This window comes from Yinghuangia aomiensis (assembly GCF_039542225.1).
Lineage (GTDB): Bacteria > Actinomycetota > Actinomycetes > Streptomycetales > Streptomycetaceae > Yinghuangia > Yinghuangia aomiensis.
The window spans coordinates 282,083-397,425 of record NZ_BAABHS010000003.1; the positions used below are offsets into that span (position 1 = coordinate 282,083).

Sequence of the window (115,343 nt, forward strand, 5' to 3'; positions counted from 1 at the left end):
AAAAGGTATTCCGGAAAGGCGTCGGGGAAAACCCGTTCGTCCCGGTGTGGGAAAATGCCGGGAGGTATGCCGTGCCGTTTTCCGGTCAACCCGGGCAGGCCGGGAAACGCCCCCGCGGAGGCGCGCCCGACCGGCTGCACGGACCGGGCACTACGCTCGACCCCGTGAAGGTCCTCGTCATCGGCAGCGGTGCCCGCGAGCACGCGCTTTGCCGCTCGCTGTCCCTCGACCCCGCGGTCGACTCCCTCTACTGCGCGCCCGGCAACGCCGGCATCGCCGCGGTCGCCGAACTGCGCCCGGTCGACGCGATGAACGCCGCCGCCGTCGCCGACCTGGCGGCGGACCTCGGCGCCGACCTGGTGGTCGTGGGCCCGGAAGGCCCGCTGGTGGCGGGCTGCGCCGACGCCGTGCGGGCGCGCGGCATCGCGTGCTTCGGCCCGTCCGGCACCGCGGCGCGGCTGGAAGGCTCCAAGGCGTTCGCCAAGGAGGTCATGGCCGCCGCGGGCGTGCCGACCGCCCGCTCGTACGTCTGCACCACGCCGGAAGAAGCCGACGCCGCCCTCGACGCGTTCGGCCCGCCGTACGTCGTCAAGGACGACGGCCTTGCCGCCGGCAAGGGCGTCGTGGTGACCGACGACCTGGAGGCCGCCCGCGCACACGCCGCTTCCTGCGGCCGCGTGGTCATCGAGGAGTTCCTCGACGGCCCCGAGGTGTCGCTGTTCGCCGTCACCGACGGCACCACGTCGCTCGCGCTGCAGCCCGCGCAGGACTTCAAGCGCATCGGCGACGGCGACGCCGGCCCGAACACCGGCGGTATGGGCGCGTACTCGCCGCTGCCGTGGGCTCCGCCCGGGCTGGTCGAGGACCTCATGGCGACCGTCGTGCGGCCGACCGTGGACGAGATGCGCCGCCGCGGCACGCCGTTCTCCGGCGTGCTGTTCGTCGGCTTGGCGCTGACCTCGCGCGGCCCGCGCGTCATCGAGTTCAACTGCCGCTTCGGCGACCCGGAGACCCAGGTCGTGCTGGCCCGGCTGAAGACCCCGCTGGCGGGCGTCCTCAACGCCGCGGCCGTCGGCCGCCTCGGCGACCTCGAACCGCTGCGCTGGCGGGACGGCGCCGCGGTGACCGTGGTCGTCGCCGCCGAGAACTACCCGGGCACGCCGCGCACCGGCGACCCGATCGAGGGCCTCGACGCCGCGGCCCAGGTCCCCGACGCGTATGTGCTGCACGCGGGCACCCGCCGCGGCGAAGACGGCGGCGTCCTGTCGTCCGGCGGCCGCGTGCTGTCGGTGACCGCCACCGCCGACACGCTGGCCGCGGCCCGCGACCGGGCATACGAAGCCGTCGCCCGGATCTCGCTGGCGGGCTCGCAGCACCGGACGGACATCGCGGCACGGGCGGTCAAGGGGGAGATCACCGTCTGACCGCGGCGGCCGCGGCGCCGGCTGCTGTCCACAGCCTGTGGACCACGCCACGGCGTCGGAACCCGCCTTCCGCCGGTCGGATGACCACAACGACCGGTGTGCTTTCGAACCCGACACGGAGCCTTCCGTGTCGGGTTCGGTCATATTCGTGACACGAGGGGCCGATGTGCTCCGCTCGGCCGGTTCCGGGTGGGTTCGGCTCACTCCTGCGGATGGAGTTCGGCCTGATCCTGGCCCTACGGGGAACTCGTCGCATTATCGTGCGAGCACTGCGGTTCGTAGTCGCTCGAACCGCTATGAGTGATGCCTTCGATGTTCCCCGAGCCTGGATGGGGGCGAACGGGTGACCGGTGCCGCAGATGCCCGCGCGCGAGCGCGCAGCGTCCTGCGCTTGCGCACAGGTGCGATTGCCTGTGCCGGCGCGGCCGTCGCGTTCCTCGTCGTCGCCGCCCGCCGCGGACTCGGCCAAAGCACCGCCGGGACCGCGCTGGCGGCCTTCGCGGCGGCTCTCGTCGTGCTGATCCTGTGGGCTGCCCTCGGCCTGCTGCTGGTGCGCCGCCCCGGTGCCGCCGCGGTGCCGCTGCGGCCGGAGGACGCCCCCGAGTTCCACCGCATGCTCGGCGACCTCGCCGCGGACCTGCGCGTCCCGGTGCCCGCCGACGTCCGGGTGTGCCCGGAATGCGACAGCTGGCTGGAGCAGGACACCACGCGCCGCTGGGGGCGCTCGCGCACGGTCCTGGTGGTCGGCGCCCCGTTCCTGTGGTGGCTGCGCGTCGGGGAGCTGCGGGCCCTCCTCGCCCCGGTGGTGGCGGGCACCGAGCCGGCCGCGGACCCGGCGGTCGCGGCGGCCCGCGCGTGGATCCGGCGGCTGGACGCCGTCGCGCACCCGTACGCGTCCCGCACCCGCCCCGCCAAGGTCTCCCCGTGGACCGCACCCCTGCGCCGCGTCCCGCGCGCCTTCGCCCGCCAACTCCTCGACCTGACGCGCGGTCCCGCGGAATGCATGGAACGCGACATCGCCGCCTGGGCGGCCTCCCGCGCGCAGGACGTCGACGCCCCGCTCCGGGCCACCGCACACGAGCAGGTCGGCCTCGCCTACGCGGGCTGGGACCGCCTGCTGACCCGCCTCGCCGCGCCCGCCTGGAACCTGCACCGGTACCCGGACGCGCTGATGGCCGGCGTCGTCGCCGCGCTCACCGATCTGTCGCAGCGCGACCGGCTCGCCGACATCTTCGGCGCCCGCCTCGCGGAACGCCCGGCCAGCGACCTGGTCGCGGCCCCGGCGGCCATCGACGCCCAGGTCTCGCGCCTGGCCGCGGACATCTTCGCGGACCCCGTCCCGGACGGCGCGGTGCGCGTTGCGGTGTCGTGGGCCGAGTACCCGGCCCGGGTGATCGAGCCGGTCTGGCGGTCCCGCGCCGCCGTCCTCGTCGAGGCGATGGACGCCTCCGACGGGCAGCCGGGCCCCGCGTGCGTCGGCCGCGTCCTGGACCGGCTGCGCGACGGCGCCCGCCCCGGCGACCGCGCCGCGTTCGACCCGGAGCGCATGACCGAACACGTCATCGCCCTGGTCGCCTGCGCCGCGGTCGACACCGGCCGCATGTTCGCCGCCGTCGACTGGCTCGACGGCGCGGTCCTGGTCGACGCCGCGGGCCGCACCGCCGACCTGCCCGGCCTCGTCGGCCGCGCCGTCGACGACGGCGACGACCGCCCCCTGCGCACCTGGCTCGACGGCATCGGCGTCCGCACCGCAGAGCCGATCCGCTTGGGCGGCTGAGGGGACGCGCGGCGGTCGCCCGCCGCGACGGCGTGCGGTGGCGGCCCCGACTCGCTGCACATCCGACCGGTCCCTTCGGGCGATCACCCTGGGAATCACCCAAACGGGTGCAACCGTCCATCCCTGCGCATTCGTTCCTTTGGTAAGACGAACCGAGCGTGGCAGTGCGTGATGTGACGTACCGTCATATTCCAGCGGTGCGCCACGCGCGTGCCCTGATCCCTCCGGTGGTACCCGCCGGGATACCCCCCGTGCGTGCGCCGCGCGGGGCGGACGGCAGACCCGGCCGCACGGGGAAGCCCGTGCGGCGCCGAGCAAGGAGCAGCGAAGTGCCGCTGGTGAACCGGCGCCAGGCGCTGGGAGCGTTGGGCGCCGCGGGCGCGGGAGCCGCCGGACTCGTGTGGTGGGGCGCCGCCTCCGACCACGGCGGGACCGCGGCATCCGTCCCGCCCGACGCGCCGCCGCCCCCGACCCCGCCCGGCCGGGCCGCGCCCGCCCCCGGCGTACCGCCCGCCGATCCGCACCGGATCGCGGCGGAGAACGCCAAGACCGGCAGCACCGCGTGGAAGCCCGGCCGCGGCGGCGCCCGGGCCGCGAACGACATCGGGCACCCCATCAAGGGCTACACGTCGGCCACCAGCGTCGCCGCCGGCGAACGCCTCGACTTCCACGTCTCCGTCGCGCCCGCCGGGCAGTACACCGTCGCGGTCTACCGGCTCGGCGACTACGGGGGCGCGGGCGGCCGCCACCTGGTCACCAGCCCGCGGCTGAACGGCGCGCCCGGCGCCCCCGCGGCGCTGGACGTGCCCAGCGGGATGCTGTCGTGCGACTGGCCGGTCGGCTGGAGCCTCGACATCCCGAAGGACTGGACGTCCGGGGCCTACCTCGCGGTGTTCGACGACGAGCACGACCACCGCAACTACACGGTGTTCGTGGTGCGCGACGACCACCGCTCGGCGGACTTCCTCGTGGTGCTGCCGTTCTCGACCTACCAGGCCTACAACCAGTACCCGCTCGACGGGCGCACCGGGAAAAGCCTCTACTACGGCTACGGGCCCGCGGGCACCCCGACGTACCCGTCCCGGGCGCGCAAGGTGTCGTTCGACCGCCCGTACATGAACGACGGCATGCCGACCCGCTTCGACCTCGACCAGAACGCCGTCTCCTGGATGGAGCGCTCCGGCTACGACGTCGCCTATGCGTCGACGATCGACATCGAAACGGGCCGGGTGAACCCGTCCTGGTACCGCGCGATGGTCTTCTGCGGGCACGACGAATACTGGTCGGACCCCATGCGCGGCCTGGTCGAGCGCGCCCAGCAGGCCCGGGTCGGCCAGGCGTACCTCACCGCCAACAACATGTACTGGCACGTCCGGTTCGAGAACAACGCGCGCGGCGTCGCCAATCGCGTCATGAACTGCTGGCGCGAGGACCCCGACCCGGGTGCGCCGACGCTGTCCGCGCCGACCGACATGTGGCGCCGGATCCGGCGTCCCGAGCAGGAGTTCCTCGGCATCCAGTACAACGGCATCGTCGCCGCTCCGACACCCCTCGTCGTCGCGCAGTCCGCGCACTGGATGTGGCAGGGCACCGGGGTGCGCGACGGCGACGCCATCCCGGGCGTGGTCGGCGGTGAGGCGGACGGCGTCGAGTCGGGGATCCCGGTGCCCGCGGGGGTGCGGCAGGCGCTGCTCTCGCAGTCGCCGTACACGCTGCGCAGCGGCGAACACCAAGTGCAGAGCACGTCGTTGTACGAGCGCCCGGACGGCACGCTGCTGTTCTGCGCGGGCACCTTCAACTGGGCGCTCGCCCTCAACCACCCCAAGTACAAGGACCCGCGCATCCAGCGCGCGACGCACAACCTGTTCGAGCGGCTCCGCGGGGTCTGAGCCGGCCCCGGTCGCGGCCGGGCCGAGGCCCCGGCCGCCCGCCCGGTATCGGCGGCTACGGTCCTTTCGGGCGGCTCGGCGGTGCGTGAAAGACTCGGCGCACCGACCCTGGCGTCGCGGCCCTGCCGCCGTGCGCCGTCCCGAGCGAACCAGGGGAAGCACCCGTGAGTGGTTTCGTCACCAAGCCCGAGCCCGTCGAGGTACCGGGACTGATCCATCTGCACACCGGCAAGGTCCGCGACCTCTACACGGACCCGGACGGCAACTTGGTGATGGTCGCGAGCAACCGCATGTCCGCGTTCGACTGGGTCCTCGACCCGGAGATCCCGGACAAGGGCCGCATCCTCACGTCGCTGTCGCTGTGGTGGTTCGACCTGCTGTCCGACCTCTACCCGAACCACGTCCTGTCGACCGAGCTGCCCGCGGGCGCGCCCGCCGACTGGGCCGGGCGCACGCTGGTGTGCCGCCGCCTGGACATGGTCCCGGTGGAGTGCGTCGCCCGCGGCTACCTGGCCGGCTCCGGCCTCGAGGAGTACCGCGAGCACCGCACCGTGTGCGGCGTCACGCTGCCGGAAGGCCTGGTGGACGGCTCGGAACTGCCCGCGCCGATCTTCACGCCGGCCACCAAGGCGGCCGTCGGCGAGCACGACGAGAACGTCACCTACGACCAGGTCGCCGCGCAGGTCGGCGCCGACCTCGCGACCCGGCTGCGGCACGCGACCCTCGCCGTCTACACGCGCGCCCGCGACATCGCGCGCGACCGCGGCATCATCCTGGCCGACACCAAGTTCGAGTTCGGCCTCGCGCCGGACGGCGAACTGGTGCTCGCCGACGAGGTGCTCACGCCGGACTCCTCGCGCTTCTGGCCGGCCGACGCGTGGCAGCCGGGGCAGACCCAGCCGTCGTTCGACAAGCAGTTCGTGCGCGACTGGCTCGCGTCGTCCGCGTCCGGGTGGGACCGCAAGTCGGAGAACCCGCCGCCGCGGCTGCCGGACGAGGTCGTCGAGCAGACGCGCGTGAAGTACGCGGAGGCGTACGAGCGGCTCACCGGGCGCCACTGGAGCTGACCGGGCACCGGACGGGCCGGCGCACCCGTGTGCGCCGGCCCGTGCCCCCGAGGGTCGGATGCCGGGGGCAGGGGAGCGTGCCGAAGTTCCGTACCGGGCAACGCAAAAGGCCGAATCACCTGAGTGATCCGGCCTTTTGATCTGGAGCGGACGACGAGATTCGAACTCGCGACCCTCACCTTGGCAAGGTGATGCTCTACCAACTGAGCCACGTCCGCATGACTCGGGCTCTCGCCTTCGTCGTGCCACCACTCTACCCCATCGTCGGAGCGGTCTTGACCGCCCCTCCGGCGAGGATCGTGGAGCTGAGCAGGTGACAGGGATCGAACACTGCGCCTCCCTCTTGGAAAGAGGGCGCTCTGCCACTGAGCTACACCTGCGTGCCTTCCGGGTTTCCCCGGCTGCGAGAAGAACACTACCGGACGCCCGGAGTGCTCGAGCACCGATTCCCACTCGCTATGTCACGGTGTGTCGGATTTCCCCGGAAAATCCTTCGAAACGATGTCCGCCGGATGGGTGTTCGTCGGATGGCCGGCCGCCCACGAGGTGCCCGTGATCGCCCCGTGATGGGCGCCCCGGGCGGGCATGCCGACGCGGTCGGCGATACCCGGGTTCCGGGATTGCCGACGCGGTGGCCGGGATAGCGGGCGCCGCTAGTTGGCGGCTTCGAATTCCTGGTAGATCGAGCGCGGAATGCGGCCGCGGGTCGGCACGTCCATCCCCTGCGAGCGGGCCCAGGCACGGACCGCGGCGGGGTCGGGGGCGACCGTGGTCTGCTTGTACGGCTTGCCGGACTTGGCGGTGCGGCGGGCCGCCCCGACGTACCGGCCGAGCAGGTCGCGCATCTGCTGGGCGTGGTCTTCGGACAGGTCGATTTCGTACGACTTGCCGTCGAGGCCGAAGTGGATCGTCTCGGCGGCGGCACTGCCGTCGAGATCGTCCTGAAGCGTCACCACTACGCGCTGGGCCATGGCGGGTGTCCTCTCCGGCGATGACCTGAGGAATAAAGAAAACCTCAATGTCGAGTATAAGTGCGCGACGGGAAGCGACAAACGGTGCGTCGGTACGATCTTGGCGCCGCTTCCGATAATTTACTGCCGGGGCATTCAATTCCCCGGGTTGCCGATATTCGCGGGCGTGGCGCGCCGCCGTCAAGGGTCGGGCGGCGGCCAGTGCGGGCGGGGGACATTGCCCGAACGACGACGGAACGTTTCGGCAGGCGCGCGACGGTGTGGCCGGAGGGCGCTGGGGGAGGTCCGCGCGCCGGGTGCGCGAGGGCGTGCCCCGGCGGTCGCGCTGTGCGAGCGGGTGCGCACGGAACGACTTTTCCACAGGCCTGTGGAAAACCTGGAGGAGTAGTGGATAGCGCTCCGTCTGCCTGTGTACATCACCCTTGCAGTCTCGGTAATTTATTGACATTTCCGCAGGTCGGGCCGGGTGATCGGATCATCCGACCAGCTCAGCGGACCTGTGGACAACCGATCGGGTGTACGCACCCAGCCTGTGGACAACCTGTGCGCTGTGGATAACCCCACCTCCGCGCGGTGTCCACCGGAGCCGCCCCGGTAGGCTGGGGGCGCCGAAGAGGGGGTCCGCACCGGTCCCCGAGGACCAGCAGCAGGACCCTGTCGGCCGGCCCGTCAGTCTGCGACCGCGGCTGACCGACAAGTCCGCACCAGCACAGTGGGAGTGCGCGTGGCACGCGTCGTCGTCGACGTCATGCTCAAGCCGGAAATTCTCGATCCCCAGGGCCAGGCCGTGCAGCGTGCGCTGCCCCGCCTCGGATTCGCCGGGATCAGCGATGTCCGTCAGGGCAAGCGATTCGAACTCGAAGTCGAAGGCCCGGTCGACGATGCCGCCCTCGCGCGCATTCGCGAGGCCGCGGAAACCTTCCTGGCCAACACCGTCATCGAGGACTTCACCGTAAGGGTCGAGGACCAGTGACCACTCGGATCGGCGTCGTCACGTTCCCCGGCTCCCTCGACGACCGCGACGCGCAGCGCGCCGTGCGGCTAGCCGGCGCCGAGCCGGTCGCGCTGTGGCACGGCGACAAGGACCTGCGCGGCGTCGACGGCGTCGTGCTGCCCGGCGGCTTCAGCTACGGCGACTACCTGCGCTGCGGCGCGATCGCCCGCTTCTCCCCGGTCATGGAGGCGCTCATCGCCGAGGCCAAGGCCGGTCTGCCGGTCCTGGGCATCTGCAACGGCTTCCAGATCCTGTGCGAGTCGCACCTGCTCCCCGGCGCGCTGACCCGCAACGACCACCTCCACTTCATCTGCCGCGACCAGAAGCTGCGCATCGAGAACGCGGACACCGCGTGGACGGGCGACTTCGCGCAGGGCCAGGAGATCGTCGTCCCGCTCAAGAACGGCGAAGGCGGCTACGTCGCCGACGAACGCACCCTCGACATGCTTGAAGCCGAAGGCCGCGTCATCGCCCGCTACCTCGACGTCAACCCGAACGGCTCGCGCCGCGACATCGCCGGCATCACCAACGAGGCCGGCAACGTCGTGGGCCTCATGCCGCACCCGGAGCACGCCGTGGAGCCGCTGACCGGGCCGACCACGGACGGCCTCGGGTTCTTCACCTCGGTACTGAAGAAGTTGGTCGACGCATGACACTCGACACCGTTGACAAGGCCAAGGACGACTCGAAGGACGGCGCCTGGCTCCAGGACGGGCCGGTCGGCGCGCACACCTTCGGCCAGCCGTACGCGGAACTCGGCCTCAAGGACGACGAGTACCAGCGCATCGTCACCATCCTCGACCGGCGGCCGACCAGCTCCGAGCTGGCCATGTACTCGGTCATGTGGTCCGAGCACTGCTCCTACAAATCGAGCAAGGTGCACCTGCGCCAGTTCGGCGAGAAGGCGCCCGCGTCGGACGCCATGCTCGTCGGCATCGGCGAGAACGCGGGCGTCGTCGACGTCGGCCAGGGCTACGCGGTGACCTTCAAGGTCGAGTCGCACAACCACCCGAGCTACGTCGAGCCGTACCAGGGCGCCGCGACCGGCATCGGCGGCATCGTCCGCGACATCCTCGCGATGGGCGCCCGCCCGGTCGCGGTCATGGACCCGTTGCGCTTCGGTGCCGCGGACCACCCGGACACGCGCCGCGTGCTGCCCGGCGTCGTCGCCGGCATCGGCGGCTACGGCAACTGCCTGGGCCTGCCCAACATCGGCGGCGAGGTCGTCTTCGACCCCTGCTACCAGGGCAACCCGCTGGTCAACGCGCTGTGCGTGGGTGTCATGAAGCACGAGGACATCCACCTCGCCAAGGCGTCCGGTACCGGCAACCTGGTCATCCTGTACGGCGCCCGCACCGGCGGCGACGGCATCGGCGGTGTCTCGGTCCTCGCGTCCGAGACCTTCGACGCGGACGGCCCGGCCAAGCGCCCCGCCGTGCAGGTCGGCGACCCGTTCCAGGAGAAGCTCCTCATCGAGTGCACCCTGGAGGTCTTCGCCGAAGACCTGGTCACCGGCATCCAGGACCTCGGCGGCGCGGGCCTGTCCTGCGCCACCTCGGAACTGGCCTCGGCCGGCTCCGGCGGCATGCGCGTCGACCTCGACAAGGTGCCGCTGCGCGACGCGACCCTCGCTCCCGAGGAAATCCTCATGAGCGAGTCGCAGGAGCGCATGTGCGCGATCGTGGAGCCCGCGAAGGTCGAGCGGTTCCTGGAGATCTGCGCCAAGTGGGACGTCATCGCCACCGTCATCGGCGAGGTCACCGACGGCGACCGGCTCGAGATCTTCTGGCACGACGAGCAGATCGTCGACGTGCCGCCGCGCACCGTTGCCCACGAAGGCCCGGTCTACGAGCGCCCGTTCGCCCGCCCGGACTGGCAGGACGCGCTCCAGGCCGACGGCGCCGAGAGCCTCCCGCGCCCGGCGAACGCCGAGGAACTCCGCGCCACGCTGCTGCGCGTCGTGGGCTCGCCGAACCTCGCGGACAAGTCCTGGATCACCGACCAGTACGACCGCTACGTGCTCGGCAACACGGTCCTGGCGCAGCCCGAGGACGCCGGCATGGTCCGCGTCGACGAGGACACCAACCTCGGCGTCGCGGTGTCCACCGACGGCAACGGCCGGTTCTGCAAGCTCGACCCGTACGCGGGCGCGCAGTTGGCGCTCGCCGAGGCGTACCGCAACGTCGCCACCACCGGCGCCCGGCCGCTCGCGGTCACCGACTGCCTCAACTTCGGCTCGCCCGAAGACCCGGGCGTCATGTGGCAGTTCGCCGAGGCGACCAAGGGCCTCGCGGATGCGTGCCAGGTCCTCGGCACGCCGGTCACCGGCGGCAACGTGTCGTTCTACAACCAGACCGGCGAGGTGGCGATCCACCCGACGCCGGTGGTGGGTGTGCTCGGCGTCATCGACGACGTCACCCGCCGCACCCCGATCGGGTTCCGCGAGGAGGGGCAGATCATCCTGCTCCTCGGCGACACCCGCGAGGAACTGTCCGGCTCGGTCTGGGCGGACGTCGTGCACCACCACCTCGGCGGCCGTCCGCCGGCCGTGGACCTGGAGCGCGAACGCCTGCTCGCCGAGATCCTCATCGCGGGTTCGCGCGACGGCATGATCGACGCCGCCCACGACCTCGCGGACGGCGGCCTCGCCCAGGGCCTCGTCGAGGCGTGCCTGCGCGGCGGCCACGGTGCCCGCATCGTGCTGCCGGAAACGGTCGACGCGTTCGTCGCGCTCTTCAGCGAGTCGGCGGGCCGGGCGATCGTGGCGGTGCCGCGCAGCGAGGAACTCCGGTTCACCGACATGTGCAAGGTCCGGCACCTGCCGGTCGCCCGCATCGGCGTCGTCGACGGCGACACCCTGGACATCCAGGGCCAGTTCACCGTCGGCCTCGACGAACTCCGCGCCGCGAACACCGCCCCGCTCCGGGACCTGTTCGCCTGACGGACGCACCGGGCCCGGGGCCGCTCCGCTCGGAGCGGCCCCGGGTTTTCGGCTTCTCGGCGGTGAACAGCCAGGGGCCAAATGAATCGCCCGCTTCCGCACCACGCCGAGGTCTTGACGACCCGCGACTACGACGCGTACTTCGGGCTGCTCGGCGACCGCGGCGCGGCCCGGACCCTACGCGACCTCCGACGCACCCTGCCGGACTCGCCGGCCCGCCGGTTCGGCTACCGCGACATCACCCCTTGGCCGGCACGACGGCGCCCGGCCTGTTCCGGGACACCGAGCCGGAGTTCATCGGCCGCACGCAGACGATGCCCGACGCGTACATCGACACCTTCCACCGCATCGACCCGTTCGCGACGGTCGGCACCACCAAGCCGTTCCGGAACCGCCCGGGCCCGATCGGCCTCGACGACCGCGACAGCCGCCTCCGCGATGAACACCACGACTACCTGCACCAGTTCCTGTTCCGCTGATTCCGGTCGTGACCTGGTCGGTCCGCCGGTCCGCCGGGGCGCTACTTCCCCAGCGCGTCCAGGCGGAAGGGGCGGAACAAGCCGTGCCCGGACCAGTAGGGGTACGGGACAGTGCCGAAGTGGGCGCCTTTGCCGCCGCTTTCCTCGTACGCGTAGTAGCGGGTGTGGGCGTCGTCCGCCCAGCCCGCGAAGATCAGCGTGTGGCCCGCCGCGCCCGGTGCGGTGTTGACCAGGACGTCGCCGGGCAGCAGCGCGTCCTTGCCGATCGGGTGGGCGACTTGGTGGAGGGTGTCGGTGGTGAGTCCCGGCGCGGGGAGACCCCAGGCCATGGAGACCATGCCGCTGCAGTCCGTGCGATAGCCCTCGAAGGTGCGGGACATGCTGTAGCCGAGTCCCAGGTCGGACCAGCGCTTGGCCCGGCGGAGGATCTCCGCACGTTGCGTGTCGGTGTCGCGGGCGCCCGTGTCCGTGGGCGTCAGCGCGGCCGAGGACGTGCCGGGCGGGTCGGTGGCGGGCACGGCGGCTCCGGAGGTGCGGGCGGCGGCCGGTGCCGCGTACCACCGCGATGGCGGCCGCAGCACCGCGGGTGGCGACACGACCGTGATGCCCGCGACGCGCGCACCGAACTCCACCGCGGGCGCGCTCAGCCGGTCGAGGCGGAACGGCGGCACGGGTACGGGCCGATCGGGCCGCAGGATCGCGGCCTGCGGACGCACGTCCACGTCCGGCGGCGGCGTGCCGGCCGGGGACAGCTCGGCGAGCAGCAAGGGCGGCGGATCGGGCGGCGCCCCGTCGGCGATCGCCGCCAGCAGCTCCGCCGCGAACCGGTCGCCCGCGAGGTACCCCTCCGCACACGACCGCAGCAGCCCGGGAACCGCGTCGGTGGACGACTCCAGCCGCTCCAGCAGCGCGACGGCGGACGCCACGGACGCCTGCGCGGACGCCCAGGTATCCGGGCTCCACCGCGCGCTCGCCGCCGCCTCCGCATCCCCCGCGACCTGCTCCGCGGCCGCCGACGCCGCCCCGACACCGGCCCGGAACGCCGCGAACGCGGAGGCAAGTTCACCGAGCACGGCGGGATCGACACGGAACGGATCGGTGGACATGACGCACCTCCGGAAGAGCGGCCGCCGGCCGGGAACGTTCAGCGGATGGGGACGGGGGAGAGGAAGCCGAGGACGGGAAGAGCGATGCGGGGCGGAACGGACGATGTCGCGCGAGAGGCCGCGGCGGAGTCGGACGGGTGGCGCTCCTGGGCGGCGCCCCACTGCCGTGTCGGCCCGAAGAAGCGTCGGCAAGCCCGCACCACCCCGACTCCCCGGCGTTCCGAAGCGCCCACCTGCCACCGGCCGGCCGCCTTACGGCACCCCCCGCGCCCGCACCTCCCGCAACCCCCGCGCATGCGCCTCCAGTCGCCCCGCGGCCGTGCGGAGTTCCGTCGTGGCGGTGCTGCGCAGCGCGTCGGTGGTGTGGGCGTACGTGGCGAAGGCGTCGGCGGCGGGGCCGCGCCAGCGGGGTGCCCGGGCGCGTACCGCGGCGGCGAGGGTGACCGCGTCGGCGTCGAGTCGGTCGGCGGCGCGGGCGAGGGTGCGGGCAAGTGCGCTCGCGTGCGCGACCGAGGCCGGTGAGGGGCCGGACGGAGGATCGGGTGCGGCGGATGCGGACATATCCGGGCTCCTGACGCAGACGGAAGACGGAAGACGGATGGGGGATTGGCGATGGGGGGTTGGGGATTGGGGATGGGGCGAAAACCTGGTTGGGAATCCCGAGGAAACCAACTGAATCCATGGTTGCCCTTTTCCGCCCCGCGGCTACTCGGGCGCGGCGGGATCGGTCGAATCTGTGGATAACTCGGCGCCATTCCTCGGTCGCCCACAGGTATCGGGAAATCAGTTCGTCCAACCCTGCTTTTGGTCGTAGCCTTCGGCCCATGCCGCCCGCCGCACGCACGCCCGGAATCCGTCCCATCGACCCCGCCAGGCTGCGCGCCGCGCTCTTCGCCGAATGGCGCGCGCTCGTCGAATTCACCGACGCGATCGACCCCGCCCTGCGCTCCGAGCCGTCCGGTCTGGAGGGGTGGGCGCTCGCCGACCTCGTCGCGCACGTCGGCGGCGGGGTCGAGGCCGTGTCCCGCTGGCTCGCCCTGCCCACCCCGTCGGACAAGCCCATCACCGTCGAGCAGTGGGCCGGCGGCACCGCGGCCGCCGCGGAGGCCATCGCGGAGATGGCCGCCGAGCTGTCCGAGAAGGGCGTCACCCCGGCCGACTACGTCGAGGACACCGTCAAGCTGCTCGCGGAGACCCCGGACACCCGGATCACCGTGACCCGGGTCGGCCCCATGCGGGTCGCGGACATGCTGGTGACGCGGCTCGTCGAAGCCGTCGTGCACGCCGACGACCTGGAGCGGGCCACCGGGACGGCCTTCCCGCACGACCGCCAGGCGCTGGCGATCGCCACGCGGGTCCTCGCCGACGTCCTCGCGGTCCGCGCTCCCGGCCATTCCGTCGAGGTGCGCATCCCGCCGTTCGCCGTCGTCCAGTGCGTGGAGGGTCCCAAGCACACCCGGGGCACCCCGCCCAACGTGGTGGAGACCGACGCCCGCACCTGGCTGCGGCTCGCCGCCGGCCGGCTCGCCTGGGTGCCCGCGGTCGACGACGGCACGGTCCGCGCCAGTGGCGAGCGCGCCGACCTGTCGCCGTGGCTCCCGCTGCTCGGCTGACCCGCGGCGGCGAATCGTCGAGGGGCGGCGGTGCGCACGTCTTGTGGCGCACCGCACACCCCGTCCCAGGCTCGGCGGCGACCGCCGCTAACCGTGCGCGATCACCGCAGGTGACAGCCCCCCGCGCCGGACCCCTTCGGCGAAAAGCGGACCGCGGCGAAGCCCCCGCCGACCGGCCCGCTCCCCGTGCCCAACCAGGCCCTCGGTCCTGCCGGTGCGCGGCGTCTGGTTAGACTCGACAACGTGCCACGTGGCGACGGACGACTCAACCACGATCTCTTCCCCGGCGAGAAGGGCCCGCAGGACGCCTGCGGTGTCTTCGGCGTTTGGGCCCCCGGCGAAGAGGTTGCGAAACTTACCTACTTCGGGCTTTACGCACTGCAACACCGCGGTACGGAATCCGCCGGTATCGCGGTGAGCAACGGCTCCCAGATCCTCGTCTTCAAAGACATGGGCCTCGTGTCCCAGGTCTTCGACGAGGCGACCCTGGGATCGCTGCGCGGCCATATGGCCGTCGGCCACGCCCGCTACTCGACCACCGGATCCTCGGTCTGGGAGAACGCCCAGCCGACGTTCCGGGCCACCGCGACCGGGAGCATCGCGCTCGGCCACAACGGCAACCTCACCAACACCGGTGAGCTGGCCCGCATGGTCGCCGAGCAGGGCCCCGACCGCGGCGAACTGAACTACCCCTACCAAGGCCGCATCGAGGCGACCAGCGACACCGATCTGCTGGCGTCCCTCCTCGCCGGCCACCCGGACCTGTCGCTGGAAGAAGCCGCGATGCAGGTCCTGCCCAAGCTCCGCGGCGCGTTCTCGCTGGTCTTCATGGACGAAGGCACGCTGTACGCCGCCCGCGACCCGCAGGGCATCCGCCCGCTGGTGCTCGGCCGCCTGGAGCGCGGCTGGGTCGCCGCGAGTGAGACCGCCGCGCTCGACATCGTCGGCGCGTCGTTCATCCGCGAGATCGAGCCCGGCGAGCTGGTCGCCATCGACGAGCACGGGCTGCGCACCCAGCGCTTCGCGGAGGCCGCCCCCAAGGGCTGCGTCTTCGAGTACGTCTACCTCGCCCGCCCCGACACCGCGATCGCCGGCCGCGGCGTGCACGCGGCCCGCGTCGAGATGGGCCGCCGCCTCGCGATGGAGGCGCCCGTCGAGGCCGACCTGGTCATGCCGACGCCGGAATCCGGGACGCCCGCCGCGATCGGCTACGCCGAAGAGTCCGGCATCCCGTTCGGCCAGGGCCTGGTCAAGAACTCCTACGTCGGCCGCACCTTCATCCAGCCCAGCCAGACGATCCGCCAGCTCGGCATCCGGCTCAAGCTGAACCCGCTGCGCGAGGTCATCGCGGGCAAGCGGCTGGTCGTGGTCGACGACTCGATCGTGCGCGGCAACACGCAGCGCGCGCTGGTGCGCATGCTGCGCGAGGCGGGCGCCGCCGAGGTGCACGTGCGCATCTCGTCGCCGCCGGTGAAGTGGCCGTGCTTCTTCGGCATCGACTTCGCCACGCGCGCCGAGCTGATCGCCAACGGCCTGTCGGTCGACGAGATCGCCAAGTCGCTGGGCGCCGACTCGCTCGCGTACATCTCGATCGACGCGATGGTGGAAGCCACGACCATCCCCAAGGACAACCTGTGCCGGGCGTGCTTCGACGGGATCTACCCGATCGAGCTGCCCGACCCGGAGCGTCTGGGCAAGCACCTTCTCGAAGGCCTGGAGCAGTCCGTGCGCAGCGATGCGGACGGCGTCCAGTCGCTGCTCGGGGGCGCGGGCGCCGAAGACGCGCTGCGCCGCCCCTAGAAGCCGGAGGCCCCGCACGAACGCGTGCGGGGCCGCGGGCGCATTCCGGCCGGCGCCGTCCGTGTCCGGGCCCGATCCGCCGAAGATCCGCCGAACCGCCTGATCCCCGCGTACCACCCCGACCCGAAAGGGCCGCACCGCCGTGACCGACACCCCCGCCTCCCCGGGCTCCACCTACGCCGCCGCCGGCGTCGACATCGAGGCCGGCGACCGCGCCGTCGAGCTGATGAAGACGTGGGTCGCGAAGGCCTCCCGCCCCGAGGTGCTGGGCGGTATCGGCGGCTTCGCCGGCCTGTTCGACGCGTCCGCGCTCAAGCGGTACGAGCGGCCGCTGCTGGCCACCTCGACCGACGGCGTCGGCACCAAGGTCGCCATCGCGCAGCGCATGGACAAGCACGACACGATCGGCCGCGACCTGGTCGGCATGGTCGTCGACGACCTGGTCGTGTGCGGTGCCGAGCCGCTCTTCATGACCGACTACATCGCCACGGGCAAGGTCGTGCCGGAGCGGATCGCCGCGGTCGTCAAGGGCATCGCGGAGGGCTGCGTGCTGGCCGGCTGCGCGCTGGTCGGCGGCGAGACCGCCGAGCACCCGGGCCTGCTGGCGCCGGACGAGTACGACGTCGCGGGCGCCGGCACCGGCGTCGTCGAGGCGGACGGCCTGCTCGGCGCCGACCGGGTCCGGGACGGCGACGTGGTGATCGCGATGGCCGCCTCCGGACTTCACTCGAACGGGTACTCGCTGGTCCGCCACGTGTTCCTCGCCCAGGCGGGCTGGGAGCTGGACCGGGACGTGCCGGAGTTCGGCCGCACGCTCGGCGAGGAACTGCTGGAGCCGACCCGCATCTACTCGCTCGACTGCCTCGACCTGGCGCGCCGCACCGAGGTGCATGCGTTCTCGCACGTCACCGGCGGCGGCCTCGCGGCCAACCTGGCGCGCGTGCTGCCCGCCCACCTGGACGCCCGCCTGGACCGCGCCACGTGGGCGCTTCCGGCGGTGTTCTCGCTGGTCGGCGAGGTCGGCAAGGTCGCGCTTCCGGAGCTGGAGAAGACCCTCAACATGGGCGTAGGCATGGTCGCTGTGGTCGCCGCCGACGCCGCCGACGCGGCGCTTGCGGTCCTGGCCGAGCGCGGGGTCCCCGCGTGGGTGCTGGGCGGGATCACCGCGGGCACCGGCCAGGCGGTCCTGGAGGGGGCGTACGCGGGCTGACCCGGCGCTCGTACCCGCACGCGCGCACGACGAAGAGCCGCCCGGCGCCGGAGGACCGGCACGGGCGGCGCATCCCGCCGCGCACGGCGGCGGGACCGTCGTCCTGGCGAAGCGACGGCAGCACAAAGGGTCCGGGACCCTGCCGGGTCCCGGACCGCTTGGGTGCTGCTTCACCCCTCACACGGGCGGCGGACCGTCACACGAAATCCGCGACGGGGTCAGCGTCGGCCCGAAGGGCCCGCGTCGTCCTCGTCGTCGTCATCGTTGTAATAGTCCGCATACGCCGCGTAGGGATCGTCGAGCTGGTCTTCGTACGCCTCGTCATCCGGTTGGACGCCTTGCGGCTCCTCGGTTGACGACACGCCCAGCTCTTCGGCCAGACGGTTCAGATCCGTTCCGCCGCTGTTGTACTTCAGCTGGCGGGCGACCTTTGTCTGCTTGGCCTTGGCCCGGCCGCGCCCCATGGCTCGACCCCCTCAACGACGGGGCTCACGGCCCCGGGTCTTGACACGCGTTCACGATCAGAGACGGTTCATCCAAATACGGAAACCGCCCCTTGGAGCATTAACGGTACCTGCTTCCGCGGCGCGACGGTACGTCGCATGGGTGACAGGTGGGCTCGGACCCCGACCCGGTACCTCTGTTCCGGCTGGTCAGGGGCCTGATCGCAGGTCCTTTGCCGAGGCTGACGATACCGTGTGATTCAGCTTCCAAGGTAGATCCCGCGCAGACGACCCACATCCGCCATGCGCCGTTCGGCGAGCCGGTCGGCCGCGACCGCGGGCGGGACGCCTTCCTCGTCGGCCAGCGCGAACACCCGGGCGGTCGTCGCCCGGATGCCGGATGCCTTGCGCTTGGCCCGGTCGAAGTCGAAGCCGTGCAGTTCGTCGGCGACCTGGATGACGCCGCCGGAGTTCACCACGTAATCGGGCGCGTAGAGGATGCCGCGGTCGGCGAGCGCTTTGTCGACACCGGCGTGGGCGAGCTGGTTGTTGGCCGCGCCGCAGACGATCTTGGCGGCGAGGTCTTCGACCGTGCGGTCGTCGAGCGCGCCGCCGAGGGCGCACGGCGCGTACACGTCGATGGCGTCGCGGACCAGCGTGTCGGTGTCGGGTGCCACGGCGATCTGCGGGTGCTTCTCGCGCAGCCGGGCGACGGCGTCCCGGTCGACGTCGGTGACCAGCACCTCGGCGCCGTCCTCGAGCAGGTGGGCGGCCAGGTGGCGGCCGACTTTGCCGACGCCGGCGACGCCGACCCGGCGGCCGCGCAGCGACGGCGTGCCCCACAGGTGCTCGGCGCTCGCCAGCATGCCCTGGAAGACGCCGTAGGCGGTCAGGACGGAGGAGTCCCCGGCGCCGCCCGCGTCGGGCGAGCGGCCCGTCACGAAGGCGGATTCGCGGGCGACGACGTCCATGTCCTCGACGTACGTGCCGACGTCGCAGGCGGTCACGTAGCGCCCGCCGAGGGACTGCACGAAGCGGCCGTAGGCGCGCAGCAGCGCTTCGGTCTTGTCGCGCTTCGGATCACCGATGATCACGGCCTTGCCGCCGCCGTGGTCGAGCCCGGCGAGGGCGTTCTTGTAGGCCATGCCCTTGGCGAGGTTGAGGACGTCCGCGACGGCCTCGTCCTCGGTCGCGTAGGGGTAGAACCGCGTGCCGCCGAGGGCGGGGCCCAGGGCGGTGGAGTAGATCGCGATGACGGCGCGCAGGCCGCTCGCCTCGTCCTGGCAGAAAACCACCTGCTCGTGGCCGGTGCCCCTGCCGAACACGGGTCCCGGGGTGCCGGTCCGCGTCGTGGTGCCCGTGGTGCTTGTCGTCACTGTGGTGACTCCCGAGTCCGGCCCGCGGATGGGTGGTCGCGGGCGTCTGCCCCAACCCTAGGACCGCGGGGGTGCCGTGCGGGGGCGGCCCCGCGGAATCGCCGTGCCGTGCGACGATGCCGTCGTGCGGACTTCGGTGGTGGCCCCCTATTCGGCGTACCTGCGCGTCTACGAGCCGCTCGCGGCGTTCCCGGAGCCGGAACGCTCGCGTTGGGCGAACTACGTGCGGGACGTCCACACGCGCCGCGTGTGGGGCGCGGGCGGCACGGCGGAGCTGACCGCCCAGGAGCAGCAGGCGTCGCTGGAAGGCATCCTGGCGACGCCGCCGGAGCCGGCGCCGCCGCACGAGAGCGACGCCGCGTACGTCGCCGAGCTGGACGGCATCCCGCTGGTGTGCCCGCGGCAGACCCGGCTGCGGTGCTGGACGGCGATGGCCGAAATGCGCCGGGACTATCCGGAGGTCGTGCAGAACGCGTTCTTCCCGGGCCTGGTGCTGGCGCAGGCGCAGGCCGACCACGAGCGGTGGCGGATGGAGAACCCGGACGTGCAGCCGCACATCCACAGCAGCACCTGGCATGTGCCGATGCGCTGGTTCGTGCTGTTCGCGCAGGACGAGCGGGTGCTGGTGGAGCCGGACGGCGACGGCGCCGGGGCCGCGGGCGGCTGGGAGCTGTACTACCGCACGCCGATGGTGCAGGCGCGGCGGCGGGTGGCACGGGCGCTGCGGGTGCTCCGCGACACCCTCGAGGAGGGCGCGCTGATCACCGGTCTGGAGGACACCGGACGGTGGTTGGAGGAGTTCCATCCGCGCGCGATGGTGGAGCTGGACTTCGGCGGGCTGGTGCGATTGATTCCCACGGGGGACCTCGCGGACGAGCGGACGGCGGAGTACGTTTCCGAGGGCTTGGCCGCGTTGGCGGCCGGCGACGGAGCGCGTGCGTCGGAGGCGTACCGCCGGATCACCGAGCGGTGGTCCGCGGTGCGGGCGCTGGAGCACGCGAGCTGAGCGGACCATTCGTCAAGAACGCGCGGTTTTCTGAGATCAACATCTCATACCGCGCATACGGCTCCGAATGGTTCGTATATGATGAATCGGACAAAGAGCGCTTTGCTCTTGGTTCACCGGATGTCTCTCACAGCAGCTCCACCGCAGGTCGCCCACGGGCGCGACCTGCGGTTGTCGATGTGGCCCGAGGGTACGCACGGGGCCGGTCGGCCGGAAGTGACTCTTTGTCACGCACGGGTGACTGTCCGCTATGTGTGGCTCTTCGGGAACGCGCCGGTTGGGTGCTGCGATGCCAATTCCGGCGGTTTGGCCAACCGGGGCCGTCGGATGGTGTACTTGTACTGTGAAGGACAAGCCGTTCGTCCTATAACCGACTTGGCCCTCGAGAACCATTTCGGACATCGGGGGTCAAGGTGCAGAATTTGAAGAAAGAACCGCGCTGGGTTCGGTTCTTCCGAGGAGGCCGCTCATGACCGCTCGTACGCCTGATGCCGAGCCGCTGCTGACGCCGGCCGAGGTTGCCACCATGTTCCGCGTCGACCCCAAGACGGTCACGCGCTGGGCCAAGGCCGGCAAGCTCACGTCGATCCGCACTCTCGGTGGCCACCGCCGCTACCGCGAGGCGGAGGTCCGCGCCCTGCTCGCGGGCATCCCGCAGCAGCGCAGCGAGGCCTAAGCCGAGGCAGGGCCCACCTGCATCAGCCGTTGTCTTGAGTGCCGCCCCTCGGATCCCGCCGGATCCGAGGGGCGGCGCTTTTTCGTGCGCCGACCTGCGGATTGCCGGGTGGATCGGGGGCTCGGCGCGGTGCGCGAGGGGGCTCGGAGGCCGGCCGGGCGGCCTCGGGAGCGGCATTTCGCGACATACCGAAACCGGGTTTCAGTAAAATATCACATAGAATGCAGGGCTTGTTTTCGGACGCTCGTGAAAACGATTTCCAGTCAAAACCGTGATGTCCATCACACTAACGGGTGATGGCGGGGTCGCCTCGCGGGGGCGGACGGACGTGCGGGGCATCGTCGGCGGGAGTCGCCGGGCGGGTACGGAGGGGCGCGCGAGGGCGGCGCGACCGGGATCATCGGCGTGCTCCGCCTGGCCCTACAGTTGTCGCCATGTCCAGTAGCGCGCGGGCGGGTGGGACGGCCGCCGCGAATCCCCGGAACGGCAACAGCTCGGGCAACGCGACCCGGGCCAAGCTGCTGCGCACCGCCGAGCGGCTGTTCGCGAAGAACGGCATCGACGGCGTTTCGGTCCGCGACATCACCGGCGCGGCGGACGCGAACAGCGCCGCCGTCCACTACCACTTCGGGTCCAAGCAGGACCTGATCGCGGCGATCCTGCACAGCCGTATGGCGGATCTCGGTGCGCGCCGCGAACGGCTGCTCGCCGATCTGGAGGCCGACGACCGGCCCGCGCTGCGCGACGTGGTCGAGGCGCTGCTGCTGCCGACCGTCGAACTGAGCCGCGACCGCCGCGGCGGCGGGCACCACTACCTGGGCTTCCTGGTCGCCGTCGGCGAACACCCGCGGTCGATGCACCTGATCACCGACGAACTCGACCCGCTCACCGCGCGCTACGTCGCGGTGCTGGCCCGCACGCTGCCGGAAGTCCCGCACGAGGTCCTGATGTTCCGGTTCGGCGTGGCGAAGGACCTGATGAACCGGGTGCTGCGGCAGGGTGCGGTGCGCGAGTGGCTGCGCCGGCACGCGTCCGAGGACGACGCGGTGCTGGTCGACCGGCTCGCGGACTTCCTGGTGGGCGCGTTCGCCGCGCCCGTGCACGGGGCCTGATCCGGACCCGAAGCCGGTCTCGGCCGGGTCCGCGGCGGATCCGAAGCGGGCCCTGGGTGCTCCCGCCAGGTCATCAACGGAGGACATCTCTGTCCCGCAACGGCTCTTGACGATGCGTCAGGCCGGGCACAGAATCACCAATCTCAGCCAGTCGTTTGATCGACATGCCGCCCGGGGGAGGCGTGTCGGCCCGGCCGCGGGCGCCCGGTGGGGGCACTGCGGAACGGGTTCCGCACGGCAGTTCTCGCACATCACGTACGGCAGCACCGCACTGGAAACGATCTCGTCCGATCCGTCTCCGTCAGGTGAACGACCGAATTCCGCCAGGCACCGTCCCGGCGGTCCGTGAGGGGGAATTCATGCCACGTCTCCTGCGCGCCGTGGGGCTGGTGCTCGTGCCGGTCCTGCTGGTGGCCGGCTGCAACTCGTCGACGGCGAAGAAATCCGATGCCCCGCAGGGCAGTCAGGCCGCGAGCGGTCCGGCGTCCACCGACCCGATCAAGATCGGCGGCGTGGTCTCCAAGACCTCGGCATCCGGCTACACCAAGAAGGACACCGACCTCGGCGCGAAGGCCCGCTTCATGCTGGCCAACGACGAAGGCGGCGTCAACGGCCGCAAGATCGACTACATCGGCGCCGAAGACGACGGGCAGGACCCTGCCCGGACCGTCACGGCGGTGCGCAAACTCGTGCAGCAGGACAAGGTGTTCGCGGTCGTCCCGGTGAACACCACGACGATCTCCGGCTCGGCCGACTTCCTCCAGCAGAACAAGGTGCCCTACATCGGGTGGGGCACGCTGCCCGCGTTCTGCCAGAAGGAATACGGCATGGGCTACAACGGCTGCCTGGTCCCGGGCCCCGGCGGCAGCGTCAACACCTCGTGGCCGGGCCTGATCACCGCGGTCCTGGGCGGCAATGCGCAGGGCAAGAGCGTGGCGCTGATCAGCCAGGACACCGACGCGGGCAAGTTCGGTCTGCGGACCTACCAAGTGGCCTTCCCGCCCGGCGGCTTCACGGTCTCGTACGCGAAGGCCACGGTGCCCGGGCAGACCGTGCCCACGGACTGGAGCCCGTGGGTGAACGAGATCATGTCGAGCAACAACGGCAAGGCGCCCGACGTGGTCGTGTCGATCATGCAGACGCCCGCGAACATCGGCTTGTTCACCGCGCTCAAGCGGGCCGGCTACCAGGGCATGCTCACCGACGCGACGGACTACGACCCGGCGCTGCTCAAGCAGGCGTCGTCGAAGGACGCGCTGCAGGACGTCCAGGTGTTCGTGCAGAACATGCCGTTCGAGTCGGACGCCCCGGACATGGCCAAGTTCAAGGAGTACATCTCCAAGGCGAACGGCTCGCCGGTGACCGAGTGGAACCAGTCGATGATGGTCGGCTGGAACTCCGCGGACCTGTTCGTGTCCATCGCCAGGAAGGCCGGGCCGAACCTCACCGTCGACTCGTACCAGGCCGCCGCGCAGAACTTCCAGGACAGCTACGCCCTGGTCGGCGACCGCAAGTTCCCGCAGGGCCGCAAGGACTCCTTCGGCTGCGGCGCGATGGTGCAGCTCAAGAGCGACCAGTACCGGATCACCGCGCCGTACAAGTGCTACCCGACCGTGCCGTTCACCTGACGGTGCCGCCGGGGCCCGGGTGCCCCGGCAGGGATCCCGGTCCGGCCGCCGCACCCCGGCGTGTCGGGCGGGCCGGGACCCCGTCCCCGCCGTACGCCGACCGTCGAGGGAGCGTCACCGGCACATGAGCGAGTTCGTCGCGTTCGTCATCAGCGGCCTGGTCACCGGGGCGATCTACGCCCTGCTGGCCTCCGGCCTGGTCCTCGCCTACTCGGCCTCGGGAGTGCTGAACTTCGCCCACGGGGCCACCGCTTTCCTGTCCGCGCTCACGTTCTACGAACTCCACGAAGGACTCGGCTGGCCCGCGGTACCCGCCGCGCTGGCCACCGTCTTCGTGTTCGCGCCCGCGCTCGGGCTGCTCCTCGACCGCGTCATGTTCCGCAGACTGGCGGCGCTCGGCGAGATCCCGCAGATCGTCGCGACCATCGGCCTGCTCGTGGCGCTGCCCGCGCTCGGGCTGTGGATCGTCAAGCTGCTTACCGACGCGGGCGTCGATCTGGCGCCCGCCGAGAACCAGTTCGGGCTGCCCGGGGTCGGGCCCAGCCCGGCGAAGCACTGGAAGCTCATGCACGGCGTGGGCATCGACTCGGACCAGCTCATCACCTGGATCGTCACCGCGGTCGTGGCGATCGCGCTGTGGATCCTCATGCGGCACACGCCGCTCGGGCTGCGGCTGCGCGCGTCCGTGGACAGCCGCACGCTGACCGAACTGCGCGGGGTCAGCGCCGACCGGCTGTCCGGGATCGCCTGGATGATCTCGTCGGGCCTCGCGGGCGCGGTCGGCGTGCTGGCCGTGCCCATGCTGTCGCTCAGTTCGGTCGACTACACGCTGTTCCTGTTCGTGTCCGCGGCCGCCGCGGTCCTCGGCCGCTTCAAGTCGGTGCCGATCGCGTTCGGCGGCGGCCTGCTGCTCGGCGTCGTGCAGAACCTGGTGGCGGGCTACGCGCCGTCGTGGACCGAGAAGATCACCGGGTTCCGCACGTCGGTGCCGTTCGTGCTGCTGTTCGTCGGCCTGCTGGTGCTGTCGCGGTCCAAGCGCAGCGCGGGCACCGCGGCGGTCGACGCGCCGCCGCCCGACTACCTGGCGGGGATGCCGCCGCTGCGGCGCTGGGCGCCGTGGATCGCCGCGTGGCTGTTCGCCGCGGTGAGCCTCTACACCTGGACCACCGCTTTCTGGATCGGCCTCATCGCGCAAGGGCTCGCCGCCGCATTGGTGTTCCTGTCGTTCACCGTGGTGACCGGGCTCGGCGGCATGGTGAGCCTGGCGCAGGCCACGTTCGTGACGGCGTCGGCGCTGACCGCGGGGCTGCTGATGAGCCACGGGGTGTCGTTCTTCCTCGCGCTGGTCGCGGGGACGCTGGTGGCCGTCGTGCTCGGCGTGGTGGTGGCGCTGCCCGCGCTGCGGCTGTCCGGGCGGATGCTGGCGCTGGCGACACTGGCGCTGGCGTTCCTCGGCGACCAAGTGCTCTTCCAGATGCGGTGGTTCCGCAACGGCGACGCCGGGTGGGCCGTCCCGCGGCCGGTGGTCGGGCCCGTCGACCTGAACGACGACCGGGCGCTCGGCCTGGCGCTGCTGGTGATCGTCGCCGCGGTGGTGGTGCTGGTCCGGAACCTGGAGAACTCCGCGTCCGGCCGGGCCATGCTCGCGGTGCGGTCCGCGCCGCCCGCGGCGATGGCGTCCGGCGTGTCGATCGTGCGGACGAAGCTCGCGCTGTTCGCGATCTCCGCGGGGATCGCCGGGTTCGGCGGCGTGTTCTGGGCGTCGTTCAACACCCGTATCACAGCGGGTGAGTTCACCGCGATGAACGGTCTGGTGTGGTTGGCGATCGTGGTCGCCGCCGGGATCCGGCGCCCGCAGTTCGCGGTGGTGGCCGGGCTGACGTTCGGGCTGTTCCCGCACGTCATGGAGGAGTACGTCACCTCCTCGCCGCACGTCCCCGTCATCCTGTTCGGTCTTGCGGGCCTGGCGCTCGCCGGGAACCCGGAGGGCTGGTGCGTGCAGATGGCCGAGGCCGGGCACACCCTGCGGGCCCGCATCGGCGGGGGCGGTAAACCGTCGGTCCCCAAGCCGCGCGTTGCGGTGGCCGAGCGGCCCGAGGAACCCGCCGCGGCGAACGGGCACGGGGCGGATGTGCTGCTGCGCCTGCGCGGCATCCGGGCCGGCTACGGTGACGTCGAAGTGCTGCACGGCGTCGACTTGGACGTCCGCGCCGGATCGATCCTGGCGCTTCTCGGTGCCAATGGCGCGGGCAAGTCGACGACGTGTGCGGTGGCCGCCGGGCTCGTCGTCCCGACCTCGGGCACCGTGGAACTTGCGGGCCAGGGCGACGTGATGCGCGACATTACGCGGCTGTCGGCAGTGCGCCGGTCCCGTGACGGTGTGCTGCTCGCACCGGAGGGGCGCGGCATCTTCCCGTCGCTCACCATCGACGAGAACCTGGCGATGTGGCTGCGTTCCGCCGACGAGCGCGCCCGGGTGTACGAACGCTTCCCGGGCCTGGCCGCGCGGCGCAAGGTGCCCGCCGGATCGCTGTCCGGCGGCGAACAGCAGCAGCTCGCGATCGCGCCCTTGCTGGTGCGTCCGCCGCGCGTGCTGATTGCCGACGAACCGTCGCTCGGTTTGGCGCCGCTGGTGGTCGAGGAGATCTTCCGGTTCGTCGTCGAACTCCGGGACATGGGGGTGGCGTTGCTGCTCGTGGAGGAGAAGGCGTCGGAGATCCTCACGGTCGCGGACGAGGTGGCGTTCATGAGCGTCGGCCGCGTGTCCTGGCGCGGGCCCCGCGCCGAGGTCGACGAAGCACGGCTGACCGCCGCGTATCTCGGCATCGAAACCGCGGATCGCGACCGGGCCGACCGGGCGGCCGCGGCAGTGCGGGACGAGGTGACGCCGGCATGACGCAACTCGGCACCGAGGCTCCCCAGGCGGGTCCCGGCTCGGCGGCGGTGCTGCGGGCCGCGCACGTCGGCGTGCGGTTCGGCGGCATCACCGCGCTCGACGACGTCAGCGTGGAGGTGCGTCCCGGCGAGGTGTGCGGGCTCATCGGCCCCAACGGCGCGGGCAAGACGACGCTGTTCGACGTGCTGTCGGGCATCCGGCGACCGGATTCCGGCGTCGTGGAGTTGGGCGGCGCCGACGTGTCGGCGCGCGGTCCGGTGTGGCGGGCCCGGCACGGGATGCGGCGGACGTTCCAGCGGCAGCAGTTGTTCGGGCGGCTGACCGTGCTCGACAACCTGATCGTGGCCGAGGAATGGCGCGGCGGAGGCGGCGGCATCGCGGCGGACCTGCTGGCGCTGCCGTCCCGGCGCCGCCGCGAGCGGGAGCGGCGGGCACGGGCCGAGGAGGTCCTCGGCCTGTGCGGGCTCGCCGAACTGCGGGACGTCCACGCGGGCACGCTGCCCGTCGGCCAGGCGCGGATGGTCGAACTCGCGCGTGCCGTGGTCGACACCCCGCGGGTTCTGCTGCTCGACGAACCCGCCTCCGGGATGTCGCAGACGGAGAGCGGGTGGCTCGGCGAGGTCGTCCGGCGGCTGGTCGAGCACGAGCATTGCGCGGTGCTGCTGGTCGAGCACGACGTGGCTTTCGTCATGGGGCTCGCCTCCCGGGTCGTCGTGCTCAACCTGGGCACGGTGCTTGCCGAGGGCACTCCGGCGGAGGTGCGGGCGAACCAGGCGGTGCGGGACGCCTATCTCGGCGGGAGCTGAACGCACGTCGGTGGGGCGGGCCTTCGCGGCCTGCCCCACCGACGTGTGCGTTCGTGCTCCCTATTCCCTGCTCCCTATTCCTTGGTGCCGATCGCGTCCGCCGGCCGGGTGCGCAGCGCGAGCCGGGCGGGCAGTGCGGTCGAGGCGAGGGCGAGGGCCGCGCCCGCCGCGACGATCGCGGCGTAACCGAGGAGCGGTATGGAGGGGGTGCCCGAGCCGGTCATGCCGGTCGCGTAGGCGCTCAGCGTGGCCCACGCCACCGCCGTGCCCAGCGCGATGGCCACCAGAGCGGTCATCAGGGTCTCCCAGCGGACCATGCGCAGGATCTGCCGCCGGGTCATGCCGACGAGCCGCATCAGTGCGAACTCGCGGGACCGGGCCGCGGTGGCCATGACCAGCGTGTTGACCACGGCGATCGCGGTGAAGGCGATGATCAGGCCCATGGCCACGTAGTTGATCTGCGCCTGCGTGCTCTGCTGGTCCTTGCGCACCGCGTCGACCTCGGCCCGGTCGAGGACCCGCACGCCCGGGACGGCGCGGACGGCGGCGTCCAGTGCGGCGCGGGGGCTGTCGGCGACCACCAGGACCTGCGCGGCCAGCGGGTTGTCGACGTGCGCCGCGACCAGGTCGCGGGACATCGTCAGGTCGCCGAAGCCGAGGCCGCGTTCGTAGACGGCCGCGACGGTGAGCGGGACCTTCGTGCCGTCGCCGAGGGTGACCACCAGCGGGTCGCCCGGGTGGACGTGCTTGAGGCGTTGGACCTCCTTGCTGACCGCGACCGTGGTGTCGGACAGGTCGGCGAGCCGGCCTTCGGTGGTCTTCAGGTCGAGGACCCGGTCGATGCCCGCGGCGGTGACGCCTTGGGCGGGGAACTTGTCCGCGCCGGCGCGCACGGTGGTGTGCACGACCTCGGTGGCGGCGGTCACGCCCGGCACGGCGCGGACCGCGTCCACGGCGCTGCGCGGGACGCCGGGGCCCGCGGAGGCGACCACGTAGTCGGCGCGGCTTCCTGCCGCGACCTGCTCGTCGGCGGCGTGCGCGACGGTCGTCTGGGCGAACAGGATCGTCGAGCTCATCGCCACGGCGAGGGCGAGCGGGGTGACGACGGCGGCGGTCCGCTGGGCCCGGGCGCGGTTGTTGCTCGCCGCGAGCCGGCCGGCGACCGGCGAGACCAGCCGCATCGGGACGGCCAGCACCGCGGTTGCCGCGCGGGCCAGCAGTGGGCCGAGCAGCGCGATCGCGCCTGCGGCGAGGACGACGGACAGGAAGGTCACGGGCGTTGCCGCGGCGTCGGTGTGCAGGACGCGCACGACCAGGACCAGGACGACGTACCCGACGGCGAGCAGCACGCCCAGGAGCGTGCGGACGACACCCAGGCGGGGCGTCTCGACCGCCGCGTCCGCGAGGGCTTCCGTCGGGCGGATACGGGCCGGGCGCCGCGCGGAGATACGCGCCGCGGCCCAGCCGGCCAGCGTGGTGGTCAGCACGGCGGCGAGCAACGGGAAGGGGCTGAGCGTGAGGTCGAGGGTGCGGGGCATGGCGCCGACCGCGACGAACCGGGCGTATATCCAACGGGCCAGGCCGAGTCCGGCGAACGTGCCGACGGCGCTTGCCGCGAGGCCGACGAGGAGCGCTTCGAGGCCGACCATGCGGCGGATCTGCTTGGGCGTGGCCCCGACCGCACGCAGGAGGGCGACCTCGCGGCGGCGCTGCTGGAGCGACAGACCGAAGGTGCCGGACACCACGAGGATCGCGACGAGCAGCGAGGTGCCGGCCATCGCGCCGCCGAGGCTGACGAGGGTGACGCGGGCCTTGCGGGCGTCGAGGAACTCCGCGGGGCCGCGGTCGTCGCCGGTGCGGACCTGCGCCCCGGTGCCGCGCAGCGTCGTGCGGATGTGGCCGGCGACCGCGGCGGAGTCGGCTCCGGGGGCGAGGCGGATGCCGAGGGCGGCGACCTGGCCCGGGTGCGCGGCGAGCCGGGCGGCTTCCGGGGCGGCGAAGAACAGCGCGGACTGCCGGGTGAGTTCGGGCTTTCCGGCGGGGGTGGCGAGGCCCGAGACACGGTAGACGGCGGGCGCTCCGGTGGACTGGACGGTCACCCGGGCGCCGACGCCGAGGCCGGCGCGGGCGGCGAGCCCGGCGTCCAGGACGACCTCGTCGGTGGCCTGCGGTGCCTGGCCTGCGGAGAGCGTGAACGGGGTCAGGACCGCGGAGTCCCAGGCGTGGCCCCAGGACGGACCGCCGTCGGGCCCGTCGAGCGGCGCGCCGCCCGCGGTGAACACGGTCGCCGGGAAGGTCAGTTCGGGGACCACCGCGGCGACGCCCGGGATGCCGCGGAGCCGGTCGGCGGTGTCGGCGGCCAGCCAGGCACGCTCGGTGAGGGGCTTGGCCTTGTCCTTCTCCTTGCCCTTCTTGTGCTTCGTCCAGTGCAGGTTCTGGTCGGCGGTGACGACCACGGGGGTGCCGGCGTAGCGCTCGGTGGGGATGCCACCGCGTATTCCGGTCTCCAGGAGGGCACCGCACGCGGTGACGAGCGCGGCGGCGCAGAAGAGCGCGACGAACGCGCCGATGAAGCCGCCCTTGCGGGCGCGCAGGGTCGACCAGGCGAGGGCGAACATCACGCCTCCTCGGGCGATGCGGGGGAGTTGGGGGGCTCAGAGGACTCAGAGGACTCAGAGGACTGGGGGGTCTCGGGGACTTCGGGGTCGGGCGAGGGGAAGGCCAGGAAGCGGGTCTGGACGGTGCGGACGTCCGGTGCCGCGGCGCCGTCCGGGCGCTTGTAGCGCTTCACCAGGGTGATGAACTCTTCGAAGAAATGGCGGAGTTCCTCGGTGGTGACGTGGATGGTGCCGCGCGAGTAGGGGGTGTCCGCCCACGGGTCGTCGGCGCCGGTCGCGTCCTGGTGCCGGACGAAGTCGGCGAGGTCGGCGGCGAACGCCTGGCGGGTCATCTCGTCGACGGCCGCCCGGATTTCCGGCGACTGCGCGGCACGTGGCGGGAAGCGGAGGTCCTGGCGGACGGCCTGCCACCAGCGCTCCCGGCCGTGCGGGCTGTCGATCTCCTCGACGAAGCCGTGCCGGGCGAGTTCGCGCAGGTGGTAGCTGGTGGCGCCGGTGTTGAGCGCGAGGGCGCGGGCGAGGCCGGCGGAGGTGGCGGGGCCGTGCGCGGCGAGGTGCCGCATGATGCGGCCGCGGCGCGGGTGCGCGAGCACCTTGAGGGCGGCGAGGTCGTTCAGCTCGCGGGACGGGGGACCGCCCGGGGCGGGGTCGGTCGGCGTGGTGGCCATGCAGGTAACGCTACGTAGTGCACAAGTATCTGTGCACTGGAGCCAGCACCCCGGTTCCGTTCGGGGGCTGGCCCCAGTGCGCCGCCGGCCGCGGTTTGTGCGGGCGGCGGCGGTGGAGGCTACGCGCCCGTGGCCGACGTACGGGTCGTGACCGCGTACACGTTGGCGTCGACGCCGATCAGCTTCGGCAGGTAGCGCTCGTTGAACGCGTCCTCGTACGGCATCTTGCGGTGCGCTTCGAACAGCTCGGGGGTCTCCCAGGCCTCGAAGAAGCGGAAGGTGTTGGGGCGCTCGATCTCCTCGGCCCACCAGTACTCGACGCAGCCGGCGTCCTGGCGGCTCAGTTCGCTGACCGCGCGGAGGCCCTCCAGGACCTCGTCGCGGTCTTCCGGCTTGAACGACAGAAATCCGCTGATGACCAGCATGTTCTTCCTCCGTGGCGGCAGTCGCGGGCAGTGCGTGGCGGCGCCGTGGGAGGCGCGCCGGGCGCCATCCTGCGGGAGCGCGCGCAAAGTCGGAAGAGGAATCCGGGGTCCGGGACCCTTGCGGAATTCATACCCCCATAGGGTATTTTTCCCGGGTCGAAAGCCCCACCGGAAGAGGAGAAGGTCATGTCCGGATCCCAACCGGTGCCGGCGTCAGCGCCGGAACGGCCACCACGAGCGCTTGGGCTCCGGCGGGCACGCGCAGCGCTGCGCCTTCGGCACGCCGGAGAGGACCTGGTCGACGTGCTGACCGCACCCGGCGTAGGTGGCCTTCCCGCACTTGGAACACGCGACTCGACGGCACACGGCGGCGATCCTTCCCGGAACCCGAGGACGCGGCCGGACGGCCGCTCCCGTCAGGATACCCTGGGGGGTAATTTTGGCGGCGATCCCGGGCAGGACGGGACAGGCGCGGGGCGTGCCCCGGCAGGCCCCGCGGCGGTGTCGGAGGGGACCGGTAGCGTGCCGCGGATGAGTATCGAACGCATCGCGGGCAGCGGCGCCGACGTCGCCGTCCGTTTGTCGCCGGAGGCCGTCGAGCGCGTGCAAGGCCTCATCGGTTTGGGCCTCGCCGCGTCGCTGGAGGACTACGTCGCCGACTCGGTCCGGAACCGGCTCGCCGGGTTCCAGGAGATCGGCGCCGGAATCACCGGCCATCCCGAGGGCGACCCCAAGGAGTGGGTGGTTCCGCACCGCCGCTGACGGCGCACCGGCCGCGCCCGCCCGGGCGCGGCCCCGTGGCTCACAGCGCGGCCGTCGCGTGCCCCCGGACCCGGTGCCCGGCCGGCTTGGCCGTCGGCCTGCGTTCCCGGCCGACCAGCAGCGACGCCGGGGACCGCCCGATGAGGTACGCCGCCGCGCCGGACAGCCCGGCCACGATGCCCCACAGCACGAGCGTGGCGGGCAGCGGCGGCAGCGGCAGCCACGCCGTGTAGCCCGACATCTCCAGCAGCCGCAGCACCATGGGGTGCACCAGGTAGATGCCGAACGCGATGTCCACGCCTCCCGCCACCGCGGCGCGGCCCGGCGCGCCGTGCGCCGCCCACCGGGCGCAGAGCGCGTACAGCCCCCACACCACCGCCGCACCCCACAGCAGGCTCACCGGCTGCAGCGCGTTGGAGGCGGCGACCGGGCTCATGCCGTCGGCCATGTTCCCGCGGAAGGCCGCGTAGGTGACCGCCAGGGCCGCGACGACCACACCCGCGCAGAGGCGCGTGTGGGCGCCGACCCAGCGGTGGAAGGCGTCGAAGTGCACGGCCGCGAGGGCGCCCGCGACCAGGAAGAACGCGTAGGTCGGGAAGAACGCGAAGCCGTGCTCGCGGTAGAACTCCGCGGGGCCCCACCCCAGCGGATCCGGCGCGAAGACCACGGCCAGCGAAGCGGCCTGGAGCACCGCGGCGCCCGCAAGCAGGCGCCCGTGCCGGCCGCGCGTCCGCCGCACCAGCAGGCGGAACAGCGGGAACAGCACGGCGACCTGGAGCGAGACCAGCAGGAAGTACAGGTGGTACCAGGCGCCGCCCCAGACGACGACGTCGCGCAGGTCGTGCACGGCGGCTCCGGGGTCGTGCGCGATGCGCCAGCGGTCCCCGAGCGACCAGTAGGCCACGCTCCACGCCAGGTAGGGGATGCCGATGAGCCGCAGGCGGCGGCGGATGAAGCGGCCGGGGTGCAACGGGCGGTCGTACCAGGCGTAGAACAGCACGAAGGTGCTGACGAAGAAGAACACCATGCGCATGCTGTGCAGCATCAGCTGCCCGAACGAGGGCGCGGCCCCGGGGAACGGGTAGGTCGTCCCGCTCGCATGCACCAGGACCACGGCGAGAAACGCCACGACCCGCATCAGGTCGACGTGCGTGAGATGGGCCCGCGCCGTGCGCGGGCCGGATTCCCGGTCGCGCGGGGCCTGCCCTCCTTTCCCCGTCACCGGGAGCAGAAGGGCCTGGTCACCGCCACGACTCGGGATACTCACCCCTGCACCATGCAAGACGCAGGTGAGTGCCCCATGAGAGCCTGCTGGGAGCCACCTGAGTGCGGCCTCGGACGAAGCGCCATATATTTTATGGACTCAATCAAGTTTCTGGGGCGGCGAGGAGGAGCCGGTGGCGGACGAGTGGGCCAGTGGCGCCGAGCAGATCCAGTCCGCGGTGGAAGCCCTGCTGCGCTTCCATACCAGCCGCCGCATGCACCTCAGCCGCGCCGCGGCGGCCGGGGTCCCGCTCAACGACTCCGCCTACGTGGTGCTGCGCTACCTGAGCCGCCGCGGCCCGTCCTCGGCCGCCGCCCTCGCGAAGAACACCTCCACCCAGCTCGCCACCACGTACCGCGCGATCGACCAGCTCCTCGCCGACGGCTACGTGGTCCGCGTCCACGACCGGCCCCGCAGCCCGGTCGCGCTGTCCTCGTCGGGGGAAGAGGCAATCCGGCGGCTGTCGCTGGTGACGGTCCGTCACCTGGACGCGGTGCTGGCCGCCTGGAACCCGGACGACCGGGAGCGCTTCGCCGGGCTGCTCACGGCCTTCGTCCGGGACGCGGCAGCCATGTCGGACACCCTCGCGAGCTCGCCGCACGCTGCGCAAGCGTCCTGACCGTCCGCCGGTACGCGGCTTACGCAGGTCTCGGGCCTCTGGTCTGCATCACCGCGTCTCGGCGGCCCGCGCCACGACAACTCGGCGTGCGCTCACGGCAGGTCGGGGGTCGGTGGGGGAGAGGGAGGCGCGGCGGGGTCGCGCGGGCGGCTCGGCGGTCCGGGAAAGGCGTCCTCCAGCACCGGGATGCACGGCGAGAGCAGGTTCTCGGTGTGCTCGGTCACGCGCCCGCGGACCATCCGCAGGACGCGTACCTCGTTCTCCTGCCCGGGCGCCTCGTCGTCCCGTACGTGCAGGAGGCCGTAGGAACCGGGTGCCCGCTCCCCGACTTCGCGGAAGAACGCCGGGATCGCGGCGTCGCGGTGGTTCGGGGACCCGCCCATGTGGAGGAACGCTTCGCCATTCATCCAGCGCAGGTCGAGCAGATAGGGGCTGTCGAGGTCCCGGATCCGTGCCTGGAGGTCGGCGACGAGCGCGTGCAGCCGGCCGTCGTCGCCTTCGTCTTCCGCTTCGGCGCTCGACTGAACGCTGATCCACCCGTGGTACTCGAACATGGGCCGGGACCCTATCGGGAGCGTCGGTCGGCACGATGTCGTTTGTCCGGTCGGCGCGGCCTGTGCGGGCCTCGTGCCCGTTCTCCGGGGAAGGCCTGCCCGTGATGCTCGGCATGGGCGCGGGTCGTCCAGGCGGTGAGGTCGGCCCCGCGGCGTTCGCGGTGCGGTCGGGGCGGCCGCCGCACGGCGGGGACACCGGACCCCGTGGACCGTGCCCGTGCGGACGAAGTCGTCTCGCTGTGGCGGCTCGGACCCGCGTGACGGGTGCTTGCCCCCAATGAGTGTGTGCACTTGGCGCGCGCCGGGTCCGGGACGAGGCCGTGTCGTCGGCATGTCCCGGACCCGCGAGCGGGTTCACCGGTGCGGCCCCGGCGTCACAGTCCGGCGGGGACCTTGTCGAGGAAGCCGTGGACGGTGGTGATGCGGCCGGTGGGGTCGAGGGCGACGACGTCGAAGCCGATGGCGAGGGCTTCGCCGCCTGCGGGGCCGAGGTGCCACGGGAAGCGGGCGATGTCGTGGTGGCCGTCGACGGGGCCGCCGAGGGTGAACACCAGCCCGGCGAACTGGCCTTGGACCGCGCCGATGACCGTGTCGATGCCGTCGTGCCCGGCGACCGCGGCGAGCGGGTCGGTGTAGGTGGCGTCGGGGGTGTAGGCGGCTTCGACGAGCGCGCGGCGCTTGACGGCGTCGGTCTCGTTCCAGGCGGCGAGGTACCGCTCGACGGCGGCGGCGAAGTCGACGGCGGGGGTGGTGGTCATGGCGGTGTGTCCTTCCGTTTCTCCCGGCCGCGGTCGGAGGGGGTCCGCCGGGCCGGTCCGCGGCCCCCGGTCACGGTGTTCCGGGGCGCTTTCCGCAGGTCAAGAAGTTACGGAGGATCACGGGAGGCGGAATCAGTCACGCATAGGTACTTGCCGCGCGGTGGGCCGGTCAGTACAGGCGACCGCCGCCACATCGTGCCGGGTCCCTGCCGCGGCCTCCCGCGGAGGCCGCCGTCGGCGTCAGGCGGCGGCGATTCCGGGGCCGTGCGGCACCGGGTTGCCGGCGCCCGGCCGAGTGAGGGCGATCACAGCAATGTCGTCGACCAGTTGATGCGTCCACTCCTGGACATCGCGCTCCAGATGCCCCAGCAGGTGCTCGGGCACGAGGGATGCCGAGGCGGCCAGACGTTCGGTGAGCGGGTAGAACTCGCCCGAGGAGTTGCGGGCTTCGCTCAGACCATCCGTGTGCAGCACCAGCGTGGCATCCGCGGGCAGCAGCACCGGCTCGGGCCGGGGCCCGCCGCCGAGCGCGCAGAGCGTGCCGAAACCGAGCGGCAGCAGCGTGGACGTCCGCACCTCGCGAACCCCGTCGGACGAGACGACGAGCGGCGCCAGGTGGCCGCAATTCACCATCTCGAACGAGTCGTTCGCCTCGTCATGCTGCACGATCAGCGCCGTGGCGAAGAGTTCGTCGTCCTCGCCGGCCGCCGCCGAACGCGCCAGCTGCCGGTCGAGGTGGCAAACGAGTTCGCCCAGGTCGGCGATGTCGTGGGCCTGGCTGCGGAAAGTCCCCAGCAGGTCGGCCACGGTCTGCACGGCCGCGAGCCCCTTGCCGCGCACGTCGCCGATCAGGATGCGGGCACCGAACGGGGTGTGCACGGCCTCCACGAAGTCCCCGCCGACTCCGCTGTCCGCGGTCGCCGGCTGGTACAGCCCCGCGAGCTGCAGCCGCCCGAGGGCCCGCGGCACGCTGTGCAGGACGGCATGCCGGAGCGCCGTCATGCTCCGCTGCAGCCGCGCCAAGCGCTCGGCCTGCTGTCGCCGGGTCAGCATCGCCAGTCCGGCGGCCACCCCGACGCCGAGGCAAACCAGCCCGGTGACGGGGCGATTCGCGCGGTCGGCGCCGGCCAGGCCGAGTACTGCCAGGTACTGCAGCCCGGTCACCCCAAACGTGGCCATGGCGACCGCGGGGCGGCCGGCGACCACCGCGGCCAGCGCGGCGACCCCGATCCCCGCCCACAGGCGCGACTCCGCATCCAGGGCTTGGGCGACGGCCGCGCCGAGCAGGACCGCCGTCGGGTGCAGGGCTGCCGAAGCCCCCAGGCGAGATCGCGGGACCCTGGCCAGGAACGCGGCCAGCTGCGGCACCATCGCGGTCATCAGCCCGAACCCGGTCAAGGCCGCAGCGAAGCTGCACATGCCCACCGAGGCCCACCCGGAGCCGGGGACGTCGCGCAGCAGAACCAAGCCCACCGCGGCCATCGGGAAGCCGACCGAGCAGCCTGTGAGCGGTGTCACGGACCGGCGTTGCACCGTCAAGCACGCCGCGATGCCGCCTACCGAGAAGGCCGAGACCGCCACTGTGGACCCGGTGAGCGAAGCCCCCGAGCCCAACGTCAAGGGCGTCACGATCGCCGGGACCAGGAACTGGGCGAACCCCAGCACCATGCCCGACGCCAGCGCGCACGCGGACGCCCGTACAGGGAACCCCAGCCTGGTGTCACGGCCGACCCCCGACGCGCGCGCCCGCAGGAAGCCGACGGCCGCCGCGCCCGCCGCGCCGGCCAGGAACAGGAGCACCCACCGGTCCGTCCAGCCGCGCACCGGGACGAGGTACAGCCCCGAACCCAGCGCCGCGGCCGCGGTCGCGCATGCGGCGAGCACCGAGTCGATGGGCTTGCCCGCACGCGGGGCGGCCGCCTGCGGCAGAGCCCATCGGGCAGCCGCGCATGCGGTGACGGCAACGGCGGCCAAGAGCAGCGCGGTCGCCCGCCACCCCAGAACCGAGATCGCCGGCCGGGCCAGGTGGACGGCTGCGAAGTAAAGCGCCGTGACCAGCGCGATCCAGCCGCCCACCACTCGGCTCATCCGGCCGGGCAGGTTGAGTGCCGAAACCGATGCCAGCGAGGTGATGAACACCGCTGCGGATGCGGCGCTGACGAGCACCCGCGCCGTGAAGTACCACGTCGGGCCGGTCGAACACGCGAGGGCGACATAGCCCGCCGCCAATGCGGCGAGCGACCAGCGCACGACGCGGCGGCGGCCCCACACATCACCCGCCCGGCCCGCCCCGTACAGGGCGAGGACGCCGACGGCGACGATGATCACCTCGGCCGTGGCCACGTCGCCCGGGGTGAGGCCAAGGTCGGCGCGGATGTCGGGCAATGCCGCGGCGCGCAGTACCGGGCCGATCACGTAGACCGAAGCCGCCACCGCCAACAGCACGTACACCGAGCGCCGCACGGGGCCCGCCGATGCGGCCGCGGCCAGTGGGGAGTGCTGCCTTACCAGGGCCTCCGACACAGGCTCTTCCTCCTCGCTTCCCCCTTGGACCGAATACGCCGTGGCCCGGGAAAGGGGCCGTCAGAAGGCAGTGAGTTCCCACAACCAGGAGAACAGAAATGTCCTATTTGCACCAATTTGACTTGGCGTGTGATATGTGAACGAGCGGCAGGGCTTGGGCGAGGCCGGTCGGTCGGCGAGTTGTGCCGAGCGCGCGGTGATGGGCCAGGCTCCGGCCCCGTGCATTTGCGTGTGGGGCGCTCGGGCCCACCGCTGAGTGCCGTGATGCCGTGCGCCATGGCCGTACAGGCGAAACCCCGGCCCGCATGCGTGGGCCGGGGTGTTTGGGGTGGGCCGCCAGGGGATCGAACCCTGAACCCGCGGATTAAAAGTCCGCTGCTCTGCCAATTGAGCTAGCGGCCCGTGGGCGTGGTGTGGGGGTCGTCCGCACCGTGCCCAGGGGGAAGCGTACCCGGATCGTCCTGCGGATGTGCGGGGGTATTCGGGTGGCGGCGCGCGGGGGTCGCCACTGTGGGTGGTGGCGGGCGGCGGGGGCGGGCGCGAGCGGTGGGCGGGCCGGCGGATCCGCGGGGGTCGCGGGGGAAATGGCGGGGTTGGCGGTTTCGTGACTCTCCGCGCCGCGGGGTGGGTTATGACAGGCGGGCGGACTGGGAATTGGGGGCAGATGTCGGAATTCCCGGTTCCGGTCCGCCGCCGGGTTCTGACGCACGGTCAGGAAGTTGGTTGGGGCACGGACCTGCGTATTCACGGGGTTTGGGAATTTGTCGCCATGGCGAGAGGGTATCTGGAGTTACTTTCCGTAATTTGCGGGTTTTTGAACGATCTTGCTTTATTCGCGCTATTGTTCCGGCTGGTGTGTTTGGCACGTCGTAATTCCTTCTTCAGGCTTCGGGCAGCGTCGGGGGACGAGGAACGATGGCGAGCAGACAACGACGGCACGGACAGGGTTCGCGGCATCGCCGAGTGGGTTCGGTGGATCCGCGGGACCAACTCCGAGAGCCGCCGGCCGGGGTGCCGTGGTCGGTGCAGCCGGTGTCGGCGGCACGTGGCGGTGGGGCGCAACGGGCTGCGGCATATCAGGCCGCCCCGGGCAGGACGGCGGCGCCGACAGGTGCGCCACCGGGCTATGGCGACCGTCGGCCGGGGCCGCCTCCGCGGCCCCGGCAGAGACCGGGCGCCGCGCGGCGCCGTGGTCGCGGGCGGCTCTTCGTGTTGACGGCGATCGTCGCGGCGTTAGGCGTGGCCGCGGCTTATCTGCTCGTCAATGGATGGCCGGGTTCCGGGCACGGCGGCGGGAAATCCGCGGCGGCGAATGCGTGCGACGGCGTGAAGCCGGTGAGCGTGGTGGCTTCCCCGGAATTCGCGCCGGTGGTGAACGCGGTTGCCGGGAACGTGAATCGGGCGCACGGATGCACCGCGGTGGAAGTGTCGGGGCGGCCGGCCGCCGACTTCCTCGGCGGGTTGCGGGCCGGTACCGGGACGGCGCCGGATTTGTGGATCGCCGATTCCTCGATGCGGCTGCAGGAAGCCGCCGCGGCGTTGGGCGACCGCAATCCGTATCCGCTGACCGGCGTGCCGGTCGCGTTCACGCCGCTGGTGGTCGCGGTGCCGGAACGGCTGGCCGCCGACCAGAAGTGGTTGGAGAAGCCGCCGGACTGGGTCACGTTGCTCAACCGGATCGACGACCACACGATCCCGCGGTTCACGGTCAGCAGTACACACACCACCGAGGGCCTGCTGGGTGTCGTCGCGGTCAGCGCGTCGATGGCGAAAGCCAACGCGGATCCGACGGTCGCGGCGATGAAGACGTTCGCGTTCCGCAGCAACATCACGGACGCCGAGACGTCGGCCGCGGCCCTGTTCACGAAGTCGAAAGGCATGTCCGATTCGCAGCAAGTGCTCGACGGCGTAGGTGCGTTCGTGGTGACCGAGCAGGCGCTGTGGGCGTACGACAACGACCATCCGGCCGTGCCGTACGTCCCGCTCTACCCCTCGGGCACGCTCATCCAGGCCGACCACCCGGCCGTCCTGTCGCGCGCTGCGAGCGGTGACAAGCGGGTCGCGGACCGGGCCAACGAGGTGCTGGGCGCGCTGCGTTCCCCTGACGGGGTGAAGGCGTTGGCGGCGTCCGGGTTCCGCGGCCCCGACCAGCAGCCGCCGGCGAGCACCCTGGCGACCGTGCGGTACGCGCCTCCCACGCCGGCGAGTGCGCCTGCCGGCGACCTGTCGCAGGTCGCCAAGCTGGTGCAGGCGTGGGCGGACTACAAGCCGATGCCGTTCCGCGTGCTGATCCTCGTCGACGGCTCGGGTTCGATGAACGAGCCGGTCAAGGGCAAGGACGGCAAGACCAAGGCGGACATCATGCGCGCGTCGAGCGTGGAGACCACGCAGCTCCTGGGCAAGACGACCGAGGTCGGCGTCCGGCAGTTCGCGGTGTCCCCCACACAGAAGGGCCCATGGGTCGAGAAGGTGCCGGAGGGTCCGCTCGAGGAGAAACTCGGGCCGCTGACCCGCAAGGACCAGACGACCCAGACGCTCAGCAACCTGACCGCCCAGAACGGCGCCGGAACGCCGCTCTACCGGTCGCTGCTGGACGGCATCGCGGACGCCCAGAAGTCCTACAACCCGAACGCGGTCAACGAGATTTTCCTGCTGACCGACGGGAAGGACGAGGACACGCCGTTCAGCATGTCCAAGCAGGCGTTCCTCACCGAACTGCAGAAGCTCCAGGACCCGAAGAAGCCGATGCCGGTCTTCGCGGTCGGTTACGGCGCGAACGCCGACATGGCGATGCTCAACGACATCGCCAAGGCCACCGGCGGCCTGGCCGTGCCGTCGATCGACCCCGGCGACCTCGTCAAGGCGATCGCGCAGATCTTCGTGCACCAGCGGGGCACGGGCTGATCGAACCCCGCCGCCGCGCCGGCCGCCCACCTCGTGAGGGGGGCTACGGCGTGGCGGCGGGTGCGACCGGCGACGCCGCCGGGTCCGCGGCCTGATCCGGGCCGGACGCCGCCGGACCCGCGGCGGAGGTCGCGGCGGGCGTCGGAGCGGGGCTCGGCGGCTCGTCCGGGGCCGGGCGCGGCCTGAACCGCCCCGATGCCACCGCCGCGTCCGCGAGCCGGGCGGGCAGACCGGGGCCGGCCAGCGCCTCGACGTCCTCCACGCGCAGCGTGTCGCCGCATTCCGCGCAGACCACCTGCGCGTGCGTCTCGTGGCCGCACGGCCGGTGCCGCAGCACCACCGGGGCGCCCTCGTCGTCGGCGAGCCAGGTGTCGCCCCACGCGATGATCGCGGCGAGCACCGGGAAGAAGTCGCGGCCCTTCGCGGTCAGCACATACTCGTGGCGCAGCGGCCGGTCCTGGTAGGGGACGCGGTCCATCAGCCCTTCGTCCACCAGCCGGTTGAGGCGCTGCGCCAGCACATTGCGCCCGATGCCCAGGTTGCGCTGGAACTCCTCGAAGCGGCGGCTGCCGAACACCGCCTCGCGCAGCACCAGCGGCGTCCACCAGTCGCCCAGCAAGTCGACCGCGCGCGCGATCGAACACGGCCAGCTGCCGAACGGGGTCCGCTTCATGCCCGCCACAGTAGCCCGTCACCCCGCCGAAACCGACCTGCTAACGTCAGTTGCTCTAACGAACTGAGCAGGTCGACACGGCGTGCCGCGCGCGCATTGGGGAGTCGGCCCGAATCGGAGGCGATCGGCGTGGCAGGCTTCGCAACCGCGACCGCGGTGACACCGGCGGCCGAGGACGGCGCATATTCCGTCGACCTGGACGCGGCGTGGACGATCGGCGGCAAGCCCAACGGCGGCTATCTGCTCGCCGCGATGGCCAAAGCCGCACTCGCCGAGGCCGCCGCTTCCGGCTCCCCGCACGTGCACCCGCTGACCGCGGCGGCGAGCTACGTCGGCGCCCCCGACCCGGGCCCCGCCGAGGTGCACGTCGAACTGCTGCGCACCGGCCGCACGGTCACCCAGGTACGCGCCCGGATGCTGCAGGACGGGCGGACCTGCATCGAAGCTTCGTTCACCCTCGGCACGCTGACCCACGGCAGCGAGCCTTGGTGGGGCGTCAACCCGCCCGCGCCGCTGCCCGCGCCGGAGCACCTGATGCGCATCCCGTCGCTCGAACCGGTGAGCGGGCTCGCCCTGCCGGTCATGGACGAGGTGGTGCTCGAACTCGATCCGGCCGGGCTCGGGTTCGCCGTCGGCGCACCCGCGGGCGCGGGCGAGTTCGGCGGCCGGGTGGCGTTCGCCGACGGGCATGCCGCCGACCCGGTGTCGCTGCTGTTCTTCGCCGATGTCCTGCCGCCGGTAACGATGGACCTCGGCGCCTTCGGCTGGGTGCCGACGCTCCAGCTCACCGTATACGTGCGCGCCGTCCCGTCCCCCGGTCCGCTGACCGTCCGGCACCACGCGCGGTTGATCGAGGGCGGGCTGATGGACGAGGTCTGCGAGATCTGGGACGCGGCGGGCCGGCTCGTCGCGCAGTCCACCCAGCTCGCCTCGCCGCGGCTGCCGGACGGGCCGCCCGCGGGACAGGTGGCGCAGGAGGCGGCGGAACGCTGAGGCGTGCCGCTCGGCGCCCACGCGTCGGACAGCGAAAACGGCGGTGGGGCCGTTCCGGATGGTCTCCGGAACGGCCCCACCGCCGTTCGTGTTGCCGGCCGTCAGCCGTCAGCCGTCAGCCGTCAGCCGTCAGCCGTCAGCCGTCAGCTCTTCCAGCGCGGCTTGCGGTCGCCCTCGCGGCGCGGCGGACCGTCGTGCCGGTCGTGGCGCGGACCGCGGTCGTACGAGCGCTCGCCGTAGGAGCGCTCGCCGTACGACGGACGCTCCCCGCGCGGCCGGTCGTTGTAGGGCCGGTCGTTGTACGGGCGGTCGCTGTGCGGACGGTCACCGCGCGGGCGGTCGCCGTACGCCGGACGGTCGCCCCGGTCCGAACGCGGGCCGCGGAAGCCGCCGCCCTCGTGCCGGTCGCGGCTGAAGCCGCCGCCGCCCGCCGGGCGGCCGCCGTCGCGGAAACCGCCCTCGCGGCGCGGACGGTCGCCGCCGTAGGTGCGCTCGCCATAGGACGGGCGGTCGTCGCGGCGCGGGCCGCGCTCGTCGCGGTCGCGGCCGTAGGAGCCGCGCTCGCCGCGGTCCCGGTCGTACGAACGCTCACCGCGGTCGCCGCGGTCGTACGAACGCTCGCCACGCGGTCCACCGCGACGCTCGCCGCGGTCACCACGGTCACCACGGTCACCACGGTCGTACGAACGCTCGCGCGGCGGACGGGACTTCTCCTCCGCCTCCGCGCGCTTCGCCGACTCGGCGAGTTCCACGGCCTTGCGGCGCAGTTCGGCCGCCTTGGCCTTCAGCTCGATGATCCGTGCGGCGAGACGCTCGGCCTCTTCCTCGGCCGCGACCGCGGCGTCGGCGACCGACTGCGCCTTGACCTCGGACAGCGTGCGCGCACCGGTGATGCGGCGCATCTCCGGGTCGCCGCTGCCGGTCACCCGGATCCGCTCCGGCTCGACGCCCGCGGCCTCCATGAGCCGGTCCACCGACCGGCGCTGGTGCGGCAGCGCCAGCGTCACGACCGCGCCCGCCTCGCCCGCGCGGGCGGTACGGCCGGCGCGGTGCAGGTAGTCCTTGGGGTCGCCCGCCGGGTCGACGTGCAGCACCAGGTCGATGCCGTCCACGTGGATGCCGCGCGCGGCGACGTCCGTGGCGACCAGCACCGGCGTCTGGCCTTCCTTGAACTCGGCCAGCGTGCGGGTGCGCGCACCCTGCGTCATGCCGCCGTGCAGCGCCTCGGCGCGCACGCCCGCTTCGCGCAGCTGCGCGGCCACCCGGTCGGCGCCGAACTTGGTGCGGACGAAGACCATGGTGCGGCCGCGGCGCGCCGCGATGGCGGCCGTGACGTAGACCTTGTCCTTCGGCTGCACGGTGAAGACGTGGTGCGTCATCGTGGTGACGGACGACGCGTGCGGGTCGACCGAGTGCGTGACCGGGTCGGTCAGGTAGCGCTGGACGATCGCGTCGACGCCGTTGTCCAGCGTCGCGGAGAACAGCATCCGCTGGCCGCCGGCCGGAACCAGGTCGAGCAGCGCGGAGACCTCGGGCAGGAAGCCCATGTCGGCCATCTGGTCGGCCTCGTCGAGGACCGCGATCTCGATCGCGTCGAGCTGGCACGCGCCGCGGTCGACCAGGTCCTGGAGACGGCCCGGGGTGGCGACGAGGATCTCGACGCCGCGCTCCAGCGCCATGATCTGGCGCGGCATCGACATGCCGCCGCAGACCACCTTCATGCGCAGGTCGAGCACCCGGCCGTACGGCTCGAGCGCGTCGTGCACCTGCATGGCCAGTTCGCGGGTCGGCACCAGCACCAGCGCCAGCGGACGCTTCGCGCGGGCCTTGCGGCCGCGCAGCCGGGTCAGCGTGGGCAGGCCGAAGCCGAGGGTCTTGCCGGAGCCGGTGCGGCCGCGGCCGAGGATGTCCCGCCCGCCCAGCGCGTCCGGCAGGGTGGCCGCCTGGATCGGGAAGGCGTTGCGGACGCCGCGGCGGTCGAGCGCCTCGACGAGCGCGTCCGGCACGCCCAGCTCGGCGAACGTGGGGCCGGAGACGACGGGCTCGGCGGCCTCTTCGGCCTCGGCTTCGGCGTCGTCTTCGGTGTCGGCTTCGGCGTTGTCGTCGTCGGACTCTTCGTCCGCGGCGTCGGTGTCGGCGCCGGCTTCCGCGCCGGCTTCTTCGTCGGTCTCGGCGTCGACGGAAGCGTCGGCCGAGGTGTCGGCGGCTTCGGTCGAGGCGGTCTCGGCCTCGGCGGCCGCGTCCGCCGCGCCTTCGGCGGCGGTGTCGGCGGTCGTCACGACCGCCTCGTCGGTGTCGGCGTCCACGGGCATGGGCGTGACAGAGTCATGGGACAGCGGGGGCATGCAGAACCTTCCGAATACGGCACGTCGGAGGTCCGCAGCCCGGAACCGGTCGCATGTCACCGCGACCTTCTGCTGAGCACCTGAACGAGCCTGGGAGACGTCGCGCTTTCGAGCCGACGTCCGGAGATGAACACGAGCGATCTATCAGACTACAGGACGCCACGGCCCCCGTTGGCCGCCGGGACCGCCGGCCGTTCCGGTACGGGACCGGTGACACCCCTGCCGACCTGCGGTTTCACCCCGCTCAGGAGGCCGGCGGAAAGGGCCGGGCCCGCAGGTAGTCGACCCGCACGCCGGAGCCTTCCCGCACCACGACCAGCCGGGGCCGGTCGTACGACCAGCGGTCCGGCAGCAAATACAGCCGGCCGTGCGCGCGCCGCAGCAGGCGCAGACCCGCGTACCGGTAGCGGTACGGCGAATCGGCTCCCGTGAGCACGTCCACGGTCACCCCCTGGTCGGCGGCGACCCGCAGGTCGTCCGCGGAGTACACGACGACGGCGGTGCGCGTCGGCAGCTGCTTGACCATGCGCAGCGCCGCCACCTGCCCGTCCGCCTGTGCGTAAGCGCCCAGTGCCCAGAACAGGCACAGCACCACCGCGGCCGAAGTCAGCACCACCGACAACGACCACGGGCGCACGCCCATTCCCGTCGCGCGGCGATGCGTGCCGACCTGGCGGGACAGCAGCACGCCGTACGCCGTCACCAGCACGCCCGCGGCCAGCGCCAACGGAAGCAGCAGCGGCCAGAACTGCGGCCGATGCCCCGGCCACCGGAACAGTGCCGCCCACGTCGCCACCGGGATCAGCAGCCATGCACAGCGCAGGAACCGGCTCACGAACGCCGCGGCCCGGCGGTGCCGGCGGAGCGGGACGAGGATGTACGGGTGCGCCATGCGGGCCGCGAGCAGCACGCCGACGACCGCGAGCATCGGTTTGTACAGCGTGTCGACGCTGCGGAGCAGGTACTCCTTCGTGGTGAAGCCGAGCACGTCCTCGTCGAAGCCGAGGAAGTCCGCCATCGCGGCGCTGCGGGCCCAGCCGAAGTAGTACAGCAGGGCGAACAAGGCCAGCGCGGGCGCGGCCAGGATCAGCATGACCTCGAACGGGCTTCGAACGGTGCGGACTTCGTTTGCCGGCGGAGTCTCGGCCCGGACCGGTTCGAGTTCGCCGCGGCTGTCGGTGCCGTGCCGGCCGCGGCGTAACTCCAAGGCGGCGCAGGGCTTTTGGACGCCTACCGGCTCCAGCGCGGAGCTGTCGCAGGGACCTTGGTGCGGATCGGCGGGGTGGTCGGCGGAGGGGATGGGCGTCGGCGTCGGCATCGGTGCCGAGGCCGCTTCCCGGAACCAGGCCATGGGCGGATAGGGCGCCGGGTCGTAGGTGGCGCCGGGGGCGTAAGTGCCGAAGCCGAGGCCTCCGCCGAAACCCCCGCCCATGCCTCCGCCGAAGCCCGCGTGGTCGTCCGCGACGGGGGTGGGGGCGACGCCCCAGGAGTCGCCGGATGCGGGGTCGGACGGGTCGGACGGGGCGGACCGGGCGGTGCCGCGGCCGAGGAAGGCCGCCGGGGCGTCGGGGTGAGGCGTGCCGGTCCGGGCGGCGGACCTCGGGCCGGGTGCGGGGGGCGTATCGGCGACGGGTTCCGCGGGCGGCTCGGGTGCCGTCGTCCACGGGGACGCCGAGGGCGCGGAGTGCTCGGACGGATCCACCGCGGGGTCGCTGCCGGATGTGTCCGATGTATCCGACATGCCCGACGGGCCCGGCGTGCTCCGGTGGGGGCTCCATGCCGTGTCCCGCGGCTCGCGCGGGCCCGGGACGTCGGCTGCTTCGCGGCCGTCCCGGGTGGCGCGCGTGTCCCGGGGGGACTCCTCGACCGTGCCGGTGATCACCGCCCGGGGGCGCAGTTTCACGAGCCGGACGGTCGTCTCGGCCTCCTCGTCCGGGTCGACCACCGGCGGACCGTCCTCGCCGGGCGGCACGCGCAGCGCGCCGCGGGCCCGGGGGACCGCGGCGGCGACCATGCGCTCCGGACCGAGGTCGTCGTCCGGTGCGGACGGGCCGGGGCCGCCGGAGCTGCTTCGGTCCGCGTGGCCGCGGTGTTCCGTGCGGCGGTCGCCGTGGTGTTCGCCGCGGTGCCCACCACTCCGCGGTTCGTCGGTCCGGCCGTCACGCCGGCGCTCGCGGGAGTCGTCGTGGGGCGGGTCGTCCGGCCTGCCGGACTCCGTCCACGTGCCGACGCGCAACGGGGGTTCCGCACGGAGCCGTGCCTCGTGCGGGAAGGCCGGTTCCTCGAACTCGCGTGCCCCCCTGACGTCCTCGCCCATGTGGCCCCTCCGCGCGCCCTGAATCGGTGTCAGGATCCTTGGCGGCGGCGGGAGGCACGAACCCTTCCGGCCACCCGCATCACTCGCACGGGTGAGATGGTCGTCAACCCCACAAATCGACGGATCGAGTGACGGGCGCGGATCCGCCCCGGCCCGTGCGGGTGGGCCGGTGCGGCGTAGGTCGGCGAGGGCGGACCGATGCCGGTGGGTTGGTGTGTCTGTGGGCCGGTGCGCGTGGCCGTCGCGACAGACGTGGCGCGTCGCCCTAGCCCCAGATCGCGTCGGCGAGGGCGACGCCGGCGAACGCCGCGGCGATGCCCGCCGCGAGACTCAGCGCCACGTTCCCGAGCGCGGCGCCGCGGGCCCCGTCCTCGGCCAACCGGAGCGACTCGAACGAGAACGTCGAGTAGGTCGTGAGCGCCCCGCAAAAGCCCGTCCCGACCAGCAGTTGGACGTTCGACGACGCCGCGCCCGCGGCCGCCGCCCCGGTGAGCGTCCCGAGCACGAGGCAGCCGAACACGTTGACCAGCAGCGTCCCCCACGGGAACTCCCCGGCCCCGCGCTCGCGCATCCGGGCCTGCACGGCCCGGTCCGCGAGATACCGCGCCGGAGCGCCCACCACGGCCCCCGCGATCACCATCAGCCACGTCACGCGGCCACTCCCGACTGCGCCCCGGTATGCCGGGCCGCGAACCGCCGGATGGCGGTCGCCGCGGCCCACACGCACACGAGTGCGGTGACGAGGGTGCCGGCCAGATAGGCGACGGCGGTCGCGGGACGATCGGCTTTCACGAGGCGTTCGATGTCGACGGCGTACGTCGAAAACGTGGTGAAGCCGCCCAATACGCCCGTCCCGAAGAACGGCCGGACCAGCGGGTGGGCCTGGTACAGCTCGGTGACGACCACCAGGAAGACCCCGATCACCGCACAGCCGACCGCGTTGACCGCGAACGTCGTCCACGGGAACGCCCCGTGCGCGGTGGGCCACAGCCGCCCCGCGCCGAACCGTGCAGAGGCTCCGATCGCCCCGCCCAGCGCGACCACGGCGACGATCGCGGGGAGCCCGACGGTGGGGAGGGTTCCGTCGAAGTCGATGTCGGGGTCGACGGGCTCGGGGTAGGCATGGGGGTGTGCCGGGTGGTCCGGACGGTCCGGATGTTCCCGGTGGTCCGGGAGGGCGCCGTCGTCGGCCGCGTCGGCCGCGCCGGGTTCCGGTGCCCGGTCCGGAGCGCCTGCCCCGGCTGCGTCCCCGGACCGGCGGCCGTCCCGTGCTGCAGGCCCCGTCACCCCCGTCGCGTCCTCGGCGCCGGCCTCGTCACCCGTACCCAAGCTCGTGCAGCCTCTCGTCGTCGATGCCGAAGTGGTGGGCGATCTCGTGCACGACCGTGATCTCGACTTCCTCGACCACGTGCTCGTACGTCTCGCTGATCCGGAGCGTCGGGTTCCGGTAGATCGTGATGCGGTCGGGCAGCACGCCCGCGTACCAGTCCCCGCGCTCGGTGAGCGGGATCCCCTCGTACAGGCCGAGCAGCTCCGGCCCGGCCGGGTCCGGCTCGTCCTCGACGAAGATCGCGATGTTGTCCATGAGGGCGGTCAGCTCGGGTGGGATCCGGTCGAGGGCCTCCGCGACCAGCTCCTCGAACTCCTCCCGCGACATCTCCAGCACGCCCCCATTCTGCGCGCCCGGACCGCCCGCCGGACACGCGCCGGGCCGCTGCCTCGGGGTGGTCGCGAGGCACCCCGAGAGGGCCCCGGAATCCGTTTTGCTGTTCCGGCGGATCACCCCGTATAGTTCTGACCGTCCCCGACGGCAACAAGACGCCGGACGGCCGCAAAGCCCTCATCGTCTAGTGGCCTAGGACGCCGCCCTTTCAAGGCGGTAGCACGGGTTCGAATCCCGTTGGGGGCACGAACGAAGCCGGACAGCCAGTACGGTAGAGTGAAGCAACACCGGGTCGGAAGGAACAACCGGCCCACACAAGTGAATCAAGGTCCTGTGGAGCAGTTTGGAGTGCTCGTCACCCTGTCAAGGTGAAGGCCGCGGGTTCAAATCCCGTCAGGACCGCTTGGAACGATCCGCCGCAAGGCGGATCGTCCAATATCCAGGCCAGGTAGCTCAGTTGGTACGAGCGTCCGACTGAAAATCGGAAGGTCGGCGGTTCGACCCCGCCCCTGGCCACTCGGTTAGAAGCTCGAAGTACCCCCGCTGAACTGCGGATAAGCCCCGAAGTCGATCACCTTCGACTGCGGGGCTTCTTTGTTGTTGGGGGCTGGTGTGCCCGTGGTGTGCCCGGGCGGGGTGGTGCGCCCGCGGGGGACGAGCCGGGCCGCGTTCTCGGCTGCGGCGCGAGCCACCTCGGGGAGAACGCTCGTGTACGTGTCGGCGGTCAGCACGATCGTGGCGTGGCCGAGGGTGTCCTGCACCACTTTCATGTCCGCGCCGCCGGCGAGCATCAGCGTGGCGGCTCCGTGACGTAGGTCATGCAGCCGGATCGGCGGCAGGCCCGAGTCGACGACGAGCTTCTCGAATCGCTCGGAGACCCAGCCTGGGTGGAGCCAGGAACCGTCTTCTTTCGCGAAGAGGCGGCCGGTGTCCTCCCAGGCGCCGCCCCACTTGAGACGCTCCTTTGACTGCCGGGCGAGATGCGATCGGCAGACTGAGACGCTCTCGGCGTCGAGGGCGATCGTTCGGATGCCGCTGTCGCTCTTTGGATCGCTCTCGACGACGGTCCAGCCGTCGACGATGAGCTGCTTGGCGACCGACAAGGTCCTGGCGTCCATGTCGAGGTCGCCCTTGCGGATGCCGCAGGCCTCGCCGCGTCGCAGGCCGCGGAACGCGATGAGGTGCCAGAGGGCGTACAGCCGGTCCTCGGCGACGAAGTCGAGGAACTGGCCGGTCTGTTCCGGGGTCCAGACCATCACTGGCGAGGGCCGCTCGCCTGTCGCTCGCCACCGGTCGACATGCGCTGCGGTCCACAGCACCGGCTTCGGGCGCTTGGCTGGGTCCATCTCGACGTGGGCCGCCGGGTTGAACGTGATGATTTGCTGGGCGATGGCCGCGTTGAGCGCCCCCCGAAGCGTCGCCCGTATCCGCTGACGGGTAGTCGGATTCACCACCCGCTCGAACGGCGGCATGGCCGCGATCCGCGCCTTGAGCGCCTTGCGGCGGGACCGAGCGTCCGCGCCCTTCCACGGGATCTCCTCCAACTCCGCGACGGCCTGACGGCGCAGGAGGTTGTTCGCGACGATCTCCTCGTTGCGGTCGGCGATGGCCTGGAACATCTCCGAGAGGTGCTTGACCCGCAGGCGGTCGAGCCGGACGTGGCCGATCCGGGGCTTGAGGTGCTTCCGGATGTCGATCTCGTAGTTCTTGAGCGTCGCGGCCGAGCCCTTCTTGCCCGCGATCCACTCGTCGAGCCATTCGCCGACGGTGCTGCGGCGGGTGATGTCGGCACCGGCCCGGAAGCGGCGCGTCGTCTCCTCCAGGTCCGGCAACTCCGAGCCCTCGGCCGAGATTCGCTCAAGCAGGTCGCCGGTTGCGCGGCGGCCTTCTTCGTCGTCGGCGTCGGGGATCGCGAGCAGCGCGCGGACATGGTCCAGCACGGCCTGCGCCTTGGGGCCCGTGTCGAAGCCTTGGCGGCGGAACTGGCGCCGGTTCCCTTCCGCGTCGGCCGGCAGCTCCTGGCGGACTGCCCAACGGCCGTGGCCTCGCTGCCCGAGTTTCGGGCAGGCGGAGCCGAATTTCTGCCCGGTCTCGGGATTACGGCAGCCGCAGCGACGGGTGGTAGAGCCTTTCACGTACGCCCTTTCGTTCGGGGAAAACACCGGCGAATTGCCGGAGGGCGTTGTTCTTAGCATCGTTTCCGAGGGGCAGCAAATGGCCGTGGATTTCCCGGGACGGGGCGGACTCGTACGGACAACGAAGCATCCCCCGGCACATGTGGAGCGGTGGCTTCACCGTCGAACTGGGCGCCTGGGCGATCATGAGGCGGTCATTGCGGCGAGTGGGGGAGCGGCGTGCTGTCTTCGCAGGCCAGTGCGCTCTGGTGGCGTAGCTACGTGATGACAGGCTGGCTGCGCCGGTGCGTCACAGGGAGCGGTTGGCGTGCAGCTCATCGTCCACGCCCCGTGGCCCGCGACCCCGTGTCGCGACCATGCCGCGGTCGTGTGTCGGTCTGGCCGCACGGCTTCATGGCGAATTCCCGATGTGGGCTGTCTACCATTTCCCGGCGTTCGAAATGTGATCGTCGTCACACCGAAATCGTGAAACCTTTTCGCGGCCCCGAACGATCAATTCCGTGGATCGGTTTCCGAGGCCGCAAACCCCGGGCGCCTTTCCTCCGCCGTATTACCGCCTACGTCCTGTCCCCTGCCTCCGGAGATGCGCTTGACCATCCGTCCCGCCGACCTTGCCGGCCCTCGCCACCTTCCCCAGTCCGCGGCCGAGCCTGGCGCCTGGCCCGAAAGCCGCGCCGGACTGACTCCTCAGGCCGAGGCCGCCCCCTCGCCAGGGCAGGGCATGTCATGGGAAGAACTTCGGTCATTGCCGACCGTGGTGAAGCTGGACGTCGCGAACCGGGCATTCGGGTTGTCTCGCAGCAAGGGCTATGAACTCGCGAAGCTGGACGACTACCCGTGTCGGGTTCTGCGGGTGGGGCGCGCTTACCGGGTGGTGACCGCGGACATGGTCCGCATCCTGAGCGCCGCCGACGCCGTGCCAATGGCGCCCAGCGGCGGTGCCGCGGGCGCATCTCCGCGCCCCCTCGACGGCCGGAAGCCGGGGCTTCGCGCCGCCTGATCCTGTGTCAGTACCCCTCGCCAGACAGTCCGTTGGACTTGTGCGAGGGGTGCTCGTAGTGTCCGGGTTGCCGCGCCACCAAGGCGCGGCGACCCCCTCTGACATGCGAAAACCCTCGGCGCGCGAACGCCGAGGGTTGCACACACCTGCGTGGCCATCGCCCTGGAAAGCCTCGGGCCACGGGATCAGGAGATCTCCATGCACCCTACGCGCTCACGCGCGCTCATCGCATCTCCGCATCTCGCCGCATCCGGCTCGCCGTCGGCTGCGAAGGCAGGGCGGTGACCGTGGCACGTATACGCACGATCAAGCCGGAGCTGTTCACCTCCGAGGACCTCGCGTCGGTGTCGCTGACCGCTGAGCGGACGTTCGTCGGCCTGCTGACCCAAGCGGACGACCGGGGCCGGTTCCGCGACCACCCGGCGGTCATCGCCGGCCTGCTGTGGGTCCTGCGGCCCGAGCACACCGCCCTCGGCGTTGAGGACGACCTCGGCCAGCTCGCCGCCGCCGGGGTGATCTGCCGGTACACCGGCTGCGACGGCAAGCCCTACCTCCACATCACCGGCTGGGACCGCCACCAGAAGATCGACCGGCCCAGTACTTCCCGGATCCCGGCCTGCCCCTCGCACCCCACCCCGAGCGGCTGCACGGTCTGCAAGAACACCTGCACCCGCACGACCCCGCACACCACCATCCAGGCCGCGCCGACCCCGGCGCCACACCTGGCCTCACCTCCGGCCGGGAACTCGGACGAAGTCGCGACGAGCCCTCACCGAGCATTCGTCGAAGACTCGTCGAGGACTCACCGAGGGTTCGACGAGAGGTCAGCGAATCCTCGTCGAACCCTCGACGAGGACACCGCGAACCTCGACGGAACGGTCATATCCGCAGGCCAAAGGGCATTCGTCGAGGATTCGTCGAATCCTCGACGAGGGCTCGGTGAACCCTCGACGAGCCCTCGACGTCCGGATCTAGGACCTAGGACCATGGACCTAGGAAAGGGATCAGTGCCTCCGGCGGGGCGCGAAGCGCCCGCACCACGCACCACTTGCGCGACGGTCGCCGAGAACCGAACACCCGCATCGGCACAGGACCTGGTCGCCAAGTACGTGCGGCTGCACGCCCACCGCCCGCCCGAGCGGGTGCTCGGCCAGGTCGGCCGGGAAGTCCGCGCCCTGCTCGACGAGGGCATCGACCCGGCTCACATCGCCGTCGGCCTCGCGCGCCTCGCCGAGCGCAGTCTGCACCCCAGCACGCTGGCCAGCGCGGTCAACGAGGCGATGAACGCCAGCCCGCCTGGCACGGTCTCCCCGGCCGGGGCAGTCGGGTATCGCGGGTGGACCAACCCGGCGGACGTCCAGGCCGCGTACGGCGGTGACTTGTGAGCACCACCGCGACCGCCGCCAGGGCCGGTGCGGGCCCTCTGCCAGTCGGCAAAGGGCTGGCCGGGCGCATGCAGCGGCTCCTCACCGCACGCGGCATCGACCCCGCCACCACACACGATCCCGAGCCAGGCGCGCCAAACCGGGGACGTATTGAACGACGCGCTCGCGCTCGCCGACGCCCGGATCCCACCCCGGTTCCGCGGTGCGGTCGCCGACCACCCCGATGTGACCGCCTGGGTCGACCGCGTCAGCGTGGAAGCCACCCGCGGGCCGGGAGGCCGCCTGGGCGTCGCCACCGGGCCGTCGCTTCTGATCGCCGGCCCCACCGGCACTGGCAAGACCCACCAGGCCTACGGCGCGCTCCGCAGCCTGCTGCTCGCCGGAGTCCGGCTCGGCTGGCAGGCGACGACCGCCGCTGACCTGCACGCCAGCCTGCGTCCCCGTGCGGGGCACGACACCGAGGGCGAACTGCGCCGGATCGCGCGGACGCCGCTGCTGATCCTCGACGACCTCGGCGCCGCGAAACCGTCGGAGTGGACGGAGGAGCTGACGTACCGGCTGGTCAACCACCGCTACGAACACCTGCTCCCCACCCTGTTCACCACCAACCTGCCCATCGCGCGGATCCGCGAGACCCTCGGCGACCGCATCACCTCCCGCCTTGCGGAGATGACCCAGCGCGCCATCCTCGACGGCCCCGACCGCCGCCGCACCACCTAACCGGGCCCGCAGGCCCACGACCGGGCGCCGCGCCACCCCGGAGCGCGGCGCCCCAGCCTGCCCTGCCTCCGCGCCCCCACGCCCCTTGCTCGAAGGAACAGCCGCTCCATGCCTTCACGTTCCACCACGGCGCCGGACAGCGGCTCCGCGCGTCTGGACCGCGCCGCCGTCGCGGGCCTCGGCCTCGCCGGGTTCGTCCTCTCCCTCGACGCCCTGCGGCAGATGGCCGCCGCCGCCCACATCCGCCCGGGCCTGACGTGGCTGTTCCCGCTCATCCTCGACGGGTTCACCGCCTACTCCATCCGCGCCCTGATCGTCCTGCGCAACGCCCCACTCGCAGCACGCGCCTACGTGTGGCTCCTGCTGGCCACCGCCACCGGCGTCAGCATCTGGGCCAACGTCCTGCACGCCGTCCTCCTCAACCAAGCCCCGTTCACCCCCGCGCCAGACACACACAGCGACACCCGCCCGGACCTGGAACTCGGCAGCGACACCGTCGGCGTCCTCGCCGCCTGCGCACCACTCGCCCTGGCCGCCGCCGCCCACCTCCACACCCTCATCACCCGCCACACCAAAGCAACCACCACGACCGCACCTGCCCCGGATGCATCCACCCGGCCTCCGCAGACCACGCGCGGACCCCTCGCCCGGGGGTACGAAGAACTGCAAGACGCCGCCCGCGACCACGAGCCGACCTCGGACGGCACCCCGGCTACCGAGCCCACCGGAACCGTGCTGGTCGCGCAGGACACCGCCGTGCCGAACGGAAGTCCCGACCGTGATCCGGACGTCGCGGTGCCTGGCCAGCCCGTGTCTGCGACGACCGAGATCCGTACAGCGGACGGCCCCGATCCCGCTAATCCGCACAGCACGCACACAAAACCGCACACCCAACCGCTGGCCGATCCGTACAGCAACCCGCCCACCACACCCGAAACGGAGGCTGCCGCCCGCCCCGAAACCGAACCCGGGACGGAACACGGCATGGGTCAGCGTGCGGAATCCACCGCCGCGGCAACGCGGCCAGCCGCGCGCCGGGGCCGGCCGCCGGGTGCGGACCTGGACACGCTCACCGCGATCGGCCGCGCCGCCACCCTCGACCAAGGCAAACCCGTCACCCGCGACACCGTCGAACAAGCCATCCGCGACCAGAACCTGCCCATCAGCGGCGCCCGCCTCGCCGACATCGTCCGCCGCCTCAAAACCCCCACACCCGATACCACCGCCGAGACCCACAGCGACAACGAAGGCGTAATCGAGAGCGGCAACGGCTCCGCCGCGCCGTCCGCGGCCTGACCCTGCCACCACACCCGCGTCGTGCTGCCGCCCTCTCACACGGCGGCAGCCCCGCTAACCCTCCCCATCCACATCACTCCAGGAAGCCCGTGCCCGACCCCACCACGCCCCGCACCACCAACCCCCAAACCCGATTCGTCACTCCCACGTCTCCGCCAGTCGCGGCGACCCGCCCGACCGTGTCGGCGGCCGACGTTCCCGAGGCGAACCCCGTTGCCGGCTACGCGGGTTCGACCTCCACGGGGGGAGCAAGGTGGTCGCTTGGAGGCCCCAAAGGGACCTCCGTCGCGAAGCCCGCCCAGCAGGGCGAGAAGCGGCGTGACGGGGCGCCGCAGGAAGGGGGTGGCATTGCGCCGGCCGAGCCGACACACGCGATCCACAACCTTCCCGTGCACCCGCCGACCGATCCCCACACCGTCCACGCCGAGCCCACGAGCACCGAAACCGCCCCGTCCGCCCCGACCGTCGAGCCCGCTGTGCCGATCGTGTCGCCGCGTGTGCGCCGCCGTGCCTCGGCCACGCCGAACGCCCCGGGCGGCGCCTCCAAGCGCGGCAGGCGCCCACGCCGCCGCTCCACCCCCGGCACCGGCGGCAGTAACCAGCGCAATCCCACCCTGAAGTTCCGCGTGCACCCGGACGAGAAGCAGTACTTCGAGGACGCCGCCGCCCGCGACGGCTACGACAGCACCGCCGCGTGGCTGGAGCGCGCCGCCCACGCCGCCGCCGAGCAGACCGAACCCGGCCGCGACGACCAACTCGACGAGCTGATCAACGCCGTCGTAAACACGCACGACGCCTTGCGCCGGATCGGGCACAACATGAACCAAGTCGCCCGCGCCTGGAACACCCTTGCGTCCGGCGCGGACATTCCGGCGGATCCACTTACCGCACAGCACCACACCACCCTCGCCGAGCTCGGCCCGCTGCTCCGCACCACCGACCGCGCGCTCGCCGCAGTGCTGGACCACCTCGCACCGCATTCCGCACACCCCGCCACCCGCATTTCCGCTCAGCCGTCCGCCGCACCGTCCGGCGGGCGGAATCCCGGTCAGCCCCCGGCGGATTCGCCGCGTACCGATGACGGCAGGGGTGCCTGATGCGGCCTCAGGTCCACCAGCAGCGCAACCGAACGATCGGTCTGTTGTCCTACCTCTATGGTCCCGGCCGCCGGGGCGAGCACGCCGACCCGCACCTGGTCGCGTCTTGGGACGGCTTCGCCCCCGACCCCGGCCGCGACCCGAACGCCACCTTGAAGGAGTTGGCCGATCTGCTCGACCTGCCGGTCCGCCGGGCCGGTGACAAGGCCCCGTCCAAGCACGTGTGGCACATGTCCGTCCGCCTGGCCCCCGAAGACCGCGCCCTCACCGAAACCGAGTGGGGCGAGGTCGCCCGACGTCTGATGCGCGCGACCGGGATCGACCCCGGCCCAGACTCCGAGGAGCCGTTCTGCCGATGGGTCGCCGTCCGCCACGACGACAACCACATCCACTTCGCCGCCACCCTCGCCCGCTCCGACGGCGAGGCGTACCACCCCTTCCACGAAGGCAAAGCCGCGCAGAAGGAAGCCCGCAGAATCGAACGCGACCTTGGGTTGCGCCGCCTCGACAAACGCGACCGCACCGCGGCCCGACCGCCGAGCAAGGCCGAGCAGTTCAAAGCCGAACGCACCGGCCGCCTACCGCGCAAACGGCTCCAGACCCTGGTACGGACCGCCGCCGCATACGCCGCCGACCCCGACGACTTCCTCACCCTGCTCGGCCACGTCGGCGTACTCGCCCGCCCCAACCGCGACACAAACGGCACCATCCGTGGCTGCGCGTTCGCGCTCGCCGACGACCGCAACGCGGCCGGCGAACCCGTCTGGTTCGGCGGACGCACCCTCGCCCCCGACCTGTCCTGGCCCAACCTCCACGCCCAACTCACGAGTGTCGGAACCGCCGAACCGCTCGCCGGCGACGACAGCACCGGCAGCACAGGCACCTCCTCCAGCACCGATCAGAGGTGGCCCGACCTGGCCGCGACCGACCCATGGGACTGCGCGTCCGCCCACCTCGACCGCATCGCCGCCCTCCTGAATGACCCCACCCGCGCGGAGAACCACAAGGCCGATCAGGACGCCCGCGGCACCCGAGCATCCCGGGCAACCGCTACCTGTGACGCCGCGCTGCCGGACGAGGTGGCGGCAGCGCACCGCGCCGCGGTCGGCCAACTCCTCAGCGTCCTCCCCGGCGCGCTCCACGGCCACCCGATGCCGCTCCAGACGCGCCAAGACCTGCGCGACGCCGCAGACGCGTTCGCGCACGCAGCCCGCACCACCGGCCGCACCGCCCACGCCCACAGCCACGCCGCCCGGCAGACGTTCCGCGCCCTCACCGACACCCTGCTGACCAACCGCACCAACGGCGCGGAAGTCGTCGGCGACCTCATCGCCACCGCCCTCCTCGCCGTCATCGCTGTCACACGCTGGCACCAAGCCAACAAACACGAAGCCCAAGCCCGCGCCGCCGCCCAAGCCGCCGCACATCTCCGGGCCGCCTACCGGGTAACTGCCCCGAAGCCGCTACAGCAACTCACCGCCGAGCACACACCCGACCCGCGGCTCGCCACCCTGTACGCACAGGTGACACACCGAATCCTGGCCACACGCACCGACCAGGCCACCACCTCAGCCATCCTCAGCGACCCCGCCATGGCCGCCCTGACCGCCGCGATCCACCGCGGCACCAACAACAACCACAACCCGCTCGTCCTCGTCGACCAGGCCGTCACCAGCCGCGAACTCGCCACCGCCGACAACCCCGCCGAAGTCCTCACCTGGCGCATCCACCGCCTCGCCCGCACCACCCCCGCCACCGCACGCCGCGGCAACAACCCCGACGGCCGCCGCACCGGCAAACCCACCACCACGACCCGCACCGGAACCCGACGACCCACACCCCCGCCCACGGCGAACCCGAATACCCGCCGGACACGCTGACCGATCACACCAACCAGGCACCGCCGAAGCTCCGGTCCCGTGGGACACGGACCTGTGCCCTACGGGACCAGTCCGCGAGTTCTGCCCCGCAGGCCTCCGATCAGCCCCGTTCAGCGTCTGAACGCGCGGCACGTTCAGTTTCTGAACGCGCCCGGCGTTCAGAAACTGAACACAAGGCACGTCCCGCCGCATCACAGCCGCCACCACCAAGCGCCGTCAGATTTTCGCTCGCTGAACGTCTTGCCTCTTCACCCGAAAGAACACGGGCTGCCTTCCCCGAACGCCAACCCGGCCCCTTCCTACGCGCAGCCGGGCCCTCGATCGGCCCGATCCCACCGCGATGTTCACGCGGTGAACGCCGACCCCGTTCACCCGGTGAACGCACGCCCCACTCACGCAGTGAACGCCACCGTGCAGTCGCCCCTCGACACCCGCCAGTCCTTTGCTGAGACTTGAGTCCCCAGGGGTGCTGACCTTCCCCACTCGGTGGACGGAGGACAAGGGCACGAATTCGTCCTCCAGTTGATCCGGGGAACCACTGCACGACCTGGGTCGTCTCCGAGTTGAAGATCACGAAGGGGGACGGGCATGGGCATGCTTCTGCCGGAACTCGCACACTTGGTCGTGAGGGTCGTGGGCCGCACGGTGGGGCTGCGGGTCTTGGTGCGTGCGCAGGTTGGCAAGTAGGAACCGCTTGCGGCCAGCCGGTGTCACGGGCCGCGCGGATCATGGGGGGGCGCGGTCGCGATGTTCACGAAGTGAACGTCGCCACCATTCACTCGGTGAACAAGCGCCCGTTCACTAAGTGAACGGGCCTGATCGGCGACTCGGTAACCGTCAAGTCGCACCTGCTGATCACGCTGGGGACGGGCGCAGTCAGTGCTCCTGACACCCCTCGTCCCCGCAGAGCAAGGCTGCCAGCGCCTGTAGATTCGCTCCATGGGCGAAGCGGTCGATCTACGGCGAGTCGACGTCGACGCTGTTTTGGACCGGGTGAGTCGGGCTCTCGGTTTGCAGTTCGACCCCAGAAGTGTGGTTCGTAAGCGCCGCTCAATCGGGTTCGCCAGTGACCGGACGACCTGGGTCCGTATTGAGCGGCGGCCAGATGCCCGCATCGACGGCCAAGGGTGGGGCGTCGAGACCGCAGCCGCAATCACGGGTGTCGCGATGCCGACGTGGCGGGCGAGTACTTCCTGGCGTGGCGCTGACGGTGCGATGTGGCACGCGGACGAGTGTGATCTCGTTCCGGGTTCTCCGGTGAAACGTGGTGGCCGACTCCTAACAGACCCTGGGCTGTCCGAGGAGTGGTGGAGCGTCTTCGGCGCGTCCATGGATGCGTTGCGCGTGCAGCCCACCACCAGGGTCGCGACGCCCGACACGGTGAGGGTCAACCAGGATCATGTGTCCGAGACGATCGCTCGCGCGTTCCCGGAGGCCGGTGACACGTCGGTGCGGACGTGGCGTGCGGCCCATGCGGATCTGAACTGGGCGAACATCGCCGGGCCGGCCTGCATGATTTTCGACTGGGAAGACTGGGGCTTGGCACCCGAAGGGCTGGACGCGGCAACGCTGTGGGGGGAATCGCTTGCGGTGCCGTCGTTGGCCGCACGCGTGTGGGCGGAGCGTCGGGAGGATCTGGAGAGCCATGACGGCCGTGTGATGCGGCTGTTCACCCTCGCCAAGGTCATCGCCTACGGTTCGGATGACGATCCCCTCTACGGCCCCGCCCGGCACGCGGCGGCGTCAATCCTCGCTGTCCGGTAGGGGCCGACTTCGCATTCGCGCGCGGAGCGCGTCCCGGTAGTCGGCCAGGCGTTCTGTGTCTGGTGTGGTTTTCAGGGTCGCCACCAGGTCCCGGATGTGCTCAGGATCGTCCGACCCTACGGCGACCGCCGCGACGTCCGGCAGGCCGTAGGCGACGCGGAAGGCCGCGGCGAGTCGGGTGTGACCGTTGCCGTGGCGCAGGAACTGCCTAGGGTCGATCTGCTCCCAGACCCGAGCGTCGGGGAGGCGCCGGAACGGGCTCATGCCCCAACGGTGGTCGGCGTCGACGGCCCACCGGTCCATGAGCAGGTCCGAGGCATCGAGGACGCCGATCGGGACGAGCAAGCCGGCCGGGACCATCAACAACGGCGGGACCGGTCCGATGAGGTCGCCCAGCTCGACCAGGGGCCGCGGGTCCCACGACGTCACGCCCCAGGTGCTGCACAGCCCGTCCGAAGCTGCGTCCTGCAAGGCGGCGCACGCGGCGGCGAAGTTCAGCCTTGTGCGCTCTTCTTCCGGCTTCCGGAGGGACTGTTCCGGGTTGTGCAGGAGGATCACGGTGGGTTCGCGGCCGAGGTCCCGGACGGATTCCTCGATGGTCTTGCGCAGCGCCGCCGGGTCCAAGGTGTGTCGGCCCCGAGGCAGGAACCCGACCTTGGTGGACAGGGTGGTGAATCGGGGGAGCAGGTCCGATGCCCTGGCTGCGAGGGTGGCATGTGAGGTGAAGTCGCCGTAGCTGTGGGCCGTGTCGAGGCTGGTGATCCCCGCGTCTAGGGCTGCTTCGAAGGTGTGGCGTTGGTGACGAGACCGGTGTAGCCCGAGGACAACTCGGGGGTCAGCGTGGAGCACATGCCCTCCTCGACGAGCAGCTTGGCCAGGCCCTGCGTCAGGCCGTCGACATCGCTGAGCTGGACAGGGTGACCACTCAAGAGCAGTCGGACGGATTCCTCCGCGGCAGCGGCCAGGGAAATCCGTTTCCCGGCGGCAGCGGCCTCGACCTGGCCGTTGCGGACCTGGACGTGAGGCCGGCCTGGGGTCGTACACACCACCGCGTCCAGCGGCCCGAGCATCGGCAGGTAGGGGACCTGCCGGGCCGCGACGGTGTCCACCATGTACCGATCCAGGTAGCCCGCCGGGGTACGTTCGGCAGCCAACTCCGCCGCAGACTTGATGAGTTCCTGCGTCTGCTGCGCTTGTTCGGCGGACGCGCCGCGGATCAGATTGCGGCGGAACACCTCGTCGTCGCGGCACCATTCGGCCAGAGACTCCATCCAGGACGCGCCGGTGCGGCGCGTGATGCCAATGGTCATGTGGAAGCTGAGGCCGTTGTTCCCGCAGCCGTCGCGGGTCGCCCGGTGCCAGCAGCCGCGGGGGATGTGCATGACGTCGCCCTCGGACAGCACGCCTTCCCACAGCACGTCTTCGCTCGGCTGGTCGTTGCGTCCCACGTCCCGGAACATCGGGTCGCGGCGGGATTGGCCGCGGACCTCCCAGCACTTCTCCCCGGCAAGCTGGACGACGATGACCTCGTGGTCGTCCCAATGCAGGCCGAAGCCCTGCGCTTCGGCCGTGGTGAGGTACAGGTTGACCTGGGCGCGTTCGTCGGTCCACCACTGAACCGCGCGGCACATGACTTCAAGGGTCGGGTCGAATACGTCGGTTCCGTCGAGGACCAGCGTGGCGCCCTGGGTCAGCAGCGCGCCGAGATAGCGCATGTTGACCATGCTGATGTTCTGTCCTCGCCGCGTGCCCGCAGGGGACAGGTACTCCCTGGGGTGCAGCTCGGTGCCGGCGCGGAACATGCGCACCTGCGGGTTGCCGAGACTGCGGCGCATCACCAGCTCCAGGAGCCGGGTCGGCGTCAGGATGCGCGGCAGCAGGGACTCGTCGGTGATGGTGCCGCGGACGAACTCTCGGCCGAGCGGGTCGGGCCCGGTCCACCCGAATGCGTCCTCGATCGCCTCGATCAGGCGGTGTCGCATGGTGTGCCTCCCTCGTCGGTGGGGGTCATGCGTGGGCAAGGCCGCGCGGTTTCCCGCGCGGCCTCGTTAGCCCTGTTGTGCCCGGTCCCTGGTCACTCGGGGTGGTTGAGTCCGTCGCCGTCGGGCTGGGTGTCGCCGGTCGCGTCGGCCGGCGGGTCCGACATGTGGGCGTCGGTGCGGTCGTGGACGCTGCCCAGCGTCTCGACCGTGACGGTCCACGCCTGGTGGGCCTCGCCGGGGATCACGTCCGTGCGGGTGTCCTTCATTCCGGTTGCTCCTTCCTGGCAGTGCGCTATGACGGGCTCGCAGTCGTTCGAGCCCAATGGGTGGTGCTGTGCCGTCGCATGAACCCAATTGGTGCGGCGGCGCACGGCTCCGGACCACGTTCGTTCCTTTCGGTCTTGGCGGCCCCGCCCGATCCCCCACGGGGGGAGGGGACCAGGCGGGGCGTTTGGCGGGAGCGGAGCCGGGCCGGTCCGAGGTATGGCCGACCGGGGCTACGCCTCGTGACTCCCCTGCAAATCAACTCCGCCCCCAGTCATGGGGGGTTACCGCGTCGCCAGTTCCCAGGCGACTTGTGTCACCGCGACGAGCAACAGGCCGGTTAGGAAGAGGGCCTCCCGCCTACCTCCGGGCACCGCGTTGCGGCCAATCCAGGTGGTAGCCACCGCAGCCCGGATAGCCGTCGCACGGCGCCAGGACGGCAATGTCCTCCCAGCGGCGCCCGTCGTTGATTGCCGCCAGTTGCTTCGCGCCCGACTCCGGCGACGGCCAGCGGTGAGCACCGTGCCGCCATCGCCGCGATTGGCGGCAGAGCGAGGAGGCCGGCTCGGCGTCCCGGGGGTCGTGCTCTGTGTCGGCGGGCGCCGCGTCTCGGGAATCACGTGTCATCGGGCTCAGGTCCGGCGGACATGACGTGGAGTTGCGCCCGCTCCGCCACGAACGGCTGCATGGTGTCGTGTTCCTCGCACTGGACGAGGCACAGCTCCCCGCGGCGGACGACGTAGAGGATCACGCCCTCGGGGTACATGCCAGCCTTGACCGGCCGCACCCAAAGCCCCGGCGACGGCTCCAGCGGCACCGAGGGCTTCGGAGACCGCATGGGCACCGATACCTCATGGCCGCCGCCATCCGCGCTACCGACGATCAGACGCGTCACGCCGCATCGCCCATCCACCCGGCACGGTGGACCTTGACGTGGCTCCACTGCGATCCGGGAGTCGGAGTCACCGGCACCTCGGGCGGAACCGCAGACGCTTCGCGTCGGTCCGGCGACACGTCCATCTTCGCCAGGCCGGCTTTGAGTCGCAGCAGAACGCCCGTGTCATCGCCTATCGGGCCGTGCTCAAGGAGCCGACGCGCCTCCTCCATAAGGCTCGGCCCGATGACCTCCTGGATCCCCAATGCGAGGACCGCAGCCTCCAGCGGCGTCATGCGCAGGAACAGGGGGCGAACGTTGTATCCGCCACCCGGCGCCTCGATCGCAGCCTTCGGAAAGCCCAGTTCGACCCCGCGCTTCCGACAGGGAAGTCCGATCAGCTTGTCGGGCTCCAGGAGTTCCACCGTCAAGGCGGGCACGACGCCACTCACTTGCTCACACCTCCTACGCATCAGGGATACGTGCAGACCGGCCACCAGAGAACAGGAGCCGCGCGGATCTCCGACAGCGCCGACGGTTCTTCGCGGTCCGTCGCCAGGTCATCCATCAGGCGTGCTCCCTTCCAGACCGCGTCGAACCGAGCCACCCGCTTGGCGCCTGCGCCCCAGCCAGCGCGGTTAAGCTCGATACCGAGGTATCGCTTGGTCAGTTCGACGCTACGCACAGCGACGCCCGCGGAGGACTGACCGCGAGTACGAGTGCAACTCCTCGGGGGAGGGCGCATGGGTGCACCGGGCACGGCACACGGCCGAGAAACACTGACCGGCAGCAGCCTCGGCAGCAGGAGTGCCCGATTCGGCCTGCTCTCCGGCTTCGTTTTCAAGCTCGCTCGCGAAGGCGCATCGCTGTCCCAAGAACGCCTCGCCGAACATGCCGGCGTCGACAAGGCCACCGTCCAAGGCTGGGAGTCCGGCCGCCGCCCCCTCGCCGCGGTACAGGCCTGGCGGCTGATGGCGCTGCGCAAGACCTTCCTGCGACTCGGCACCAACCCGGCGCTGCTGGCAATGTTTGACGACGCCATGGAAGCCGACGCGGTCATCGGACACGCCCTCACCCAGCGTGCCGACATCAGCAACGTCGATCAGCACCCGCTGGGCAGTTGGGTGTTCACCCGCGCCACCACACACATGATCGCCTGGGCGCTGAACGGCTCCCCTCCGGCAGCGCTCCCCAGGTCGCCCCAGGGGTCCGCCCCGCGGCGTGGCCCCGCGCCGCTGGCTCCTTCCCTCCCGGCCTCCGAGAAGGCCGCCCTGTTCACGCACCTGCGCGAAGCCGCAGCCGTGGCCCAGCGGGCAGGAGAGCACGGAGCCCTACTACGCCGACAAGCTCTGTACCTATGCAGCTACGACGCGGCCGGCGACACCCATGCATGGCTTGCCGACATGCGCGCGGCCCGCCCACGGCGCACCGCGCGCTCCGGGCCGGAATGGGCAGACACACGTTCCGTGGCCACGTCCCTGACCCGCTACGGCGACCGCGACGCCTTGCACGCGTTCATCCTGGCCTGCGCCAACGACGAGGCCAACGAGACAGCCAATCTTGCGTATTGGGCCTACTGGCTGGGCCTCGACCCGCTCCCTCGCGCCGACGACTCCTTCATGGCCGCAAGAACACCCAGCGCCTGGGAAGGAGTGCCGCTGCTGCGGCGCCTTGCAGACCGCCTGGACCCGAGCCTCGGATGCATCGACCTCAACGTCCACTCGGTGTGGGCGCTCCTCGCCCTCCACAAGGGAGTTCTCCTGGCCGACCGGGCTTTGCTCGCCGACCTCGGCGACCGTGTCGACCGCCTGCTCGACTCCAGCACCGTCTCCGCCCGATCACGGCGGGAACTCGAATCGGTGCACTACGTTCTGAAAGCCAGCGCCCGGTGATGTTGTGGAGGACCAGCCGATGACCGACCCGCGCGACAACGACCGCGGAACCGCCAGCTTCCTCCGCGAAATGGGAGCCCTCAAACGCGGCAAGCGCACCGGGTGGTGGATCGTCGGCGTCAAGGACCCCGAAACCATCGCCGAACACTCCTGGCGCACCGCGGTCATCGGCTCCGTCCTCGCCATGATGGAAGGCGCCGACCCCGGACGCGTCGCGCTGCTGTGTACCTTCCACGACTCCCAGGAGACCCGCGTCGGCGACATCCCCTGGGTGGGACGCCGCTACCTCAAGGCCGCGGACAACCGCGAGGTCACCGCCGACCAACTCGCCGACGCGCATCCTGCGGTCGCGGCCGGCATCGCGGCGGCGGTCGACGAGTACGAGCGGGGCGAAACCCTTGAAGCCCAAGTCGCCCACGACGCCGACCGGCTTGAGTGCATGATCCAGGGACTGGAATACCTCGAGCAGGGCTACGCCAACGCCCAGGAATGGGTCGACAGCACACGGGCCAAGCTCAAGACCGCCTCGGCCGTCGCCCTGGGCGACGCCTCGCAGGGGTTGTCGTCCACCGAGTGGCAGCGGACCTTCCTGCACCCGTGACTGCTGTCGCCAACACCTGGCGGGAGCCGAGCAGTTCAACGATCCTTGCGCCGACGCTCCTCGCCTGCCCACAAGGCGAGCTGGCCTCACATGGCGATGTGAGCGAGCACTCTCCTCCTGTTGACCAACTCCCGTAGCTCAGCGACCTGTTCCGCAGGAAGTTCCAAGCTATGAGGACGATCAGATGACGCACACAGGATCACGAGACACTAGCGGCATGATGAGTGATACACGCGTGGCCCGCGCCCAACGCGTCAGTCCGGGAGCGGGCCACGGCCATTAGTAGTTCTACAGGTGGCAGACGGAGCAGCCAGCCTCGTCGTCGTCGGAGTCGAGCGCGTCGGAGAGAACTTCCAAGAGGGGCCTGTTGGGCTTGATGCGCTTGGCGGCACGCTCCAGAGCTGCCTCGTGCTTAGCCTCGATCTCGTCCCGGCGCTCGATCAGCTCCGGCAGGGATTCGCCTTGCGACCAGGTGTAATTGCGGCCCTTCATAGCAGTGTGCCGGTAGCGGACCTTCTCCTCGTACTCGACAGCGCGGTCGAACAGGTCGGGGTGGCGTTCCTTGAGCCCCACCCATTCGTGCTTACGCTGGAAGAAGCAGAAGTAGCAGCCGGATCGTGTGCGCCACTCGTAGTAGTCGGGCAGGCCGATGCCGGCTTCGTCGAGGATGCGCATGACGCCGTCCTTGTCGATGCCGTCCTCGCGGAAGGGGAAGACGGCCTCGATGTTCGGCTTGGTGCTGACGTAGCCGAGGCGGTTCTCGTCGGCGCGAATCGCTACGTAGGAAATGACACGGTCGTCGCCGACCCAGTCTTCCAGGGGCTTGATCTTGAGGTTCTTGGTGCACCAGCGCATCTGCGGGCTGGGCAGAGTGCCCTGGTAGACCTCCATCCAGTGGTCGAAGTCGCGGTCGGCGTTCAGCCGCACGATGGACTTACCGAGGGCGGCCTCTAGGCGGTTGAGGTATTCGTAGGTTTCGGGAAGTTCGGCGCCCGTGTCGCAGAAGAAGTACTCCATCTCCGGGACTCGGTTGCGCATGTAGACCGCGAGCGCTGAGGAGTCTTTGCCGCCGGAGATCCCGAGCACGTGCCGGACCTTCTGAGTGTCGGCTCCCTCGGTCATCCCAGTGCCTTCCTTTCACTCGCTGCTGTCGCGGCATCGGTCACGCGCTGGGCCAGAGCCGCGAGCAGGATCCTCGCCCCGTCCGGCCCGAGAGCCTTCTCGGCCTGCTTCAGGACGTCAGCGGCGAGGTTGTTGGCCTCGGTGCGGGCCTGTTCCGGCACGTAGATCAGGGTGCGTTGTTCCACGCCGGCGCTGTCAGTCAAGGTCAACAACTGGGCGTTGAGCTTCTCTTCCCGGTCGCCGACCTCGTTCCCAGCGTGATGCAGGTGCCCGACGCGGTCCAGGGCTGCAGCCATCGAGCGGGCCTTTTGGGGGAAAACCTTGAGCTCGTGGTCGTCCCAGTCGCCGAGCGCAGAATTGGTCAGTCGTACGACGATGGGTTCAAGCCAGTCGTCGTCATCCAGGCCGTCGCTGAGCACGAAGTCGACGAAGCCCCGCAGTTCCGGAGCCAGTACCGCATCGGCGAAGCCGCGCAGCCGGGCCGCGAGTTGTGCACGCAGCTCCGGTAGCTCAGCCGGCAGGCGGAACTCCTTGGCGAGAACGCTCACGACCTGGGAGCGCAGTTTGCTGTCGATGGCGACGAGTTCGTCCGCCGCCGAAGTGAGCCGTTCGACGTAGGTGTCCGCTGTTTCAGCGTTAGCGCGGGTGCGAGCCGGGATCTCGGGCAGGCCTAGGGCTTTCGGCAGCGCGTGGAAGATCAGGTCGTCGGGGTCCAGGGCCCGAGCGATCGTGGTCCGCACGGTGCGGGCGTCGCCGGAGATGTTCTTGGTGGTGCGGGCGTACTGGTGCAGATCAGCCACGCGCATAATCAGGGCGCTGGCCACAGCGAGGAGGTCGGGGTTGCGCAGAGCCTTGGAGCGTGGTGCCTCCACACCGAGCGAGACCATGAGCTTTTTGATGACGCTGCCGCGCTGGCCGTCTCCGGCTGGCGCGTACTTCATAGAGAAGCGTGCCGGGCCCTTGACGAGACGCTCAACGACGTCGATGGTCAGCCGAGGCAGGTAGGTGCCTTCCTCGAACAGGGCGACGTCGTGGCGGCGGATGATCAGGGCCGGGATCAGGAAGACCGGGACCACACCAGCCTTGAGCCCATAGGGCGGACTCATCAGGACACGGATGACCTCTTCCATACTGACCCGCTTGCTGGCACCAGTCATTGCGTCGTTGAGCGCGTTCCAGGCGGGCTGAGCGTGCTCGTGGCCCTCGCCGGGTGGGGAGAAGCCGTACGGGAGCAGGCTTTCGTGTTGGCTCTCGGCCTGTGTCTCCCCATTCTCGCGGTGCAGGCCGAGGTAGGCCAGGACACCGTGATAGATGGCTCGTTCAGCCCTGTACCCGGGCAGGCCGAGGTTCTCCTCGCCTGAGGCGGAGAACATGGCCGACAGCAGTATGCCGCGGGCCTGGGCAGCCTGGCTGGTCAGGACGTGGCGACCGAGCATTTCGTTGCGGATGTGCGGGGTATATGGGTACACGGATTCGCAAGCGAGGGAGACCAGGCCGCTCAGACTACGGGCCGTCAGGCCGGAAGCGGCTGGTTCTTCGTTGGGGGCGATCCCGGTGTGCCAGAGGCTCCAGGATGCATCGGAGGACGGCGGGTAGAAGGCGCCCTGCAGCAGCTCCAGCAACTCGGCCTCGGCCTGCACGAGCCGCTCCATGACTTCCCGCCGAGCGACATGGTCGATGTCTTGCTGGACGCTGAGTTCCTTCAGTGCCACGAGGTAGGTGGCCGTGGTCAGCACTACGTCGGGGTCGGGGGTGGTGCCCACGAGTACCGGCAGAGGCGAGTGGACGTTGGGCCGGTCTGCGTCGGTGCCGAAGTGGAAGACGACGAGGCCGTCGGCCGGCTCCCTCAACTCATCCGGGGCGGCGACGGTTTTGGTCTCCGGGCCGCTGACCGCGGTGTAGAACACGCGCATCATGCCAGTCACCTGGCTGTGGCGGCTGGCCACGAATGCCTGCGGGACGAGACCCCCGAGCCGATTGATCACCGCAGCGTCATTCAGGTGGCTGATGATTTCCTTGAGCCGGCCGTCGATGTCGACATCCGTGCCCTGCCAGACGCGGTATTCACCACTGAACTCACGGTGGACTACGAAGCCCCGGCGCACGAGGTCGGCGAGCCGCTCTTCGAGTGCTGTGAACGCGTCGGAGTCGGTAACGTCGGTGGGGTCGTGGAGGGCGAAGTGGATCATTGGGGCGGTGGCGCTGAGGGCCCCGTCGGAGTCGATCAGGTTGAGGACACCGATGGTCTTCAGTACGTCCTGGTCGGCATCGGGAAGGCCGTTGGCGTCCCGGATGCGTGAGTCGACCTCGATCCACCGGCTCGCATTGGCGGAGGCGAGCAGGGTAGTGCGCCCGGAGTTGAGGAAGTAGTCGTACAGCTGCGGCAGCCGCACCGTGCTGGCGTGCTCCGCCCTCTCGTTCCTGTGCTGGGCCAGCGAGTAGCGGACCGTGTTGGGCTCCCCGCTGTTGAGGAAGCCCGAGAGGCTGCGGTCGTGCTGGCCGATCTGGGCGGCCAGGATCGGAGCGGCCAGGGCCGTGATGGGGTGCAGTGGGTAGAGGTCGGCGAAGTGGTCGGGGCCGAGTTCGGCGAGAACGCCGAGACCGTGCTGGGTCCAGATGTCCGCGGATGCCTCGGCGCAGGCGTTGATCAGGGCCTGCCCGGCAGCATTGACGGCCGAGCGGTCGAGGCGGCGGCGCAGCAGGTGCAGCGAGTCGCCGTGGTGGGGGACGAAGGTGATGTCTTCGAAACGCCCCTGGATCTTGGCCCATTCGCGGGTCTTGAGTTCGCTGGACCGCGAAGCGTAGTCCATGAACGACAGGTGCTGGAGGGTCATCAGGTAGACGGGCAGCCCGTTGACACCGGCCGCCTTCTCGGCGAGTTCCTGCAGTAGGAACAGGTCGTGTTGGGCGTCGGCGAACTCGTTGTGTCCGGCGAGGTGTTCGAGGGTCTTCCCGAACTCGTCGATGACGAGGAGCAGGGGCTGTTTCCCTCCCGCTGTCAGAGCGGTGACAGCACCGAGGATGTCCTTGGCGCCGGCCCTGTCCGGCTCTGCGCACCCTTCGAGGGCGGTGGCGATGGCCTTCGGGACGCGCTTGCCCCAGCGGCGCTCTGCCGCCGTGTGCAGGGCGCGGGAGAGGGTAGCGACAACGGACTCGCGGCGTGCGGTGGCCACGCCGCCGAGGAATCCCTCGGGGGCGATGGCGTCGCGGGCTGCGGCAAGGCGTTGGGCGAGGGCGGGGCTGGCCTCGTCGAGGATGCGCTCGGCCTCGCTGCGGCGCTTGGCATCGCCACCCAGCAGTGCGTCGATGATGTTGGAGAGGGTGGATTTGCCGGAGCCGTAGGGGCCGGTGAACGACCAGGCGCGGGTACGGCGTTGGTCAGCCAGGGCGCTCGCGATGCGTTCCAGGACGTCGACGGCTCGGGCCCCGACGTACGGGTCGTGCAGCACGTCCTCGACGTCGCGCTCGAGGTTGGTCGAGCGCATCTGGGAGCCGACGAGTGCGATGCCGGCGGGGAACTGCGGAGCGGAGCTCGACGGGCTGCTCGGTGTCCGCGTAGAGGTTGCGGTGGTCACGCGGTCTCCTTAGCCCAGAGCGTATCGGTGGTGTCATCCGTGTCGGCGGCGTCCGTGGCCTTCGTGGCGAGTTCCTTCTGCTCGGCCGCGGCGAGCTTGGGGAACTTCGCAGCCCACTCTTCGCGGGTGGGGAAGCCGGGACGGCGCGTGACGAAGTCGTACTGCTCGTCCAGCACTTCCCAGGCCAGCTCGAAGGGGTCGGCCGCGAAGGCGAGGCTGCGCTGTCCCACGGCCTCGGTCAGGTCGAGCTGCGGGTGGTCAGCGGCAACCTTCTGCAGTGCCATGACAATCTCGTTCTCCCGGACGCGGAAGGCGCGCCCGGGGGATCCCGGCTCGTTGGCGAGGCGGGCCACTGAGATCGAGTTGGCCTGGCGGGAAAACTTGGCGGCGTAGTCGAGGCAGGCGTAGGCCAAGACCCCGGCGGGCAGCGAGGTGCGGTGCCCGGTGGTGAACTGCCACTCGGCATTTCCGCGCGTGCCGACAAACGTCAGCAGGTCCAGGTCACGGAAGGGGCATGCAAGCAGGTCCTCGTAGCTGCCCGGAGAGCCCGCCTTCTCCGGGGCACTGCGCGCGTACATCTTGGTGAGGCACTCGACGTCCTTGACGATCGAGGCCTCCTCCGGGCTCTTGTCGTAGGAGAAGTTCACATGCCGTGTGACTACCTGCGTCATGTCCGCGACCGTGAACCGAGAGAATGGCGCCAAATGGAAGGCCGCATACCAGGCCGGCACATGGCTCTTGGCCCCGGGACGGGATGACACCAGCCACCAGTGCAGCAGCCACAGGCTGCCGGTCTCCTCCAGATACGGGTCAGCGCCATCCTCATCGAGGAGCCAGCGGGCTTCCCAGGTGGGATAGGAGAACTTGGCCTGTGTGCGCTGCTCGGGCGTGTGCTCGCGGGTCAGCTTGAACGCCCGCGACCAGTAACGCATGGAGTGGACCATGTTCTTGCCAACGCCGAACCGCACCGGAGCGTCAGCCGCGAGGAACGCACCCTGATCGTGTTTGACCTGCATGTACGCCTTGTGCAGCCAGCCGAAGCGGGGCGCGAACGTTTCATGTCGCGCGAAGGCAAAAAGGGCGGCTTCCCCAAGCCGGCTGTCTGACATCCGGGACCTCTCTGTGTCCAATGCAATTGCTCTAACGAGGTTGGTAAACGGGGTAACGGTCAACGGGGAGCGTCGGCTTCGGCCAACACAGCCCGAACCTGCGTCACAGCGCGTTTGACGGCGTGCGCGGCGTGCTCGATCTCGGCATCCGTGGTGGCGTACCCCAGCGAGAAGCGGATCGTGCTGTCGGCGTCCGCCCGGGACAAACCCATCGCCAAGAGCACGTGACTCGGCGTCGGGGCGCCGGACGCGCACGCACTGCCCTCCGACGCGGCGATGTCGGGCATAGCTGCCAGGACCGCGTCCGCGGGTACCCCCGGGAAAGTAACGCTCGCCACACCCGGCAGGCGCTGGTCGCGTCGGCCGTTGACGCGGCAGTCAGGAATGGCGCTGGTCACTAGCTGTTCGAGGCGGTCACGCATGGCCGCGATCCGCTCAGCCTCCTCGCCGAGGCCGCGCGCCGCGGCCTCGGCCGCTGCCCCCATGCCGATGATCCCTGCCACGTTCAGCGTCCCCGCGCGCCAGCCCCGCTCCTGCCCGCCGCCCACGAGGAGAGGTCGGTGCGGCAATGGTGCTCCGCGCCGTACATACAGGGCGCCGATCCCCTGCGGGCCGCCAAACTTATGAGCCGACAGCGACAAGAGGTCGACGTCGAGGTCGGTGACGTCCACGGGAAGGCGGCCGATGATCTGCGTTGCATCCGTGTGGATGAGGGCGCCGGCTTCTCGGGCCGCCTTGACTGCGATGCGGAGGTTGGCAAGGACGCCGGTCTCATTGTTCGCCGCCATCAGGGACACCACACCCCCACGGCGTGCAGCGAAGACTTGATCCAGGGGGTCGAGATCCACCAAGCCGTCGGCCGCGACGGGCAGCAGCACCAGGTCCTTGGGGCTCTCGGCTGTGAGTGTGCGGGCCGTCTCTAGGACAGCCGGGTGTTCAACAGGGCTTGTGACCAGGGGACTTCCGGCGGTGAATGCAGCACGGAGCGCAAGGTTGTTCGCCTCGGTGGCCCCGGACGTGAAGATGATCTCGCCGGGCGAGCAGCCGAGGAGATCGGCTAGCTGCCGACGGGCGGCGTCCACCCGATAAGCCGCCTGCCGTCCCGGTTGGTGCATGCTTGAGGCGTTCCCGACCGCTTGCATGGCCTCGACAACGGCCGCGAGGGCTTCGGGCCGGATCGGAGCGGTGGCGTTGTAGTCGAAATAGGACACCGCTGCCCCATTCGGCTCGTTTGTCATCTGCCGCCTCGCTCGTGTCGCACACCAATGTACTGCTGGTGGAAACTTTCTCCCGCATCCGGGCTTCCGCCAGGAGCCCGCCATGATCCTAGCCGCGAGCCAAGATCCACACTTTGAATCACTCGAACGCGGGGTGTCGCAAGCACCTTTCGAACTAATGTTCTACATCTCGCGTAGCAGCACAAGCGACTCGCGGCAAGATCCTCATCTTGGCCGGGCGCCCGAATGCGGAGCGGTCAAATGCCGCTCTTGGTTGGGCTTTTCGTCTGTTCGCGCCCCTGTTGTCAGTGGCCCCGCATAGGGTGGTTCGCGCGCTGCAGCGTCTCAGCAACAATGCCGTTGGAGCGGTGCTTGGCCTGCTTGAATTGGGGGAATTTCATGACGACGGCCGCTTCGGTCGCGGGCGCGAGTAGGCGGGAGCCTGGCACCCGGATGGTGAGACAGTGACGACCTGGTCACCGGGGATGTCCTTCAAAGAGCTCCTCGCGAACGTGCCGATGGACTACATCCGGGGGCATCTGGGCAAGCAGCTGTGCGCTCTTCTCGATCTAATCGAAGGAGGCACTGCGGGCGACGACCGCCTCCGGGCAGTCGCCCCGATCGCCATCGACGCAGAGCGCCTGGTCGCCGACGCGGCTGAACGTTCCGCCCTGATCGCCCTGGTCCCGGTCCCGAAGCAGGCGGAGTTGGCGCAGCGCCTCGGCTCAGTGGGGGACGAACAGGCGCCCTGGGACTACCTGCATGGTCTGAAGTGGACGGCCGACGAGCGCCGCGAGCTGCTGGAATTCTTCGGGTTCACGATCGACCGCGTGCCGTCCCCACCGCCGGCGTTCAAGCGGGAGACGGCTCCGGAGTACGGCTTGTTTCCGCATCAGCGTCACGCGGCGGCCCGGGTCAAGGAACTCCTGTACGACGGCTCGCGACGGACTGTGCTGCATCTGCCCACGGGGGTGGGCAAGACGCGAACGGGCATGAGCCTGATTTGTGATCATCTGCGGCAGCACGAGCCCACCGTGGTGGTGTGGCTGGCCCACGGGCAGGAGCTGTTGGAGCAGGCTGCCACCGAGTTCGAGCGCGCCTGGACGAAGGCCGGCGACCGCCCATTGCCCGTCCTGCGAGTCTGGGGCAGCGCGCCAGCACAACTGGCGGAGATGACCGATGGGCTGGTCGTGCTCGGCCTGGAGAAGGCCGTCTCGGCGGCCAAGTCGGATCCGCAGTTCCTGACCACCCTCGCGGCACGCAGCACCCTGACGGTCTTCGACGAGGCTCATCAGATCATCGCGCCCACCTTCCAGCGGGTGGTGGATGAACTGACAATCCGTCATGATGCGAGTTTGCTTGGGCTGACCGCTACTCCGGGACGTACGTGGGCCGACATCTCCAAGGACGAGGAGCTCTCCGGCTACTTCTCCCGGCAGAAGGTCATGTTGGAGATCGAGGGCTACACCAACCCGGTCAAAGCCCTGATCGACCAGGGCTACTTGGCCAAGCCGCTGATGCGGACAGTGGCCTCCGAGGCCGGCGTGCATCTGTCCGCGCGGGACCAGCAGCTTCTCGCTCGGTCGTTCGACATTCCGGCAGCCATGCTGGCTGAACTCGCGCGCGACGAGCAGTGGAACCTCAAGATCGTCCAGACGATCACAGAGCTGCTCCAGCAGCATCACCGGCGCATCCTGGTGTTCGCCGCGTCCGTGGGCCACTGCCGACTGATCGCAGCGGTGCTGTCCGCTGCAGGCTTCGATGCCGAGTTCGTGACGGGTGAGTCCTCCCCTCGGCATCGCAACCAGGTCATCTCGCGATTTAAGGGTTCCGGCCGTCGCCCCATGGTGCTGTGCAACTTCGGCGTCCTGACGACAGGCTTCGACGCGCCAGCCGCTAGCGCGGCAGTGATCGCCCGTCCGACCAAGTCCCTAGTGCTGTATAGCCAGATGGTCGGCCGCGTTATCCGCGGCCCGAAGGCCGGCGGCACGGACACCTGCGAAATCGTCACCGTCGTGAACCCGGAGCTTCCTGGGTTCGGCGATGTGGCCGAAGCATTCACCAACTGGGAAGACGTATGGGAGACAGCGTGACCAGCGACGGCATCAACTACCGGATCGTCAGTCCTTCGCTGACCGTCAAGGCCATGCGGGACAGCGGCTACAAGAACACCGCCTATGCCCTCGCCGAACTGATCGATAACAGCATTGATGCCAAGGCTAACCTCGTGGAGGTCTTCGCCTGCGAGAACCCCGTGCAAGTCGGTTCCCGGACCAGCCACCGCGTAGAGACGATCGCTGTCCTCGACAACGGTCACGGTATGGGGCCCCAGCAGCTGCGTCGTGCTCTGAAGTACGGAGACGGGGAAGGCGCCGACCCCAGCCGCATCGGGCGTTTCGGCATGGGCTTGCCCAACTCCAGCATGTCGCAGTGCACGCGGCTCGACGTCTGGTCCTGGACCAACGGCGCCGGCAATGCGATGCACACCTACCTCGACCTTGAAGAGATCGAGCAAGGACTAATCGACGACGTCCCCGAGCCTGACCATTCCCCGCTGCCGGACTATTGGCGAGACCTCAGCGAGGGACTCGGGGACACCGGCACAGTTGTTGTCTGGACCAACCTGGACAAGGTCAACTGGTACGGAGCCGCAGCTACCCTGAAGAACACCGCCGACCTGATCGGACGGGTCTACCGGCACTACCTCGACGAGGGACGCGTCGACATCCGGATGGCACCCGTCCGCGAGGGCAAGGTCGTTGACGGCGAGTACCACGCCGTGCCTAACGATCCGCTCTACCTGATGGGGTCGACCTCCACGCCGGAACCGTTCTCGGACAAGCCGATGTTCATGCCCTTCCCCATGGGGGACGAGTCCGCGCCAGGCGTGATGCACGTGCCCGTGTCCCACGAGGGTAAGTTGCACAACATCACGGTCCGAGCGTCGATCGCCCGCCCGGAAGCCCGCCGTGGCGACGTCGAAGGCCACCCGTGGCCGGATGGCATCAGCCGAACGGCCGACCCTGGCAAGCTGCCGTGGGGCAAGCACGCCCAGCGCAACGTTGGTATCTCGCTCGTGCGCCAGGGGAGGGAACTTGACCTCGACGCCTCGTGGGCCATCGGGTACGACCCGACAGAGCGATGGTGGGGCATAGAGGTGGAGTTCCCGCCGGACCTCGACCCCATCTTCGGCGTGACCAACAACAAACAGAGCGCCACGATCTTCTCCTCCCTGGCCCACTTCGACTGGAAGGTCCACGCCGAGGCCGGCGAGTCCCCCAAAGGTTTCAAGGAGCGTCTGGCCGAACTCGGCGATCCGCGTCTTCCCCTGATCGACCTCGTGCACTACCTGGAAGATAAGCTGCTGCCGGCCATCCGGCGCCAGCTGAAGCAGCAGACGATCGGGACCCGTAAGAGCAAGAAGCGGCATGACGCTGACGTCGACTCCAAGGCCACGGACGCCGTCAAACGCCGCAGTGAGGAGGGCTACACCGGCAAGACCGACGAGCTCGACGAGGGAACGACTCCCGAAGCCAAGCGGCAGGAACAGGTCGAGGTCCTTACCCGGCGGCACCATCTGGACGAGGACATCGCCCGGTCCATGGTTGAGGAGTCCCTGAAAAAGGATCTGCGCGCGCGGTGGATCTCCGACTTCCAGGACACCTCCGCCTTCTTCAGCATCGACCTCATGGCCGGCATGCTGCAGGTGATCTTCAACGAAAAGCACCCGCTGCACTCCCACCTCATGGCTGTCCTCGAAGACGTCCCCGAGGACGCCGACGCCGACGAGCTGCGCGACCGGCTTGACCGCGCGGCGGAGACCTTCAAGCTACTCCTCTTCTCCTGGGCCCGGATGGAAGACGAGACCTACCCCGACCGCGACCGCGAGCGCATCGCCGACGCGCGCCGCGAGTGGGGGCGGTACGCTCGCGACTTCGTAGACGGGAAGGCCGACTGAGCGTGCCCGAACCTGGCCACATCTGGCGGCAGATCGAAGAACTGATCGCGGGCGCCCAAGGGCGGGTAACCCTCGTGGCGCCCTTCATCAAGCGTGAGATTCTTGCGGCCGTGTTGTCCGCCCTCCCCGCCACCGTCGAGGACATCGAGTGCATCACGCGTTGGATCCCCGAAGAGGTGGCGGCCGGGGTATCTGATCCGGAGATCATCGAACTCGCCGAAGAGGACAACAGGCTGCGTATCGCTCTGTGCCCGACCCTGCACGCCAAGCTGTACCTCGCCGGCGAGCGCTGTCTGATTGGGTCCGCAAACCTGACGGGGAAGGCAACCGGCCGCGCCAACAACGCCAACATCGAGATCCTGGTGGAAGCACCCGCCGCTCACCCCGAAATCGTCCGGGTACTCGCAGAGGTCGAGGCCCGGGCGGTCGAGGCGACTCCCCATATGGCTGCATTGGTCAGAAGCCAGGCCGAGTTGCTAAAGGAGCAACGTCCGATCGCCTCTGACCAGCCACGAGAGGAAGCCGAGCAGGGCTGGTATCCCGTCACGCGACGCCCGGACGCCCTCTACCCCTACTACTGCGGGCGAGTCCAGGTCGGGCGCTCCGTCGAGGCAGCCATCGTGCGCGACCTAGCGCTCCTCGGCGTTCCGGCCGGCCTGTCCGAGACGGAGTTCTCGGACTTGATTGAGAACCGACTGCGGGAGATCCCTGCCCTCCAGGCGCTCGTGGCCGGTGACCGCCTGAGCAACGTGGAGTTGCAGCACGCGCTACAGGAACAAACCGGCATGACCGACGAACAGGCACGAAGGGCCACCGAGACCATCGCAGCATGGCTTCGCTACTTCGGTCGCTTCTACACCGACGTCGGAACATGGGAAATACGGCGCGGACAGGAGCTGGCCTAACCACCAGTACCCGCAACCGGCCTCAGCATGGAGGCCAGCCTCGGGGCAGACCGCGCTTCCGGGCGAGCCACCGCCGTCGTTCCGGCCGGGTGCACCGGGCTGCCTGCAGACCCGCCTAGGATCTCTGCAGACAGCCCGGTGAGGAGGGAGTGCCCACGTGGCAGTCACCTGGCAAGAAAGTTCGCGTGGGGAAGGTGCTCATGTCTCAGGCGCGGGTCCCGTACCTGCTCGGGCACGCTGAGATCGCCTCCCTCTTCAGGGTCGAGCGCCAGACGTCACAGAAGTGGCGCACAGAAGGCACTCTCCCGGAGCCCGACCTGCTCGCTTCGGGCAATCCGTACTGGTTGCTGACGACGGTGCTTCAGATCAGCGGCAGCGACCGCCAGGCCGATCAGCAACAACTGGCGGCCTACAGGGCTCGAATCCCCAAGGGCTACGACGTGCAAGACAGGAAGCTTCTGCCTGTCGTCCTCGGCATCCAGGAAGTTGCCCGTGTTCTAGGCGCGGACGCCCGAGCCATCTCTCGGTGGCGTAACCGTCGGCGGATCGCCGAGGCCGACCTGGTCCTCTCCGGTTCCCCGCTATGGCTCTTGGAGACCATCCTGGCCGATGCACGACAACGGGAGCGGGCCGTCGTCACCGCCGAGGTCGCCAGGCTCCGCGCAGGGCAGCGCACCCCCCAGAAACCCCGCGGACGCAGACAGACCCCCCCAACCGCGGCCCCGCCCCAGCAGCCACTGCCTGCCGCCCGGACGTTCTCCGCCACCGATCAAACCGCCGCCGGTGAGTTCCTCGCCTCGATGCTGGCCCAGGGTTACTCCGTCGTCATCCAGCCTCAGCGCTAGAGCGCCGTTCCCGACACGCAAGGCCAACGCCCGCGGACGGCTGGCTCCTGTTCGCCAGCCGTAATGAGATAAACACTTGATTCCACTTACCTGCATCCATATTGTCTCTCACATGTCGATCTTGCAGCAGCCCACCGGAGCCCACCACGCCGATCTCGCCGACTCCATCCCAGGGGCCGCTTCCCGCGAGCCCAACCACCCTCCGATGAAGGTCGTTTCGTACGGAGGCGGTGTCCAGAGCACCGCCCTGCTCGTGTTGGCCGCTCGCGGAGAGATCGACTTCCGCACCTTCCTGTTCGCCAACGTCGGCGACGACAGCGAGCACCCCGCGACCCTCGCGTACGTTCGTGAGATCGCCATCCCGTACGCCACACGTGCAGGATTGGATGTCCACGAGCTCAGACGGCGACGCCGCGACGGGGCCACGGAATCGCTCATGCAGCGGCTGAACCGGCCGGACACCCGGTCGATCCCAATCCCGGTCCGCATGGCCAACGGCGCTCCTGGCCGCCGCAACTGCACCGCTGACTTCAAAATCAAAGTGGTCGGGCGGTGGCTTCGGGAGCACGGTGCCACGGCGGAGGCCCCGGCGACGGTCGGCATTGGCATATCGCTCGACGAAATCCATCGCGCCAACCGCCGGCGGAGGGAAGCTCACGAGGTCATCGAGTACCCACTTCTCGACCTCGGGCTACGCCGGGACGACTGCGAGAGCATCATCACCGAGGCTGGCCTACCAGTACCGCCCAAGAGCTCGTGCTTCTTCTGCCCCTTCCGCACCGTCGACGCCTGGCGCCACCAGCGTCGGCACGAGCCCGAGTTGTTCGCTCAGTCGGTCCGGCTGGAGGACACGATCAACCGTCGGCGGGCCGCACTCGGGCGGGATGCCGTGTATCTCACGAGGTACGGCATCCCGCTTGCTCAGGCCATCCCCGATCAGGGTCCGGGGGTGGGTGGCGACGATGAGGATGAGGGAGCTTGCGACTCCGGCTGGTGTATGACCTGATACCTGCCGAGCAGACTGCGATGGGTGGGGCCCGAAGCCATGGCTTCGGGCCCCACCCATCGTTTGCAACTGTGCCGGTGTGGCCGCCGCAGGGCACTGCAGGTAGCGGAATCAGAGCTCGGGCGGCTCGCCGGGCTGAAGGTGGAGGACGGCGAGGTACTCGCTGTAGGGCATCTCTTCGTCCACCCAGCGGCTGCCGCCCGAGGAGTCGGGAATCCACATGCCGTCGAGAACGTACTTGTCGTCGAAGACGGCGACGCGATTCTCCAGCACCGCCGCCGCCATCAGCAGCTGGATTCCCAGCAGCAGCACCGTGGAGGCTTCCTTTGCCGCGCAGACCTCGGCGTGCCCGGTGGGAAAGACCTTTCCGTCCGCGTCGCTGCCCGGCTCGGGGATAGCGGCACTGCCCCGGACGACCGTCTCGTGCAGGGCAATCGCCTGGGTCACCGCTGCCGCCACCGGCGTGCTAGCGCCCGACACTACGCCCGGGACATGCGTCCGCAGATGGTCGGCGACCGCGCGAGCGTGCACCAGCCATGCACTGCCGTCGTGGTGCAGCCGTTCCGCGGCCTCGACGGCCTGTCCAGGGTCTGTGGAGTCCGGGTGCAACAACCGGGCGTATCCTTCGAGCGCTGCGCGTAGGAAGCCGAGCCGGACCTGGTGCTGCTGCCACTCCTCCATCATTTCAGTCCAGACGGCGTCGAAGTCGATGCCGACGGAACACATTCCGCCGTCGTCGTACGACATGTCAAACGTCACTGTGCGCAGGCCCTGGGCGAGCCGGAGCCACTTGTAGGCCGTGTCCCAGCTGTCCCGCGCCCCGGGGAGGGCAGTGACAGCTGAGGCGTGTTCAACCCAGTCGGTGAGTTCACGGACGTGGTCCTCGGGCTCGCACAGCGCGAGAGTGGACAGCGTGCGGTATGAGGGCAGGCAGGGACCCTCCATCCGGGCAGTGGTCATGGATGGAGCGTGACACATGGCACTGACAAATGGCTCTGGTGTCGAGCGCAGGTGCGACCCTCAGGTGCCGGTTGTGCGGCGTACGAGCCTGTGGCCTCGTAACTCCCGCTCACAGCGAATGAGTTCGCGCTCCCAGCCCTCTTCCATGCCGATCAGGTGGGGACTCTCATAGAGGCCGGCGCGCACCTCGGCCTCCGTGAGCCTCCGGTACTTGGGTGCGGCGGGATCGTCCTCTGCAAGGAACTCGTGCTTACGGTGTAGCAGGGGACGGTTGGTGGAGTCCGCGTACGAGGTGAAGGAGGACTTGAGGGTCCCCAGGTCGACCGCGTACGAGGCCGCGATCCGCGGGTGGGGATCGGTGTCGAACTCGGGGTAGTCGAGCCAGCTGACGCCACGGCCCTGGTGGCGGAGCTTGACAACGGACCACTCGCCAGGGCGGCCAGCAGCGATGCTCGCGCACTGCTCGTACAGGCGTAGCACGGTCGGGATCCGGTGGAGCGCGCGGCGGTGCACGTACAGGGCGGTCGCGGTGAACTTGCCAGCGATCGATCTGTTCATCGCCCGCCGGACGTATGCGTCGTCACGCAGCTTGAAGAGCAGCCGATCCGCGCGACGGCATGCCTCGGTGTACGAAGGGAAGAAGGCGCGGATGTCCAACTGAATCGGCAGGGGCAGACTACTGAACGGGCCTCGGCCGTGAAACAGCTCTAGCGCGAGGAACAGTAGTGTGTCTAGGGCTCCGCGCTCGGCACTTCGTTCGACCTTCATGGGGTCGGCCTCCTGCTCGGCAAGACGCCTGAGTTCAGCTTGGCGCAGGTGACCGAGGAGGCTCATGATGGGCTCCGGCATTTCCTCCAGCTGAGGCAGCCTGCCGCGCTGTTCGAGATGAGCGACAACCGAGGTGATCGCCGAGGCCGTGTCCTCGGACTCCAGCCATCCCCCGTCGGGGGCGACCTGGCGGGCCAGGTAGCTCAAGCGGGCCGCGTCGTCTTTGAAGGCGTAGACGATGCCGGGCGCCGCCGACACGCAACGGACGCCGGTGGTTTCCTCGACGTAGTCGCGCAGCTCGCCGGCGGCGTAGAGGTGCTGGAAGGTGCGGCGCTGCGTAAGGATGCCGTCGCTGTACTCCGTTCCTTTGATCTGGTTACGCTCCCACCTCAACCGCGCGGACACCACGAGCGTCGTCTTGGCGAGGTCCCAGGCTCGCAGGAGCGTCTCGCGGCGTTCGGCGGGATTCTCAATGACGTTCAGGACATAGGTGAGAAGGACCACCTCGGCTGGCTCGCGTCGCCCGTCCGGAAAGTGCACTGGGTCCCACCCCGCGGCATCGAACCCGATGTGCCGCAGTGCCCGTACATCGCCGCCACGCCCGCACCCGTAGTCCAGCACTCCCATGTTGGGTTCCAGTTGGAGGTCGCCGACTGCGCGGCGAGCCGGCAGCGAGAGACCGACGCGGCCAATCGCGGTCTGATGCCTCTGGCTGCTCCACAGCTGCTGTGTCATCGGCGTCCCCTGATTCCACGGACAGGCCAGCAGGCGACAGCCCCGAACCTTAACTGACACCCGATCCAGTGCCCCGGCTTACGAGGAGTCACACGTCCCAACTGACCTCGTGACGCTGCTCTCCGTGACGACTACGGGCGTGGCGGGTCGTCCGGGCCGCCCCTGGGCCGCCCTGGTGTGCCCGTGGTGTGCCCGGACGGGTTGCAACGGGGCAGCACATGCCGTCATGTGCAGGTTGGGAATGCGTTGGGATCTGGACAAAGTAGGACGGTGAAAAACGGCGGCGGACAGGGGCGGAATGATCTTCGTCGACTGAAAATCGGAAGGTCGGCGGTTCGACCCCGCCCCTGGCCACTCAAACGCAAAGCCCCGAAGTCGACCAAGTCGACGACGGGGCTTCTTTGTTGTGCGTGGTGCGCGGGTCGGCGGGACGGGTGTGTCCGAGGCCACAGGGGCGTGCGGGCTCCGCCCCCGGGCGGCGGCGCGGTCCAGGGGGGCAGGCCGACCGCGGGCGAGTGGCGCGCGACACGTTCCCGGGCTGGGGGCGCGGGGCTGCCGGTCAGGGATTTCCGGGTCGTCGCGGACCGCGCCGGGCCGTGAGCGACCCGGTCGGGTGGGATGGCGCACCAGGTGATGTGATCCGCGTCATCGTGAGGGGAAGCGGGCGCGGGGCCGAGCCGGAAGGTGCGGCTGTCCCGCAGCCCTCCGGTGATTCGCGACCCCCGTCCGAGAGGCCCGCAGGCCTCCACCCGCCGCCCTACCCCAACGACTCCGCACAATGCCGACACCGGCGGTCCGCCGTCGTGCCGAGGCGGCCGCCGGTGGCGGTGGCCGGATGGGTGTCGCTGATGCGGGTCCAGAGGCCGGGGGGTGGGTCGGTGATCCAGCCCCAGTGGGAGCCGGGCCTGAGGACGTCGGACTCGGTCATGTGGGTGCAGCCGCCCGGGGTGTGGGCGATGCGGCCGGGGGAGATCAGGATGGCGGTGCCGGGGAGGCGGGTCCACGGGGTCGGTTCGGCGCTCGGGGTGGCGGGGGTCCGGCATGCGCAGCCTTGGCCGATGATCAAGTCACAGTGTTCGCAGTGCTGTTCTTTCATGCTTCGACGGTAGGGCGGTGGCCGCGTTCGGCGGGGTGCCGACGGCCGAGGACGACCCGAAAGTGGAGTGGGCGGGGTGGCTCTGTGCTTCGCTGGGAGCGCGGGATCGCCGGCGGCGGCCCGGGACGGCCTGCGCCCGGGGCGTGCTTCCGTGCGCCCTGTCGTGCGATGTCGGCGGCGCCGGAGGATGGCGTCGCGGCAGGCGGGGATACGGGCGGAACCGGACGTGCGCGACCGGAGGCCCGTGGAACGGAAAGCCACGCGACGGAACCCGCCGACACGCACGACCGCCCCCACCCGACGCCCCGAAGGAGACACGCCCCCATGACGCCGCGCGGTACGCCCGGGTTCGAGTACGCCGGGCGGATCCCGTCCCTGGCCGAGGTGTACTGGGACACCGAATACGCCCAAGGCCGCCTGCTCGACCTGCCACCGGAACCCCTGGTCGAGGACATCCTCTCCGCGGCCCGGCGGTTCGGTCTGACGCACGACGAGGGGCTGTACATCGGGGTCGGGAACGGTCGCAATTACCTCCCGCTGGTGGCCGGCGGCCTCGACCTGGTCGGCCTGGACATCTCCGCCGTCGGCCTCGCCGAGATCCGGAAACGTGCCCCGGAGCGCGCGCACCGGCTGGTGCACGGCGACCTCGGGGCACTGCCCGCGGACGCCCGGTTCGGGGTCGTCGCGGGGATCAACGTGTTCCAGCACGGCACCCGCGAGCAGGCGCACGCCCACGTGCGTGCGGCGCTCGACCGGGTGGCGCCCGGCGGGCTGTTCGCGATCCGGGTGACCGCGATGGGGACCGAGGTGACGCGGCCGTACGAGGTGCTCGGCGAGCACGACGACGGCTCGAGGACGATCCGCTACCTGCCCGAGGACCGCGACGCGCCGGGCATCACCTCGCACTACTTCAGCCGGGCCGGGCTCGCCGAACTGCTCGGCGGCCACGACGAGGTGCTGCCGCTGCGCGACGACCGCACCGACCGGGCCACCGGGAAGCGTGGACGCTGGCGCCGCTGGGAGGCCATCGTGCGGCGCGGCTACGACTTCTGACCGGTAGCGGCGCCGCCGGGCCGGCCGGGAGCCGGATCGGGACCGCCGTCGGCGCCGGGTTCCCCGCCCCGCTCCGCCACCACCGCCGCATACCGGACGGTGAGCCCCGCCATCAACGCTTCCAACCCGGCCTCGAACGCCGACTCGTCGATCTCGCGCTGGGCGTCGGCCAGCAGGTGGGCCCGGTCGAGGTGCGGGTACGTCCCGGCGTACACCGCCGCGTCGTCCGGGAAGCCGCCCGCGAAGGACCCCAGTGCGGAGCCGGTGACGAAGTAGCGCATGAGCACGCCGACCCGGGTGGCCTGCGCGCGCGGCCACCCGGCGTCGACCAGGGCGCCGAACACCGCGTCGGCCATCCGCAGGGCGTGCGGCCGCCGTCCGGGGCCGGTGGCCAGCGCCGGGACGATGTGCGGGTGCCCCGCCAGGACTTCGCGGTACGAGCGCGCCCATTGCCGCAGCGCGTCCTGCCACGGGGTGCCGTCCGCCCCGACGCCGGCGAACCCGGTGATGTCGACTTCGCCGAGCACGGTGTCGACGACCGCGTCGATGATCGCGTCCTTGCCGGCGAAGTGGTTGTAGAGCGCGGGCCCGCTGACCCCGAGTTCGGCGGCGAGGCGGCGGGTGGAGACCGCCTCCAGGCTCTCGGCGTCCACGAGGGCGAGCGCCGTGGCGACGATGCGGTCCCGGCTGAGCAGCGGTCGGCGGGGCCGTCCCACGATGCGCGCCTCCTGAAGGGTTCCCCGGATACGACGTTCGGTGCCCGGATACGGCGGTGCCCGGGCGGTGTCTTCCGCCGGATCGAGCCGCGGGCTATAGTCCCAAATTATCACTGCTAATTAAGGCCGACGAGGAGCAACGGTGGACTTCTCCCTGACCGACGAGCAGAAGGCCATCCGGGACACCGCGCGCGCCTTCCTGGCGAAGGAAGTCATCCCGCTGGAGCAGGAGGTGCTGCGCCGCGAGCGCCGGCACCAGCCCGGCCTGGAGCGCTCGGAGCTTCGCGAACTCCAGCTGAAGGCGAAGGAATTCGGCTTCTGGGGGCTGTCCACACCGGAGGCGTACGGCGGCATGGAGCTGCCCGCGGTCACGCAGTCGCTGGTGTGGACAGAGATGGGGCGCACGTTCGTGCCGTTCCGGTTCGGCGGCGAGGCCGACAACATCCTCTATTTCGCGGACGAGCGGCAGCAGGCCGAGTACCTCCTGCCGACGATCGCCGGGGACCGCATCTCGTGCTTCGCGATCACCGAGCCCGGCGCCGGCTCGGACGCCGCGAACATCAAGATGACCGCGCGCCGGGACGGCGACGACTGGATCCTCAACGGCGAGAAGACGTTCATCACGAACGGCAACGAGGCCGACTTCGCGATCGTCGTCGCGGTCAACGACAAGGAGCTCGGGGTGCGGCGCGGCGGCACCACCGCGTTCCTGGTGGACCGCGAGATGGGCGGGACGTCGGAGTTCATCCAGACGATGGGCGAAGGGGGGCCCGCCGCCCTGGTGTTCGACGACGTGCGGGTGCCGTCGCGGAACGTCCTGGGCGAGGTCGGGCAGGGCTTCGAGCTGGGCATGAAGTGGATCGGCAAGGGCCGCTACACGATTCCCTCGCATGCGCTGGGCATCGCCGAGCGCGTCCTCCAGATGGCCGTCGAACACGCCCGCACCCGCGAGACGTTCGGCAAGCCGATCGGCGAGAACCAGGCCATCCAGTGGATGATCGCCGACTCCGAGGTGGAACTCGAGGCCGCGCGCATGCTGGTGCTGCGCGCCGCATGGGCCATCGACCAGGGCCAGGACCCGCGGCACAGCTCCTCGATGGCGAAGCTCTACGGCGCGGGCATGGTCAACCGGGTCGTGGACCGTGCGCTGCAGATCCACGGTGGCATGGGGTACACCCGCGAACTGCCGCTGGAGCGGTGGTACCGGCAGGTGCGGCTCTACCGGATCTTCGAGGGCACCGACGAGATGCAGCGCCTGATCATCTCCCGCGACCTGCTGCGCGGTTACACGAAGATCGGCGGCGGCTTGGGCTAGGGCCCGGCAGGAGCGTTCAGAACCCGAGCCGGGAGCTGTCCGCCCGGGTCGGCGGCGGTCGTGGCCGGGGCGGGCCGCCGCCGACCCGTCGGGCGGGAACGTGCCGGTCAGCCCTGCGGCTCGATCGCGGCCGGGTCCATCCACATGACCTCCCACAGGTGCCCGTCCGGGTCCTGGAAGGAGCGGCTGTACATCGGGCCCTGCTCCATCGGGGGGTTGGCCTCGGAGCCGCCGTGCGCGAGGGCGAGGTCGGCGATGCGGTCGACGCCCGCACGGTCCTCGGCGCTGAGCGCGATGATCGCCTCGGTGGAGGTCCGCGCGTCGGCGATCTCCTTCTTCGTGAAGTTCTTGAAGAACGGCTCGGTCAGCAGCATGGTGAAGATCGTTTCGCTGATGACCACGCACGCGGCGTTCTCGTCGGTGAACTGCGGGTTGAGCGGGTAGCCGAGTGCCGTGTAGAACGCCTTGCTCGCGTCCAGGTCCTTGACCGGCAGGTTCACGAAGATCATGGTCGCCATCGGGGGCTCCTCTTCCGAGTGTCCGGACGCCCGGGTGCCCAAGGTTCTCCGGGCGCCCCGGATCGTCCGGGTATCCGTGGGTACGTGCGGCTTCCGCCGTCGTTGTCACAGATGTAGACCGGAATCCCGTCCGAGACTCATCGGCGCGCCGAGGATTTCTTCGCGCGTTTGTGCAGCCAGTCGGCGAAGGCGGCCAGCGCCGGTCCCGGATCGCGGCGCCCGACGCCGATCCGGAAGCGGTCCCGCGGGGTGGGGCCCAGTTCGGAGCGGTAGATGTCGGCGGGCAGCAGCAGGACGCCGGCCTCCTCGACCAGGTCCCGGCAGAACGTGCCGACGTCGCCCGGCCCGAGGTAGCGCGGGTACGCGACACAGCCGCCGTCCGGCGCCCGCCACGCGAACAGGTCGGGGAACTCGGCGAAGAACGCCTCGAGCAGCGGCACGTTCTCCGCGACGATCGCCCGGTTGCGCCCCTGGATCGGCCCGCGCGCCTTCACCGCGATGCGCGCCAGGATCTCGCTCGGCGCCGCGTTGCAGATCGACGTGTAGTGCTTGGCCCGCTCCAGCCGGGACAGCAGCGCGCGGTCGCGGCAGGCGATCCAGCCGACGCGCAGCCCCGGCAGCCCGAACGACTTGGACAGGACGTTGAGCGACAGCGCGCGGTCGGACAGGTCCGCGGCCTGCGGCAGCGTTCGTGCGGGGTCGCGTTCCAGCCCGCGGTAGACCTCGTCGCTGAACAGGTGGATGCCGCGGGCGTCGCAGAGTTCGACGAGGCGGCGGAACGTCGTCTTGTCCACGACCTTGCCGGTCGGGTTGTGCGGGAAGTTCACCGACACCACCCGGGTGTGCGGGCGCAGCGCGGCCTTGATCCGGTCGACGTCCAGCGCCCAGTCGTCGTCCGGGTCGAGCGGCACCCCGGTCACCTCGCACAGCGCGAGCGGGACGGTCTCGGCGGACTGGTAGTTCGGTGTGGTGACGACGCAGTGGTCGTCCGGGCCGAGGAGCACCTGCATGGCGAGGTAGATCGCCTCTTCGGCGCCGGCGAAGCACAGCACGTCGTCGGGGGAGACGGTGCCGGAGTCGTACGTGTCCGCGATCGCGGCGCGCAGCCCCGGGTCGCCGCGGGTCTCGGTGTAGCCGAGGGCCAGGTTCTCCCACGCCTCGCGGTCGGCGTCGTCCGCCAGCGCGAGCAGGTCGGCGACCGGCATGGTCTGCGCGTCCGATGCCGCCATGTGGAACCGCGCGGTGAACTCCCAGCGGGAGAAGTACGTTTCCAGGCGGAATTCGGGAAGTTCCGGCACTCGCAGACTCCTTGCTCGGGCCGCGGGCTTCGGGCGGCACGTCGTGACAGGCCGCGGCAGGCGTCAGGCGGCGTTCGGCGGGTTCGCTTTCGCCGCGGCGATGAGGCTGCCGAGCGACGCGCGGGTGTGCTCCATCTCCGCTATGCGTGCTTCGAGTTCGTCCAAGTGGGTCTGCAGGTCGGCACCCGCGCACGGGTGCAGTTCGGTGCCCGCGATGAAGCACGGCATCAGTTCGCGGATCACCGCGGTGGACAGCCCGACCGCGAGCAGCGTCCGCACGCGCTCGACGCCTTCGACCGTCTCCGCGGTGTAGTGCCGGTGGCCGCTCGCCGTGCGCTGCGACGTGATGAGGCCCTGCTCTTCGTAGTAGCGCAGCAGCCGCGGGTTGACGCCCGTGGCGCGGGCCAGGTCGCCGATCTTCATCAGCCCTGTCATGTGACCCCCCTCACATCTGCTTGAACCTCACATGGATGTCAGATCCTAACGTCGTGGGCATGACGAACCTCATCGGAAACACCGCCCGCCGTTCCTTCGACACCACCGCCGACCAGGTCTTTTCGCTCGACGGCGAGCTGCCCGTCCGGCGCATCGGCTTCGGCACGATGCGGCTGACCGACGAACGCCCGGCCGATCCGGCCGCCGCACCCGTATGGCGCGGCCCCGCCGACCGGGACGGTGCGCTCGCCGTGCTGCGTGCCGCGGTCGACCTCGGGGTGGACCTGGTCGACACCGCGGACGCGTACGCCTTGGGCGAGAGCGAGGAGCTGGTCGCCGAGGCGCTGCACCCGTACCGCGAGGGCGTCGTGGTCGCCACCAAGGTCGGCGTCGTCCGCCCGGCGCCCGATGCGTGGGTGCCGCTCGGGCACCCGGCCTACCTGCGCCAGCAGGCCGAACTCGCCCTGCGGCGGCTGCGCGTCGACCGCCTCGACCTGCTGCAACTGCATCGGATCGACCCCGAGTACCCGCTTGCCGACCAGATCGGCGCGCTCGCGCAGCTGCGCGACGAAGGCAAGGTGCGGCACATCGGCCTGTCCGAAGCGACCGTCGGGCAGCTCCGCGAAGCGGACGCGATCACGCCGATCGCGTCCGTGCAGAACATGTACAACCTGGGCTTCCGGCAGCACGAAGCGGTGCTCGACTACGCGACCGAGCGCGGCATCGCGTTCATCCCGTTCTTCCCGGTCGCCATGGGCGCGCACGCCGGACCGGACGGGCCCGTCGCCGAGATCGCCCGCGAACTCGGCGCGACGCCCGCGCAGACCGCGCTCGCGTGGCTGCTGCACCGGTCGCCGGTCGTGCTGCCGATCCCGGGCACGACCTCGGTCTCCCACCTGCGGGAGAACGTCAAGGCACTCGATGTCCGTTTGAACGCCGAGCAGTTCGCGCGGCTGTCGGATCTGGAGGCCGCCCCTGAGGGGGCGTAGGTCAGAGGTCGTAGGCGAAGCAGTCCAGCGGGATCGGCCCGTGGTCGTCGAGGTAGCCCGGGATGCGCCGGTAGCCCAGCCGCTCGTACAGCGCGATGGCCGTGGTCCGCTGCGGCAGCACGTCGAGGACGCAGCGGCGGGCGCCGGCCGCCCGGGCGCGGTCGTGCAGGGCGTCCATCAGGTGCCGGGCGACCCGCGCGCCGCGCGCCTCGGGCGCCACGTACAGGCGCTTGACCTCGACGTCGTCCGCACCGAGGAGGTGGTAGCCGACGCCGCCGGCCGGGACGCCGTCCAGACGTGCCACGAGGTACCCGCCGGGGGCCGCGTAGTAGGCCTCGACGTCGTCGAAGTCGGTGCGGAAGTAGTCGGGCAGGTCGTCGGGGGAGTCCCAGGTGGGGTAGCCCATTTCGGTCGCCGTCGCGTTGTAGTAGGCGAACAGCAGCGGGCGTGCCGCGGCCAGGTCGTCGGCGACGGTCAGCGAAGGCGACGTGGTCATACGGACGACTGTACGGAGGTCTCGTCGGCGCCCGGCCGCGCGGGGTGCGGCACGGTCGCCCCGCCCGCGCCGCCGTCCCCCGCGGCGGCGCGCAGCCGTCCCGGCGCGACGCGTTCCACGGCTTCGGCGAACACCCGCGCGGACGGGGACAGCGCCTGCCACTGCCGGGCCGCCCAGCCGACGGTGAGCGGCGGGAGGTCGGGTATCGGCACGAGCCGCAGCGGCCCGTCGGAGGTACGCGCCAGGTTGGGCAGGTCGGGCACCACCGCGTGCCCGAGGCCGAGTTCGGCCAGCAGCATCGCGGTGTCCCAGTCCGCGACGCCGGTCGTGGACGGCGGCCGGATGGCGTGCGCGGCGAGGTGCGCATCCAGCCGCAGCCGGGAGGTCGACGTCTCGGGCAGCCGGATGTGGTGGATGCCCGCCAGGTCGTCCATGGTCAGCCGCTCCCGTTCGGCGAGCGGGTCGTCGCGGCGCACCGCGAGCATCCACGGGAGCGCGGCGACCGGGCGCTGCTCGATGCCGCGCACCGGCTCGCCGATGGTGACCCACGCGAGGTCGGCGTGGCCCGCGGCGACCGCGGCCAGGCAGGTGCGGCTCGAACTCTCGGTCTGGAACTCCAGGGACGTGTGCGGATTGGTGCGGCGGAACGCCACGATCGCGCCGGTCATGAAGTGCTTGACGGTGGTGGCGCCGGTGGCGACGCGGACTGTGCCGCCGTGCCCGTCCCGCAGGTCGCCCAGCCGCTGGAGCGCGAGGTCGAGTCCGGCGAGGCTGTCGCGCGCGGCGGCGTAGAGGATCCGGCCCGCCTCGGTGGGCGCGACGCCGCGGGGCAGGCGCTCCAGGAGGTCCAGGCCGACCTCGTGTTCGAGGCGCTTGATGTGCTGGCTCACCGCCGACTGCGTGCAGCCCAGGTCGCGGGCGACCGCGGTCAGATTGCCGTGCCGGCACGCGGCGATGAAGGTCCGCAGGTCGTCGAGCGTCATGATCACCAAGCTGAAACTTGGGTCAAGCCCAGGAAATCCTAGGATTGACTTGGGTATTGCGGGGCGCGAGGCTATCGGGTGGGCCCGGGGGCGGCAACCCGTCCGACCCGTCGACAGCACGGCGGGTGCCGACCCCAGCTCGCCCGGCCGTGCCTGCCGGGCGTCGTGCCCGACGTCGCGTTTTCGGCTGTGCCTGCTGTCGCGTTGTTGTCGCGTTGTTGTCTCGTCCGGCTTGCCGGCTGGTGAAGATCGGCGGTGAACCTGTGGTCACGGCGGACGCCGTCTCCCTGCTGCGCACGCTCGGTGCCGAGGATGTCGCGCACCCGGGCGGCAACCTCTTCGACCATCTGGTGCGCGTCCACGACGAGTTGACCGAATGGGGCGCGCCGCGCGAACTGCGGCTGGCCGGCCTGTGCCACGCCCTCTACGGCACCGACGGCTTCCCGGTGGCGCTGTACGGGCTCGACCGCCGCGCCGAGGTGGCCGCGCTGATCGGCGCCGACGCCGAGGCCCTTGTCTACTTCTACGCCAGCTGCGACCGGGGCAGTTCGTACCCGGAGTTCGCGGACGCCGCCGCCGAGTTCACCGACCGCTTCACCGGCGAGCGCCACGTGCCCGACGCCGCCGCTCGCCGTGCCTTCGCGGAGCTGACCGCGGCCAACGAACTCGACGTCGTCCGGGCCCACCCGGAGGCGTCCGGCACGCCCGAGCTGTACGGCCTGCTGAGCGGCTGGCGCGGTCTGCTCAGCGACCGCGCCGCGCACGAGGTCGAACGGGTGCTGAACCCGCACAGCTGACCGCGGGGACCCCTCGCACCCCTCTTATCCCAGGGGCACGCCCAGCCCCGGCAGTACCTCGGCCCCCGGAAGTTCGGCCAGTGCCCGCCCGGGCAGCACGATCTTCGAGCGCCGGTTGCCGGAGCCGATGATCGCCGCCTCGACCGCGGCGGCCGCCGGGTCGACCAGGACCGGCCACCCGGCGGGCAGCCCGATCGGAGTGATCCCGCCGTACTCCATCCCGGTGGCCTCGGCGACCTCGGCCAGCGGTGCGAACGACGCCTTGCGGGCTCCCAAGTGCTTTCTGACCAGGCCGTTCACGTCCGCGCGGGTCAGCGCGGTGACCATGCAGGCCGCGTAGGTCACGTCGCCGCCGCGCTTGGCGGCGATCACCACGCAGTTGACCGAGTCGGCGAGCGGCACGCCGTAGTGCGCGCAGAACTCCGCGGTGTCGGCCAGCTCCGGATCGATTTCCGCGACCCGCACGGCGTCGACGGGCACCGAGGCGGTCCACTGCTTCAGGGCGGCGGCCACCGGATCGGCCACGAGATCGAGGCGGGCGAGGGCGGGATACAGCTCCAGGGCACTCATGGCGACCATCCAAGCGGATCCGCGCCCGGACACTGCGACTGTTCGGTTGCTCACCGTGCCTGAACGGAAAATCCCTCAAATCTGACCGATGCTGATCACATCGTTGTTGCGTACGTGCTGCTTACACGTGTCGCCTCGAAAAGCCCGTCACTCTCCGTGTTGTTACCCTCTCGTCCCGGGACAGTTAGCAGGTCGGAGGCGGTGTGTGAACCCCCTTGGGGGGCACGGTTTCTGACGTGACGTTAGACACCTCTCCGGCCATGTGCCGACCGGGCGCGCGTACATTGCCGCTGTACGGGCGCAGCCGCCAGACGCGACATTGTTGAACCAGGCACTTTGGGAGGCTCCACGTGGAGTTCGGCATCTTCCTGAACGGTTACATCCCGGGACCGGCTGCGCACGACCGCGCGTCCGAGCACCTCATGTTCATGCGCGAGTTCGAGCTCGCGATCAAGGCGGACAAGCACAACTGGAAGTACGCCTGGTTCGGCGAGCACCACGCGCTGACCGAGTACAGCCACCTGTCGGCCCCCGAGGTCGCGATCGGCTACGTCGCCGCGCAGACCGAGCGCATCCACCTCGGCACCGCGATCAACTCGCTCTCGCCGCGCAAGGAGCACCCGGTCCGCTTCGCCGAGCGCGCCGCGATGATGGACCACATCACCGAGGGCCGCTTCGAGTGGGGCACCGGCCGCGGCGCCGGCTCGCACGAGGTCGCGTCGTTCAACATCGCCGACACCAACTCGACCAAGGCCGAGTGGGACGAGGTCTCGCGCGAGATCGTCCGGATGTGGGAGCAGTACGACTACACCTTCCAGGGCGAGCACTTCACCGTGCCGACCCCGCACAACATCCTGCCGAAGCCGTACGGCCACTCGCACCCGCCGATCTGGATGGCGTGCGGCAACCCGGGCTCGTTCGCCAAGGCCGGTTCGCTCGGCGTCGGCGCGATCGCGTTCAACTTCGAGCCGATCTACAACCTGAAGGGCCGCATCGAGGCCTACAAGGAGGCCGCGGAGAACCCGGTCGAGATCCTCGGCGACTTCCAGAACAACAACGTGATGATGACCAACGCGGTCATCTGCCTGAACGACCGCAAGCGCGCCCGCGAGATCGCCATCTCCAAGGGCCGCGGCTACCTGGTCACGATGGTGAACATGTACCACGACACGATGCCGAAGTCGGCCGACGCCATCACCTGGCCGGAGGCGCCGTTCGACCTGTCGCAGGGCGGCGACGAGTTCCTCGACTTCGCCATCGACGCCGGACTCATGCTCGTCGGCACGCCGGAAGAGGTCTGCGAGCAGATCGCGGCGTACCAGACCGTCGGCTGCGACCAGCTCGTGTTCGGCATCAACGACGGCATGTCGCACGAAGAGAACCTCGAGATGATCGAGCTGTTCGGCGACAAGGTCATCCCCGAGTTCGACAAGAACCCGGAGCACTCGACCACGGCCTACCGCCGCAGCGCCGGTGCCCCGAAGTACGCGCCGTTCAACGGCCCGGTCGACGAGAACCTCAAGCACTCGGTGCTGCCGGCCAACGCCATCCTCGGCCTGGACGGCAAGCCGCAGGGCTGAGCCCCGGCACCGCGGGCGACCGCGGAAATCAGGTGGTACGGGTGATCCGGGGGTAGAGCCCCGGGGCCCGCGGGTAGCGCTTGAAGGGCCCGGCCGCTCGGCCGGGCCCTTCGGCGTCCCCGACCGTCCGCGAGCCTGCGGCGGCCGGGCACGAACGGGGGTGCGGTACGCCATCCTGTACGCGGGTGCGCACCGCGCGTACGCAGGGCAGGAGGAAGCACATATGGCCACGGTCACGGAAGGGCTCGACGGGGTCCGGCACGAGCTGGAGCGGCTCGGGCGGAGCGTCGTCCAGCTGTTCGAGCCCGGGCTCGCGCCCGAACTGGTGCGGGAGCGCCTGGACGGGGCGCCCGACGAGCTGGTCGAGTGGTTCGGCTGGGCGGACGGCACCCGCGCCGAGGAGGACCAGACGGTCGACGAGGCGTCGTTCATCCCCGGATACGTGCTCATCAGCCTCGCCGAGGCGCTGGAGTTCCGGGACGAGGTCGAGGTCGAGTCGGACGGCGACGAGGAGTGGCTGCCGCTGCTGGTCTCGCCCGCCGGCGACTTCTACGCGGTGGCCTGGACGTCCCACGAGGGCGTCGTCCAGGTGTGGAGCTACGTGGAGGGCGCGGACGGCCAGGCGGACTACCCGGACCTGGCGCGCATGCTGCGGACCTTCGTGGAGAGCTACCGCACCGGCGCCTTCGAGGTGGACGACGAGGGCTACCTCGACATGCACCCCGAGCTGGCCGACCGGGTCTACGAGGCGATCAACAAGAAGGCGTCCTGACCTGGGCTTTTGCCAGTCGGGCCGGGAAAATCGGGGGAGACCGCGGCATGGGGTCTGCTACGATTTGATCGCCTTCGGCGCGGCCGCGCGTTCGGATCCATGACTGCGGCCCCGGAGGACCAAGCTTCCGAGACGAGCCCCTGGCGTGCGTGTGCCGCCGGGGCTCGCCCCTTTTCGGCGCCGCTGCGTCAGGCCGTGAAGCCCTTGGCGATGTGCTCGAGCCACCAGGCCGGGGCCGCGTTCATGAGCGTGTTGAAGTCCCAGTAGTCGTGCCAGCGGGTGAACTTCCCGTCGGGTCCGATCTCGTGCACCGAGACGAACGGGAGCGTGACGCTCTCGCCGGTCTTCCAGTGCCAGGTTTCCGCGTGCTCGGTGATGACCACGTCGCCGTCGGCGACGATGTGCTTCAGCTCGTGCTCGTAGGCGGACAGCATGTCCAGGCCGAGGCGCAGGCGCGCGGCGATCTGCTCGGGCCCGTACGCGCCGGCGCCGGGCGCCGGGACGTCGGTGTAGTGGCCGTCCTCGGCGAAATATGCGCCGACCTTGTCGAAGTCGCGGTCGTACAGGTCCTGCCAGAACTGCGCGACGAGCTTCTTGTTGGCGTCGGTGTTCGCCATGGCTGCGGCCTCCTCGGGGCGGGTCGCGGGGAGCCTAGGGACACCCGCGCGGGGTTTCCAGAGGCACGGGGGCATTGCCGCGGACCAACCGGTGCGGAAACCGGTACGGGGAACCCGAACGGGGGTTTCTGACGGTGGGTTAGCCTTCCCCGGTGCATATAGCCATAGCCCGGCGCGCCCGGGCCCTCGCGGGTGCTGTCGGGTTGGTGCTGGTGGCCGGGTGCGGCCTCCTCGGCGGGTCCGACGACGACTCGAAATCGGGCGGCAACGCCGCCCCGGCGGGTGCGGACGCGTCCGCGGCGGCGCCGGGCGGGCCGACGGCCCCCGGGGCGTCGGAGACGCCGGTGGTGCCCGGCGCCGCGGACCCCGCAGGAACGATCACTCTGGCGTTCGCGGGCGACGTGCACTTCAACGAGCGCACCGTGCCGCGGCTGAACGCGGGGGCGGACACCGCGCTGGGGCCGATCAGCAAGACGCTGGCGGCGGCCGACCTCGCGATGGTGAACTTCGAGTCGGCGATCACCGAGCGCGGCACGCCGGAGGCGAAGACCTACCACTTCCGGGCCCCGGCGTCGGCGCTGCCGGTGCTCGCGAAGTCCGGCGTGGACGTGGTGAGCATGGCCAACAACCACGCGGTCGACTACGGGCCGGTCGGGCTGCAGGACTCCCTCGCGGCGGCGAAGAACCCGCCGATCCCGGTGATCGGGATCGGGCCCGACGCGGCGGCGGCTTACAAGCCGTGGATCACCGAGGTGAAGGGGGTCAAGGTCGCCTTCCTCGCGGCCAGCCAGGTGCAGGACATCACCAACCAGAAGTACGCCGCCGGCCCCGGCAAGCCCGGGATCGCGTCGGCGCTCAAGGCGGACCAGCTGGTCGCCGCGGTGAAGACGGCGAAGGCCAAGGCCAACGTCGTGGTCGTCTACATGCACTGGGGCATCGAGGGCGACAAGTGCCCGTCGGCCGACCAGAAAGGCCTGGCGAAGAAGCTCGCCGACGCGGGCGCCACGGCCGTCGTCGGCACGCACGCGCACGTCATGCAGGGCGCGGGCATGCTCGGCAATACCTACGTGGACTACGGCTTCGGGAACTTCCTCTGGTACGGCACCTCGCCCTACCCGAACTCCAACGACACCGGCGTGACCACGCTGACCATCGGCGGGGGCAAGGTGGTCAAGGAGGCGTTCACGCCCGCGTCCGTCGACTCCCGCGGCGTGCCGATGCCGCAGACCGGCGCGGAGGCCAAGCGGATCACCGACCGCCGCGACGGGCTGCGGCCGTGCACGGGGCTTGCGGCGGCGCCCGAGTAGGACGCCGCCGGGCCGTCGGCCGGCTCAGCCCATGCCGGGCGTGGGCGGGGCGATGTACATGTAGCCCTTCTCCTCGACGCGCTCCTTGATGCGCCATTCGCCGTCGACGCGGACGAACGTGTCCAGGTACCAGAGGCCGCACAGCATCAGGCTCTGCTGCCCGTCCTCGCCGGGCATGACCATCGGGTTGTGGCACATCGTGCGCCCGGTGGCGGTGTCGCCGTCGACGGTGATCGACGAGTTGGCGATGAGGTGCTGGAACGCCGGGAAGTTCGGCATCACGTCGGCCAGGAACTTCTTGGTGGCCGCCAGGTCGCCCTTCGAGCCGCCCATCGCCGAATAGTCGATGTGCGCGTCGGGGGTGAACACGGTGTCCAGGACGTCCCACTGCTGCGTGTCGACCGCGTGGGAGTAACGGACCATCAGATCCTGGATTTCGAGCCGGTCCGAGATCTCTTGCAGCGACAGCATGGGTGCCCCTCCGGGTTGCGCTGGTCCATGGATCCCGGCGGGACCGTCTGCGCCCGCCGCGTCGGCAATGTCACTCCGCTTCGGGCGAGGAAGCAAGAGCCGGTGCGATCTTCTGCTTGTCCTACGGTTTTCGATTCCGGCATTCCGGGCACTGGGGTGCGGATCCGGCGTGCGGTGTGGACAAGGGAGTGCGCGGTGAGGCTTGGGAAGCTGCTGGGCGGGACGACGAGCGCCCGCCCCCCGCGGCGCGGCGGGGCACGGGGACGTCGTACGGCGGCGTTCGTGCTCGCTGCGGGACTCGTGGCCGGGGCTGCCGCCTGCTCCGACAACGACAGCGGCGGCAGCGCGAAGGCGTCGGGCACGCCCGCCGGGTCGCCCGGCTCGCCGAGCGCGTCCGCCGCGGCCGCGACGCCCCCGGGCGGGTCCAGCGACCTGCAGGGGAACTACCGCAAGGTGGTCGCCGACGTGCTGCCGTCGGTCGTCCAGATCACCACGGACAGCGGACTGGGCTCCGGGATCGTCTACGACACGAGCGGCAACATCGTCACCAACGCGCACGTGGTCGGGAACGCCACGACGTTCCAGGTGACGCTGGCCACCGGGACGCAGCCGCTGACCGCGAAGCTGGTCTCGTCCTACCCGCCGAACGACGTCGCCGTGGTGCGGCTCGACAACCCGCCGTCCGGGCTCAAGCCCGCGCAGTGGGACGACTCGTCCAAGCTCGACGTCGGCACCATCGTCATGGCGATGGGCAACCCGCTCGGCCTGTCCGGCAGCGTCAGCGAAGGCATCGTGTCGGCCCTCAACCGCACCCAGAACGAGTCGACGGACGGCGGCGGGACGGGCGCCACGATCCCCAACCTCATCCAGACCACCGCGGCGATCAACCCGGGCAACAGCGGGGGCGCGCTCGTCGACCTGGACAGCAAGGTCGTCGGCATCCCGACGCTGGCCGCCGCCAGCGGCGCGGGCAACGCCGTGGCGCCCGGCATCGGATTCGCCATCCCGTCGAACACCGTGCGGAACCTCGCCGACCAGATGATCAAGGACGGCAAGGTCACCAACTCGGGTCGCGCCGCCCTCGGCGTCACCGTGCAGACGGTCGTCGGCGGGCAAGGCTCCGGAGCGGGCGTCGGCGTGGTGTCGGTCGACCCGGACAGCGGTGCGGCGAAGGCCGGGATCAAGCCGAACGACGTGATCACCTCGGTGAACGGGACCGACACGCCGACCGCGTCGGACCTGGCCACGGTGCTGGCGGGGCTGAAGCCGGGCGACGTCGCGAAGGTCACCGTGATGCACCCCGACGGGTCGCAGGCGACGGTGGACGTGACACTGGGCGAATTGAGCTGACCGCGCGGGTCGGCTTGCCGGGTTGACGCGGCGGGGAAAGGCACGAAAGCGTCCCGGGCATGACGATCCCTCAGCAACCGGAAGAACACCCGGGGCCGGGCTGGGCTTCGGGACCGGCATTCGCCGGGGCGGGCGGGCCTGGGCAGCCCGCGGCACCCGGCCTTCCGCCCGCCCCGGCGCCGTTCGCGCCTCCTCCCGGGCCGCCGCCCGCCGCACCGCCGTACGCCGCGCCGCCGGCTTTCGCGGTGCCGCCCGCGGCGACCGTGCAGCCGGAACTGCCGGAGGCGCCCGCCGCGCCGCGGGAACTCCCGCCCGCCTCACGCTTCTTGCGGCTGGTCGCGCGGACGCTCGACTACCTGCTCGTGACCGCGCTCGTCGTGCCGCTGTGGTTCGCCGCCTACCACTACCTGCAAGGCAAAGCCGCCGACCTGCAGAACGACGTCTTCCGGAAGACGTTCTTCGCGCTGCTGCGCGGCGGCGCGGACGATGCGAAGCGTGCTCCGCTGCAGGCCGTCGACGGCCTGTGGGACACCACCAAGCTCCTGCTTCTGCTGCTGGTCCTCGCCCACTTGCTGCTGCCGACGCTCTACGACTGGCTCATGCACGCCCGGTACGGCCGCACGCTCGGCAAGATGGCCGTCGGCATCAAGGTGGTCGGCCCCGACGGCGGCAGCCGCATCGGGCTCGCCCGCGCCGCGCGCCGCAGCGCCGTCGCGGTCCTCGTGCCGTGGGCCGCGCTGATGCTCATGTGGTACGAACTCATCCTGCGCAACTGGTCCATGGCCGGCCTCTGCGGCATCGTCAGCCTGGTCGGCTTCGTCGACCCGCTGCTCGTCCTCGGCCCGCGCCGGCGCAGCTGGCACGACCGGGTCGGCCGCACGGCGGTGGTGAACGTCAAGGCGCTCGCCCGCGCCGTCGAACTCGGGCGCGCGGGCGGCCAAGCCGCCCGCCAGGCGGCGCAGCAGGCGGCGCAGGCCCTCCCCGGGCAGGCCGCGCGGATCGGCGCGGCGACGGCCGAGCAGGCGCGCGGCGTGCGGGACCGCATGCGGCGGCCCCGCGGATGACCGCGGGCCGCCGCGCCGGAACGCCCCTCGCGGAATGGCCGCGCGGGATCAGTCCTCGACGGTGATCGCCCGGGTCGGACAGACCCGGGCGGCCTCCTCGATCTGCGCGCGCAGGTCCTCCGACGGGTTCTCCTGGAGGATGTAGAGGAAGTTGTCCTCGCGGACCTCGAACACCTCGGGGGCTTCCGCCATGCACAGCGCGTTGCTCTTGCACTTGTCGAAGTCGACGTTGATCTTCATGCGTCCTCCGTGCCCGAAAACGTGACCAGGTCAACGACACCTATCACGCGCGGCCGAAGGTAAGGCCAGACTTCGTCGGGTCTCCCCACGCGGAAGGGTGGGGTCAGCACCACCCCAAACCCGGGCGGTCGCCGGATCGAGCGAGCGCCTTCGGACGGACAGGCTGGATGCAGGGTCCGGAAAGGCCGGACCGCGCACCGGAAGGTCCGATCATGGGCAAGCGCGCCACAGGCGTCCTGGAAGCTCCGTCCGCCACGACCGCCGTCTCGCTCGACGGCGTCACCAAGGTGTACGGGCGCGGCAACGAGGCCGTGCACGCCCTGCGCGGCGTCAGCGTGGACATCCGCCCGGGCTCGTTCACCGCCGTCATGGGGCCGTCCGGCTCCGGCAAGAGCACGTTCCTGCACTGCGCCGCGGGCCTCGACCGGCCCACCGGCGGGCGGGTCGCCCTGGCCGGCACCGACATCGCCGGGCTGTCCGAGACCAAGCTGACCGAACTGCGGCGCACCCGCGTGGGCTTCGTGTTCCAGGCGTTCAACCTGGTGCCGTCGCTCACCGCCGAGCAGAACGTCACGCTGCCGCTGCGGCTGGCCGGGCAGCGCCCGGACAAGCGGTGGGTGCACGAGGTCATGTCCCGCGTGGGCCTCGGGGACCGTGCCAAGCACCGCCCGGGGCAGCTGTCCGGCGGCCAGCAGCAGCGCGTGGCCATCGCCCGCGCCCTCGTCACCCGGCCCGACGTGCTGTTCGCCGACGAACCGACCGGCGCCCTCGACACCCGCACCGGCCGCGAGGTCCTCGCGCTGCTGCGCGAAGTGGTCGACCAGTACGGCCACACCGTCGTGATGGTCACCCACGACCCGGTCGCCGCGTCGTACGCGGACCGCGTGCTGTTCCTCGCCGACGGAACCCTGGTCGACACGCTCGAGCAGCCCACCGCCGACGCGGTCGCCGACCGCATGATCCACATGGAAGGCTGATCCCGTGCTCCGCCTTGCCCTGGGCACCCTGCGCACCCGGATCGCCGGGTTCGCGGGCGCCTTCCTCGCGGTGCTCCTCGCCGCCGTGCTGGTCACCGGCGCGGGGGTCCTGATGGAGTCCGCGCTCCGCGCGCACACGCCGGTCGAGCGCCTGGACGGCACGGACTTCGCCGTCGCCGCCTCGCGCCACCTCGAACGCACCCCGGCGATGGGCAAGGCGAAGGACGGCGAGACCCTCACCGAGGACGCGCCGAAGGAAACCGCGCGCATCCCCGCGGACCTCGCCGCACGCGTCGCCGCGGTTCCCGGCGTGCAGGCCGCCGTCGCGGACCGCACGGTCCCCGTGGTGCTGCCGGACGGCTCGACCGTCGAGGCACACGGCTGGGACAGCGCCCAACTGGCCCCCTACCGGCTGACCGCGGGTCAGGCGCCCGCGGCCGGCCAGGCCGTGCTCGACCAGGCCACCGCGGCCCGGCTGGGTGCCGTGCCCGGCGGCACCGTGCAGCTGGCCACCCCGGCCGGCGCCCGCACCGTCACGGTGAGCGGCATCGCCGGTGCCCCCGCACCGGCGGGCGCGAAGTCCGCGGTGTTCCTGCCCGCCGACCAGACCGCCGCGCTGAGCGCGGTGCCGGACCGGGCCGACTTCGTCGGCGTCGTGCTGGCGCCCGGCGCCGACCGCGACGCCGTGCGCCGCGCGCTCGACGGCATCGTGCGCGACGCCGGCCCGCAGTTCGGCGACCCGGCGCGCCCGCAGCCCAAGCTCCAGGTGCTGAGCGGCGGCTCGCTCGGCCGCCTGGAGGCGCCCGCGGTCACCGGCATGCAGGACGCCACCACCGCCGTGGCGAGCACCTTCGGCGGCTTCGCCGCGACCGCCGCGATCTTCGTGGTGGCCGGCACGTTCGGGTTCTCGGTGACCCGGCGCACCCGCGAGATCGGCCTGCTGCGCGCCGTCGGCGCGACCCCCGGCCAGATCCGCCGGATGGTCTCCGCGGAAGCGCTGCTCGTCGCCCTGGCCGCGGCCGGCATCGGCACGCCGCTCGGCTACCTGTTCGCCCGCGTGCTCAAGGCGCTGTTCGGGCACGCCGGCGCGCTGCCCCCGGGATTCGCGCTGCACGACGGCTGGATCCCCGCCGTCGTCGGCATCGGCGCGGCCGTGCTCACCACCCAGGTCGCCGCGCTGGCCGCGGCGTTCCGCGCGGCGAAGGTCAAGCCCACCGAGGTCTTCGGCGCCACGCCCGGGAAGCGGCGGATCGTCGTCCCCGCGCTGCGCTGGCTGTTCGGTCTCGGCGGGATCGGCGGCGGTATCGCCCTGCTGATCGTCTCGCTGCACTTGAGCGGCGACGACGGGGCGAGTGCGTCCGTCGGCATCGTGTTCACGTTCATGTTCGGCGTCGGCATGCTGGGCCGGCCGATCGCCCGCCTCGGCGTCGCGCTGGTCGGGCGCCTCACCACGCTGTTCGGCGGCGCGCCGGCACAACTCGCGCGGGCCAACGGGGCCTCCGATCCGGCGCGCATATCCGCGGTGGCTACGCCGATCGCGCTGACCGTCGCGTTCGTCTGCACGGTGCTGTTCCTCAACACCACCGTCGCGACCGAGACGGTCGCGCAGAGCAAGGCGCGTACCACCGCCGAGTTCGTCGTGGACGGCGCCGACCGGGCCGGCCTGGGCGCCGACGCGGTCGCCCGGATCGCCGGACTGCCCGGCGTGGCATCGGCGTCCGGCACGGTCGCGACCACCGTGCTCGACGGGTCCGCCTCGGACGCGACCGTCGCGGACGCCCGCGGCATCGGCCCGGAGACCGCACGCGTGCTCGACCTCGGCGTCCGCTCCGGCGACCTCGCGCAGCTCACCGGCGACGGCACCGTGGCCGTCGGCAAACTCCGCGCGGACGGGATGGGCAAGGACGTCGGCGACCGGGTGCGGCTGTGGCTGGGCGACGGCACGCCCGTCAGCCTGCGCATCGTCGCGGTGTACGACCACGGGTTCGGCTTCGGCGACTTCCTGCTGCCCCGCGACGTCGCGCTGCGGCACAGCACGGTCGGCGCGTACGACAAGGTCTACGTCAGTACCGCGCCGGGCGCCGACAAGGCGGCCGTCGCCCGGGCGCTCGCCGTGGAAGGGCACGTGCTCGACCGCGGCGCCTACCTCGGCGAAGTCCGGCACGACGCCGACCGCGACGCGTGGGCGAGTGCGCTGCTGCTCGGCGTGATCGGCCTGTTCACCGCGATCGGCGTGGTCAACACGATGGTCATGGCGACCGGCCGGCGCGGCCGCGAGTTCGCCGTGCTGCGGCTCTCCGGCACCACCCGGCGCCAGGCGTTCGCGATGCTGCGGCACGAACTCGCCGTCGTCGCGGCGATCGGCATCGGCCTGGGCACCGCGATCGCGTGGGTGACGCTCGGCGCGTTCTCGCACGGCATCACCGGAACGTGGGCGCCCGACCTGCCGGTTGGCCGGTACCTGGCGGTGGCCGGCGGAGCGCTCGCGATCACCTACGCGGCGAGTGTGCTGTCCGCGCGTACCGTCCTGCGCGACGACCCCGTTGCGGCAATCGGGGCGCGCGAGTAGCACGGGCCCGCGGCCCGAGTGAGAGGATGCCCCCGCACGTGGAGGGCACGTTCGGGGCGTCCTCCCACTGAACAGAGCGGGGAGGCGGGATGGCAGCCGAAGCCGCAGCGGGGATACGGCCGCTCGCAGACGCGGATCCGCGGACCGTGGGTCCGTACCGGCTGACCGGACGGCTCGGATCCGGCGGCATGGGTTCGGTGTTCGCGGGTGTCGACCAGTTCGAGCGGCGCGTGGCCATCAAGATCGTGCACGCGCAGTTCGCCGACGACCGCGAGTTCCGGGCCCGCTTCCAGCGCGAAGTGGATCTCCTGCGCCGGGTGCAGGGCACGTGTACGACGCCGGTGCTGGACGCCGATGTCGACGCCGCGCAGCCGTGGTTCGCCTGCGAATACGTGCCCGGCCCCACGCTCCAGGAACGCGTCGACCGGCACGGCCCGATGTCCGGCGACGAACTGTTCGCGCTGGCCGCCGGACTCGCCGAGGCACTGGTCGCGCTGCACGCGGTCGGCATCGTGCACCGCGACCTGAAACCGCAGAACGTGGTCTGCTCGCCCGCCGGCCCGCGGGTCCTCGACCTGGGCATCGCGCGGTCGATGGAGGACAACGGGCTCACCCGCACCGGCATGATGATCGGCTCGCCCGCGTGGATGAGCCCCGAGCGGTTCCGCGGCCAGACCAGCACCCCGGCCGCGGACGTCTACGCGTGGGCGATGATGGTCGCCTACGCGGCCACCGGCGTCATCCCGTTCGGCACCGGCGCGCCCGAAGTGGTCGCGCTCCGCGTCCTCCAGGAGGAAGCCGACACCGCCGGCGTCCCCGGACCGCTGCGCGGGATCGTCGACTGGAGCGCGGACAAGGACCCGCTGCGGCGGCCGTCCGCCACCCAGGTCCTGGAGACCGTCACCGGCACGTGGCGCGGTTCCCTCGGCGCCGGGCGCGCCCCGGTGGCCGACGCGGTGTCCGACGCCACCTCGCTCATCAACATGCACTGGAAAGCCCCGGCCGACGGCACCGCGTGGGGCAGCCCCGTCGCCGCGCCACCGTACGGGCAGGGGCAGGGGCAGGGCGGGTTCTCCGGATTCCACGACGGCTACGGCAACTTCGGCAGCACACCGCCGCCGCCGTCGGTGCCGCCCCCGCCCATGGCGTCCGGCGGCTACCCGGTCGGGCCGCCGCCGCGCGACACGGCCGACACCATCGTCGGCGACGTGCCGGTGCCCGAGGAACGCCCGTCCCGGGGCCGGTCGCGCGGCGCGCGGTCCGGTCGGGGCGCTTCGCGGCGCGATCCCAAGGTGATCGCCGCCGCCGTCGCGGGCGTGGTCGCCGTGGTGGCGATCGGCGCGGCCCTGCTGGCGAACTCCGGCAAAAAGGACGAGACGGCGAACGCCGAGCCGGTCGCGCAGTCCTCCGCACCGCCGCTCGGCACGGTGGTCGGTCCCGGCCCGTTCGACCTCCAGGGCGTCACCTTCGCGGTGCCGCAGGGCTGGGACGCGCGCCCGATGGCTGATGCCTCGATGGCCTGCGTCGCACCCGCGGAAACGGCCGCCGCGGCCCGGGTCGACTGCGCGGGCGGCCTCAAGGTGTGGGTCGGCGACGCCTCGGCCCGCAAGGTCGCCCTGGCCGACCCGAACGGCTGGACGCTCGGCAAGCCCGCGGCCTGCCCGGGCGCGGCGTCCGGCGCGAAGAAGGCGACGGCGCGCACCAGCGGGCGGCAGTTCTCCAAACTGGGGCCGATCACCTACGAGTACGCGCAGTACACGGTGACGTGCGCGGACGGCAGCAAGATCGAGCCGCAAGTGTGGTGGCTGCCGAAGTCGAAGATCTCGTTCAGCACGACGGCGCTGCCGAAGACCTACGACCCCGCGGTCACCGCGCTGATCACCTCGATGGAGAAGGCGAAGTACAAGGCCCCCAAGGGCGACTGAGCGCGGCCGGGGCGGTTCCGCCGCCCCGGCCGCCGGCTCAGCCGAAGACCGCGAGGTCGGTCGGCGGCAGGAACGGGTTCTCCGGGCCGGCCGGGAAAGACGTCCAGCCCTGGGAGTCGTACACGTCCATCAGTTCGTGCTCGGCCGTTTCGTCGTCCGGCCATTCGGCGCGCACGACCACGTGCACCGACGGGTGCGGGTACTGCTCCCACCAGTCGACGATGTGGCCGTCCAGGTCGACCGGGACCGGGTGGTGCTCGACGCGGTGCACGAGCATGTACGGGCCGCCCGTCCACGGGCCGACGTGCCCGCCGCCCAGGGGTATCGCGGACACCGAGTCACCGCCGCGGGGCAGCGCCGGCCCGGCGAAGTCGCCGGACAGCAGCGAGCCGACGTAACCGCTCGGCGGCCGGTCCGCAGGGACGTCCTGGTAGAAGTCCACCCGGAGTCGGTACCGGATCACGTGCTGCCCCTCCGCTTGCCCTGCACCTTGCCGTACTTGTCCGTACGGAGACCGGCGCGCAGCGTCGAACACCGACCGGCCGGTTCCGTGAGTCTCATACGTATACCAGCCAATCGGTGTTTCGCCGAGGGGAGCGCGAAATCAGCCCGCCGCGGACTCCGCGGAACCGTCGCCGGCGAAGTCCCGCCAGGTTGTCCACAGGGTGGGGACGGTTCCTGAACCGTAGGAGCGCTCCGGCCAGTTCGCCGGGGGGAGCCCGGCGGGGTTCTGGCCGACATTGGCGCCGTACCAGAGATCGTGCCGGCGGCCGACGAAGTACCAGCGCCCGTCCCGCCGCTCGTACTTGTCCCGGTACAGGATCGCCTGGTGGATCCAGCGGGGCCCCTCCTGGATCTCGCCCTTGCAGTACACGTGGCCCGTCGCGTGGTCGTCGTCGGCGAAGTCGATGACGTGCGTGCCGATGTTGAGGATCGTCACACCCAGCGGCTTGAGCTGCGCCTCGAACGACGCGCGCAGCGCCTCGCGGCCGCTCTCCTCGCGCGTCACGCGCACGTCGTCGACGAAGAGCCCGACAAGAGTGTCCAGGTCACGGCTGTCGACCGCGAGGGCGTAGCGTGCGGCCAGCTGCCGGATCTCCTCGTACGCCAATGCCTTGCGCGCATCCCGCGCCGCGCCGTCGTCCATGACCGCTCCGTTCGTCACTGCCCGATGAACTTGATGATCCGTCAGATCCTTGATACCCGATGAAGGCGGGGATTCGATCAGCGGGAAGGGTGGGCACATGACCGGCAGCCTCGAAGGACGCGTCGCCGTGATCGCGGGGGCAGGCGAGGGCATCGGCCTGTCCAGCGCCTTGGCGCTCGCGGGCGAGGGCGCCGACCTGGTGCTCGGCGCCCGCCGGGCCGAACCGCTGCGCGCGCTGGCCGCCACCGTGGCGGAGCGCACCGGCCGCAAGGTCCTCGCCGTGCCGACCGACATCGCCGACGCGGACGCGTGCCGCGCGCTGGTGGCCGCGGCGGCGGACGGGCTCGGCCGGGTCGACGCGGTGGTCAACGTGGCCACGTACAACCCGTCCGGCCGCGTGGAGGACCTCGACCGCGACGAATTCCGCCGCGCCTTCGACGTCAACGTGCTCGGCGTGCTCGAGGTCAGCCGCGCCGCGCTGCCGCACATGCGGGCGGTCGGCGGCGGCTCGATCGTGCAGATCAGCACCGAGGCGCCCCGCATGAAGCTGCCCTACATGGCGGCCTACGCCTCCACCAAGATGGCCATGGAGATCGCCTCCGCGACGATGGCGCGCGAGGTCGGGCGCGACGGCATCCGGGTCAACGTCGTCGTCGCCGGCTACACCGACAACGCGAAGCTGGCCGCCTACCTCGAATCCGAGGCGCAGCGGCGCGGCATGACCGCGGAGGAAGTCCGCGCCGACTTCGCGTCCAGCGCCGCCCTCAAGCGCATCACGCAGCCCGAGGACATCGCCGAGGCCGTGCTGTTCCTCGCGTCGCCGCGGTCGCGGGGGATGACCGGCACGGTGACGCACGTGACGTCCGGGGTCGTCCTGGAGCCCTGACCGGGCGCGCCTCCCCGAGCCGCGCGCCCCGTAGCGGCGAAATTGCGCCCCCTTTGCACCCTGCGCGTGTGCCCGCGCCCTTTGCGGGCATCAGTCGGGCATCTGGCGGGCATCCGGACGGCGGGCAGCCGGACGGGTGAAGGCGGGGCGGCGGCGCGGGGAGGCGTCCGGGTGGGGCGGAACCGGCTCTCGGAGCGTGCGGGCAATGCGGCCGCGTTGACCGGCGTCTTCTTCGCGCTCGCCTTGGTGGCGGCGATGGTCGCGGCGTTCGCCGTGCTCGCGCACTCGTGGCTGTGGGTGGTCGCCCTGCTGATCGGCGCGGTGTGCCTGCTGGCCTGTGGCTGGAGCGCGCTGGAGATCGTGATCGCGCGGCAGATGGACCGCGAGTGGCGGGCCCGGCAGCGGGGCGTCTACGAGGCGCGGCCGATCGAGCGGCGGGAATGAGCCGGGATCACCGGGGATGCCGGGATCACCGGGATTGCCGAGACGTCGGGATGCCGGGAACGCCCGGGTGCTCGGGCTGCGCGGTGCGGGGACGGCTCAGCGGCGCGAGCGGCCGCGGCCGCGGTCGCGCAGGAAGCCGCCGATCTCGTCGTTCTCCGCGTCGCTGAAGATCCGGTGCGGCACCATGATCGCCTGCTGCGGGTTGAACTCGAAGATCCACTGGTCGTCGACGGAGCGCAGCTTGCGGAAGTCGGACCACGGGATCTCGGCGCGCTTGGTGCCGATCACCGAGCGGTAGGCCTCGTCGGTCAGCGTCACCTGGCACACGTCGCCGTGCATGTGCTTGTTCGCGCGCGCGGCCTGGAACGGCGCCCACAGGCGCAGCCCGAGCATCGCCGCGCCGAAGCCGAGGAACACGAACGGCCAGAACTCCATGCCGCTGCCGAGCGCCTCGATCAGCAGCACCACCAAGCCGAGCCCGACCAGCGTGAGCCCGCCGACGCCCAGCATGCGGAAGAGGCCGCGGCGGAAGGCGACGACACCGTCGGCGATGTCGCGTTCGGTGGGGACGTAGCTGGCAGTGATATGCACCGGAATCTCCAGTCGGGCCGCGCGGGACCGCATGCGGCGGACGGGCTCCATCGTCGCACGGCGGCTCCGGCGGGTCGGACGCGCGGGCTCAGCCGTGCGGCGACGGGTTCGTGCCGGAGCCTTGGGCCGAGGCCGTGCCGGAATCCCGAGCCGGGTCCGCGCCCGGACCCAAGGCCGGATGCCGGTCCGCGCCCCAGTTCGTCGCGGGCCCCCAGTGCGCCGGTGCCGTGGGCGCCTGGTGTGCGGGCCGGGGCGGGCCCCACGCCGCGGGGGCGCCCGTCGGGGCACCGGCCGGGATGGGCTGGGGCCAGGCCGGCGGCGGGTACGGCCAGCCGTATTGCGGCGGCGGGGGCGTCCAGCGCGGCTGCGGCATGGTGCGGACCAGCACCTGCTCGAGGGCGGGACGCGCCGTCCACAGCGCATCGAGGAGGGCGCGCTCTTCGGCGGCGAAGCCGACGTCCGCGCCGTGCTTGGCCGCGCGGGCGCGCAGCTCGGCGAGGGCCGTCGCGTCCCAGTGGTACTGCCGCAGGGCCTTCTCGCCGGGTTTGCCGTACAAGGCCAGGGCCGCGCGGCGCTGCCGTCCGCGGTCCGCGACGGACGCCAGGACGAGCGGCTCGTTCCAGGTCATCCAGCCCGCCTGCACGTACCACGGCAGCTGCTGCGCGACCGACCGCAGCTGCCTGCCGCGCAGCTTGCCGCCCAGCACGAACACCCCGGCCAGCAGCGGTGCCATGACCAGGAGGTAGACGAGCAGCATGATCCACCCGTTGTCGTCGGTCGTGGATTTCCACGCCGACCCGTTCCACGCCGAGTGCAGGCCCGCCGCGACCAGGTAGCCGCAGAGGCCGAGCGCGACCGCGGCGATCCGGTTGCGGGCGAGCACGGCCAATCCGAGGGCGAGGCCGGTGGCCGACGTGAACAGCGGGTGCGCGAACGGGGTGAGGATGCCCCGGCCGAAGAACACCAGCGCGGTCTGCTTCGCGGCTTCGCCGTCCGCGCTGCCCTCGCTGAGCGCGCGCCCGAAGTACAGGACGTTCTCGGTGAAGGCGAACCCGGCCGCGGTCGTCGCGGCGAGCACCAGCCCGTCCAGCGGCCCGCGGAACCAGTGCCGCCGGAACAGCAGCAGGAGCAGCACCGCGGCGCCCTTGGCGAACTCCTCGACGAACGGCGCCACCACGGTCAGCCCGAGCAGCTCGCCGCGTTCCTCGCCGGAGCGGTCGACGATGGCCTCGATGGACCACGAGTTGGCGTAGAGCGCGGCCAGCGCACCCGCGCCCGCACCCCAAGACAGGGCGAACGCCAGGTGCTGCCACGGCTGCGGACGGGCCCGGGTGAGCAGCAGGAACGCGCCGACGACGAGCGGCACCGGTGCGGCGGCCAGCGGCACGCCCACGGCCAGCCCGCTGCCGCCGGTGACGTCGACCATCTTGACCGCGGCGGTGACCCAGCAGGCGGTGAACAGCAGCGCGAGGGCCGCGACCCGGTGTCTCGGCTTCGCGAAAAACGCGCGGAGCACGCCACCGGAGGCTGCCGGGGCGCGCACCACATGATCGGCTGCGTTCATATCGTGTGACGATAGCCGGGCTCGGCGACCCGGTCGTTTGCCCGACCGAAAATGTCGCGGCCCCGTGTCCGGTCCGTGCCCCCGCGGTCGAATCCGGTCGTTATGCGCGGCGGAAGACCAGGTCGGCGACCTCGTGGCCCTTGGCCAAGCCCTGCCGCTCGAAGCGCGTCATCGGCCGCCAGTCGGGGCGCGGGGCGTAGCCGTGCCCGGCGGTGTTCCGCAGCGTCGGCTCGGCGTCCAGCACTTCCAGCATCCAGGCGGCGTACGGCGCCCAGTCCGTCGCGCAGTGCAGCGTCCCGCCGGGCGCGAGCCGGGACGCGGCCAGCGCGGTGAAGCCCGGGCGGATCAGGCGCCGCTTGTGGTGCTTCGACTTGGGCCACGGGTCCGGGAAATAGACCCGGATCCCGGCCAGCGACTCCGGCGCGACCATCTCGGTGAGCAGCCGCACCGCGTCGCCCTCGGCGATGCGCACGTTGGCGAGGCGGTTCGTCTCCACCAGGTGCAGCAGGTTGCCGATGCCCGGGGTGTGGATGTCGGTGGCGAGGATGTTGGTGCCCGGGTCCGCGGCCGCCATCCGTGCGGTCGCCTCGCCCATGCCGAAGCCGATCTCCAGCACCACCGGGCTCGGGTTGCCGAACAGCGCGGCGAAGTCCACCGGGGTGCCGTCCACGCCGATGCCGTACGCGTCCCACATCCGGTCGATCGCGTTCTGCTGCTGCGGGCTCAGCCGCCCGCGCCGCGGGTGGAACGTCCGGACCTCGCCCACCGGCGGCCCCGCGAACGGATCGGGCACCAGCGTCGACGCGGTGCCGGGAGGCGGCGACCCGGCCCGGCCGGACACCCCGGCCGCGGCAGAGGCGGCCGTCGGGACCGCGGCCGCGGAAGCGGCACGGTCGGCGGACTCGGTGGGCGCAGCGGAAGACATAGGGAAGACGCCGTCGGCTCGGTGGAAAGCGCACCCGCGCGACCGCCGCTCGGACGGCCCGCGGCACATGTGCGGGGACGGTTCGATGCTACGCGAGGCGGTCGAACACCCGGCCCGCGATCTCCTCGCCGATCGGGAGGGATGCGGTGGCCGCGGGGGACGGGGCGTTCAGCACGTTGACGATGCGCTCGCCGCCGGTGAACAGGAAGTCGTCGACGAGTTCGCCGTCCGGGCGCACCGCCTGCGCGCGGACGCCGGCGGGCGCGCGCACCAGGTCGGCGGCGGTTACCGCGGGGAGCATGCGCTGCACCGCGCGGGTGAACGCGGGCTTAGCCAGCGAGCGGAGCATCTCGCCCGCGCCGTACCGCCAGTGGCGCTTGGCGATGTGCCACATGCCGCGGTAGGCCAGCGTCGACGCCAGCTCGGAGGGTTTGGCCTGCGCCCACGAGTAGCCTTCGCGGCGCAGCGCCAGCACCGCGTTCGGGCCCACGTGCACGTCGCCGTGGATGCCGCGGGTCAGGTGCACGCCGAGGAAGGGGAACGCCGGGTCCGGCACCGGGTAGACCAGGCCGTGCACCAGGCCCCGGCGGTGCGGCACCAGCTCGTGGTACTCGCCGCGGAACGGCACGATGCGCACCGGCGGCGGTGCGCTGTCCTCGGCGCGGGCCGCCATCGCGGCGATCCGGTCGCTGTAGAGCCCGGCGCAGTTGACCACGGTCTTGCCGCGTACCTCGCCGAGCCGGGTCTGCACGACGACCTCGGACGGGTGCACGGCGAGTCCGGTCACCCCCGCGCCGGTGCGCAGCGATACGCCGCGCTTGTGCAGCAGGTCGACGAGGGTGCGGCACACCTCGCCGTAGTCGACGATGCCGGTGGTGCCGACGTGCAGGCCCGCGATCGCGCGCACGTTCGGCTCGTATTCGGCGATCTGTTCGGGGGCCAGCTCGCGTACCGGCACGCCGTTGGCTTCGCCGCGCTGCAGCAGCGTCTTCATGCGGCCCAGCTCGGACGGGTCGGTGGCGACCACGAGCTTGCCGGTGACCTCGTGCGGGATGCCGTAGTCGGCGCAGAACTCGACCATGCGGCGCGCGCCTTCGACGGCGAACCGGGCCTTGAGGCTGCCCGGTTTGTAGTAGAGGCCGGAGTGGATCACCCCGCTGTTGCGGCCGGTCTGGTGGGCCGCCCAGGAGGTCTCCTTCTCCAGCACGGCGACGGTGGTGCCGGGGGAGCGCTCGGTGAGGGCGTAGGCGGTGGACAGGCCGACGATGCCGCCGCCGATCACGATCACGTCGTACCTGAGCATGGCCTCGCCTTCGCCGCGGGGGAGCCGCACCGGTTGGAGGCCCCAGTATCCCGCAGCGAAGCGCCCCGCCGTGTCAGGCGGGAATGCCGATCGACGTCCGCACCTGCTCGGTGAAGTCCTTGACCATGGGCTCGTCCGCGTGGGCGACCTGCAGGCCGGACACGAGGTCGCGCACGTAGGCGGTGTTGCGGGCGGACCGCACGCGCTGGGCCACGGTCAGCGCCCGCACGCCCGCGCCGCAGGCCGCGTCGATGTCACCCGCGGCCAGGTCGGCCTGCGCGCCGACGGCGAGCCGCAGGCCGTGCGAGCGGATGAACGCCTCGCTCTGCCCGGCCAGCGCGGCGACCGTGAAGCGGCGGGTCTGCGCGGGCATCTTCAGGTCGCGGTAGCACTCGGCGCCGTCCGCGCAGAGCCGGTCGTAGGAGAAGAAGTCGATCCACTCGGGGGCGTCGTCGCCGGGGCGGGCCCGTTCCAGGTGGGCCTCGGCGGCGTTGAGCGCGCGGGCGCAGGCCGCCGCGTCGCCGGCCCGGGCGTGCGCGCGGGCCTCGACCAGGTGCAGGAATCCGGTGACCTTCGGGCCGGACACGCCGCGGTTGCGTTCGACGGCGGCCTGGGCGAGGTCGACGGCCGCCTGCGGATGGCCGCGGTAGGTCGCCTGGAGGCTCATCGTGGCCAGCACGTAGCCGCCGAGCGGGACGTCGGCCGCGGCGCGGGCCAGGCGCAGTGCCTGGATGTAGTAGCGCTGGGCTATCTCGTGCTGCCCGGTGTCGAACGCCATCCATCCGGCGAGGCGCGAGAGTTCGGCGGTCGCGCCGAACAACTGGCGGCCCACGGCGTCCTGGTAGCTGCCGCGCAGCAGCGGCGACGCTTCGACACGGAGGCATTCGGGGACCATCGAGGCGCGCCAGTCGCCGCCGCCGTACTTGCTGTCCCAACGCCTCGCTTCGGCCGCCGCCTCCCGGAGTTTGGCCACGTCCGCCTGGCCGACCTTGCGGTCGGTGCCGCGGTGTTCGGCCAGTGCGTCCGCCGGGGAGATGAGCCAACGCGCGAGGGGCGTCGCGAAGGCGGTGACGGCGAATGTCCCGGTCAGGAATTCGCGGCGGTTCACGTGGTCGTGCCTCCACAGGTCGGTGGCCTTCACGACGGCTTCGGCCAGGTCTCGCGGGAAGGACAAGCCCAGTTCGGGGTCGACCGGCCCGGTGTCCTCGAGCCCGATCTCCTCCAACGGGACGGGCCTGCCGAGCCGTTCGGCGAGCACCGCGGCGATCAGGTGGGGGACGGGGCCTTGCGGGGTCATGCCTTTGGTGACCCAGCGGGCGACCGACGTCTTGTCGTAGCGCAGGGTGAGGCCGCTGATCGCGCCCAGGTCGTTGACCCGGCGGGCGAGGCCGGCGTTGCTCACCCCGGCGTGCACGAGGAGTTCGCGCAGGCGGCCGTTCGGGCCGCGCTCTCCGGCGCGTCCGGTGGATTCGCGGGCGGGGGGGCCGGTGGCCTGGTCGGCCGCTTCGGGTTCTTCGTCGCTGTCGCTGTCGCCGTCGGATGCCTCGGGCTCGTCTTCGCCGTCACCGGGGTCACCGGGGTCACCGGGGACGTCGGGGGCGCGCGGTTCTGCGGGTGCGTCGGGAGGGCCGGCCGGGGTGCCGGGCGGCGGGTCGTCCGGCGGGCCGGTCGCGGCGCCGCCGGGGTCGTCGGGGTGTTCGGTCTCGTCCACGGCGTCCACCTCGTCCGCCGCCTCCGGCACAGCCGCGTCCGCCGCTGCGGCGGGTCGTTCCGCGGACTGGTCGGCGGTGGGCGGGAGTTCGTGCTCCGCATGCGGTTCGCGCGGACGGGGTAACGCCCGGGGTAAGCGGGAAGCGGCCACCGCGGGTCGCAGGGCGGCTTGCCCCGACCCGTCGCTCTTAGGACCGCTGCGCATGGCTTGCCCCCAAAGGCGACCTCCGTCCCCCTCAGAGTAACGGGAGGGGGTGGCGGTGGTAAGGGGATTGGCGCAGTCGGCCCAGCGAGACGGTCGGGCCCGCGAACCCGGACAATTCCGATCGGATAGGCAACAGCCTGCGCAGGTCTTGCCGGACACCGTCTTCGGGCTGCCGCGAACCGGGGGCTCCGTGGCCGCACGCTGTCCGGAAACCGTCGCCTCCTGGCGCCAAATGATCGCAGCCGCAAGGGATTTGCTTCCAGGCGAGGAAACCGTTCATTCCGCGAGACCGTCCCTGTCCCGGGGTGTAGCGATCCGTCCGGCACGGTACGCATCAAGTAGGTGATGGGGCGTCAAATTCTTGACGGTTTGCTGACAATTCGAACAAAAATGGTCAGGCTGGGGCGAGTTGCCGTGGTGTGCGCCGGTGCCGTGTGTCCGTGCGCCCGCCCGTGCGCTCTGCCCAGGATTGCCTAACCTTGCTTGACTGGAGGTGCGGTGTCCGGCGAAGGGCGGACACCGTGGATGCCCGCGGTTTCAGGGGGAAGTGACATGCGCTGGTTCGCTGGGATGAGCGGGAGCCGGACGGCTCCTCGGCCGGACGGCTCCACCGTTCTCTGGGAAGGCCCGGATCCCCTCTGGCTGGTGGGGGATTGGCCCGAGGACGAAGTGCGCACCCTGGTCCGGGGGCAGATCCGGATGGCCGTGCTGGGCGACTGCCGCGCCACCGACGCGGAACTCGAGGTCGGCATCGCCGTGGCGCGCGGCGGCGGGCTCCGCCCGCTGACCACCTGGCCCGGCAGCTACCACGTAGTGCTGCGGATGGGGCGACGCACCCTGGTGCTCGGCGATCTCGCCGGACTGCGCCCGGTGTTCCACGCCGACCACGACGAGGGGGTGGTGTACGCCTCGCATGCCCTTCCCCTCGCCGACCTGGCGGGCGCCCGCCTCGACCGCGGCCTGATGGCCGCACGCCTGCTGTGCCCCGAGATTCCCGAACTTGCCTCCGGATCCTCGTTGTTCGCGGGCGTCGACCGCGTCGACCAGGGCCGCGCCCTGGTGCTGACCGGTCCCAAGCGGCAGTTCCGCCGGTACGAACAGGGTGCTGCGCCACTGGACTTCCCGGCGGCGGCCGCCGCGCTCCGCGACGCGCTGACCGCGGCGGTCGGCCGCCGGGTCGACGCCGCGGGCAAGGCCGGCACCGACCTGTCCGGCGGCCGCGACTCGACCGTACTGGCGCTGCTCGCCGCCCGGTCGGCCAAGCACGAGGTCGTCGCGGTGACCTGGTCGGACGCCGGCGCTCAAGACGACGTCGACTACGCGTCGCGAGTGGCCACCTCCTCCGCGCGGCTCAAGCACTTGGTGGTGCCGGGCGAGGCCGCGTGCCTCCCCTACAGCAGCCTCGTGGACGCCTTCGACGCGCCGCCCACCACCGACCTGCCCGCCGCGCCGCTGGTCACCGCGGCGCGCACCGCCCGCCACTTGGCCGCCGTGCACGAGACCGGCATCGACGTGCACCTGACCGGCTACGGCGGCGACGCCGTCCTCGGCACGCCGCTCGCCTACCTCGCCGACCTGGCGATGGACCGGCACCCGGTCGCCGCGATGCGGCACGCCCGCGCCTGGGCGCGGGCGGCCGGGATGCGCCCGGGCGACCTGTCCGCGGCCGCCCGCCGGGTGGCCCGCACCGGCTTCGACCAGGCCCTCGCGGACCTGGCCGGGTCCGTGGAACGCGGCGAGCTCCCCGGTACCGGGCTGGAATCCCACCTCGGCTGGTGCGCCGCCGCGCCCACGCTGGCGTGGGCGACCGGCGACGCCCGCGCGGGTATGGCCGCCGCGCTGCGGACGCTGGCCGGGCAGGTCGCGGAGGCGCGCGGGGGGCGCGACGACGACCCGTCGGCGCCGCGGCGCCCGGGCGACCGCGCCTCCTGGGTCGCGGTCCGCCGCTCCGCCGAGCGGCACCGGGTGATGCAGCAGCTCGCCGAGGGGACGGGGGTGCGAGTGCGTGCCCCGTATCTCGACAACGCGGTGGTGCGGGCC

98 protein-coding genes and 7 tRNA genes (1 of these 105 cut by a window edge) are annotated in these 115,343 nt (G+C 71.3%); 54 read left to right on the plus strand and 51 right to left on the minus strand.

Annotated features, from left to right (window positions below):
• The first annotated feature begins 164 nt into the window (after window positions 1-164).
• The 4 genes from purD to ABEA93_RS05720 all read left to right on the plus strand — a co-directional run bounded on the left by purD (window position 165) and on the right by ABEA93_RS05720 (window position 6,157).
• Complete coding sequence (purD, locus tag ABEA93_RS05705) at window positions 165-1,424, plus strand: phosphoribosylamine--glycine ligase (RefSeq protein WP_345674171.1); 1,260 nt, start codon at window positions 165-167, stop codon at window positions 1,422-1,424.
• A 391-nt stretch (window positions 1,425-1,815) separates the two neighbouring features.
• Window positions 1,816-3,201 carry a hypothetical protein gene (locus tag ABEA93_RS05710; protein WP_345674172.1) on the plus strand — a complete coding sequence of 462 codons (1,386 nt, stop codon included), beginning with the start codon at window positions 1,816-1,818 and terminating at the stop codon, window positions 3,199-3,201.
• A 329-nt stretch (window positions 3,202-3,530) separates the two neighbouring features.
• Entirely contained in the window at window positions 3,531-5,090 is a 1,560-nt protein-coding gene (locus ABEA93_RS05715; RefSeq protein ID WP_345674173.1) for a N,N-dimethylformamidase beta subunit family domain-containing protein, read from the plus strand.
• Between the two features lie 164 nt (window positions 5,091-5,254).
• A complete protein-coding gene (locus ABEA93_RS05720) occupies window positions 5,255-6,157 on the plus strand; it encodes a phosphoribosylaminoimidazolesuccinocarboxamide synthase (protein ID WP_345674174.1) in 903 nt (300 codons plus the stop codon).
• Window positions 6,158-6,299: 142 nt separating this feature from the next.
• On the opposite strand, the gene ABEA93_RS05725 is transcribed toward ABEA93_RS05720, so the two are convergent.
• The 3 genes from ABEA93_RS05725 to ABEA93_RS05735 form a co-directional block, all read right to left on the minus strand.
• Window positions 6,300-6,375, minus strand: a tRNA-Gly gene (locus ABEA93_RS05725).
• A gap of 90 nt (window positions 6,376-6,465) precedes the next feature.
• Window positions 6,466-6,537 (minus strand) — tRNA-Gly (locus ABEA93_RS05730).
• A 273-nt stretch (window positions 6,538-6,810) separates the two neighbouring features.
• Window positions 6,811-7,128, minus strand: a complete 318-nt coding sequence (locus tag ABEA93_RS05735; RefSeq protein ID WP_345674175.1) for a histone-like nucleoid-structuring protein Lsr2 — start codon at window positions 7,126-7,128, stop codon at window positions 6,811-6,813.
• Between the two features lie 724 nt (window positions 7,129-7,852).
• On the opposite strand from ABEA93_RS05735, the gene purS reads away from it, so the two are divergent.
• From purS to ABEA93_RS05755, 4 genes are all read left to right on the plus strand, one after another.
• On the plus strand, window positions 7,853-8,101 hold the full coding sequence (purS, locus tag ABEA93_RS05740) for a phosphoribosylformylglycinamidine synthase subunit PurS (RefSeq protein ID WP_345674176.1): 249 nt from the start codon (window positions 7,853-7,855) through the stop codon (window positions 8,099-8,101).
• Window positions 8,098-8,775, plus strand: a complete 678-nt coding sequence (purQ, locus tag ABEA93_RS05745; protein WP_345674177.1) for a phosphoribosylformylglycinamidine synthase subunit PurQ — start codon at window positions 8,098-8,100, stop codon at window positions 8,773-8,775. Before purS ends, purQ begins: the two co-directional genes overlap by 4 nt.
• Window positions 8,772-11,063 carry a phosphoribosylformylglycinamidine synthase subunit PurL gene (purL, locus tag ABEA93_RS05750; RefSeq protein WP_345674178.1) on the plus strand — a complete coding sequence of 764 codons (2,292 nt, stop codon included), beginning with the start codon at window positions 8,772-8,774 and terminating at the stop codon, window positions 11,061-11,063. The genes purQ and purL overlap by 4 nt, the downstream gene beginning before the upstream one ends.
• Before the next feature lie 245 nt (window positions 11,064-11,308).
• Window positions 11,309-11,542, plus strand: a complete 234-nt coding sequence (locus ABEA93_RS05755; RefSeq protein ID WP_345674179.1) for a hypothetical protein — start codon at window positions 11,309-11,311, stop codon at window positions 11,540-11,542.
• Window positions 11,543-11,583: 41 nt separating this feature from the next.
• Here the strand turns inward: ABEA93_RS05755 and ABEA93_RS05760 are convergent, their stop codons facing one another.
• Entirely contained in the window at window positions 11,584-12,648 is a 1,065-nt protein-coding gene (locus ABEA93_RS05760) for a hypothetical protein (protein ID WP_345674180.1), read from the minus strand.
• Window positions 12,649-12,900: 252 nt separating this feature from the next.
• Complete coding sequence (locus ABEA93_RS05765; protein ID WP_345674181.1) at window positions 12,901-13,209, minus strand: hypothetical protein; 309 nt, start codon at window positions 13,207-13,209, stop codon at window positions 12,901-12,903.
• A gap of 263 nt (window positions 13,210-13,472) precedes the next feature.
• Between ABEA93_RS05765 and ABEA93_RS05770 the strand changes: the two genes are divergently transcribed.
• The 3 genes from ABEA93_RS05770 to purM all read left to right on the plus strand — a co-directional run bounded on the left by ABEA93_RS05770 (window position 13,473) and on the right by purM (window position 17,271).
• Window positions 13,473-14,261: a maleylpyruvate isomerase family mycothiol-dependent enzyme gene (locus ABEA93_RS05770; RefSeq protein ID WP_345674182.1), complete on the plus strand. Its 789-nt coding sequence runs from the start codon at window positions 13,473-13,475 to the stop codon at window positions 14,259-14,261.
• A gap of 243 nt (window positions 14,262-14,504) precedes the next feature.
• Complete coding sequence (gene purF, locus ABEA93_RS05775) at window positions 14,505-16,061, plus strand: amidophosphoribosyltransferase (protein ID WP_345674183.1); 1,557 nt, start codon at window positions 14,505-14,507, stop codon at window positions 16,059-16,061.
• Between the two features lie 142 nt (window positions 16,062-16,203).
• A complete protein-coding gene (gene purM, locus ABEA93_RS05780; protein ID WP_345674184.1) occupies window positions 16,204-17,271 on the plus strand; it encodes a phosphoribosylformylglycinamidine cyclo-ligase in 1,068 nt (355 codons plus the stop codon).
• 218 nt (window positions 17,272-17,489) lie between these two features.
• Here purM and ABEA93_RS05785 read toward each other — a convergent pair whose 3' ends face one another.
• Both ABEA93_RS05785 and ABEA93_RS05790 read right to left on the minus strand, forming a co-directional pair.
• Complete coding sequence (locus ABEA93_RS05785) at window positions 17,490-17,735, minus strand: DUF3073 domain-containing protein (protein ID WP_345674185.1); 246 nt, start codon at window positions 17,733-17,735, stop codon at window positions 17,490-17,492.
• A 239-nt stretch (window positions 17,736-17,974) separates the two neighbouring features.
• A complete protein-coding gene (locus ABEA93_RS05790; protein ID WP_425584828.1) occupies window positions 17,975-19,090 on the minus strand; it encodes a Glu/Leu/Phe/Val family dehydrogenase in 1,116 nt (371 codons plus the stop codon).
• Window positions 19,091-19,214: 124 nt separating this feature from the next.
• Between ABEA93_RS05790 and ABEA93_RS05795 the strand changes: the two genes are divergently transcribed.
• The 6 genes from ABEA93_RS05795 to ABEA93_RS05820 all read left to right on the plus strand — a co-directional run bounded on the left by ABEA93_RS05795 (window position 19,215) and on the right by ABEA93_RS05820 (window position 27,214).
• The gene (locus tag ABEA93_RS05795; protein WP_345674186.1) at window positions 19,215-20,096 is read left to right on the plus strand and encodes a DUF8083 family protein; all 882 of its coding nucleotides are present in this window, start codon (window positions 19,215-19,217) and stop codon (window positions 20,094-20,096) included.
• 469 nt (window positions 20,097-20,565) lie between these two features.
• On the plus strand, window positions 20,566-20,772 hold the full coding sequence (bldC, locus tag ABEA93_RS05800) for a developmental transcriptional regulator BldC (RefSeq protein ID WP_003949541.1): 207 nt from the start codon (window positions 20,566-20,568) through the stop codon (window positions 20,770-20,772).
• 434 nt (window positions 20,773-21,206) lie between these two features.
• Window positions 21,207-21,884, plus strand: coding sequence for a TetR/AcrR family transcriptional regulator (locus tag ABEA93_RS05805; RefSeq protein WP_345674187.1), 678 nt, complete (start codon window positions 21,207-21,209; stop codon window positions 21,882-21,884).
• Window positions 21,885-22,243: 359 nt separating this feature from the next.
• Window positions 22,244-23,512: an ABC transporter substrate-binding protein gene (locus ABEA93_RS05810; RefSeq protein WP_345674188.1), complete on the plus strand. Its 1,269-nt coding sequence runs from the start codon at window positions 22,244-22,246 to the stop codon at window positions 23,510-23,512.
• A 124-nt stretch (window positions 23,513-23,636) separates the two neighbouring features.
• Window positions 23,637-26,408 carry an ABC transporter permease subunit gene (locus tag ABEA93_RS05815; RefSeq protein WP_345674189.1) on the plus strand — a complete coding sequence of 924 codons (2,772 nt, stop codon included), beginning with the start codon at window positions 23,637-23,639 and terminating at the stop codon, window positions 26,406-26,408.
• Complete coding sequence (locus tag ABEA93_RS05820) at window positions 26,405-27,214, plus strand: ABC transporter ATP-binding protein (protein ID WP_345674190.1); 810 nt, start codon at window positions 26,405-26,407, stop codon at window positions 27,212-27,214. The genes ABEA93_RS05815 and ABEA93_RS05820 overlap by 4 nt, the downstream gene beginning before the upstream one ends.
• A gap of 74 nt (window positions 27,215-27,288) precedes the next feature.
• Here the strand turns inward: ABEA93_RS05820 and ABEA93_RS05825 are convergent, their stop codons facing one another.
• From ABEA93_RS05825 to ABEA93_RS05835, 3 genes are all read right to left on the minus strand, one after another.
• On the minus strand, window positions 27,289-29,832 hold the full coding sequence (locus ABEA93_RS05825; RefSeq protein WP_345674191.1) for an FtsX-like permease family protein: 2,544 nt from the start codon (window positions 29,830-29,832) through the stop codon (window positions 27,289-27,291).
• The gene (locus tag ABEA93_RS05830) at window positions 29,832-30,500 is read right to left on the minus strand and encodes an ArsR/SmtB family transcription factor (protein WP_345674192.1); all 669 of its coding nucleotides are present in this window, start codon (window positions 30,498-30,500) and stop codon (window positions 29,832-29,834) included. The genes ABEA93_RS05825 and ABEA93_RS05830 overlap by 1 nt, the downstream gene beginning before the upstream one ends.
• Window positions 30,501-30,619: 119 nt before the next feature.
• Window positions 30,620-30,925 (minus strand): putative quinol monooxygenase, encoded by a 306-nt coding sequence (locus ABEA93_RS05835; protein WP_345674193.1) that lies wholly within the window; start codon window positions 30,923-30,925, stop codon window positions 30,620-30,622.
• Between the two features lie 531 nt (window positions 30,926-31,456).
• Here ABEA93_RS05835 and ABEA93_RS05840 point away from each other — a divergent pair.
• Entirely contained in the window at window positions 31,457-31,687 is a 231-nt protein-coding gene (locus tag ABEA93_RS05840) for a hypothetical protein (protein ID WP_345674194.1), read from the plus strand.
• Between the two features lie 40 nt (window positions 31,688-31,727).
• On the opposite strand, the gene ABEA93_RS05845 is transcribed toward ABEA93_RS05840, so the two are convergent.
• Entirely contained in the window at window positions 31,728-32,909 is a 1,182-nt protein-coding gene (locus ABEA93_RS05845; RefSeq protein WP_345674195.1) for an acyltransferase family protein, read from the minus strand.
• A gap of 175 nt (window positions 32,910-33,084) precedes the next feature.
• Here ABEA93_RS05845 and ABEA93_RS05850 point away from each other — a divergent pair, with 175 nt between their 5' ends.
• Entirely contained in the window at window positions 33,085-33,570 is a 486-nt protein-coding gene (locus ABEA93_RS05850) for a MarR family winged helix-turn-helix transcriptional regulator (RefSeq protein ID WP_345674196.1), read from the plus strand.
• Window positions 33,571-33,662: 92 nt separating this feature from the next.
• Here the strand turns inward: ABEA93_RS05850 and ABEA93_RS05855 are convergent, their stop codons facing one another.
• The 4 genes from ABEA93_RS05855 to ABEA93_RS05870 form a co-directional block, all read right to left on the minus strand.
• Window positions 33,663-34,124 (minus strand): Imm7 family immunity protein, encoded by a 462-nt coding sequence (locus ABEA93_RS05855; RefSeq protein WP_345674197.1) that lies wholly within the window; start codon window positions 34,122-34,124, stop codon window positions 33,663-33,665.
• A gap of 374 nt (window positions 34,125-34,498) precedes the next feature.
• A complete protein-coding gene (locus tag ABEA93_RS05860; RefSeq protein WP_345674198.1) occupies window positions 34,499-34,882 on the minus strand; it encodes a nuclear transport factor 2 family protein in 384 nt (127 codons plus the stop codon).
• Window positions 34,883-35,122: 240 nt separating this feature from the next.
• Window positions 35,123-37,405, minus strand: coding sequence for an MFS transporter (locus tag ABEA93_RS05865; protein ID WP_345674199.1), 2,283 nt, complete (start codon window positions 37,403-37,405; stop codon window positions 35,123-35,125).
• A 329-nt stretch (window positions 37,406-37,734) separates the two neighbouring features.
• Window positions 37,735-37,807 (minus strand) — tRNA-Lys (locus ABEA93_RS05870).
• 807 nt (window positions 37,808-38,614) lie between these two features.
• Here ABEA93_RS05870 and ABEA93_RS05875 point away from each other — a divergent pair.
• On the plus strand, window positions 38,615-40,309 hold the full coding sequence (locus ABEA93_RS05875) for a substrate-binding domain-containing protein (protein ID WP_345674200.1): 1,695 nt from the start codon (window positions 38,615-38,617) through the stop codon (window positions 40,307-40,309).
• A 43-nt stretch (window positions 40,310-40,352) separates the two neighbouring features.
• Here the strand turns inward: ABEA93_RS05875 and ABEA93_RS05880 are convergent, their stop codons facing one another.
• A complete protein-coding gene (locus tag ABEA93_RS05880; protein ID WP_345674201.1) occupies window positions 40,353-40,982 on the minus strand; it encodes a winged helix-turn-helix transcriptional regulator in 630 nt (209 codons plus the stop codon).
• A 129-nt stretch (window positions 40,983-41,111) separates the two neighbouring features.
• Between ABEA93_RS05880 and ABEA93_RS05885 the strand changes: the two genes are divergently transcribed.
• The gene (locus ABEA93_RS05885; protein ID WP_345674202.1) at window positions 41,112-41,975 is read left to right on the plus strand and encodes a thioesterase family protein; all 864 of its coding nucleotides are present in this window, start codon (window positions 41,112-41,114) and stop codon (window positions 41,973-41,975) included.
• A gap of 143 nt (window positions 41,976-42,118) precedes the next feature.
• Here the strand turns inward: ABEA93_RS05885 and ABEA93_RS05890 are convergent, their stop codons facing one another.
• From ABEA93_RS05890 to ABEA93_RS05910, 5 genes are all read right to left on the minus strand, one after another.
• Window positions 42,119-44,287 (minus strand): DEAD/DEAH box helicase, encoded by a 2,169-nt coding sequence (locus ABEA93_RS05890; protein WP_345674203.1) that lies wholly within the window; start codon window positions 44,285-44,287, stop codon window positions 42,119-42,121.
• 277 nt (window positions 44,288-44,564) lie between these two features.
• Window positions 44,565-46,637: a hypothetical protein gene (locus ABEA93_RS05895; RefSeq protein WP_345674204.1), complete on the minus strand. Its 2,073-nt coding sequence runs from the start codon at window positions 46,635-46,637 to the stop codon at window positions 44,565-44,567.
• A 265-nt stretch (window positions 46,638-46,902) separates the two neighbouring features.
• On the minus strand, window positions 46,903-47,289 hold the full coding sequence (gene crcB, locus ABEA93_RS05900) for a fluoride efflux transporter CrcB (RefSeq protein ID WP_345674205.1): 387 nt from the start codon (window positions 47,287-47,289) through the stop codon (window positions 46,903-46,905).
• On the minus strand, window positions 47,286-47,732 hold the full coding sequence (gene crcB, locus ABEA93_RS05905) for a fluoride efflux transporter CrcB (protein WP_345674295.1): 447 nt from the start codon (window positions 47,730-47,732) through the stop codon (window positions 47,286-47,288). The genes crcB (ABEA93_RS05900) and crcB (ABEA93_RS05905) overlap by 4 nt, the downstream gene beginning before the upstream one ends.
• Window positions 47,733-47,952: 220 nt before the next feature.
• Window positions 47,953-48,294, minus strand: a complete 342-nt coding sequence (locus tag ABEA93_RS05910; RefSeq protein WP_345674296.1) for a metallopeptidase family protein — start codon at window positions 48,292-48,294, stop codon at window positions 47,953-47,955.
• A 179-nt stretch (window positions 48,295-48,473) separates the two neighbouring features.
• Here ABEA93_RS05910 and ABEA93_RS05915 point away from each other — a divergent pair.
• The 3 genes from ABEA93_RS05915 to ABEA93_RS05925 all read left to right on the plus strand — a co-directional run bounded on the left by ABEA93_RS05915 (window position 48,474) and on the right by ABEA93_RS05925 (window position 48,816).
• Window positions 48,474-48,546: transfer RNA gene (locus ABEA93_RS05915), tRNA-Glu, on the plus strand.
• A gap of 81 nt (window positions 48,547-48,627) precedes the next feature.
• Window positions 48,628-48,702: transfer RNA gene (locus tag ABEA93_RS05920), tRNA-Asp, on the plus strand.
• Between the two features lie 40 nt (window positions 48,703-48,742).
• A tRNA-Phe gene (locus ABEA93_RS05925) sits at window positions 48,743-48,816 on the plus strand.
• A 5-nt stretch (window positions 48,817-48,821) separates the two neighbouring features.
• Here the strand turns inward: ABEA93_RS05925 and ABEA93_RS05930 are convergent.
• Window positions 48,822-50,435: a tyrosine-type recombinase/integrase gene (locus tag ABEA93_RS05930; RefSeq protein WP_486394013.1), complete on the minus strand. Its 1,614-nt coding sequence runs from the start codon at window positions 50,433-50,435 to the stop codon at window positions 48,822-48,824.
• Window positions 50,436-51,156: 721 nt separating this feature from the next.
• On the opposite strand from ABEA93_RS05930, the gene ABEA93_RS05935 reads away from it, so the two are divergent.
• The 7 genes from ABEA93_RS05935 (at window position 51,157) to ABEA93_RS05965 (ending at window position 59,577) form a co-directional block, all read left to right on the plus strand.
• The gene (locus ABEA93_RS05935; protein WP_345674297.1) at window positions 51,157-51,435 is read left to right on the plus strand and encodes a hypothetical protein; all 279 of its coding nucleotides are present in this window, start codon (window positions 51,157-51,159) and stop codon (window positions 51,433-51,435) included.
• Window positions 51,436-51,722: 287 nt separating this feature from the next.
• On the plus strand, window positions 51,723-52,820 hold the full coding sequence (locus tag ABEA93_RS05940; protein WP_345674207.1) for a hypothetical protein: 1,098 nt from the start codon (window positions 51,723-51,725) through the stop codon (window positions 52,818-52,820).
• Between the two features lie 150 nt (window positions 52,821-52,970).
• Window positions 52,971-53,540, plus strand: a complete 570-nt coding sequence (locus ABEA93_RS05945; RefSeq protein WP_425584833.1) for an ATP-binding protein — start codon at window positions 52,971-52,973, stop codon at window positions 53,538-53,540.
• A gap of 108 nt (window positions 53,541-53,648) precedes the next feature.
• Window positions 53,649-54,836 (plus strand): DUF2637 domain-containing protein, encoded by a 1,188-nt coding sequence (locus tag ABEA93_RS05950; protein ID WP_345674208.1) that lies wholly within the window; start codon window positions 53,649-53,651, stop codon window positions 54,834-54,836.
• A 389-nt stretch (window positions 54,837-55,225) separates the two neighbouring features.
• Window positions 55,226-55,933, plus strand: a complete 708-nt coding sequence (locus ABEA93_RS05955) for a hypothetical protein (RefSeq protein ID WP_345674209.1) — start codon at window positions 55,226-55,228, stop codon at window positions 55,931-55,933.
• 44 nt (window positions 55,934-55,977) lie between these two features.
• Window positions 55,978-57,813: a relaxase/mobilization nuclease domain-containing protein gene (locus ABEA93_RS05960; protein WP_345674210.1), complete on the plus strand. Its 1,836-nt coding sequence runs from the start codon at window positions 55,978-55,980 to the stop codon at window positions 57,811-57,813.
• 939 nt (window positions 57,814-58,752) lie between these two features.
• Complete coding sequence (locus ABEA93_RS05965) at window positions 58,753-59,577, plus strand: hypothetical protein (protein ID WP_345674211.1); 825 nt, start codon at window positions 58,753-58,755, stop codon at window positions 59,575-59,577.
• Here the strand turns inward: ABEA93_RS05965 and ABEA93_RS05970 are convergent.
• From ABEA93_RS05970 to ABEA93_RS05990, 5 genes are all read right to left on the minus strand, one after another.
• Window positions 59,557-60,426, minus strand: coding sequence for an aldo/keto reductase (locus ABEA93_RS05970; protein WP_345674212.1), 870 nt, complete (start codon window positions 60,424-60,426; stop codon window positions 59,557-59,559). The genes ABEA93_RS05965 and ABEA93_RS05970 overlap by 21 nt on opposite strands.
• Window positions 60,348-61,559 carry a JmjC domain-containing protein gene (locus tag ABEA93_RS05975; RefSeq protein ID WP_345674213.1) on the minus strand — a complete coding sequence of 404 codons (1,212 nt, stop codon included), beginning with the start codon at window positions 61,557-61,559 and terminating at the stop codon, window positions 60,348-60,350. The genes ABEA93_RS05970 and ABEA93_RS05975 overlap by 79 nt, the downstream gene beginning before the upstream one ends.
• Before the next feature lie 92 nt (window positions 61,560-61,651).
• Complete coding sequence (locus ABEA93_RS05980; RefSeq protein ID WP_345674214.1) at window positions 61,652-61,825, minus strand: hypothetical protein; 174 nt, start codon at window positions 61,823-61,825, stop codon at window positions 61,652-61,654.
• A 614-nt stretch (window positions 61,826-62,439) separates the two neighbouring features.
• Complete coding sequence (locus tag ABEA93_RS05985; protein ID WP_345674215.1) at window positions 62,440-62,661, minus strand: hypothetical protein; 222 nt, start codon at window positions 62,659-62,661, stop codon at window positions 62,440-62,442.
• A gap of 53 nt (window positions 62,662-62,714) precedes the next feature.
• Entirely contained in the window at window positions 62,715-63,149 is a 435-nt protein-coding gene (locus tag ABEA93_RS05990; protein ID WP_345674216.1) for a hypothetical protein, read from the minus strand.
• Between the two features lie 291 nt (window positions 63,150-63,440).
• Between ABEA93_RS05990 and ABEA93_RS05995 the strand changes: the two genes are divergently transcribed.
• Window positions 63,441-64,589 carry a helix-turn-helix domain-containing protein gene (locus ABEA93_RS05995; protein WP_345674217.1) on the plus strand — a complete coding sequence of 383 codons (1,149 nt, stop codon included), beginning with the start codon at window positions 63,441-63,443 and terminating at the stop codon, window positions 64,587-64,589.
• A gap of 19 nt (window positions 64,590-64,608) precedes the next feature.
• The gene (locus tag ABEA93_RS06000; protein WP_345674218.1) at window positions 64,609-65,190 is read left to right on the plus strand and encodes an HD domain-containing protein; all 582 of its coding nucleotides are present in this window, start codon (window positions 64,609-64,611) and stop codon (window positions 65,188-65,190) included.
• A gap of 288 nt (window positions 65,191-65,478) precedes the next feature.
• Here the strand turns inward: ABEA93_RS06000 and ABEA93_RS06005 are convergent, their stop codons facing one another.
• From ABEA93_RS06005 to ABEA93_RS06020, 4 genes are read right to left on the minus strand one after another with little or no spacing between them, the layout of a single operon-like run.
• Entirely contained in the window at window positions 65,479-66,312 is an 834-nt protein-coding gene (locus ABEA93_RS06005; RefSeq protein ID WP_345674219.1) for a phosphoadenosine phosphosulfate reductase domain-containing protein, read from the minus strand.
• A complete protein-coding gene (locus tag ABEA93_RS06010; RefSeq protein WP_345674220.1) occupies window positions 66,309-69,887 on the minus strand; it encodes an ATP-binding protein in 3,579 nt (1,192 codons plus the stop codon). The genes ABEA93_RS06005 and ABEA93_RS06010 overlap by 4 nt, the downstream gene beginning before the upstream one ends.
• Entirely contained in the window at window positions 69,884-70,996 is a 1,113-nt protein-coding gene (locus tag ABEA93_RS06015; protein ID WP_345674221.1) for a DUF4007 family protein, read from the minus strand. The genes ABEA93_RS06010 and ABEA93_RS06015 overlap by 4 nt, the downstream gene beginning before the upstream one ends.
• A gap of 59 nt (window positions 70,997-71,055) precedes the next feature.
• Window positions 71,056-72,207 (minus strand): cysteine desulfurase family protein, encoded by a 1,152-nt coding sequence (locus ABEA93_RS06020; protein ID WP_345674222.1) that lies wholly within the window; start codon window positions 72,205-72,207, stop codon window positions 71,056-71,058.
• A gap of 470 nt (window positions 72,208-72,677) precedes the next feature.
• On the opposite strand from ABEA93_RS06020, the gene ABEA93_RS06025 reads away from it, so the two are divergent.
• The 5 genes from ABEA93_RS06025 (at window position 72,678) to ABEA93_RS06045 (ending at window position 78,927) form a co-directional block, all read left to right on the plus strand.
• Window positions 72,678-74,306 (plus strand): DEAD/DEAH box helicase, encoded by a 1,629-nt coding sequence (locus ABEA93_RS06025; protein WP_345674223.1) that lies wholly within the window; start codon window positions 72,678-72,680, stop codon window positions 74,304-74,306.
• Window positions 74,303-76,171 carry an ATP-binding protein gene (locus tag ABEA93_RS06030; protein WP_345674224.1) on the plus strand — a complete coding sequence of 623 codons (1,869 nt, stop codon included), beginning with the start codon at window positions 74,303-74,305 and terminating at the stop codon, window positions 76,169-76,171. The genes ABEA93_RS06025 and ABEA93_RS06030 overlap by 4 nt, the downstream gene beginning before the upstream one ends.
• A 2-nt stretch (window positions 76,172-76,173) precedes the next feature.
• Window positions 76,174-77,076: a phospholipase D family protein gene (locus tag ABEA93_RS06035; RefSeq protein WP_345674225.1), complete on the plus strand. Its 903-nt coding sequence runs from the start codon at window positions 76,174-76,176 to the stop codon at window positions 77,074-77,076.
• Between the two features lie 185 nt (window positions 77,077-77,261).
• Complete coding sequence (locus ABEA93_RS06040) at window positions 77,262-77,921, plus strand: hypothetical protein (RefSeq protein ID WP_345674226.1); 660 nt, start codon at window positions 77,262-77,264, stop codon at window positions 77,919-77,921.
• A gap of 205 nt (window positions 77,922-78,126) precedes the next feature.
• Entirely contained in the window at window positions 78,127-78,927 is an 801-nt protein-coding gene (locus ABEA93_RS06045; RefSeq protein WP_345674298.1) for an adenine nucleotide alpha hydrolase family protein, read from the plus strand.
• A 111-nt stretch (window positions 78,928-79,038) separates the two neighbouring features.
• On the opposite strand, the gene ABEA93_RS06050 is transcribed toward ABEA93_RS06045, so the two are convergent.
• On the minus strand, window positions 79,039-79,887 hold the full coding sequence (locus ABEA93_RS06050) for a hypothetical protein (RefSeq protein WP_345674227.1): 849 nt from the start codon (window positions 79,885-79,887) through the stop codon (window positions 79,039-79,041).
• A gap of 60 nt (window positions 79,888-79,947) precedes the next feature.
• Complete coding sequence (locus ABEA93_RS06055; RefSeq protein ID WP_345674228.1) at window positions 79,948-81,390, minus strand: DNA phosphorothioation-associated putative methyltransferase; 1,443 nt, start codon at window positions 81,388-81,390, stop codon at window positions 79,948-79,950.
• A gap of 282 nt (window positions 81,391-81,672) precedes the next feature.
• Between ABEA93_RS06055 and ABEA93_RS06060 the strand changes: the two genes are divergently transcribed.
• Window positions 81,673-81,744, plus strand: a tRNA-Phe gene (locus tag ABEA93_RS06060).
• A gap of 403 nt (window positions 81,745-82,147) precedes the next feature.
• Here the strand turns inward: ABEA93_RS06060 and ABEA93_RS06065 are convergent.
• A complete protein-coding gene (locus ABEA93_RS06065; RefSeq protein WP_345674229.1) occupies window positions 82,148-82,486 on the minus strand; it encodes a hypothetical protein in 339 nt (112 codons plus the stop codon).
• A gap of 324 nt (window positions 82,487-82,810) precedes the next feature.
• On the opposite strand from ABEA93_RS06065, the gene ABEA93_RS06070 reads away from it, so the two are divergent.
• Window positions 82,811-83,539, plus strand: a complete 729-nt coding sequence (locus ABEA93_RS06070) for a class I SAM-dependent methyltransferase (RefSeq protein ID WP_345674230.1) — start codon at window positions 82,811-82,813, stop codon at window positions 83,537-83,539.
• Here the strand turns inward: ABEA93_RS06070 and ABEA93_RS06075 are convergent.
• Window positions 83,527-84,255: a TetR/AcrR family transcriptional regulator gene (locus ABEA93_RS06075; RefSeq protein ID WP_345674231.1), complete on the minus strand. Its 729-nt coding sequence runs from the start codon at window positions 84,253-84,255 to the stop codon at window positions 83,527-83,529. The genes ABEA93_RS06070 and ABEA93_RS06075 overlap by 13 nt on opposite strands.
• A gap of 142 nt (window positions 84,256-84,397) precedes the next feature.
• On the opposite strand from ABEA93_RS06075, the gene ABEA93_RS06080 reads away from it, so the two are divergent.
• Window positions 84,398-85,570 (plus strand): acyl-CoA dehydrogenase family protein, encoded by a 1,173-nt coding sequence (locus ABEA93_RS06080; RefSeq protein ID WP_345674232.1) that lies wholly within the window; start codon window positions 84,398-84,400, stop codon window positions 85,568-85,570.
• Between the two features lie 107 nt (window positions 85,571-85,677).
• Here the strand turns inward: ABEA93_RS06080 and ABEA93_RS06085 are convergent, their stop codons facing one another.
• The 3 genes from ABEA93_RS06085 to ABEA93_RS06095 all read right to left on the minus strand — a co-directional run bounded on the left by ABEA93_RS06085 (window position 85,678) and on the right by ABEA93_RS06095 (window position 87,821).
• On the minus strand, window positions 85,678-86,088 hold the full coding sequence (locus ABEA93_RS06085) for a VOC family protein (RefSeq protein WP_345674233.1): 411 nt from the start codon (window positions 86,086-86,088) through the stop codon (window positions 85,678-85,680).
• Between the two features lie 137 nt (window positions 86,089-86,225).
• A complete protein-coding gene (locus ABEA93_RS06090; RefSeq protein WP_345674234.1) occupies window positions 86,226-87,386 on the minus strand; it encodes a pyridoxal phosphate-dependent aminotransferase in 1,161 nt (386 codons plus the stop codon).
• A gap of 63 nt (window positions 87,387-87,449) precedes the next feature.
• Window positions 87,450-87,821 (minus strand): MerR family transcriptional regulator, encoded by a 372-nt coding sequence (locus ABEA93_RS06095; RefSeq protein WP_345674235.1) that lies wholly within the window; start codon window positions 87,819-87,821, stop codon window positions 87,450-87,452.
• A 59-nt stretch (window positions 87,822-87,880) separates the two neighbouring features.
• Between ABEA93_RS06095 and ABEA93_RS06100 the strand changes: the two genes are divergently transcribed.
• Window positions 87,881-88,810, plus strand: coding sequence for an aldo/keto reductase (locus ABEA93_RS06100; RefSeq protein ID WP_345674236.1), 930 nt, complete (start codon window positions 87,881-87,883; stop codon window positions 88,808-88,810).
• A 1-nt stretch (window position 88,811) separates the two neighbouring features.
• On the opposite strand, the gene ABEA93_RS06105 is transcribed toward ABEA93_RS06100, so the two are convergent.
• Complete coding sequence (locus ABEA93_RS06105) at window positions 88,812-89,306, minus strand: GNAT family N-acetyltransferase (protein ID WP_345674237.1); 495 nt, start codon at window positions 89,304-89,306, stop codon at window positions 88,812-88,814.
• A complete protein-coding gene (locus ABEA93_RS06110; RefSeq protein WP_345674238.1) occupies window positions 89,303-90,289 on the minus strand; it encodes a LysR family transcriptional regulator in 987 nt (328 codons plus the stop codon). The genes ABEA93_RS06105 and ABEA93_RS06110 overlap by 4 nt, the downstream gene beginning before the upstream one ends.
• Window positions 90,290-90,552: 263 nt before the next feature.
• On the opposite strand from ABEA93_RS06110, the gene ABEA93_RS06115 reads away from it, so the two are divergent.
• Entirely contained in the window at window positions 90,553-91,086 is a 534-nt protein-coding gene (locus tag ABEA93_RS06115; RefSeq protein WP_345674239.1) for a DUF6817 domain-containing protein, read from the plus strand.
• 24 nt (window positions 91,087-91,110) lie between these two features.
• On the opposite strand, the gene ABEA93_RS06120 is transcribed toward ABEA93_RS06115, so the two are convergent.
• Entirely contained in the window at window positions 91,111-91,656 is a 546-nt protein-coding gene (locus ABEA93_RS06120; protein ID WP_345674240.1) for a YbaK/EbsC family protein, read from the minus strand.
• 350 nt (window positions 91,657-92,006) lie between these two features.
• Here ABEA93_RS06120 and ABEA93_RS06125 point away from each other — a divergent pair, with 350 nt between their 5' ends.
• Together ABEA93_RS06125 and ABEA93_RS06130 are read left to right on the plus strand one after the other, a co-directional pair.
• On the plus strand, window positions 92,007-93,236 hold the full coding sequence (locus tag ABEA93_RS06125; RefSeq protein ID WP_345674241.1) for an LLM class flavin-dependent oxidoreductase: 1,230 nt from the start codon (window positions 92,007-92,009) through the stop codon (window positions 93,234-93,236).
• Window positions 93,237-93,459: 223 nt separating this feature from the next.
• Entirely contained in the window at window positions 93,460-94,008 is a 549-nt protein-coding gene (locus ABEA93_RS06130; protein WP_345674242.1) for an SMI1/KNR4 family protein, read from the plus strand.
• A gap of 188 nt (window positions 94,009-94,196) precedes the next feature.
• On the opposite strand, the gene ABEA93_RS06135 is transcribed toward ABEA93_RS06130, so the two are convergent.
• Window positions 94,197-94,625, minus strand: coding sequence for a nuclear transport factor 2 family protein (locus ABEA93_RS06135; protein WP_345674243.1), 429 nt, complete (start codon window positions 94,623-94,625; stop codon window positions 94,197-94,199).
• Window positions 94,626-94,777: 152 nt separating this feature from the next.
• Here ABEA93_RS06135 and ABEA93_RS06140 point away from each other — a divergent pair, with 152 nt between their 5' ends.
• Window positions 94,778-95,932, plus strand: a complete 1,155-nt coding sequence (locus ABEA93_RS06140) for a CapA family protein (RefSeq protein WP_345674244.1) — start codon at window positions 94,778-94,780, stop codon at window positions 95,930-95,932.
• Between the two features lie 24 nt (window positions 95,933-95,956).
• On the opposite strand, the gene ABEA93_RS06145 is transcribed toward ABEA93_RS06140, so the two are convergent.
• Window positions 95,957-96,403 carry a nuclear transport factor 2 family protein gene (locus ABEA93_RS06145; protein ID WP_345674245.1) on the minus strand — a complete coding sequence of 149 codons (447 nt, stop codon included), beginning with the start codon at window positions 96,401-96,403 and terminating at the stop codon, window positions 95,957-95,959.
• A gap of 195 nt (window positions 96,404-96,598) precedes the next feature.
• On the opposite strand from ABEA93_RS06145, the gene ABEA93_RS06150 reads away from it, so the two are divergent.
• Both ABEA93_RS06150 and ABEA93_RS06155 read left to right on the plus strand, forming a co-directional pair.
• Window positions 96,599-97,753, plus strand: a complete 1,155-nt coding sequence (locus ABEA93_RS06150; RefSeq protein WP_345674246.1) for a S1C family serine protease — start codon at window positions 96,599-96,601, stop codon at window positions 97,751-97,753.
• 59 nt (window positions 97,754-97,812) lie between these two features.
• The gene (locus tag ABEA93_RS06155; RefSeq protein WP_345674247.1) at window positions 97,813-98,817 is read left to right on the plus strand and encodes an RDD family protein; all 1,005 of its coding nucleotides are present in this window, start codon (window positions 97,813-97,815) and stop codon (window positions 98,815-98,817) included.
• Between the two features lie 48 nt (window positions 98,818-98,865).
• Here ABEA93_RS06155 and ABEA93_RS06160 read toward each other — a convergent pair whose 3' ends face one another.
• Window positions 98,866-99,057: a ferredoxin gene (locus tag ABEA93_RS06160; RefSeq protein ID WP_345674248.1), complete on the minus strand. Its 192-nt coding sequence runs from the start codon at window positions 99,055-99,057 to the stop codon at window positions 98,866-98,868.
• Between the two features lie 212 nt (window positions 99,058-99,269).
• Between ABEA93_RS06160 and ABEA93_RS06165 the strand changes: the two genes are divergently transcribed.
• From ABEA93_RS06165 to ABEA93_RS06175, 3 genes are all read left to right on the plus strand, one after another.
• Window positions 99,270-100,034, plus strand: a complete 765-nt coding sequence (locus ABEA93_RS06165) for an ABC transporter ATP-binding protein (RefSeq protein WP_345674249.1) — start codon at window positions 99,270-99,272, stop codon at window positions 100,032-100,034.
• A gap of 4 nt (window positions 100,035-100,038) precedes the next feature.
• Entirely contained in the window at window positions 100,039-102,603 is a 2,565-nt protein-coding gene (locus ABEA93_RS06170; RefSeq protein WP_345674251.1) for an FtsX-like permease family protein, read from the plus strand.
• An 89-nt stretch (window positions 102,604-102,692) separates the two neighbouring features.
• The gene (locus ABEA93_RS06175; protein WP_345674252.1) at window positions 102,693-104,528 is read left to right on the plus strand and encodes a serine/threonine-protein kinase; all 1,836 of its coding nucleotides are present in this window, start codon (window positions 102,693-102,695) and stop codon (window positions 104,526-104,528) included.
• A gap of 37 nt (window positions 104,529-104,565) precedes the next feature.
• On the opposite strand, the gene ABEA93_RS06180 is transcribed toward ABEA93_RS06175, so the two are convergent.
• Entirely contained in the window at window positions 104,566-104,991 is a 426-nt protein-coding gene (locus ABEA93_RS06180; protein WP_345674253.1) for a hypothetical protein, read from the minus strand.
• A 141-nt stretch (window positions 104,992-105,132) separates the two neighbouring features.
• Window positions 105,133-105,675, minus strand: coding sequence for a nuclear transport factor 2 family protein (locus ABEA93_RS06185; protein ID WP_345674254.1), 543 nt, complete (start codon window positions 105,673-105,675; stop codon window positions 105,133-105,135).
• A 97-nt stretch (window positions 105,676-105,772) separates the two neighbouring features.
• On the opposite strand from ABEA93_RS06185, the gene ABEA93_RS06190 reads away from it, so the two are divergent.
• Both ABEA93_RS06190 and ABEA93_RS06195 read left to right on the plus strand, forming a co-directional pair.
• Window positions 105,773-106,561, plus strand: a complete 789-nt coding sequence (locus ABEA93_RS06190) for an SDR family NAD(P)-dependent oxidoreductase (RefSeq protein ID WP_345674255.1) — start codon at window positions 105,773-105,775, stop codon at window positions 106,559-106,561.
• A 171-nt stretch (window positions 106,562-106,732) separates the two neighbouring features.
• On the plus strand, window positions 106,733-107,005 hold the full coding sequence (locus tag ABEA93_RS06195) for a hypothetical protein (RefSeq protein WP_345674256.1): 273 nt from the start codon (window positions 106,733-106,735) through the stop codon (window positions 107,003-107,005).
• A gap of 96 nt (window positions 107,006-107,101) precedes the next feature.
• Here the strand turns inward: ABEA93_RS06195 and ABEA93_RS06200 are convergent, their stop codons facing one another.
• The 5 genes from ABEA93_RS06200 to ABEA93_RS06220 all read right to left on the minus strand — a co-directional run bounded on the left by ABEA93_RS06200 (window position 107,102) and on the right by ABEA93_RS06220 (window position 112,817).
• Entirely contained in the window at window positions 107,102-107,596 is a 495-nt protein-coding gene (locus ABEA93_RS06200) for a YcxB family protein (protein WP_345674257.1), read from the minus strand.
• A gap of 88 nt (window positions 107,597-107,684) precedes the next feature.
• A complete protein-coding gene (locus tag ABEA93_RS06205; protein WP_345674258.1) occupies window positions 107,685-109,160 on the minus strand; it encodes a PrsW family intramembrane metalloprotease in 1,476 nt (491 codons plus the stop codon).
• A 100-nt stretch (window positions 109,161-109,260) separates the two neighbouring features.
• Window positions 109,261-110,085 carry a tRNA (guanosine(46)-N7)-methyltransferase TrmB gene (gene trmB / locus ABEA93_RS06210; protein WP_345674259.1) on the minus strand — a complete coding sequence of 275 codons (825 nt, stop codon included), beginning with the start codon at window positions 110,083-110,085 and terminating at the stop codon, window positions 109,261-109,263.
• Window positions 110,086-110,173: 88 nt separating this feature from the next.
• Complete coding sequence (gene lhgO, locus ABEA93_RS06215; RefSeq protein WP_345674260.1) at window positions 110,174-111,388, minus strand: L-2-hydroxyglutarate oxidase; 1,215 nt, start codon at window positions 111,386-111,388, stop codon at window positions 110,174-110,176.
• A 73-nt stretch (window positions 111,389-111,461) separates the two neighbouring features.
• Window positions 111,462-112,817 (minus strand): NsdA family TPR-like regulatory protein, encoded by a 1,356-nt coding sequence (locus ABEA93_RS06220; RefSeq protein ID WP_345674299.1) that lies wholly within the window; start codon window positions 112,815-112,817, stop codon window positions 111,462-111,464.
• A 1,038-nt stretch (window positions 112,818-113,855) separates the two neighbouring features.
• Here ABEA93_RS06220 and ABEA93_RS06225 point away from each other — a divergent pair.
• On the plus strand, window positions 113,856-115,343 hold the 5' portion of the coding sequence (locus ABEA93_RS06225) for an albusnodin/ikarugamycin family macrolactam cyclase (protein WP_345674261.1). Its footprint extends 420 nt past the window's final position; 1,488 of the gene's 1,908 nt are visible here — the first part of the coding sequence; its start codon is at window positions 113,856-113,858; the stop codon falls past the right edge of the window.

Bases quoted from the DNA above. Each gene is read 5' to 3' on its own strand.
- ABEA93_RS05735 (WP_345674175.1), bottom strand. From the start codon at position 7,128: ATGGCCCAGCGCGTAGTGGTGACGCTTCAGGACGATCTCGACGGCAGT.
- purL (WP_345674178.1), top strand. From the start codon at position 8,772: ATGACACTCGACACCGTTGACAAGGCCAAGGACGACTCGAAGGACGGC.
- ABEA93_RS05760 (WP_345674180.1), bottom strand. From the start codon at position 12,648: ATGTCCACCGATCCGTTCCGTGTCGATCCCGCCGTGCTCGGTGAACTT.
- ABEA93_RS05765 (WP_345674181.1), bottom strand. From the start codon at position 13,209: ATGTCCGCATCCGCCGCACCCGATCCTCCGTCCGGCCCCTCACCGGCC.
- ABEA93_RS05770 (WP_345674182.1), top strand. From the start codon at position 13,473: ATGCCGCCCGCCGCACGCACGCCCGGAATCCGTCCCATCGACCCCGCC.
- ABEA93_RS05785 (WP_345674185.1), bottom strand. From the start codon at position 17,735: ATGGGGCGCGGCCGGGCCAAGGCCAAGCAGACAAAGGTCGCCCGCCAG.
- bldC (WP_003949541.1), top strand. From the start codon at position 20,566: ATGACCGCTCGTACGCCTGATGCCGAGCCGCTGCTGACGCCGGCCGAG.
- ABEA93_RS05805 (WP_345674187.1), top strand. From the start codon at position 21,207: ATGTCCAGTAGCGCGCGGGCGGGTGGGACGGCCGCCGCGAATCCCCGG.
- ABEA93_RS05810 (WP_345674188.1), top strand. From the start codon at position 22,244: ATGCCACGTCTCCTGCGCGCCGTGGGGCTGGTGCTCGTGCCGGTCCTG.
- ABEA93_RS05815 (WP_345674189.1), top strand. From the start codon at position 23,637: ATGAGCGAGTTCGTCGCGTTCGTCATCAGCGGCCTGGTCACCGGGGCG.
- ABEA93_RS05820 (WP_345674190.1), top strand. From the start codon at position 26,405: ATGACGCAACTCGGCACCGAGGCTCCCCAGGCGGGTCCCGGCTCGGCG.
- ABEA93_RS05825 (WP_345674191.1), bottom strand. From the start codon at position 29,832: ATGTTCGCCCTCGCCTGGTCGACCCTGCGCGCCCGCAAGGGCGGCTTC.
- ABEA93_RS05830 (WP_345674192.1), bottom strand. From the start codon at position 30,500: ATGGCCACCACGCCGACCGACCCCGCCCCGGGCGGTCCCCCGTCCCGC.
- ABEA93_RS05835 (WP_345674193.1), bottom strand. From the start codon at position 30,925: ATGCTGGTCATCAGCGGATTTCTGTCGTTCAAGCCGGAAGACCGCGAC.
- ABEA93_RS05840 (WP_345674194.1), top strand. From the start codon at position 31,457: ATGAGTATCGAACGCATCGCGGGCAGCGGCGCCGACGTCGCCGTCCGT.
- ABEA93_RS05855 (WP_345674197.1), bottom strand. From the start codon at position 34,124: ATGTTCGAGTACCACGGGTGGATCAGCGTTCAGTCGAGCGCCGAAGCG.
- ABEA93_RS05860 (WP_345674198.1), bottom strand. From the start codon at position 34,882: ATGACCACCACCCCCGCCGTCGACTTCGCCGCCGCCGTCGAGCGGTAC.
- ABEA93_RS05880 (WP_345674201.1), bottom strand. From the start codon at position 40,982: ATGAAGCGGACCCCGTTCGGCAGCTGGCCGTGTTCGATCGCGCGCGCG.
- ABEA93_RS05890 (WP_345674203.1), bottom strand. From the start codon at position 44,287: ATGCCCGTGGACGCCGACACCGACGAGGCGGTCGTGACGACCGCCGAC.
- ABEA93_RS05895 (WP_345674204.1), bottom strand. From the start codon at position 46,637: ATGGGCGAGGACGTCAGGGGGGCACGCGAGTTCGAGGAACCGGCCTTC.
- ABEA93_RS05910 (WP_345674296.1), bottom strand. From the start codon at position 48,294: ATGTCGCGGGAGGAGTTCGAGGAGCTGGTCGCGGAGGCCCTCGACCGG.
- ABEA93_RS05935 (WP_345674297.1), top strand. From the start codon at position 51,157: ATGTCATGGGAAGAACTTCGGTCATTGCCGACCGTGGTGAAGCTGGAC.
- ABEA93_RS05950 (WP_345674208.1), top strand. From the start codon at position 53,649: ATGCCTTCACGTTCCACCACGGCGCCGGACAGCGGCTCCGCGCGTCTG.
- ABEA93_RS05965 (WP_345674211.1), top strand. From the start codon at position 58,753: ATGGGCGAAGCGGTCGATCTACGGCGAGTCGACGTCGACGCTGTTTTG.
- ABEA93_RS05975 (WP_345674213.1), bottom strand. From the start codon at position 61,559: ATGCGACACCGCCTGATCGAGGCGATCGAGGACGCATTCGGGTGGACC.
- ABEA93_RS05980 (WP_345674214.1), bottom strand. From the start codon at position 61,825: ATGAAGGACACCCGCACGGACGTGATCCCCGGCGAGGCCCACCAGGCG.
- ABEA93_RS05985 (WP_345674215.1), bottom strand. From the start codon at position 62,661: ATGCGGTCTCCGAAGCCCTCGGTGCCGCTGGAGCCGTCGCCGGGGCTT.
- ABEA93_RS05995 (WP_345674217.1), top strand. From the start codon at position 63,441: ATGGGTGCACCGGGCACGGCACACGGCCGAGAAACACTGACCGGCAGC.
- ABEA93_RS06000 (WP_345674218.1), top strand. From the start codon at position 64,609: ATGACCGACCCGCGCGACAACGACCGCGGAACCGCCAGCTTCCTCCGC.
- ABEA93_RS06005 (WP_345674219.1), bottom strand. From the start codon at position 66,312: ATGACCGAGGGAGCCGACACTCAGAAGGTCCGGCACGTGCTCGGGATC.
- ABEA93_RS06015 (WP_345674221.1), bottom strand. From the start codon at position 70,996: ATGTCAGACAGCCGGCTTGGGGAAGCCGCCCTTTTTGCCTTCGCGCGA.
- ABEA93_RS06045 (WP_345674298.1), top strand. From the start codon at position 78,127: ATGAAGGTCGTTTCGTACGGAGGCGGTGTCCAGAGCACCGCCCTGCTC.
- ABEA93_RS06050 (WP_345674227.1), bottom strand. From the start codon at position 79,887: ATGACCACTGCCCGGATGGAGGGTCCCTGCCTGCCCTCATACCGCACG.
- ABEA93_RS06055 (WP_345674228.1), bottom strand. From the start codon at position 81,390: ATGACACAGCAGCTGTGGAGCAGCCAGAGGCATCAGACCGCGATTGGC.
- ABEA93_RS06065 (WP_345674229.1), bottom strand. From the start codon at position 82,486: ATGAAAGAACAGCACTGCGAACACTGTGACTTGATCATCGGCCAAGGC.
- ABEA93_RS06070 (WP_345674230.1), top strand. From the start codon at position 82,811: ATGACGCCGCGCGGTACGCCCGGGTTCGAGTACGCCGGGCGGATCCCG.
- ABEA93_RS06085 (WP_345674233.1), bottom strand. From the start codon at position 86,088: ATGGCGACCATGATCTTCGTGAACCTGCCGGTCAAGGACCTGGACGCG.
- ABEA93_RS06095 (WP_345674235.1), bottom strand. From the start codon at position 87,821: ATGACAGGGCTGATGAAGATCGGCGACCTGGCCCGCGCCACGGGCGTC.
- ABEA93_RS06100 (WP_345674236.1), top strand. From the start codon at position 87,881: ATGACGAACCTCATCGGAAACACCGCCCGCCGTTCCTTCGACACCACC.
- ABEA93_RS06105 (WP_345674237.1), bottom strand. From the start codon at position 89,306: ATGACCACGTCGCCTTCGCTGACCGTCGCCGACGACCTGGCCGCGGCA.
- ABEA93_RS06110 (WP_345674238.1), bottom strand. From the start codon at position 90,289: ATGACGCTCGACGACCTGCGGACCTTCATCGCCGCGTGCCGGCACGGC.
- ABEA93_RS06120 (WP_345674240.1), bottom strand. From the start codon at position 91,656: ATGAGTGCCCTGGAGCTGTATCCCGCCCTCGCCCGCCTCGATCTCGTG.
- ABEA93_RS06130 (WP_345674242.1), top strand. From the start codon at position 93,460: ATGGCCACGGTCACGGAAGGGCTCGACGGGGTCCGGCACGAGCTGGAG.
- ABEA93_RS06135 (WP_345674243.1), bottom strand. From the start codon at position 94,625: ATGGCGAACACCGACGCCAACAAGAAGCTCGTCGCGCAGTTCTGGCAG.
- ABEA93_RS06145 (WP_345674245.1), bottom strand. From the start codon at position 96,403: ATGCTGTCGCTGCAAGAGATCTCGGACCGGCTCGAAATCCAGGATCTG.
- ABEA93_RS06155 (WP_345674247.1), top strand. From the start codon at position 97,813: ATGACGATCCCTCAGCAACCGGAAGAACACCCGGGGCCGGGCTGGGCT.
- ABEA93_RS06160 (WP_345674248.1), bottom strand. From the start codon at position 99,057: ATGAAGATCAACGTCGACTTCGACAAGTGCAAGAGCAACGCGCTGTGC.
- ABEA93_RS06165 (WP_345674249.1), top strand. From the start codon at position 99,270: ATGGGCAAGCGCGCCACAGGCGTCCTGGAAGCTCCGTCCGCCACGACC.
- ABEA93_RS06175 (WP_345674252.1), top strand. From the start codon at position 102,693: ATGGCAGCCGAAGCCGCAGCGGGGATACGGCCGCTCGCAGACGCGGAT.
- ABEA93_RS06185 (WP_345674254.1), bottom strand. From the start codon at position 105,675: ATGGACGACGGCGCGGCGCGGGATGCGCGCAAGGCATTGGCGTACGAG.
- ABEA93_RS06190 (WP_345674255.1), top strand. From the start codon at position 105,773: ATGACCGGCAGCCTCGAAGGACGCGTCGCCGTGATCGCGGGGGCAGGC.
- ABEA93_RS06205 (WP_345674258.1), bottom strand. From the start codon at position 109,160: ATGAACGCAGCCGATCATGTGGTGCGCGCCCCGGCAGCCTCCGGTGGC.
- trmB (WP_345674259.1), bottom strand. From the start codon at position 110,085: ATGTCTTCCGCTGCGCCCACCGAGTCCGCCGACCGTGCCGCTTCCGCG.
- lhgO (WP_345674260.1), bottom strand. From the start codon at position 111,388: ATGCTCAGGTACGACGTGATCGTGATCGGCGGCGGCATCGTCGGCCTG.